The 97,778-nt window shown below is 41.7% G+C and carries 84 protein-coding genes and 1 pseudogene (1 of these 85 running past the window's edge); 38 read left to right on the forward strand and 47 right to left on the reverse strand.

Annotated features, from left to right (window positions below; all coding sequences use genetic code 11):
• On the forward strand, window positions 1-1,855 hold the 3' portion of the coding sequence (locus IV512_RS12270) for an ATP-dependent Clp protease ATP-binding subunit (RefSeq protein WP_209403751.1). The gene continues 701 nt to the left of window position 1, outside the view; the window shows 1,855 of its 2,556 coding nt (coding positions 702-2,556); its start codon lies beyond the left edge, outside the window; it ends in the stop codon at window positions 1,853-1,855.
• Between the two features lie 199 nt (window positions 1,856-2,054).
• On the forward strand, window positions 2,055-2,453 hold the full coding sequence (locus IV512_RS12275) for an STAS/SEC14 domain-containing protein (RefSeq protein ID WP_209403753.1): 399 nt from the start codon (window positions 2,055-2,057) through the stop codon (window positions 2,451-2,453).
• Between the two features lie 64 nt (window positions 2,454-2,517).
• On the opposite strand, the gene IV512_RS12280 is transcribed toward IV512_RS12275, so the two are convergent.
• On the reverse strand, window positions 2,518-4,059 hold the full coding sequence (locus tag IV512_RS12280; protein WP_209403755.1) for an NAD(P)H-hydrate dehydratase: 1,542 nt from the start codon (window positions 4,057-4,059) through the stop codon (window positions 2,518-2,520).
• Window positions 4,060-4,326: 267 nt separating this feature from the next.
• Here IV512_RS12280 and thrA point away from each other — a divergent pair, with 267 nt between their 5' ends.
• Genes thrA through thrC form a run of 3 tightly spaced genes read left to right on the forward strand, consistent with a single transcriptional unit; the run spans window position 4,327 to window position 8,999 of the window.
• A complete protein-coding gene (gene thrA / locus IV512_RS12285; protein ID WP_209403757.1) occupies window positions 4,327-6,771 on the forward strand; it encodes a bifunctional aspartate kinase/homoserine dehydrogenase I in 2,445 nt (814 codons plus the stop codon).
• Window positions 6,772-6,774: 3 nt separating this feature from the next.
• Window positions 6,775-7,707: a homoserine kinase gene (locus IV512_RS12290; protein ID WP_209403759.1), complete on the forward strand. Its 933-nt coding sequence runs from the start codon at window positions 6,775-6,777 to the stop codon at window positions 7,705-7,707.
• Entirely contained in the window at window positions 7,704-8,999 is a 1,296-nt protein-coding gene (thrC, locus tag IV512_RS12295; RefSeq protein WP_209403761.1) for a threonine synthase, read from the forward strand. The genes IV512_RS12290 and thrC overlap by 4 nt, the downstream gene beginning before the upstream one ends.
• 115 nt (window positions 9,000-9,114) lie before the next feature.
• Here thrC and IV512_RS12300 read toward each other — a convergent pair whose 3' ends face one another.
• The 12 genes from IV512_RS12300 to IV512_RS12360 all read right to left on the reverse strand — a co-directional run bounded on the left by IV512_RS12300 (window position 9,115) and on the right by IV512_RS12360 (window position 20,511).
• Window positions 9,115-9,558, reverse strand: a complete 444-nt coding sequence (locus tag IV512_RS12300; protein WP_209403762.1) for a DUF423 domain-containing protein — start codon at window positions 9,556-9,558, stop codon at window positions 9,115-9,117.
• A gap of 555 nt (window positions 9,559-10,113) precedes the next feature.
• On the reverse strand, window positions 10,114-10,941 hold the full coding sequence (gene ygiD, locus IV512_RS12305) for a 4,5-DOPA dioxygenase extradiol (protein WP_209403933.1): 828 nt from the start codon (window positions 10,939-10,941) through the stop codon (window positions 10,114-10,116).
• 77 nt (window positions 10,942-11,018) lie between these two features.
• Entirely contained in the window at window positions 11,019-11,855 is an 837-nt protein-coding gene (locus IV512_RS12310; RefSeq protein WP_209403764.1) for an SDR family oxidoreductase, read from the reverse strand.
• 8 nt (window positions 11,856-11,863) lie between these two features.
• On the reverse strand, window positions 11,864-12,493 hold the full coding sequence (locus IV512_RS12315; protein ID WP_209403766.1) for an NAD(P)H-dependent oxidoreductase: 630 nt from the start codon (window positions 12,491-12,493) through the stop codon (window positions 11,864-11,866).
• Between the two features lie 25 nt (window positions 12,494-12,518).
• Window positions 12,519-12,923: a DoxX family protein gene (locus IV512_RS12320; RefSeq protein WP_209403768.1), complete on the reverse strand. Its 405-nt coding sequence runs from the start codon at window positions 12,921-12,923 to the stop codon at window positions 12,519-12,521.
• 76 nt (window positions 12,924-12,999) lie between these two features.
• A complete protein-coding gene (locus IV512_RS12325; RefSeq protein WP_209403770.1) occupies window positions 13,000-13,518 on the reverse strand; it encodes a Crp/Fnr family transcriptional regulator in 519 nt (172 codons plus the stop codon).
• A 393-nt stretch (window positions 13,519-13,911) separates the two neighbouring features.
• Window positions 13,912-14,559 carry a helix-turn-helix domain-containing protein gene (locus tag IV512_RS12330; protein WP_245224783.1) on the reverse strand — a complete coding sequence of 216 codons (648 nt, stop codon included), beginning with the start codon at window positions 14,557-14,559 and terminating at the stop codon, window positions 13,912-13,914.
• A 229-nt stretch (window positions 14,560-14,788) separates the two neighbouring features.
• Window positions 14,789-15,880 (reverse strand): serine hydrolase, encoded by a 1,092-nt coding sequence (locus IV512_RS12340; protein ID WP_209403772.1) that lies wholly within the window; start codon window positions 15,878-15,880, stop codon window positions 14,789-14,791.
• Between the two features lie 72 nt (window positions 15,881-15,952).
• Window positions 15,953-16,402 (reverse strand): GNAT family N-acetyltransferase, encoded by a 450-nt coding sequence (locus IV512_RS12345; RefSeq protein WP_209403774.1) that lies wholly within the window; start codon window positions 16,400-16,402, stop codon window positions 15,953-15,955.
• 521 nt (window positions 16,403-16,923) lie between these two features.
• Window positions 16,924-17,676: a hypothetical protein gene (locus tag IV512_RS12350; RefSeq protein WP_209403776.1), complete on the reverse strand. Its 753-nt coding sequence runs from the start codon at window positions 17,674-17,676 to the stop codon at window positions 16,924-16,926.
• The gene (locus IV512_RS12355; RefSeq protein WP_209403777.1) at window positions 17,676-18,656 is read right to left on the reverse strand and encodes a DNA cytosine methyltransferase; all 981 of its coding nucleotides are present in this window, start codon (window positions 18,654-18,656) and stop codon (window positions 17,676-17,678) included. The genes IV512_RS12350 and IV512_RS12355 overlap by 1 nt, the downstream gene beginning before the upstream one ends.
• Window positions 18,657-18,885: 229 nt before the next feature.
• Window positions 18,886-20,511, reverse strand: coding sequence for an aminopeptidase P N-terminal domain-containing protein (locus IV512_RS12360; protein ID WP_371743291.1), 1,626 nt, complete (start codon window positions 20,509-20,511; stop codon window positions 18,886-18,888).
• A gap of 125 nt (window positions 20,512-20,636) precedes the next feature.
• On the opposite strand from IV512_RS12360, the gene gcvT reads away from it, so the two are divergent.
• From gcvT to IV512_RS12410, 10 genes are all read left to right on the forward strand, one after another.
• On the forward strand, window positions 20,637-21,725 hold the full coding sequence (gene gcvT / locus IV512_RS12365; RefSeq protein WP_209403780.1) for a glycine cleavage system aminomethyltransferase GcvT: 1,089 nt from the start codon (window positions 20,637-20,639) through the stop codon (window positions 21,723-21,725).
• On the forward strand, window positions 21,722-22,636 hold the full coding sequence (locus IV512_RS12370; protein WP_209403782.1) for a glutaminase: 915 nt from the start codon (window positions 21,722-21,724) through the stop codon (window positions 22,634-22,636). The genes gcvT and IV512_RS12370 overlap by 4 nt, the downstream gene beginning before the upstream one ends.
• Window position 22,637: 1 nt before the next feature.
• Window positions 22,638-23,459 (forward strand): sugar nucleotide-binding protein, encoded by an 822-nt coding sequence (locus IV512_RS12375; protein WP_209403784.1) that lies wholly within the window; start codon window positions 22,638-22,640, stop codon window positions 23,457-23,459.
• A 76-nt stretch (window positions 23,460-23,535) separates the two neighbouring features.
• Window positions 23,536-24,249: a flavodoxin family protein gene (locus IV512_RS12380; protein ID WP_209403786.1), complete on the forward strand. Its 714-nt coding sequence runs from the start codon at window positions 23,536-23,538 to the stop codon at window positions 24,247-24,249.
• A 24-nt stretch (window positions 24,250-24,273) separates the two neighbouring features.
• Window positions 24,274-24,561 carry a 4a-hydroxytetrahydrobiopterin dehydratase gene (locus tag IV512_RS12385; RefSeq protein WP_209403788.1) on the forward strand — a complete coding sequence of 96 codons (288 nt, stop codon included), beginning with the start codon at window positions 24,274-24,276 and terminating at the stop codon, window positions 24,559-24,561.
• A 131-nt stretch (window positions 24,562-24,692) separates the two neighbouring features.
• The gene (locus tag IV512_RS12390) at window positions 24,693-25,403 is read left to right on the forward strand and encodes a YebC/PmpR family DNA-binding transcriptional regulator (protein ID WP_209403790.1); all 711 of its coding nucleotides are present in this window, start codon (window positions 24,693-24,695) and stop codon (window positions 25,401-25,403) included.
• 121 nt (window positions 25,404-25,524) lie between these two features.
• Entirely contained in the window at window positions 25,525-26,715 is a 1,191-nt protein-coding gene (locus tag IV512_RS12395; protein ID WP_209403792.1) for a site-specific integrase, read from the forward strand.
• A 418-nt stretch (window positions 26,716-27,133) separates the two neighbouring features.
• Entirely contained in the window at window positions 27,134-27,448 is a 315-nt protein-coding gene (locus tag IV512_RS12400; protein ID WP_209403794.1) for a phospholipase D family protein, read from the forward strand.
• 210 nt (window positions 27,449-27,658) lie between these two features.
• Window positions 27,659-30,460, forward strand: coding sequence for a TrlF family AAA-like ATPase (locus tag IV512_RS12405; RefSeq protein WP_209403796.1), 2,802 nt, complete (start codon window positions 27,659-27,661; stop codon window positions 30,458-30,460).
• 51 nt (window positions 30,461-30,511) lie between these two features.
• The gene (locus tag IV512_RS12410) at window positions 30,512-30,874 is read left to right on the forward strand and encodes a hypothetical protein (protein WP_209403798.1); all 363 of its coding nucleotides are present in this window, start codon (window positions 30,512-30,514) and stop codon (window positions 30,872-30,874) included.
• A 7-nt stretch (window positions 30,875-30,881) separates the two neighbouring features.
• Here the strand turns inward: IV512_RS12410 and IV512_RS12415 are convergent, their stop codons facing one another.
• Entirely contained in the window at window positions 30,882-31,082 is a 201-nt protein-coding gene (locus tag IV512_RS12415) for a hypothetical protein (protein WP_209403800.1), read from the reverse strand.
• Between the two features lie 18 nt (window positions 31,083-31,100).
• Complete coding sequence (locus IV512_RS12420) at window positions 31,101-31,925, reverse strand: hypothetical protein (RefSeq protein ID WP_209403802.1); 825 nt, start codon at window positions 31,923-31,925, stop codon at window positions 31,101-31,103.
• Window positions 31,926-32,015: 90 nt separating this feature from the next.
• On the opposite strand from IV512_RS12420, the gene IV512_RS12425 reads away from it, so the two are divergent.
• Complete coding sequence (locus tag IV512_RS12425; protein ID WP_209403804.1) at window positions 32,016-33,863, forward strand: DUF4209 domain-containing protein; 1,848 nt, start codon at window positions 32,016-32,018, stop codon at window positions 33,861-33,863.
• Window positions 33,864-33,875: 12 nt separating this feature from the next.
• Here IV512_RS12425 and IV512_RS12430 read toward each other — a convergent pair whose 3' ends face one another.
• The 20 genes from IV512_RS12430 to IV512_RS12525 form a co-directional block, all read right to left on the reverse strand.
• Entirely contained in the window at window positions 33,876-38,240 is a 4,365-nt protein-coding gene (locus IV512_RS12430) for a hypothetical protein (RefSeq protein ID WP_209403806.1), read from the reverse strand.
• A gap of 348 nt (window positions 38,241-38,588) precedes the next feature.
• Window positions 38,589-38,834: a hypothetical protein gene (locus IV512_RS12435; RefSeq protein ID WP_209403808.1), complete on the reverse strand. Its 246-nt coding sequence runs from the start codon at window positions 38,832-38,834 to the stop codon at window positions 38,589-38,591.
• A 22-nt stretch (window positions 38,835-38,856) separates the two neighbouring features.
• Entirely contained in the window at window positions 38,857-39,888 is a 1,032-nt protein-coding gene (locus tag IV512_RS12440) for a relaxase/mobilization nuclease domain-containing protein (protein ID WP_209403810.1), read from the reverse strand.
• Window positions 39,885-40,226: a plasmid mobilization relaxosome protein MobC gene (gene mobC / locus IV512_RS12445; protein WP_209403812.1), complete on the reverse strand. Its 342-nt coding sequence runs from the start codon at window positions 40,224-40,226 to the stop codon at window positions 39,885-39,887. Before mobC ends, IV512_RS12440 begins: the two co-directional genes overlap by 4 nt.
• A 172-nt stretch (window positions 40,227-40,398) precedes the next feature.
• Window positions 40,399-40,884: a hypothetical protein gene (locus IV512_RS12450; RefSeq protein WP_209403814.1), complete on the reverse strand. Its 486-nt coding sequence runs from the start codon at window positions 40,882-40,884 to the stop codon at window positions 40,399-40,401.
• A complete protein-coding gene (locus tag IV512_RS12455; RefSeq protein WP_209403816.1) occupies window positions 40,881-41,669 on the reverse strand; it encodes a hypothetical protein in 789 nt (262 codons plus the stop codon). Before IV512_RS12455 ends, IV512_RS12450 begins: the two co-directional genes overlap by 4 nt.
• Before the next feature lie 320 nt (window positions 41,670-41,989).
• Window positions 41,990-42,214: a hypothetical protein gene (locus IV512_RS12460; protein WP_209403817.1), complete on the reverse strand. Its 225-nt coding sequence runs from the start codon at window positions 42,212-42,214 to the stop codon at window positions 41,990-41,992.
• Window positions 42,215-42,352: 138 nt separating this feature from the next.
• Window positions 42,353-43,390 carry a nucleotidyl transferase AbiEii/AbiGii toxin family protein gene (locus IV512_RS12465; protein WP_245224785.1) on the reverse strand — a complete coding sequence of 346 codons (1,038 nt, stop codon included), beginning with the start codon at window positions 43,388-43,390 and terminating at the stop codon, window positions 42,353-42,355.
• A complete protein-coding gene (locus IV512_RS12470) occupies window positions 43,383-43,985 on the reverse strand; it encodes a DUF6088 family protein (RefSeq protein WP_209403819.1) in 603 nt (200 codons plus the stop codon). The genes IV512_RS12465 and IV512_RS12470 overlap by 8 nt, the downstream gene beginning before the upstream one ends.
• A 406-nt stretch (window positions 43,986-44,391) precedes the next feature.
• Window positions 44,392-44,631, reverse strand: a complete 240-nt coding sequence (locus IV512_RS12475) for a hypothetical protein (RefSeq protein WP_209403821.1) — start codon at window positions 44,629-44,631, stop codon at window positions 44,392-44,394.
• A complete protein-coding gene (locus IV512_RS12480; protein WP_209403823.1) occupies window positions 44,618-45,418 on the reverse strand; it encodes a PRTRC system ThiF family protein in 801 nt (266 codons plus the stop codon). The genes IV512_RS12475 and IV512_RS12480 overlap by 14 nt, the downstream gene beginning before the upstream one ends.
• Window positions 45,408-46,118: a hypothetical protein gene (locus IV512_RS12485; RefSeq protein ID WP_209403825.1), complete on the reverse strand. Its 711-nt coding sequence runs from the start codon at window positions 46,116-46,118 to the stop codon at window positions 45,408-45,410. The genes IV512_RS12480 and IV512_RS12485 overlap by 11 nt, the downstream gene beginning before the upstream one ends.
• Window positions 46,118-46,924, reverse strand: a complete 807-nt coding sequence (locus tag IV512_RS12490) for a hypothetical protein (RefSeq protein ID WP_209403827.1) — start codon at window positions 46,922-46,924, stop codon at window positions 46,118-46,120. Before IV512_RS12490 ends, IV512_RS12485 begins: the two co-directional genes overlap by 1 nt.
• Before the next feature lie 239 nt (window positions 46,925-47,163).
• The gene (locus tag IV512_RS12495) at window positions 47,164-47,379 is read right to left on the reverse strand and encodes a PRTRC system protein C (protein WP_209403829.1); all 216 of its coding nucleotides are present in this window, start codon (window positions 47,377-47,379) and stop codon (window positions 47,164-47,166) included.
• A 12-nt stretch (window positions 47,380-47,391) separates the two neighbouring features.
• The gene (locus tag IV512_RS12500) at window positions 47,392-47,877 is read right to left on the reverse strand and encodes a hypothetical protein (RefSeq protein ID WP_209403831.1); all 486 of its coding nucleotides are present in this window, start codon (window positions 47,875-47,877) and stop codon (window positions 47,392-47,394) included.
• 707 nt (window positions 47,878-48,584) lie between these two features.
• A complete protein-coding gene (locus IV512_RS12505; protein ID WP_209403833.1) occupies window positions 48,585-53,594 on the reverse strand; it encodes a helicase-related protein in 5,010 nt (1,669 codons plus the stop codon).
• Window positions 53,595-53,600: 6 nt separating this feature from the next.
• Entirely contained in the window at window positions 53,601-53,966 is a 366-nt protein-coding gene (locus IV512_RS12510; RefSeq protein ID WP_209403835.1) for a hypothetical protein, read from the reverse strand.
• A gap of 48 nt (window positions 53,967-54,014) precedes the next feature.
• The gene (locus IV512_RS12515) at window positions 54,015-54,293 is read right to left on the reverse strand and encodes a hypothetical protein (protein WP_209403837.1); all 279 of its coding nucleotides are present in this window, start codon (window positions 54,291-54,293) and stop codon (window positions 54,015-54,017) included.
• Window positions 54,294-54,297: 4 nt separating this feature from the next.
• The gene (locus tag IV512_RS12520) at window positions 54,298-55,557 is read right to left on the reverse strand and encodes a hypothetical protein (RefSeq protein WP_209403839.1); all 1,260 of its coding nucleotides are present in this window, start codon (window positions 55,555-55,557) and stop codon (window positions 54,298-54,300) included.
• Window positions 55,558-55,567: 10 nt separating this feature from the next.
• Complete coding sequence (locus tag IV512_RS12525; RefSeq protein WP_209403841.1) at window positions 55,568-56,362, reverse strand: M23 family metallopeptidase; 795 nt, start codon at window positions 56,360-56,362, stop codon at window positions 55,568-55,570.
• Window positions 56,363-56,463: 101 nt separating this feature from the next.
• Between IV512_RS12525 and IV512_RS12530 the strand changes: the two genes are divergently transcribed.
• From IV512_RS12530 to IV512_RS12615, 18 genes are all read left to right on the forward strand, one after another.
• Window positions 56,464-57,675 carry a hypothetical protein gene (locus IV512_RS12530; RefSeq protein WP_209403843.1) on the forward strand — a complete coding sequence of 404 codons (1,212 nt, stop codon included), beginning with the start codon at window positions 56,464-56,466 and terminating at the stop codon, window positions 57,673-57,675.
• 119 nt (window positions 57,676-57,794) lie between these two features.
• A complete protein-coding gene (locus IV512_RS12535; RefSeq protein ID WP_209403845.1) occupies window positions 57,795-58,607 on the forward strand; it encodes a hypothetical protein in 813 nt (270 codons plus the stop codon).
• 239 nt (window positions 58,608-58,846) lie between these two features.
• Complete coding sequence (locus IV512_RS12540) at window positions 58,847-60,139, forward strand: toprim domain-containing protein (RefSeq protein ID WP_209403847.1); 1,293 nt, start codon at window positions 58,847-58,849, stop codon at window positions 60,137-60,139.
• A gap of 45 nt (window positions 60,140-60,184) precedes the next feature.
• Entirely contained in the window at window positions 60,185-62,650 is a 2,466-nt protein-coding gene (locus IV512_RS12545) for a type IV secretory system conjugative DNA transfer family protein (protein WP_209403849.1), read from the forward strand.
• 38 nt (window positions 62,651-62,688) lie between these two features.
• Window positions 62,689-63,048, forward strand: a complete 360-nt coding sequence (locus tag IV512_RS12550) for a hypothetical protein (protein ID WP_209403851.1) — start codon at window positions 62,689-62,691, stop codon at window positions 63,046-63,048.
• A gap of 241 nt (window positions 63,049-63,289) precedes the next feature.
• The gene (locus tag IV512_RS12555; RefSeq protein ID WP_209403852.1) at window positions 63,290-63,964 is read left to right on the forward strand and encodes a ParA family protein; all 675 of its coding nucleotides are present in this window, start codon (window positions 63,290-63,292) and stop codon (window positions 63,962-63,964) included.
• Window positions 63,965-63,966: 2 nt separating this feature from the next.
• Window positions 63,967-64,431, forward strand: a complete 465-nt coding sequence (locus tag IV512_RS12560; RefSeq protein ID WP_209403854.1) for a hypothetical protein — start codon at window positions 63,967-63,969, stop codon at window positions 64,429-64,431.
• Window positions 64,428-64,784 (forward strand): hypothetical protein, encoded by a 357-nt coding sequence (locus tag IV512_RS12565; protein WP_209403856.1) that lies wholly within the window; start codon window positions 64,428-64,430, stop codon window positions 64,782-64,784. The genes IV512_RS12560 and IV512_RS12565 overlap by 4 nt, the downstream gene beginning before the upstream one ends.
• Window positions 64,785-64,830: 46 nt before the next feature.
• Window positions 64,831-65,073, forward strand: coding sequence for a hypothetical protein (locus tag IV512_RS12570; RefSeq protein ID WP_209403858.1), 243 nt, complete (start codon window positions 64,831-64,833; stop codon window positions 65,071-65,073).
• 2 nt (window positions 65,074-65,075) lie between these two features.
• Window positions 65,076-65,399 carry a DUF4133 domain-containing protein gene (locus tag IV512_RS12575; protein ID WP_209403860.1) on the forward strand — a complete coding sequence of 108 codons (324 nt, stop codon included), beginning with the start codon at window positions 65,076-65,078 and terminating at the stop codon, window positions 65,397-65,399.
• Entirely contained in the window at window positions 65,384-67,984 is a 2,601-nt protein-coding gene (locus IV512_RS12580; protein WP_209403862.1) for a TraG family conjugative transposon ATPase, read from the forward strand. Before IV512_RS12575 ends, IV512_RS12580 begins: the two co-directional genes overlap by 16 nt.
• Window positions 67,984-68,616, forward strand: a complete 633-nt coding sequence (locus IV512_RS12585; protein ID WP_209403864.1) for a hypothetical protein — start codon at window positions 67,984-67,986, stop codon at window positions 68,614-68,616. The genes IV512_RS12580 and IV512_RS12585 overlap by 1 nt, the downstream gene beginning before the upstream one ends.
• Before the next feature lie 8 nt (window positions 68,617-68,624).
• Complete coding sequence (locus IV512_RS12590; RefSeq protein WP_209403866.1) at window positions 68,625-69,530, forward strand: type IV secretion system protein; 906 nt, start codon at window positions 68,625-68,627, stop codon at window positions 69,528-69,530.
• Window positions 69,531-69,720: 190 nt separating this feature from the next.
• Window positions 69,721-70,161 (forward strand): hypothetical protein, encoded by a 441-nt coding sequence (locus IV512_RS12595; RefSeq protein WP_209403868.1) that lies wholly within the window; start codon window positions 69,721-69,723, stop codon window positions 70,159-70,161.
• A 4-nt stretch (window positions 70,162-70,165) separates the two neighbouring features.
• Window positions 70,166-71,197, forward strand: a complete 1,032-nt coding sequence (gene traM / locus IV512_RS12600; protein ID WP_209403870.1) for a conjugative transposon protein TraM — start codon at window positions 70,166-70,168, stop codon at window positions 71,195-71,197.
• 50 nt (window positions 71,198-71,247) lie between these two features.
• Entirely contained in the window at window positions 71,248-72,177 is a 930-nt protein-coding gene (locus IV512_RS12605) for a DUF4138 domain-containing protein (RefSeq protein WP_209403872.1), read from the forward strand.
• Window positions 72,178-72,215: 38 nt separating this feature from the next.
• On the forward strand, window positions 72,216-72,725 hold the full coding sequence (locus tag IV512_RS12610) for a conjugal transfer protein TraO (RefSeq protein WP_209403874.1): 510 nt from the start codon (window positions 72,216-72,218) through the stop codon (window positions 72,723-72,725).
• A gap of 12 nt (window positions 72,726-72,737) precedes the next feature.
• The gene (locus IV512_RS12615) at window positions 72,738-76,094 is read left to right on the forward strand and encodes a TraQ conjugal transfer family protein (protein ID WP_209403875.1); all 3,357 of its coding nucleotides are present in this window, start codon (window positions 72,738-72,740) and stop codon (window positions 76,092-76,094) included.
• Window positions 76,095-76,237: 143 nt separating this feature from the next.
• On the opposite strand, the gene IV512_RS12620 is transcribed toward IV512_RS12615, so the two are convergent.
• Window positions 76,238-76,723 (reverse strand): hypothetical protein, encoded by a 486-nt coding sequence (locus tag IV512_RS12620; protein WP_209403877.1) that lies wholly within the window; start codon window positions 76,721-76,723, stop codon window positions 76,238-76,240.
• A 268-nt stretch (window positions 76,724-76,991) separates the two neighbouring features.
• Window positions 76,992-77,699 carry a methyltransferase domain-containing protein gene (locus IV512_RS12625; RefSeq protein WP_209403878.1) on the reverse strand — a complete coding sequence of 236 codons (708 nt, stop codon included), beginning with the start codon at window positions 77,697-77,699 and terminating at the stop codon, window positions 76,992-76,994.
• Window positions 77,700-77,992: 293 nt separating this feature from the next.
• On the opposite strand from IV512_RS12625, the gene IV512_RS20040 reads away from it, so the two are divergent.
• The gene (locus IV512_RS20040) at window positions 77,993-79,321 is read left to right on the forward strand and encodes a glycosyltransferase (RefSeq protein WP_209403883.1); all 1,329 of its coding nucleotides are present in this window, start codon (window positions 77,993-77,995) and stop codon (window positions 79,319-79,321) included.
• A 222-nt stretch (window positions 79,322-79,543) separates the two neighbouring features.
• On the opposite strand, the gene IV512_RS20045 is transcribed toward IV512_RS20040, so the two are convergent.
• From IV512_RS20045 to IV512_RS12655, 6 genes and pseudogenes are all read right to left on the reverse strand, one after another.
• The gene (locus tag IV512_RS20045; protein WP_371743292.1) at window positions 79,544-79,672 is read right to left on the reverse strand and encodes a hypothetical protein; all 129 of its coding nucleotides are present in this window, start codon (window positions 79,670-79,672) and stop codon (window positions 79,544-79,546) included.
• A gap of 669 nt (window positions 79,673-80,341) precedes the next feature.
• On the reverse strand, window positions 80,342-80,503 hold the full coding sequence (locus tag IV512_RS20050) for a hypothetical protein (RefSeq protein WP_371743293.1): 162 nt from the start codon (window positions 80,501-80,503) through the stop codon (window positions 80,342-80,344).
• A gap of 249 nt (window positions 80,504-80,752) precedes the next feature.
• The gene (cysC, locus tag IV512_RS12640) at window positions 80,753-81,343 is read right to left on the reverse strand and encodes an adenylyl-sulfate kinase (RefSeq protein WP_209403885.1); all 591 of its coding nucleotides are present in this window, start codon (window positions 81,341-81,343) and stop codon (window positions 80,753-80,755) included.
• 392 nt (window positions 81,344-81,735) lie between these two features.
• Window positions 81,736-82,536: a 3'(2'),5'-bisphosphate nucleotidase CysQ gene (cysQ, locus tag IV512_RS12645; protein ID WP_209403887.1), complete on the reverse strand. Its 801-nt coding sequence runs from the start codon at window positions 82,534-82,536 to the stop codon at window positions 81,736-81,738.
• 74 nt (window positions 82,537-82,610) lie between these two features.
• A protein-coding gene (locus IV512_RS12650; protein WP_371743294.1) for an IS630 family transposase occupies window positions 82,611-83,734 on the reverse strand; the annotation gives its coding sequence in 2 pieces (ribosomal slippage) (window positions 82,611-83,239 and window positions 83,239-83,734; 1,125 coding nt in all).
• Window positions 83,735-83,864: 130 nt separating this feature from the next.
• Window positions 83,865-84,971: pseudogene (locus IV512_RS12655) on the reverse strand (IS3 family transposase).
• A gap of 484 nt (window positions 84,972-85,455) precedes the next feature.
• On the opposite strand from IV512_RS12655, the gene IV512_RS12660 reads away from it, so the two are divergent.
• Entirely contained in the window at window positions 85,456-86,121 is a 666-nt protein-coding gene (locus IV512_RS12660; protein WP_209403889.1) for a 4'-phosphopantetheinyl transferase superfamily protein, read from the forward strand.
• Between the two features lie 651 nt (window positions 86,122-86,772).
• Here IV512_RS12660 and IV512_RS12665 read toward each other — a convergent pair.
• Window positions 86,773-87,573, reverse strand: a complete 801-nt coding sequence (locus IV512_RS12665; RefSeq protein ID WP_209403890.1) for a hypothetical protein — start codon at window positions 87,571-87,573, stop codon at window positions 86,773-86,775.
• Window positions 87,574-87,776: 203 nt separating this feature from the next.
• On the opposite strand from IV512_RS12665, the gene IV512_RS12670 reads away from it, so the two are divergent.
• Entirely contained in the window at window positions 87,777-88,574 is a 798-nt protein-coding gene (locus tag IV512_RS12670; protein ID WP_209403891.1) for a glycosyltransferase, read from the forward strand.
• Between the two features lie 764 nt (window positions 88,575-89,338).
• Here the strand turns inward: IV512_RS12670 and IV512_RS12675 are convergent.
• From IV512_RS12675 to IV512_RS12685, 3 genes are all read right to left on the reverse strand, one after another.
• A complete protein-coding gene (locus tag IV512_RS12675; protein ID WP_371743295.1) occupies window positions 89,339-89,563 on the reverse strand; it encodes an integrase core domain-containing protein in 225 nt (74 codons plus the stop codon).
• Window positions 89,560-89,718: a transposase gene (locus IV512_RS12680; protein WP_209403895.1), complete on the reverse strand. Its 159-nt coding sequence runs from the start codon at window positions 89,716-89,718 to the stop codon at window positions 89,560-89,562. The genes IV512_RS12675 and IV512_RS12680 overlap by 4 nt, the downstream gene beginning before the upstream one ends.
• Before the next feature lie 62 nt (window positions 89,719-89,780).
• Window positions 89,781-91,391: an MBL fold metallo-hydrolase gene (locus IV512_RS12685; protein ID WP_209403897.1), complete on the reverse strand. Its 1,611-nt coding sequence runs from the start codon at window positions 91,389-91,391 to the stop codon at window positions 89,781-89,783.
• Between the two features lie 418 nt (window positions 91,392-91,809).
• Here IV512_RS12685 and IV512_RS12690 point away from each other — a divergent pair.
• Window positions 91,810-97,778, forward strand: a 5,969-nt coding sequence (locus IV512_RS12690; protein ID WP_209403899.1) for a non-ribosomal peptide synthetase, incomplete at its 3' end; no start/stop codon positions are given.

The following is a 97,778-nucleotide window of genomic DNA, read 5'->3' on the forward strand; positions in this document are numbered from 1 at the left end:
CAATCCACTGTTAATAGGTGAACCAGGTGTTGGTAAAAGTGCTATTGCAGAAGGTTTGGCCCTTCGAATTATTAACAAAAAAGTATCACGGATACTTTACAATAAGCGAGTGGTTACACTAGATTTGGCATCTTTGGTTGCTGGTACAAAATATCGTGGCCAGTTCGAAGAACGCATGAAAGCGGTAATGAACGAACTCGAGAAGAATGATGATGTAATTCTTTTTATCGATGAGATACATACTATTGTAGGCGCTGGCGGTGCAACCGGAAGCTTAGATGCATCGAACATGTTCAAACCGGCGCTGGCCAGAGGTGAAATTCAATGTATCGGAGCCACTACCTTAGATGAATATAGACAATACATCGAGAAAGATGGTGCATTGGAAAGACGTTTTCAAAAGGTAATCGTAGAACCTACAACTGTAGAAGAGACCATTGAAATTCTACACAACATTAAAGGTAAATATGAAGACCACCATAACGTGTTGTATACAGATGAGGCAATTATTGCATGCGTAAAATTGACCAACCGCTACATGACCGACCGTTTCTTACCGGACAAGGCCATTGATGCGTTAGATGAAGCAGGTTCACGTGTTCATATTGTTAATATGGATGTACCTAAACAAATCTTAGAGCTCGAAAAACAGCTCGAAGATGTTAGAGAACTTAAGAACAGTGTGGTCAAAAAACAGAAGTATGAAGAAGCCGCTAAGCTACGTGATGACGAGAAGCGTATCGAAAAAGAATTAGCGACCGCACAAGAAAAATGGGAAGAAGACAGTAAACAACACAAAGAAACCGTATCTGAAGATAATGTGGCCGATGTAGTTTCGATGATGAGTGGCATTCCAGTGAATAGAATTGCCCAGACCGAGAGCAATAAATTGGCAGAACTACCTTCATTGATCAAATCGAATGTGATTGGGCAAGACGATGCAGTGGCCAAAGTAGCTAAGGCCATACAACGTAATAGAGCTGGATTGAAGGACCCGAACAAACCCATTGGCTCCTTTATATTCTTAGGGCAAACGGGTGTTGGTAAAACACAACTGGCCAAGGTTCTTGCGAAAGAGCTATTTGATTCAGAGGATGCACTGATTCGCATAGATATGAGCGAATACATGGAGAAATTCGCGATTTCGAGATTGGTGGGCGCACCTCCAGGGTACGTGGGTTATGAAGAAGGAGGTCAATTGACCGAAAAGGTAAGACGAAAGCCCTATTCGGTAGTGCTGTTAGACGAGGTTGAAAAAGCACATCCTGATGTGTTCAATATGATGCTACAGGTATTAGACGACGGTTACCTTACCGATAGTTTAGGAAGAAAGATTGATTTCAGAAATACGATTATCATAATGACCTCCAATATCGGGGCGCGTAAGCTCAAAGATTTTGGTCAGGGGGTAGGTTTTGGTACCGCTGCCATGAAGTCACAAGAAGACAGTCATCAAAAGAGTGTTATCGAAGGAGCTTTAAAGAAAGCCTTTGCTCCCGAATTTTTGAATCGAATTGATGATGTTATAGTCTTCAATCCGCTTGAACGAGAAGACATTCACAAAATTATTGATATTGAATTGCGTAAATTATACGCTCGAATTAAAGATATCGGTTACGACTTAACCTTGAGTGATAAAGCAAAGGATTATATCTCTGATAAAGGTTTTGATAAGCAGTATGGGGCTAGACCCCTTAAAAGGGCAATTCAGAAATATATTGAAGATACGTTGGCCGAAGAAATCGTCAACTCTAAATTGGAGGAAGGTGATTCTATAATTATGGACTTTGATGAGAAGAAAGAAGAGCTTACCATCAAAATCAAAAAGCCCGAGAAATCACCGAAAACTGAATAATTTCGTAAGAAATTTTGCAAAAGGGAGTCGCTATATACGACTCCCTTTTTTTATACCCGATAACCAAGTAGTAAGAATAAAAATACAAGTAAATGTCTACCTAGGTAGATTAAACGATATTTAAGCCTTTAATCTAATAATTTTCACTTTGCTCGACCTTACATCTACTTTCGTTTCGAACACTATAATATTTATTGGAATGAAAGTGAGGCGACCGAAAAAGACAGTTATTGTCAGGGAGTATCAATTGGATGTGGGAAAAGTGCAGGTATATGAGAACTATATGGTGGCTCTATTCGACGAAGGAGCAACCCTTACTTTAGAGAGGGTCTACCAAATTATCGGTATCTCAGAAATTCACTTTAGAAATAAAAATTTTGGTTACATAAGTTTACGCAAAAATTCATTTGCCGTAGACCCTACCATTTACACCTACCTAAGACAATTAGAGCACCTAAAAGCTTTTGCCATTGTATCGGTAAAAGAAATCGACATGCACAATTTTAAAATCGAAAAATTGTTCTACAAAAAACCGATGAAATTTTTCATTGAGTACGACAACGCCCTCAAATGGGTCAAGAGAAGAGTGAAATCTTAAGTAAAAAAGATTCTAAGATTTTGAAAGGTTGATCCAAAAGTGAATTTTGGTTCAACCTTTATTTTTACTGCTCATCACTTTCTTGCTGCCTACTCTCTTCAACAGCGAACAAATCAATAAATGCTTGGCCAACACCTTCGGCGACATCAGAAGCGAGCAATGATTGATATCCTATTTTATCGACCATAAGGTCGCCAGAACGGCCGTGCAAATAAACGCCAAATACGGCTGCATGAAGAGGATCATAGTTTTGGGCAACGAGTCCGGTAATTATTCCGGTCAATACATCACCTGTGCCCCCTGTGGCCATTCCCGGGTTTCCTGTGGTATTTACATAACCCATCTCGTGATATATGGTTATGGTGTGATGTCCCTTAATGACCAAGATACAGTCATATTCTTTAGAAAATCGCTTCGCTTTTTCAAGCTTATCAAAATCATCTTTCCATGACCCGATTAGTCTTTCCAATTCTTTAGGGTGCGGAGTCATTATAGTTTGAGCAGGCAGTTTCTTTAATAATGAGGCATCCTCAGAAATAATATTCAGTGCGTCAGCATCAATTACCAACGGGGTCTCATTAGTATTTAAGAAATCGGAAAAGGCCTTTTTCGTTTCCTTATCCTTACCCAAACCGATACCGACACCGATGACCGTAGGCGAGATAGAAAACTTGATATCGGTAATTTGTTCATCATCGACATCAGTCATTACCATAGCTTCTGGAAGGTTGGTCTGTAGCGGTATATATCCGCATTTTGGGGTGAATACAGAAACAAGTCCGCTACCCGTGCGCAGGCAAGCCTTTGCTGCCAAATGTACAGCTCCAATTTTGCCGTAACTACCCCCAATAATAAGACTGTGGCCATAAGTGCCCTTATGGGTATATTTTTCTCTCGGTTTATAAATCGGCAGTACTTCATTCTTTCCGATCAATTCATAATCGGTTTCGGTTTTCATCAAAAACTGAATATCAAGACCGATGTCCAAAACTTCCCAACGCTCAATAAAAACACCTGTTTCTGGCAAAAAGAAAATTAATTTCGGAACCTGAAAACTTAAGGTATAGTTTGACTTGACTATCGCTTTTTTATTCTCAGGAACGGCATCCGTAAACAACCCTGAAGGAATATCTACCGACAAAATAAATGCCCGTGTCTCGTGCAAATGATTGAATAATGACACCACCCAATCATCAGGTGGTCTATTAAGGCCGATACCAAAAATGGCATCTACTATAATATCTTCTTTAGCTATTTCAGGCCAGCTCGAACCATTTTCAAGAAAATGGGGCCAAACTTTTCGATTTTTCAATCGTTCAAGATTTACCAGAAAATCTTCTGAGCGTTTTTTGCTGTAGTTGACTACATACACCTCAATATTGTAACCGTGCTCTTGCAATTGGCGTGCAAGGGCAAGTCCGTCTCCACCATTATTTCCTATACCACAGAACAAGTGAATTTTAACTTGGGCACCTTGCATACGAAGATGAAGCCAATTAAATAACTGGGTAGCAGCCCGCTCCATCAACTCATTACCGGTAATATTCTGTTTTTCTATTGTGAATTTGTCAGCAGCATAAATCTGCTCGGCACTAAAAAGCTTCATTTAATAACAATATTTGATAAATGTTTGAAGAATCTATAAAAAATTGATCGTTCGTTTGATTAAGTTTTCAAAAGTACTACTTTTGGTTCTTTGTATTAAACCAACGAATGCACAAGGTCGACAGTAATAGAATTTTTACGCCATTCCAAAATGGATTCACCGCAACTACCGGTACCACTACCCCTTTGGGGTAAACAGCTATATACACGTCCGTTTTGCGCTTTTCAGCGCCCAATTCAAATATATTTTTCCTTTAAAATCATCTAGATGAAAGTCTTAAAATTCGGTGGCACTTCGGTAGCCAACGCATCAAACATAAACTTGGTTAAGAATATTGTCGCCAACACCGCTTCCGATAAGGTCGTGGTCGTGGTATCTGCACTCGGCGGCGTAACGGATTTTCTATTGAATGCAGCCTTTCTGGCCGCTCAGCAAAGTGAAGGCTATAAATCTGTTCTCAAAGAAATAGAAGACAGGCATCTTAACACGGTCAAAGAGCTTATAAGCATTAATGCCCAGAGCAAAGTTCTCAGCAAGGTCAAAAGTGAATTGAACACCCTTGAGACCCTTTTGGAAGGCGCATATCTTATCGGTGAGATTACCCCTAGGCTATCTGACAAAATTGTAAGTTACGGTGAACTTCTCTCCGCTTACATTATCAGCGAATATTTTGTGCAAGAAGGCATGAGTACGGCCCACGTAGATAGCAGAAAACTTATTATAACCGATGATGTAAACGAAAAGGCCACGGTTAATTTTGCCCTGACCAACAAAAACTGTAATGATTATTTCTTTTCAGTAGAGGGCGATATAGTGGTTATGGGAGGATTTATTGCCTCTTCGGAAAAAGGAAATTCAACCACCCTAGGTCGAGGCGGTTCCGATTATACGGCCGCAATCGTTGCTGCAGCTATGGATGCCGAAGTATTGGAAATATTCACGGACGTCAGCGGTATGTACACCGCCAACCCGAAATTAGTGAAGCAGGCAAAGGCTATTCCGCATATATCGTACGAGGAAGCCATGGAGCTTTCCCATTTTGGGGCCAAGGTACTTTACCCACCGACCATTCAACCGGTACTGAGCAAAGGTATTTCGATTCATATAAAAAATACGTTTCACCCGGAACAGGCCGGAACACTGATTACAAAAAATAAGAACGAAAAAGGAAAGACTGTTCGAGGCATCACCCATGTGGGCAATATGGCTTTACTATCGCTTGAAGGGCCTGGTATGGTCGGCATACCTGGTATTTCGAAACGTTTTTTCGAAGTACTGTCCCAACACGGCATCAGCGTAGTATTCATTACACAGGCCTCCTCCGAACACTCAATTTGTGTTGGCATTTCTGCCAATGACATTGAAAAAGCCATAGAAATTGTAAACGAGGCCTTTGAGGTTGAAATCGAGCGTGGTAAGATAAAACCGGCCCTTGCCGAAACCGAATTGGCCATAATTGCACTGGTGGGTGACAATATGAAAAAACATCAAGGGCTGAGCGGTAAAATGTTCAGCACCTTAGGCCGAAACAACGTTAACATTCGTGCCATTGCACAAGGGGCATCTGAACGTAATATTTCTGCGGTAATCAATGAAGCTGATGTAAAAAAGGCCCTCAACGCACTTCACGAAGAATTCTTTGAAGAAAACGTAAAACAGTTGAATCTATTTGTAATGGGTGTCGGTAATGTAGGCTCTAAATTTTTAGAGCAGATTCGCCAACAACGCGCCTATCTAAAAGAAAAACTGAAATTGAACATTCGCGTTATCGGTATTTCAAACTCTCGTACGATGGTCTTTGATGAAGGCGGAATCTCGCTAGATAAATGGAATGACCAATTGGCCAACGGAGAAAAGGCCGATAAATCTAAATTTTTCGAAACCATACAAAAGCTGAATTTTCGCAATAGTATTTTTGTAGATAATACCGCCAGTGGCGACGTAGCCTCTACCTATGCCTCCTATCTTGGAAACAGTATTTCTGTGGTTACCTGTAATAAAATTGCGTGCTCGTCTGAGTTTGAAAATTACCAGCAACTAAAAGATTTGGCCAGGGCCTACAATGCACCTTTCTTATTTGAGACCAATGTAGGTGCCGGTTTGCCCATTATTGACACCCTGAAACATTTGATAGCTTCCGGCGATAAAGTTTTAAAAATACAAGCAGTACTTTCCGGTAGTCTCAACTTCGTATTCAACAATTTCAACGACCAAACGACCTTTCACGATATTGTAAAGCAGGCTCAAGAAGAGGGTTATACCGAGCCGGATCCTAAAATTGATTTAAGCGGAATCGATGTGATGCGAAAAATCTTGATTCTGGCTCGAGAAAGTGGAAACCGACTGGAAATAGATGATATAGCCAATAACAGTTTCCTTCCTGAAGAGAGCTTGAACACGGCTAATAATGAAGATTTTTTCGCCTCTCTCATCAAACACGAAGACAGCTTTCAGCAGATGTACGCCCAGGCGGCCGCAAAAGATAGCAAGTTGAAGTATGTGGCCCAGTATGAAGATGGCCAGGCCAGTGTAGGCTTGCAAGAAATACCAAAAGGCCATGATTTCTACAATTTGGAAGGCAGCGACAATATTGTTTTGTTCTATACACAACGCTACCCGAACCAACCCATGATTATTAAAGGTGCGGGTGCAGGTGCCGAAGTGACCGCATCGGGTATTTTTGCCGATATCATTCGAATAGGAAACTTTTAAGGTATGAGCAAAGACGAAATAAGAATATTTTGCCCGGCTACCATTGCCAATGTTTCTTGTGGTTTTGACGTGCTCGGGGTCGCCTTAGATTCGGTGGGTGATGAAATGGTCATCAGAAAGGTCTCTGAAAAAGGAATTAAGATCACCAAACTTACCGGTCAAGACCTTCCTACGGAAACCAACCAGAATGTGGCCGGGGTAGCAGGTTTGGCACTTTTGGCCGAGAGTGGCTCCAATGTAGGTTTTGAAATTGAAATTCATAAAAAGATAAAAGCCGGTAGTGGTATCGGTAGTAGTGCCGCTAGTTCTACCGGTGCCGTTTGGGCCATTAACGAATTGTTGGGCAAGCCATTTTCCACCTTGCAATTAGTGAAATTCGCTATGGAAGGCGAACGTTTGGCAAGTGGCGTGGCCCATGCCGATAATGTGGCCCCTGCCCTATTCGGCGGCTTTACCTTGGTTAGAAGTTACGATCCTCTAGATGTTATTCCCATTCATTGTCCGGATCAGCTGTACGCCACGGTTATCCACCCTCAAATCGAGGTACGAACTTCCGATTCAAGAAAAATTTTAAAAACCCATATTACTTTGGCCGATGGTATCAAACAATGGGGAAATGTAGGCGGATTGATTTCCGGACTCTATACTGAAAATTACGACCTCATCGGTCGGTCATTGGTAGACCATATCGTAGAACCCATTCGTTCCATTTTAATACCCGGATTCGATAAGGTCAAGTCCGTTTCTAAAAAGGCCGGAGCCCTTGGTTCTGGAATTTCCGGCTCGGGACCATCGATTTTCGCTTTTAGTAAAGGGGAGGCTACTGCCCAAAAGGTAGCGGAAGCCATGACCGAAGTGTACCAAAGCATAGGAATAGATTATGATGTACACGTTTCAAAAATTAATGCCCAAGGAATTAAGATATTAGACCAATGAAGTTTTACAGCCTAAATAAACAAGCGCCGCCCGTTTCTTTCAAAGAAGCCGTTATTCGAGGTATAGCCCCAGATCGCGGACTCTACTTTCCTGAAAGTTTCACCCCGTTGCCCGATTCTTTTTTTGAAACTATTGAAGAACTTTCAAACCATGAAATCGCATTCAACGCCATTCATCAATTTGTAAGCGATGAAATACCGAACGAAGAATTAAAAAAGATTTTAGCCAATACTTTAGACTTTGATTTTCCCATCGTCGAAATCGAAGAAAATGTAGCGACCCTCGAGCTTTTTCATGGCCCAACAATGGCTTTTAAAGATGTGGGCGCCCGTTTTATGGCGCAGTGTCTTGGTTATTTTTCAAAAGGTGAGAAGACCGACGTTACTGTTTTGGTCGCCACATCTGGAGATACCGGAGGTGCTGTGGCCAATGGATTTTTAGGTGTAGAAGGGGTTAAAGTCGTTATTCTTTACCCGAATGGAAAAGTAAGCGATATTCAGGAGCGTCAGCTCACTACCTTGGGGCAAAATATTACCGCGTTAAAAGTGGACGGTACTTTTGACGACTGCCAAAAAATGGTCAAAACTGCTTTTCTAGATGAGAACATTCTCAAAGAAATGCAACTGACCTCGGCCAACTCTATCAATGTAGCCCGTTGGTTACCCCAGTTATTCTATTTCTTGTTCGCCTATAAGCAGGCCAAGGTTCAAGGTAAGGAAATTGTATTTTCTATCCCCTCTGGTAATTTTGGTAATATCTGTGCCGGTATGGTAGCCCAAAGGCTGGGCATGCCCGTCAAACATTTTATAGCCGCTACCAATGTAAACGACACGGTGCCCCAGTACATGCTTACCAAAGAATACACGCCCAAACCCTCGACGGCCACGATTTCTAATGCTATGGATGTGGGTGACCCGAGTAATTTTATACGCATACGCCACTTATACGATGACAACTTTGAAGAATTGGAAAAAAACCTGTCTTCCTATTCTTTTGACGATAAAGAAACCAAAGCGGCTATGCTCGAGATTTTTGAAAAGAACGGATATATTGCCGACCCACACGGGGCCGTAGGATATTTGGGACTCAAAAAACACCAAAAAAAACAACCCGGTAGCTACGGAATATTTCTAGAGACCGCTCACCCGGTAAAGTTTTTAGACGTGGTCGTAGAAACGGTCGATAAAGAAGTAGAAATTCCTCCTCAGATACAAAAAGTCATGAGTAAGGAGAAAAAATCGATTAGTATTAAAAGCTATGATGAGCTCAAAAGCTATCTTTTAAACGAATAAAAAGGCCCCGATCGGGGTCTTTTTTATTCGTTGGTTTACTCGAAATGAAACGGATTCATTATTTGCTGAACTAAGGGCCTTGCACAACGGTTACAATTGTTGGAAAACGTTATCCTTAAAGGCCTAATATTTCAGTTATCAAGGTCTTGTATTGTTTAATATCCTTTTTAAATTTTCTATTAACTGCAATCCAAAGAGCTATTCCTAAAGCGATTATTAGTCCACCGAAAATATAACTTTTCGTTGTTATGAATAGTCCAAAAATAAAACCTAATCCAATAATAATATGGATATATATTACTAATTGAATTAAAAAATGCTGATTAAATGAGATTTGCATATTCGTGTTATCTTCAACTTTATTACTTAATAGTTTTCCGTTGACAATAGTCCAATTTTGAAAAGCCATATAAAAAGGGTAAAGAACTCGCTTTCTAAAACTAAAAGTTGTCGGCTTATTTTCGTCAAACACGAAACCTCCTATAGAATTAAGTTCAGATTTTAATCTCTCAATGACTTCTTTTGGTCTTTTTTCTATTTTAAAATTCCAATCTTCCATTTTTCTTGATTTAAATGTTTGCCAACGGTTGCGATATAAACCGTACGGGAGCAAACTAGCGTTTGCTATCCGCCACACACATCGCGAAATCTTTTGGTCTTTTTTTTTATGTCCAATGCTAAATCTATAAGATTTTTCGGGTTTTATAAATATACGCAAACCTTGCGATTAATTCTCGTAGTAATTTACAGCTAAAGGCGTGACTAGGAGTTATCGCTGTACTTTCAGTACACTAAACCTATCGGAAAGATAATCTATATGACCAACGGCGTGGAAGAATTTTATCGCCAAGTTCGTAAGGTAACCAAGACCGAAGGAGCATTTACAATGACATGCCTTTGTTGAAACTGCTATACCCGGCCACAAAGATTATTGAAAAGAAGTGGATAGGTCATTGCATAATGGGAGCCTTTGTTCAACAGCTTTATATCAAATTTAGAGGATACCTCTGGTCTTAATCGTAAATTCCTTTGGGGCTGGCCCAAAAGGAATTCAAATAACGGATAGAGTTTAATTTACAGACCCTTTCAATACCGCTTAGTTTAAAATTTACTTTTATGAAATTTTTAAACTTGTCATGCTTAAACTTCCGGCCAACAATTTATCATTAAATAGCTTTATATCTTCTCCTTTTTCTTGCAATCCAAGACTGTAGATTAATGGCAAATAATGGTCTGGTGTCGGAATTGCCAATTGAACTGCTCTTGATTGCCTATGGTAATCTAAAAGTGGTCGGTAATTGCCATCAAGTATGTAACTATTGATAGTTTCCCTTGCTTCAATTGCCCAATCATAGCCATAATTGCCTTTATGCGCATTTGCAAAATCAATCATTCTTAGATTATGAATAATGTTACCACTACCTATTATTAATATTCCTTTATGACGAAGAATAGCTAACTGTTGCGCTAATTCAAAGTGTTGTTGTGGCGATTTGTCGTAGTCAATGCTTAACTGAATCACGGGTATGTTCGCTTCAGGGTAGAGATGTTTTATTACACTCCATGCACCATGGTCTAAACCCCATTTTTCATCCAATTCTACTAATGTGGGTGATAATAATGTTTTGGTTTTCTGAGCAAGTGCAGGATTTCCCTTTGCAGGATATTGCACATCAAATAAGGCTTGTGGAAAACCACCAAAATCGTGTATTGTTTTGGGTGTTTCCATAGCCGTTACTTTAGTACCTTTAGTAAACCAATGGGCAGACACACAGAGAATGGCATTTGGGATCGGAATTGTTTTCGCAATAGCTCTAAAGCCTTTTACAAACTCATTTTCTTCAATCGCATTCATTGGGCTACCATGCCCTAAAAATAGAACAGGCATTCTACCGGTTAATGGAAAACTCTCTGATATTTTACCTAAATCGTTTAATTTCATACCCAAAGCCGTAAATGGGAGTAGCCCAATTACTTTAAGAAAACCTGTTCTATTCATTTTAAATCAATGCAATCAACTTAATTAGATAGCCATTGCTGCAGGGTGGTTTTTGATTTACCGAGTAAACGGTCAGAAACATCTGGACTACCTGCTTCCTTTGTTTTCTCAAAATACTCAAACATAGGAATGAATTCTTTGAGTTGTTTGTTTCCTGACACAAACGCTAAAATTTTAAGTAACCAAAATGGTGCATTGGCAACCTTTTTGATGGTTGGATGCTTCACTTTAATATATTGCTCCAGTGCTTCGTTTATCGTAAGGCTTTCAGGGCCGTAAGTACTGAATTCTTGATTTATATTTTCTATATGTCGATAAGCATTAACTAATCGTTCACCGAAGTCTCTAGAAGCAATCCACCGTAGTTTAAGTGGTTGTTTGCCCATTACGTTGGCTTTGCCATCTCGTATCATTAAGGCCAAGGATTCCATAAACCATGTAGGCCTAAAAATCATATATGAAATACCACTCGCTTTTATCAATTGCTCAGATTGGTATTTGGCTTTTATAAATGGCATACCGGTATTTTCTTTACATACCGTAGCGCCGCTTACGTAGCTAATGAGTTTTATATCTAGTTGTTTTGCAGCCTTTACAATTTTCTGTACCGCACTAAACTCGTCTAATTGTCCCAAGGTGATGTGTATGGCGTCACAATCTTTAATAGCCAATGTCAGGTCGCTATCTTTAAACACATCTCCTTTTACCGTATCATGGTTCGGATAGTTTTCCGCTTTTATACTTCGAGAAAAGAGTTTTAGTTGAAAACCAGCACTATCAAAGGCTTTTATGGTCTCTTGAGCAACCATACCGCTTGCACCTAATATGGCTATTTTTTTTATAGATACTTCTGACATGATTTTATTTAAAGTTTTATAAAAAGCTCGTTTTTTGGCTTTCTAACTTTTTTCATGTTAGCCAACCAATCATTTTCTGCATCTCTGTAACCTAAAGCTAGTAGAGCAGAACTTTCAAGGCCTTTTTCTTTGAGATTCAATAATTCATCTAATGCATTAGGATCAAAACCTTCCATCGGTGTGGCGTCTACTTTTTGTTCTGCTGCAGCTGTCAATCCAATCCCCAAAGCTATATACGCTTGTTTAGCAGCGTGGTTTGCATGCCAATCTTCCGGTAATTGACCGTACATGCCCCAAAGATTATTTTTATAATCATCCATCGTGTTCAAAGGTAGCCCCCTTTCGGATAGGGTATAATTGAACACACTTTCAATTTTTTCCAGTGTATAGTTTTCCCAAGCGGCAAAAACCAATAAGTGCGAACAGTCGGTGATTTGACTCTGCCCCATCGCAACAGGTTGAATTTTGGCCAGTAATTCTCTGTCTGAAATAACAAGTACTTTAAAGGGTTGTAAACCAGAAGATGTCGGTGCTAATTGAATAGCATCTAAAATGATTTCTAACTTCTCCTCTGGAACGATTTTACCGCTCATTTTTTTAGTGGCATATCGCCAGTTTAAATTTTCTATTAAACTCATGATCGTTTATGCTTAAGATGAAGAATTATTTTGCTGTTATCGGTGCCTTTTTGGTACGACCCCAAGCCACAAAAGCGGCAAGCACAAGAAAGAAAATATTCATTCCGATAAGTGATTCTTCGCCTCTTGAAATATGAAATACACTTGCTGCAATCATTAGCGCAATGGTTCCGTAGGCGGCAAAAACGGTTAACTTTGGTTGTATTCTTAAAGCTGCCGGTAAAACAATACCAATTCCGCCAAGTAAATCTATAATTCCTGTAAATTTTAATAACCCAGGATTTTCAAGTGCCCAAGGCAACATTTGTGCGGTTTCTTCAATCGGTTGAAATAATTTGGCATAACCTGCCCAAATTAAGGTTAGTGCGATTAAGCCTTGTGCCACCCATAAAATAATGTTGAGCCCCTTAGGTTTTACTGTTGCTGTCATTTTATACTTTTTAATTGTTAATGATGAGCAAAGATGCAACCAATCAAAAAGCTAAAAAATAAGGTATCTTAAGAAATTACTTTTGAGCTAATTTTCGTCTTACATCACTTAAATATTCAGGCGTCATACCTAAGTAGGAAGCAATTAGCTTAAGCGGTAGTCTTTGTACCAATGTTGGGTAGGTTCTTATAAAATCGATATATCGTTCTTCGGCAGTTGCACTCAATAAGTCTGTTAAACGCTTATTCGTGGCGATCAAATTGTTTATTAATTTTTTATTTTGCTCTACTAAATCATCGTGACTTAATTGATTAATGTCATTATAATTGGAATTAGTAAGCACCAAGACCTCGCTATCTACTATTGCATCAATGAATATATTAGAAGGCTTTTTGCTGATGAAGCTATCCATATCTGTTATGATCCAATCTTCGGCTGCAAAATGCAAAATATGTTCTTTGCCTGAAGGGTCGATGACATAACTTTTTAAACAACCTTCATTTACCTTATATACAGTTTTACAAGTATCTCCTTTGTGTAAAAGAATTGTACCTTTAGGCACTTTTTTCGCCTGCAAATTGTCAAATAATTTCATTTAACGATGTTATTTTGATGACCGCTAACGGCCTCGGCCGTACACACCGACCAATCTGCCAAGCCCTAGCCTAAATTTTTGCATTTGGTGTTTGTCTTCTTTTTCTTGAACACCAAGTTGAAATATTGACGATAGAAAATAGATTCAAGCCAATAGGTATAGCACTTACCTCCCTATTTTCTATAGCCGGTCTGCTTGCTGCACAAGTTAATGAAAAATCAACATAGGATCAAGGTGATCTTAACGCTGGGTCGTTACCTTTAAATAGGTAAGGAAGTTTATGAACGGATTATGAACAAGGGGAAGAGCAAGAATTTGGCTTTGCTAGTAGTAGTTAACAAACTAATTAGGCAGTCGTTGGTATTTTTAGCGACTTATTAAGTTGATTCTATGTCATTTTTCGACGACATAAGTCTTGGTCAATTTATCATATAAGTTTTGATTTTTATCATCCCAAAGAATCCAGATAATGGGAATAATAAATAAACCCAATACGCCCTTTAGAAGTTCACGAATGGCACCTTCTGTTGCTTTATTATAATCATTACCGTTCTCTGACGATATAACTTTCAAACGAAATATGCGGTGTCCTAAATTCCCCGTAAACATAGGATAAAATATAGCCCCAACAATTAGCCCAAAAATCGCAGCAAATTCAAACCCAATAGGATTTTCGCCATTAATAAACTCTTTGAATGATGGGGTCTTATAAACTATATAAGGTATAAAAATAGTGAGCGCATAAATAAAGTTTTCCAATAGATTAGCTAAAAATCGTTTTCCTTTCGATGCCAATATAAAGCCGTAAACTAGATTACTATTAATATTATCTTCAATTTGTTTTTTGGTATTCAATAAATCCTCTATGTCAATATCTAAAACTTCGCATATTAATATCAATGTTTTTCCTCGTGGTTCACTTTCATCATTTTCAATCCGCTGTATTGTTCTTAAATTTACTTTTGATAATTCGGCTAATTCTTCTTGAGTTAACCCTTTTGACTTTCTAGTTTCACTAATTGTTTTCCCTATTATACTCATTCTAAATTTTTTGCAACTTTCTTCAAAATTAGTAACAAAACCATATTTATGATAACGGTTTGGCAGCGGTTTGTTTACGACATTTTTACGACATTGGCTCTGATAGGCCCTCCAAGAGTAGGACTGCAGTAAACTGAATAAAAACAAAAAGCCCCGTAAAGAGGCTTAAAACCGTTCAACTTTTTAAAGAATCAAGGGCTTGTGCAACGGTTATCCTTGTTATGCCACGTTAATCTTTATTGCGTTTGCCTGCAATCAATTCTTTAAAGAAATCAGCCACACCTGAAGCACCTGTCTTTCCATTGTCGTCAATATTGGATAAAATCACAATTGTATAGTTGTCTTTCATAAAATCCATAAGTTCCGATCGAACACCATACCAACCTCCGCTATGTCCTTGAATTGTTTGGTTATAACGTAAGTCGATGTCTATACCATACCCCAAATTTGTGCTATAGCCTTTAACTTTTGGCCCGAACATTAATTCGGCAGTTGATTTTTTCAACAATTTACCGTTTCTCAAGGCTTTAGAGAATTTAAATAAATCTTCAACAGTCGAATAATGGAATCCTGCTGGCGATGCTTTTGAAAGGTAATATTCGTTTCTTTTTGGAACGTCACTTTCTCCAAAAAAAGTAGTGTATCCACTAGCTTTGTTTTGTAAGACCGAGTCGATTTCCAACTCGGTCGTGTTTATCATTCCTGCGGGTCTAAAAATGTTTTTCTTTAAATAGTCATAGTAGTTCTGCCCGCTTACTTTTTCAATTATCAGACCTAGGATAACAAAACCGGAAGCACTATAATTATATTTAGTACCTGGTTTGGACAGTAACGTGTCATTCGCGAACATCGGAACGAAATCGGATATGGTCTTGTATTTCATTTTGTCTGATTGCAAATAATTGCCCACATAAAAATTGTTGTTTCCCGATGTGTGCGTCAGTAGTTGATGAATTGTTACCAAATCCCTCACCAGTTTGTTTGGATAATTGGGCAAATATTCTCCAACAGGAACGTTTAATTCAATTTTTCCATTTTCAAAAAGTTGCAAGGTTGCGACTGCTGTAATCATCTTGGTAATCGAGGCGATGTTGAACTTAGTATCCAATTTGTTTTCGATACCGTATTCAATGCTGGCAAGTCCAAAAGCCTTCTTCTCTATTATTTTATCGTTGTGTGCTACCAAAATTGCACCCGAAAAATTACTTGACTTTAAGCTGTCGAGAAAATTTTTTATATCAGCGTCTTTGGATTGTCCAAACGCAAGAATTCCAATCAATAGAAAAATAGAGCTAATTTGAAGTTTTCGTTTAATGTTCATCGGTTTATTTTAGTTCTACATACTCTAGTTCGTGTGTAATAGTCACGAATTTTAAATACTTACCCATTAGTTTTAATTATTCCGATATACATTTGGGTTATGTTTCTCCATATAAAATTCAGGATGTGGTAGTTCTTTAAAACCAAATTTTTTATAAAGCCATTCAGCTGTATTTGTTAATAGAAGCCATCTTCTTAATCCTTGAAGATTAGGATGCTCCATTATTTCATTGATTAGCCATTTACTTAATCCATTTCCTCTATATTCCTTTAAAATATAAACATCTCCTAAATATGCAATAGTTGAATAGTCAGAAATTATTCGAGCAAATCCGATTTGTTTGTTTTTGTAATAAAGTCCAAAATTCAAAGAGTTTTCAATAGATGTTTTCAGAGTATTCATTGGGATTCCATTACTCCAATCAGATTCATTTGCAAGAAAATTGTGAATACTATCGATATCTAATTTCTTCTTGTCAGTTGAAATGGTATAATCGTTTCTATGTGATTCTCTAATTTCCAATTCAGTTTATTGAAGTAATGCCAATGTTTGAGCTATGAACAGTACGTGGCCAAACTCGCGTTTACTTTCCGTCACGCACATAGCAAAATCTTTTGGTTTTCTTTTTTCTTTATCCTGCTAAAAACAAAATCCCACAAATTTTGTGGGCCACATAAAAATACGTAAACCTTGCGATTAATCCCCGAAGGTTGTATTGTTTATGTGATATATGCCCGTTGCACAATTTAGCGAAAAGCAATTTTAGACCACCTATTACCTTGCGAAGCACCAACGTAAAATAGAGCGGGTGAACGGTCCACAGGTCAGGTATATGAAGGGCAAACGGCAGAGCACGGTAGAGCCCGTTTTCGGCATTTATAGAAAAAACCTTTGAATGCCTGTTCAGAGCTTTTGCAACGCACCAAAAATTAACTTTCCACTTCTAACTATACATAAAAAAAGCCTCTTAAAGAGATTTAAAATTGTTCAAATTTGGAACTTTTTAAGGGGTTGTGCAACGGTTACTTTAGCTGTAGTTTGTTTTACTTGCGTTTTATTGTGACCCAAGATTTGTCAAATCCGATTGCGGAAAGTATTTTTTCTTTGTCTAAAACCTCGGGTTGTTTGATTTTCAAAATTAAAGTTTCTTCAGGAACCTTTTCGATAATCGTAAATTGAGAGCCATGAGGTTGCCAAACAAATTGTTTGTCTTTTGTTCCCTTTACAAATCCCTCAAGGTTTCCATTTTTGTTCCAACTGAAATTAAAAAGCTCCGCATCGTAGCGAATTGTATCAAACTCAAATACTGCAACTTGGGAAAGGTCGCTTGATTTTACAAGTACAACAGTTCGAAGATGTTTAAATTTTTCTCGGATTGCTGAAACTCGCTCGTTCCAGATTTCCAGAACTTGTTCTCCTACAAGGTTAGGTTCAATAGAAGTGTCTATTGTACTACCAAAGGAAAAGACTGGGGAATTACGGCCGGAAATCAGTCGCACTTTTTTTAGGTCAGTAAAATCTTTAACTCCAGATTTTACTGTCTTCGCTCCCCAAGCGGTATTTCCCATTACAACATCGTCAAGACCAACATTCGATGGTTTCCATTCAGCTCCTAAGCAAAGCGCAAAAATCTGTTCCCATTCGTTTCCTTGCAAATCCGCTCGACCTTTGCTCGCAAGTAGATAGACAATTTCTTGCCCGAGAATATATGGAAATTCAGAATTGAATTGGTTTAATGGATATGCAGAAACTGATTTGTTTACCGTCCTTAATCTTGGTGATATGCGTTTGGCCATTAACTAGGATTATATTGTAAGTCATATTCTCTTAAAACGGTAGCTTGGTCTAAACTAGTAGTGACATAAGGAAGAAACTTTTCAACGACTGCCTTAATCATATTGACTGGAACTGCATTTCCTGCTTGTTTTTTTGCTTGGGCATCACTTACAACAATCTTGTACCAATCAGGAAAGCCTTGAAGTCTAAACATTTCTCTTGGTGTCAATCGTCGTTCGCCATTTACTAAAAGATAATTATGTGATGCACCTGAACGAAGTGCGCAAGAATAAGGGTACGAACAAATATTACCCGATTTATTTTCGTGCCAAATTGAAGGATAAAAAGAAGATTTGTGTTTGTCCATCCTCTTTTGTTTTATATAATTAGATGCGAAATATTTCTCATCGACTTTATTTTCTAAAATTTCTGTAAGTGCCTTATATGGTTTTTCTGGACTTGGGAAAGTGAACATTATCGGGTCACGATGTCCAACAATCACAACTCGCTCACGTTTTTGTGGCAATCCATAATCTAAAGCGTTCAAAACGCTATATTGAACTTGATAACCTAAATCTTTCAAAGATTGAACGATTACTTTCAAGGTTTTTCCTTGGTCGTGTCCAACGAGCTGTTTTACATTTTCCAAAATAAATGCTTTTGGCCGTTTTTCTTTTAGTATTCTGGCAATGTCAAAAAACAATGTTCCTCTTGTGTCCTCCAATCCCTTCATTTGTCCAATAATACTAAAAGGTTGGCAGGGAAATCCAGCAAAAAGTATGTCATGGTCTGGTATTTTCTTTTCGTCAACTTTGGTAATGTCGCCAAAAGGTTTATCGCCGAAATTGGCTTCATAACTTTCTTGAGCATATTTGTCGATATCGGATGAAAACACACATTCAGGTTGAACACCATTTTCTTCACAAGCCGCTTCAAAAGCTACTCGGAAACCACCAATTCCACAAAAAAGGTCTATAAATTTTAGTTTTTCTTTGTACATATTGTAAAATTAAGTATCTATTCCAAAACTTGGTGAAATTCCAAACATTTAATTCTCATCTGAATGCTAATCACATCTCATATAACACATAAACGCATAGAGCTCCCCAATATCTATACGACTTATTTTCAATATTTTAAAATTTCAAACTCAGATAAATAGTATATCAAACACCATTATTAGCTACATCTATTAGATGGCTATCCCACTAAAAAAATACCCAAAACCGCTAATCTAAATGAGGCAGCTTAAAATGGTCTAAGGGGCTGGGTTGCTTCATCATCTTTTCAATGGCCTCAGTCGTTCTAGGCGCCATTGCCGAGAGATTGACAGGGCCTTCATCCGTTATTAAAATATCGTCTTCTATACGTACGGCAATGCCCCACCACTTTTGATCACAATCGCTGCCCTCGGGTATATAAATGCCCGGTTCTACCGTAATCACCGTATTGGGCTTAAAGGCTTGATACGTGCCCTTATCATGAACATCGAGCCCGAGGTAATGCGAAGTACCATGCGGAAAATAAGTTCGGGCATCTTCCTCTTTTGAAATGACCCCCAATTTCATCAGGCCTTCGGTCACTAATCTGCTGGCAACCCGACCCGGAGCCTGAAAAGGGGCCCCGACAACACTGGCCTTTATCCCTGCTTCCTGTGCCTCATAGACAATATCATAAATCTGCTTCTGCTCTTTCGAAAATTTACCGTTTGCCGGTATCGTTCTCGTCACATCGGCGGTATACCCATGGTATTCCGCACCTAGATCCATCAACACCAGTTCATCACCCACCTCGGGTTTGTTGTTCTCTATATAATGTAAAATACACCCGTTGTTGCCACCGCCAACAATGGAAGGGTAGCCCTCATACTCTGCACCATACTTTTTATAAACATACTCATGAACGCCCTGAATTTCGGTTTCCGACATATTCGGGTGCATCGCTTTCATCACCTCGACCTGACCGACTGCAGATATCTCGATGGCCTTTTTCAACAAAACCATCTCTTCTTCGGTTTTTGTTTCCCGAAGGGTGGCCATAATTTCCCCTAAAATGACCGAGTTTAGGTTATTCGCTGCCAATTTAAGGGAGACTTTTTCTTTGATATCACTTCGCAACTTATCGTCGGGGGCATCAACAAACCCTTTAAGAAGTTCATCTTCTTTAAGACTTTCATCCCTACTCATATATCGCCCTAAAATTTGGGCCACATTGGCACTGTTTTCCACTTCGGTAGATTTTATCATCGAATACAACTGTTGTTTCGTAGCATCGTAATCGGCAGGGTAATTGGCTTTTTTCTTAAAGCTTTTGATCAAGCTGAACAAATCGGCTTCATCTCTCGAGTCGCGAACGTCATTTTTAAAATCAAAGAATAATACATTCTCGAAACCTTGAAGATTTAAGTCGAGTTTTGAGAATTCGCTACCATTGTACACCGTCGTAAAGCCCAATCGTTCTTTTGCGCCTTCGATACCGAGGCGTTTGCCGTTCCACTGCTCGGCTCTAGGGTCTCTTTCTTGCACATACAATATTTCATCGTACTCCTCACCGGCATCTGAATATTGGGTTTCCGAAAAAATGAGCAACACCGAATTGGGTTCGTTGTACCCTGTCAAATAGTAAAAATCGGGGTCTTGGTGGTAGATGTAGTCGACATCATTCGCGCGGTTTCTAACCGGGTTGGCAAAAAAAACGGCCACGCTATTGCCGGGCATCATTTTACGAACGGCTTCCCTTCTTCCCTCATGAAATTCCGCCGATAAATAATCCTTAGGAATATCCTGGGCCTTGCTCGTTACACAGATAAAGAGCATCGTTAACACTCCAAAAACCGTTCTTATCCTTTTCCTCATAATTTAAATTTTCGTGAATGGAATACAAGATAACCATTTCAAATATTATGCTAAACATAACTATTCGCAATTGTACTATACTTAATAAATTCAATAGATTTGCACCATTCTAATATAAAATTACGATGAAAAATACCGCTCTCACACAAACTCACATTGCCCTAGGCGCAAAAATGGTTCCCTTCGCTGGCTATAACATGCCGGTGTCGTACGAAGGCGTGAATATAGAGCACGAAACCGTTCGCAAAGGGGTCGGTGTGTTCGATGTAAGCCATATGGGCGAATTTTTGATCGAGGGGCCAAATGCCCTGAAACTTATACAGAAAGTCAGTTCGAACGACGCTTCTAAATTAGCATTGGGCAAGGCCCAATACAGCTGTCTACCTAACGAGACCGGCGGTATCGTCGATGATTTAATCGTTTACCGCGTAAAAGACAAAACCTATCTGTTGGTCGTCAACGCATCGAATATCGATAAAGATTGGCAGCACATTGCGAACTACAACAAAGAAATAGGTGCAGAAATGCGCAACATCTCTGACGGATTTTCACTTTTGGCCATTCAAGGGCCTAAAGCTGTAGAGGCCATGCAATCTTTAACTTCCGTAGACCTTTCGGCCATTAAGTTCTACCATTTTGAGGTAGCCGATTTTGCGGGTATAGAACACGTGATTATTTCCGCCACCGGATATACGGGTTCGGGAGGAATTGAAATTTACTGCAAAAACAGTGAGGTGCAGCAAGTGTGGGACAAGGTATTTGAAGCCGGAAAAGAGTTTGGTATCAAACCTATCGGTCTGGCAGCCCGTGACACCCTTAGACTAGAGATGGGTTACTGTCTTTATGGTAATGATATCGATGACTCAACTTCACCTATCGAGGCAGGCTTGGGGTGGATCACAAAGTTCACTAAAGATTTTGTGAACAGTGATGCTTTGGCAAAAGAGAAGGAAGCGGGACCTCAGCGTAAACTCATTGCCTTTGAATTGGATGAGCGGGGCATACCCAGAAACGGATATGATATTGTTGATGATGCCGGAGAAAAAATAGGCATCGTTACCTCAGGCACCATGTCACCCTCACTGAACAAAGGTATTGGCTTGGGCTACGTACCCACCGACATTTCAACGGTCGGTAACAGTATCAACATACAAATAAGAAAAAAAGCAGTACCCGCAACTATTGTAAAACTACCCTTCTACACTACTAAATGATAGACTTTCAAACGGTTTTAGATACCATACACCAAGAAATAGGTAGTCGTAAAGAGTGGGGAAATGTTGCGGCCTATATACCTGAACTCGCCGATATCGACAACAATAAATTCGGTATTCATCTAATAGACTTCAATCGGAAAAATTATTCCATCGGCGATTCAAATGAATCATTTTCGATTCAGAGTATTTCTAAAGTATTGACCCTTGCCATGGCCCTGGGCCTTGTAGGGGAAGATTTATGGAGAAGGGTCGATGTAGAGCCTTCGGGCGATCCGTTTAACCATCTTTCGCTTTTAGAACAGGAAAACGGAATTCCCAGAAATCCGTTGATCAACGCTGGTGCCTTAGTGGTAGCCGATGTACTGGTCTCTCGTCTGAAAAATCCGAAAGAAGAATTCTTGGCGTTTATTCGAAAAATATCAAATGACCCTTCTATAAAGTACGATGAACAGGTTGCCTTGTCCGAAAAGAATACGGGCTTTCGAAATTATGCGGCTGCCAATCTTCTCAAATCGTACGGCAACCTTAGTAACGATGTCGATGTCGTTCTAGACTTTTATTTTCATCAATGTTCGATTGCCATGAACTGTGCCCAGTTGGCAAAGACCTTTTTTCTTTTTATCAACCGTGGCAATTGCATGCAAGAACAAACGTATTTAAACGTCAATCAAGCCAAAAGAATCAACGCCCTAATGCTGACCTGTGGTTTTTACGACGAGGCCGGAGAATTTGCTTTTGAGGTGGGGTTGCCCGGAAAAAGTGGTGTCGGTGGCGGAATCGTGGCTTTGTTACCGAATGAATTTTGCGTGGCCACTTGGTCACCTGGTCTGAATAAAAAAGGAAATTCAAAGTTGGGGATGGAAGCACTGGAGAAATTAACCTCCGATACCGATCTATCTATATTTTAATTTGGAGAACAAGAAAATTCTAATCCTAGGAGGAAGTGGTTTTTTGGGCAACGCTATCTATAAAGAGCTTTGCAATTATTTTGATACCTATGGAACCTATTTTAATGCTAGACGTTCCTTTGAAGGAAATCAACAGTTTTTCAAGTACGATTTAGAAGAAGATGATGTTTTCGAAATCTTAGAGCAGGTACGACCACAAATTATAATCTCGGCGCTACGCGGAAACTTCGCCGCTCAAATTCAGGCCCATCAGCATATCGTTGAATACCTGAACAACAACCAGTGTACACTCTATTTCTTATCCTCTGCCAACGTTTTTGATGCCTATAGAAAATATCCTTCCTATGAAAATGATAAAACCTTATCGGAAAGCGTTTATGGCCGGTTGAAAATAAAGATAGAAAACATGCTGCTGAGACTTCCGCAGAAAAAAATGGGAATTTTAAGGGTTCCCATGGTCTTCGGCAATGGGTCTCCGAGAATAAAAGACATCAAAAAGTACATTTGGGAGAATGAGCCCGTTGAAGTTTTTCCTAACCTGATTTTGAACGTGACCAATGACGATAAATTGACCCAACAGATACACTACCTTATAAATAGAAATAAAACCGGTATTTTTCATTTGGGAAGTAACGATTTGGTACATCATGAAGACTTTATCAAAGAAGTCGTAGACCGAATAGGCAATTTTAACCCTATCTATAAGCGTGTTTTCACTACCAATGAAGAGCGGTATTTAGCCGTATTGCCCAAGGATAATAAACTGCCCAAGAATTTACAGGTTACCTACCAAGACATTATTGACCACCATATCATGAGCTAGTAAAATAGCTAAAAGAAATTCGTATTGCACCCTTGAAGGATTTTGAATTCCGTAACTTATTTGCAAACAAAGTACAATGGAAAAGAAAGTCGATTTCAGTAACCTTAAAGCGGTATATGTCAATTGCACTCTGAAGAAATCACCTGATAAAAGTCACACCCAAGGTCTGATGAACGTATCTCAAGACATCATGAAAAAAGAAGGTGTTTCGGTCAAAAATATTAGGGCCGTAGACCATGATATAGCCTTTGGGGTGCAGCCCGATATGACGAAACATGGAGCAGATAGCGATACTTGGCCCGAGTTGTTCAAAACTATCTTCGATGCAGATATATTGGTATTAGGTACGCCAATTTGGTTGGGCGAGCGCTCTTCGGTATGCTCTCAGGTAATCGAAAGACTGTATGCCATGTCAGGTAAACAGAACGAAAAGGGGCAGTATCTTTACTATGGTAAGGTTGGAGGCACTATAATCACGGGTAATGAAGACGGCGTAAAACATTGTGCCATGGGTATACTTTACTCTCTACAACACTTGGGGTATTCCATACCTCCACAAGCGGACAGCGGCTGGCTGGGAGAAATCGGACCGGGACCCAGTTATTTAGACGAAGAGGCCGATGCACAGAACAACGATTTCACCAATAGAAATACTACCTTCATGACCTACAATATGATGCATCTTGCCCAAATGCTCAAGGCCAACGGAGGCTACCCTAGTTATGGAAACTCAAGGGAGCAGTGGGACAATGGCTCACGGTGGGGTTTTGAAAATCCGGAATATCGATAAGTATACTAATTTAATATAAAGAAGATGAAAAAGTTTACCGAAAAAGAAATAGAAAAAAACTTGGAACAATTTGAGGGTTGGGAATATGTTGATGGGGCTATCGAAACCTCTTTTGAATTCAAGAATTTTAAAGAGGCCTTCTCTGTGATGACCAGAATTGCTTTCGAGTGTGAAGCCCAAGAACACCACCCAGATTGGCAAAATGTTTACAATACCTTGAACATTAGGCTAAATACACACGATGCGGACGGAGTCACTGAAAAAGACTTCAAACTGGCTCAAAGTATTGAAGAGATTATAGAGAGTGATTAGTTCAACTAACGTACATTATTAGGTAAATTGTATATATCTCCACCAGCAATTGTGATACCTAAAGTTTATTTGAAGTGTAGTCGAACATTTTTTTAAATTTGCCTTTGTTGAAATAAAAGTATTTGAGAATTATGGGAAGAGCTTTTGAATTTAGAAAGGCAAGAAAAATGAAACGTTGGTCTGCAATGTCCAAAGCCTTTACACGTATCGGCAAAGACATCGTAATGGCCGTAAAAGAAGGTGGCCCTGATCCAGATTCGAACTCAAAATTACGTGCCGTAATTCAAAACGCCAAGTCGGTGAATATGCCCAAAGACAATATCGAACGGGCAATTAAGAGAGCTTCCGATAAGAGTCTAGGCGACTATAAAGAAGTACTTTTTGAAGGTTATGCACCGCATGGCATTGCTATTCTTATCGAAACCGCTACCGACAACAATACTCGAACCGTTGCCAATATTAGAAGCTATTTTAATAAGTGCGACGGCAACCTAGGTACCTCGGGATCTGTTGAGTTTATGTTCGACCACACCTGTAACTTTCGTATTCCGGCAGAAGGCATCGACCACGAAGAGCTAGAACTTGAGATGATCGATTTCGGTGCAGAAGAGGTTTTTGTAGATGACGACGGAATTTTAATCTACGCTCCCTTCGAGAGTTTTGGAGCCATTCAAAAAGAACTCGAAAACCGTAATATTGAAATTTTATCATCAGGTTTCGAACGAATACCTCAAGTGACCAAACAACTTTCTGAAGAAGAGGCCGCCGACGTCGAAAAGCTTTTAGAAAAAATTGAAGAGGACGATGATGTGCAGAACGTGTACCACACTATGCAGGAATAATCAGCCTTAAACCTTACACTTATTGCTATAACACTGTTTTTCAATAACTCATAAAAAGTTTATATTCCTTTATTTTTGTTTATATTTGATTAGGTTTCGAACTAATATCGAACTAATTAAAATGAACCTTAATTTCTATCTTTCTTCTTACGTCAAGAAAAATGGCACGCAATTGATAAGGCTCAAGATGGAGACCTCTAACAGGGATGTGCAATATTTGGATTCGGGAATCTCCGTTAAAAGTACTCAGTGGGACGATAAAAGAAAAAAAATTAAGCGTCATCCCATAGAGGAAAAATTAAACACCAGTTTAAACACCCTTTTGCTTTCACTTCAGAAACTGTATTATGAAAATGAGGGCATTTCAGCGAAAAGACTTCTTTTCCTTTACAAAAATGCCCAAAAGTACGGCTCCAGTTCCTTCTTGGATTTCTATCAACAGATAGTGGATGAGGCCAGGCTAAAAGGAAAAATACGTACGGCCAATACCCAGCAGAAGTATATAAAAAAGTTGAAGGAGTTTGTAAGTCACGTTTCATTTTCAGATTTATCAGTTCAGTTTGCTAAAGATTATGAACAATGGATGCTTGAGAAAGGGAACAAAGTAAATACCGTTGCCTCCAACTTTAAATCGCTATATGCGGTTCTGAACAAGGCAGTTGCCATTGGCATCATCAAAACAAACCCAATAAAAGGATACCAAATTGTTACCGAGAATACGGAAAAGGAATCCCTTACATTCGGTGAAATTAGCAAGCTATCTGATTTAGAAATTCCAGCGCATCACCAAGGGATGTCTAAGGCCAGGGATATGTTTTTATTTTCTTTTTTTACAGCCGGCATGCGCTTCTCCGACGTATGCCGACTCAAATGGGAAAATATCATCGGGAATGAGATTGTCTACACCATGGGAAAATCAAAAAGTCGTGCCGGTGCAAAAAGAACTTTACCAGTTACCCCTAAGGCAATCGATATAATAAAGAAATACAAAGGAAAGGATGAAACGTTCGTCTTCCCCCCACTCTATGGTATGGCAGACAAATCGGCAGAAGAAATTGAGCACCGACTGTATATTTCAAACAATGCTGCCAATCGGTCTTTAAGAATTGCATGCGAAAAGGCGGGCATCAAAAAACGGGTAAGTATGCATATGGCAAAACACTCGTTTGCCGACTTTGCGGTAAAATCCAACACAGGAATACTGATGATTTCCAAACTTCTCGGACATACCAAATTAGCTACTACGCAGCACTATTTAAAAGATTTCTACCATAAGGAAGAAGCGGATGAAATGAATCGATTGTTCGGATAGCCATTCAATTGTAGCCTTACCTTTTTTAGAAACTCTTTACAAAAGGTGCAATTTGTAAAGAGTATAATTTAAATTGAAGTATTTAAAAACAGTATTTTACTACAACTTCAATACTCTTATGCTTTGATGTAACTAATTACTTGTTGAAATTATTTACTTTTATATTTCAGCCTCTATTTAATGAAACATGCCATTCAAACCATTAATCGTACAGCATCGGCATTTGGATTAAAAGACCAACGATGTTAGGAACCGTTTGATTTCCACAAAGAAAATCTTAAAATATTCTAGCTTCGTCTTGGTGGCATTGTTACCTGTACAGTTTTACACTACTAAAAATTCAGTGCTTTTGATGGGACTTCCTATTCCAATGCTTTTGTATGGGCTGTCAAGACTATTAAAACGGAAGGTTCAAAAAATGAGAATCTACTCCTATACCTATTCTTCATTATTTCCATTTAAAGTTTATATCGCTCCCGATGCCCACCGTATCAATGATATGTTCATCCATGGGAAAATCTATATCATCGACGGGTATACCGCCTATCTGGGTTCCCTGAATTTTACCGAGAGTGGCACCAAGTACAACTACGAAACGCGGGTCAGGGTTACGGATGTGGAAGCAGTCCAGAAAATCAATGCCGAATTTGAGGAACTCTACCATCATGAATCCCTAGCCTTTATTGGAATAGAGGAATGGGGTAGCTATCAAGACCCTGAGCCTTTAAACTAAAAAAGTACATTCTTCTAATGTTGCTATACAACCCTTTCATGATGAATTCAGTAGGGCATAAAGCAATTTCGAAATCATTGTCAAAGCCAGATTACTTTATCATTTAGACGTTCGCTATGAGGCATTAAAAGATGTTTATTTGTGCTTTGTATTTCAGTTTAAATCGGGTAAATTCGGATTATTCTTACAAGGTAAAATAAGAGATATAATATGAATAAAGGAACAAGGTTTTTTAATTGTGATTTTCAAGTTCATTCACCAAGGGATATAAATTGGACAGGGAATAAACCCGTAACTGATACTGATAGAAATGCCTATGCTGAAATGTTTGTCCTTGCATGTCGGGAAAAAGGAATTAACGCTGTTGCAATTTCCGACCATCACGATTTATCTTTTTTCCCTTACATTAAGAATGCTGCTAATAATGAAGCCGATTCTGAAGGGGAGCCAATTCATGAGAGTGATAAGTTAGTCGTTTTTCCAGGAATCGAATTAACTCTTAGCAATCCGCCTTGCCAAGCACTTTTACTATTGGATGCAAATTTTCCTGAAGACCAGCTGATAAGGGTTCTCCATAAACTGGCCATCGAGCCAAATCCAATTGAAGAACCTTCGACCAAAGAAACCATTCCTATTCCATCAGATGTAATAAATGGTTTAAATGATTTGCAAATCAAACTGGACACCATTGATGTCTTAAAAGGAAAGTATATAGTTCTTCCCCACACTTCCAGGGGACATAAGGGATTGTTGCGTAGAGACTTTTACGAGCATTATATAAAGATGCCCTGTGTTGGGGGTTATGTGGATGGAGCGTTGCCGGATAATCAGGGCCTTAAAAATATCTTGGAAGGAAAAGATAGGAATTATGGTTTTAAGTCAATCGCTGTTTTTCAAACATCTGACAACCGAAAAGAAACTTTTGAGGATTTGGGGACGGCTACCACATGGGTAAAATGGGCAACCCCGACAGCCGAGGCACTGAGGCAAGCATGTCTGGCGAAAGAATCAAGAATGTCCCTTACCGAACCAGTTTTACCACAAGTCTTTATCAGCAGAATAAGCGTAACAAATTCCAAGTTTCTTGGACGCGTTGAACTTGAATTGAATCAACAATACAGCGCATTCATCGGAGGCCGAGGTACTGGGAAATCTACACTGCTGGAATATATAAGATGGGGATTGTGCGATCAAATATTGGGTGTGGACAAGTATGATTCAGAATCGGAAATACTAAAAAGAAGGCAGACCTTGATTGAGAAAACCCTGATTCCTTTTGCGGGAGAAATAAGAATTGTGGCATCGATCAATGGAATTGAACACATTGTCAAGAGAAATTCAGTTTCCAAGGAAATACTGCTAAGAATTGGGGATGGTGAATTTGAAAAAGCCTCGGAGGATGAAGTAAGACGTCTTATTCCCATTCAGGCTTATAGCCAAAAGCAGTTGAGTAGTGTGGGGGTTCGAACAGATGAATTAAAAAGATTTATTCAACAACCCATAGCCAATGAGTTGAACAATATAGGGTTTAATTTACGTGAGGTATCAAAAAACTTGAAAAACGCCTATGGCAACCTTGTCCGAAAAATCGAAATTCAGAATGAAATCGATGAACTACGGCTGCAATCAAAATCTGTCCATGAGCAAGTTCAAAATCTCAGAAATTCGTTAAAGGGGCTTACGGAAGAGGACAAAAAAGTTATTGAGAATAAAGAGTTGTTCGAAAACGAGCAGACATACATACAGGAATCTTCTAATGAAATAGCCCTTTTTGAAGAAAAGTTCAAGTCTATAGCAAAATCTTTAAAAGACTATCCTTCCCAATTGGACGATGAAACAAAAATTCTAAACGAAAAGCTTATTGGTGAACTCCAATCCAGCAAAACCAAGTTGTTCGGTGACATTGGTAAAAACTTGGAAAAGATAATCGATTTGTTCAATGAAGAGAACCTTGAGGATTACAATGATAGCGTTACCAAATGGCAAGCCCTAAAAAAGAGTTTTGATATCTCTTACGATCAAATAAAAGAGAAGGCATCTGCCAACGAGAGTATAATTAAAGAGATAAATAAACTGGAAGCACGATTAAGGGAATTGACGGATTCCATCAATGATAGGCTATCCAAAATCAAGGAACTGGGAAATCCTGAATCTGTGTTCGCTGCGGAAAAAATCAAATGGTATAGCCTTCACCAAGAAAAAATAGACCTACTTGATAAACAAGCAAAACTGTTCACGGAGTTATCGAAGGGACTTATCCAGGCCGAAGTGACCAAGAGCATAAATATTCGATCAATTCAAGAATTGCTGCTTACTTCATTTACAGGAACACGGATCAGCAAAGAGAAAATAGACGGTATTTGTAATCAAATTACGGAGAATGAATCTCCCTTGGATTCATGGAAGCAAGCCCTTGAAGAACTTAAAAGTTTAGCAGAATATAGAATACTTGAGGATAAACCCATTGAACTCCCTGAAACGCCCACGCTGACAGCTGCGGGCCTAAATGATATAAACAAGCAGCGAATTGCGGAACTTTTCAATCCGGAAAATTGGCTTTCCATGCTTACTCAGGAAATCGAATTTGAACCGAAATTCTTTTATGCAACAGGAAATCAGATGGACGATATAATTCCTTTTTCTGAGGCTTCCGCAGGTCAACAAGCAACCGCCTTGCTCTCAGTTCTTTTAAACCAGGAAGGAATTCCCTTGTTGATCGATCAACCTGAAGACGATATTGATAACAGGGCAATCACGGAGATAATTGAAAATATCTGGACGGCAAAAAGCAAAAGACAATTAATATTTACCAGTCATAATGCAAATTTGGTGGTTAACGGGGACGCTGAGCTTGTTGTTTGCTGCGACTATAAAGAGTCAAGTCAACAGACACAGGGAGAAATCAAGCACGAGGGAGCTATAGACAATTCTGAAATTAGGGATGAGATCACTCTAATAATGGAAGGTGGTGAAAAGGCCTTCAAACTGAGGAAGGAAAAATATGGCTTCTAAATATGATTATTAAATGATTTACGTAATTTATATTCTTAAAAACCATCACAAATGCAGGATTTAAAATTGGGATTAGAGGGGGATAACAACCAAATTTTGGATTATCTGGTTGACAACATCATTATAGAGGGTCTTTACATCACGGCCGATAATAGTAAGATTCGTGCAAATTGTACTGTATTCAACATCCGAATGACTGACCTCATTTCAGATAATCAAATAGCCAATAGGATTACAAAACTCAACAACGTATCCATTCTTACAATTAAATCTTCAGACGAAAATCTTGTTCAGTTTCTTATCGGCAATGATTTGGATATCGAGGAAATGAAAAGTTTGCCCAGAGAGATGCTTTCTAGGGAAGTCGAAGATTTAATTCAACAGGCCTATATGATGGCTTCTTTCAAATTATAGGGTACAATTAAAGGGAAAGAAGTATATCTTGGGATTCCAAAACTTCTTCTCCAAAATTAAATATAAACTTAATCTCAATACAGTTTCCAGGCAAACCGTCCAAAAACTCTTCAAGTTTGACATGAAATCTTGTGGGCTCTTTGGCCCTGAAAATTATTGGGTCTTCCAGTTCTTTCGTTGTCTTCTTTTTTGAGAAATCAACTTTCATTGCAAACATATCAAGAGACTATAATATCCGTTCCGGTCCCGGCCCTTTCATTACCGTCCAGAAATCCATTACGCAGACTGTAATGCTGTACAATAGGAACAAGCGATTCGAATTATTGATAAAATAAAAATCAAATATCGGATCCTCTATTTTATTTTCAGTGGGTATCCCTTGTTCATTACATAAAAAAACATGCTTTTCCGATTCGGAGGCACTCCAATTACATCTTTTAGTATCAAGAATCACCTTGGCCAACTGAAAGCCTGAAGAATCGTCTTTGGCGTGTTGGAACAATTCAGGGTAATAGGATTGCCCAATATGTGGATGTCTCATCATCAAATCAACAATTTTGGTATGCCCCCAATGCTCAATGGTAAAATAGTCCCGGATGGGAAAATCCCCATGCTTAATTTTGAAATCAACCATATCGTCTAGAGTAAAGTTGAATTCCAGCCCTTTCTTAAGCTCTTCAAACCAACTGATTTGGGATTTCAAGAAGTCTTCAGGAGTAATGAGTATCCATGAAATCAGATTTTCATTTTCCTCAAATGCTTTCCTAACGGATTCTTTTATGTTTTTTTTCTGGTGGGATGTTAGGTTTTGTGGATAAAACTTATATTGATAACCAGTTATTTGGGTCCCAATTTTTTTGGGGCTTTTTGATTTTGAAAAGGCATCCAATCCCTTGTAATCTCCATTAGCATCCGAAAATGAATTGAAACGATGGTTGATACACTCCATTTCTGAGGCCAACAAAAGATTCATTATACGTGCGAACTCATTTCCACCCTCGCTTCCGCGATTGATTCTTTGGTAAAGGGTAGAAACATTGGGTATTGGCATTGATTTCTTTTTATTAGGTTAATCCATACTTCGAACTATCATTTGAAAAGGGAATTTCACTAGCTTTAGAAAACAACCTTATCCAAAAATATGCTGGAAGATAAAGAATTACTTAAAACTGAATCACTATCCCAATTTTACCAGTACTTGGACAAGAATGCCATAAGGTTGAAGTTGAACTATGCACTTGTTTCTTCTATTGCACATTACAAGGAAAAAACTGAAATATCCCACGAAAAAGAACAATTGGTTTGGGAAATGGAGTTTTTTCTTTTTGAAATAAGAGGAAATATCCTTTTCCCTTTGTCCAATTCGTATGATGTCAATAAGGAAGAGACTTCCCAATTTCCGGATAAAATGGAAGTCAAAAGAAAAATGGGTTACCTGAAGAAAAGAGCGGAGACTTCCAAGTCAAATCTTTTGAAGGCAAAATACCATCACTTACTATGGATGGCTGCCGAGACCAAGAATAAAAAGCACGCTATGGTAGCAATTCACAATTATGATGAGCTGATTGCAGATTATTTCCGGTTCGGGAATAATACCAACAGCTATGTTGGAAGTGAAATCCAGGAGTGTTTTGAATTGATTACGGGACTAAGTGGTCAAATCAATCATTTTGAACAGGTGAAAAGACTTAAGAACGAACTGCTTTTCAATACCGGTGCATTTGATGCTCATGAAAAAATAGGCATTATTGAAACCATGTTGGCCTTTCCAAAGGTATTTAAGGCCAAGGATTTTGAAAATATCCCAGAGCTTCTTCATGAATTACTCGAAAGTAGTAATCATGCGATAGATGACTTTCATTTGGTTGAAAATCATATTCCAATTGCTTTGAAGGTTGTTGCAAAGAAGGGACTTAGTCCTAAGAAATGGCATCTTATGGCCGGTCATGCCTATGTCAGGTTGGCCGAACATGACACGAGGGAAGCTAAAAGCTTTATGAACCTGGACAACCTTGCACACGCAATTCATTCGTTTGGTCTAGCTGGTGCTTTAGAAGAAAAGAAAAGGGCGGAACAATCTTATTTTGAACTGAAACCCAAGGTGAAGTTGGACACATTTGTCCATCCTCTTTCTGAGGAAAGTATAAAGATTCTAAAGGAAACCAACGAAGAACTAAAAGTAAGGGCGCGAGAACTCTTGAAGCGGACACCGGACCAGATATACAAGTATCTTTCCTTGCCCTTTTTTTTTCCAAAATATAAGGACGCAAAAAAACAAGCTGAAAAAACTCCCTCTGAACCTTTTCTGCAGTTTGCCAAACAGGTTCGTTTTGATACAAATAAAAATATAATGTTTGATGAAAGGGGTACTGATGAATATGTGGCCGTTCTTAGGGAATTTGGCTATCGCATGGAAGAAACGATGCTTCCCTTTCTGCACCACACATTTTTCTTTGGCATCCGGTCTGGACGCCTGACCTATCTTAACTTTTTGGAATACTTCTTGGAACATACGTGGATAGGTAAACCACATCTGAAATTTGATCTCGGTGGAAATCCCATTGAAACCAACTGGGCCAATTTATTGGCACCCGCTGTGCTGGATTTTTTTAACCAAATATTGGCATGGGGAACATCCACTCATTATGTCCCAAACTTTGTTCTGTGCTTGGATAGCCTTACTTTAAAACTGGAGGGACTTTTTAGAAATTTCTGTGAAAGGCTTAATGTCCCTACAAGTGAAGGGAAGGAAAAAGGTATGCAAGAGGTTTTACTTCATAGGATTTTCGACAATAAGGTCATTAAGGAGTACTTTGACCAAGAAGACTTACTTCTGTTCGATTACGCTTTTTCAGACAGTCCAGGGTTGAATCTCCGAAATAACATAGCACATTCCTTTTACAATGAAAAAGACTATACCTCCAAAAAGATGCTGTTGCTCATTGCCGTGCTTTTACGGTTGGGAAAATATAACATCTCACAAAAGTGATGAAGGATTTGATCATTGGTCCTTTTGGTTACTGAATGTTTCATCCCAAAATTTATGGCTTCTAAACTCCTTGCTCTCCTTCCATATGAAATACTTCTTTACACGCTGGGCATGAAAGTCCTTGTCCAGATTTTTGTTGAACGGATTCTTCCTAGAAAAGAATTGGGCGAACCAGCATAGTTGAAGCCCTTCGTCCTCTAGTGCCTTTTGCAGCATGTCCCATTTGACCACAAGCAGCTCCTGTCGGTCTTCAAATGATCCTTCTGAAACCTCGGAAATCTCTCCTACAACGGTATCGTTCGGATTTAAAAACTTATTGTTTTTATAGTCGCTTATTCCTAAAAGAGTCCTAATTTTTTTGGATGGGATATAGACTTCCTTTTCTCCCTGGGTATCGTTTTTGGTAACACTTGTACGAGTAAATGAAAAGGATACATCTTCTGATATAAATATTTCATTTTCTCTTTCTTCAATCCAGTCCATCCATACAATATCCGTTGGGTTGGCATATACATCGGTGTCCGCAACAGCCTGATAGCTATCGCTGCTTCCCAGCCAATATCTGTTATCAGGTTGGTTGACAACAATATCTTTGAGTACCCCGAAATTCTCTTTTTTGATGATACAGGCTTGGGTCAGTAAAGAAGTGGTAACTGTTTCGGTCTTATTGTTTAAATAAGTGTACCCATATAGCCCAACAGCGGTTTCACCTTCATTCAAAAAGTCGAAATTTTTAAAAAATAGCCATTTGTTGAAATCCAGATTTGGATCCTTTAGAACGGCTTTTTCTATGTCCTGCTGAAGTTTATCGGAGGGTGTTATTTCCGTGGCAAGGGGTTCCTTGATCCGCCAAATGGTGTTACGTCTTTCCAGAAGATGGTCCATGGTTTCCTCATCCATTACATCTTCAACCGGATTGTGAATCAGTGTAAGCACGTTATAGTTGGTAATCCAGTCTCTTTCCAGACTATAGGAACGTTCCGCATAGGGCAGGTAATCCGATAGGTAGCCCTGCAGATAATGCACCGCCAACCAAGTATATTTTTCCTCATAGGTATATATCTTGCTTTTTGATCCATGCGAGGCATCAGTGAACCAACTGCCTTTAGTTCTGGTCAGCCCCAGCCCTTTAATATAATGAAGGGCAGCGGACATGCCCCAGGATCGCGGATATATCTCCTTATTACCATAATTCTTCCGGTATTGGTCAAGAAATTGGTGCTCGGGCCTGACACTTTCTTCCTCGACCTCGTTCTTGGCCTCGTGACCTGTCAAAAATCTTTGGTAGGCCTTTTCAATAACGTACCATGCCAGGTCATGTACAATTGGGTAATATTCTCGACGGGCCTTACGCAAATAGTCCGTATCCAATTTCAATAGCCTAAAATCCTCTATTGGGCGTGGTCTGGCCAGGGCCACTTTTTCCTCTGAAATCAGACCAAACTGGTGCGCCCGTTCCACTATGGCCCTAAAACCTTGGCGGACGATGACATTTCGATGTTTTCCGCGGTGTTCAAATATGGTGGCCAAGGCCCATTCAGATAGTTCTTTGAGACCGTTGAAGTCCTTCAGCCTACTGGCAATGCCCAAGGTTATGGAAGCCAAATCTTCTTGGATTTGGGGGTCATTACAGTTGAAAATCTTATCGAGAAGTAACTTGTGCTCCTTGGGGTTTAGGATACCCCAGCCCGTAAGGGCAGAAGAAATCCTCTCCCGTAGTTCTCTATCTATGGTGGAAAGTCCCCAGGCAAGGATTAATGGGAACCCGTCATGTTTGGCGTCATCGGATACCCTGGACCTATCAAGGATATTGTCGGTTAAAAGTTTCCTTAGAGTATAGTTGGCCTTATAGATAAAACGTTCAGATTCACTAAAATCGTTCATTTCCTCATTGTCCAGATCCGACCAGAGTTTATCCCTTTCAAAGACCGTGGGCTGCCCCATCAAGATTTCGTGCAACCAATTTGCATTAAAAAAATCGCCATTGCCTTTTGCAGAAGGGATGATAAGTTTTTTAATTACTTTAAAACGGATTTCGTAATTTTTGAAAAAAAGTTCCCTGACATAGGAATTGTATTTCACGGCCAGTGATTTGGGTGCTCTTCGCAACGCTTCAAATTGCAAATCCAAGACTTGATCCTGAGAAAGCCCATCTATAAGGAAATCTTCCTCGCCAACGAGTTTTTCCTGTTCATTAAAGATTCGCGAAACTAGATTTTGGATAATTTGCCTATTTGGTGCAATGGATTTTATCGCAAAATCCTTTTTGGGTAGCTGGTGCACAGGAATAGCTAGGGGCCTAAAAAGTATATCCGGAAGTTTATCTTCGCTTTCCGTTTTTATGTTCTCATAGATTTCCTCACTGATCAGGGTCTCGATGATGGATTGGTAGGTGATGCTGTATTTTCTTATTCGTTTTTCCAAAACTCCTGTTTTTTCCAAACTTTCATATTGGGTCAGGACACCATTGCTGGCAAGGAATTGTAGAAGGTTTGTAGCCGCTTCAGGGCTAAAAAAAGCCCCCCCGTCTTGACTAAGCAGTTGGACCAACTCTTTATGTGTTATACTTCCGCTTTCATAGAATGCTTTGGATAGTATGGACAAACCATCTATAACAGGGGCTTCTGTAATGATTATGCCCGTTCCGGTGTTCTGGATGAATTCAGCATTGAGACGTGCTACTTTCAGGTTCAGCAACTTTTGAACGGTTGTCTCGACCCTTCCAAGTTCATCTAGGTTTTGACCCTCATATTCCTCGCAAAACAGCCTTAGGGCAAAAAGGCTGGTAAGTCCCTGTATCGGGTATGATAGTTTTCCCGTAATCCGATAGTGTTCAAAATACGGACCGATGACCTCGTTTATCTGAACGTCACCATCACCCTCTAGGCGCACCTCTTCCGCCAATGAATCGATATCTTTGGAATTGTCGTAAAAATAGTGTCGTGCGGTAAACACAAATTTGATTCTCGGATATCGTAGAGTGATTTCCGTGGTTTCCGCTATTCGGTCATACCACTCCTCTTTCTTTTCAACGGCTTCCTCAAGTCCATCGATACTGATGAGCACAACAGTTTTGGGGTAGTCGGGTTCTTGGCCATGATCTAGGGCCATGGCTTTTTGTACGTCATTTTTGATCGCTAGGGTCTCCAAGGCGGAAAAAAGCTGGTTCTTGGTCCATCCCTGAACATCCAGGGCTTTTTCCAAAATACTGGTCCAACTGTTACTATTGGCTGTTTTGGCCCTGATCAAGATTGCGGGATAGTCGTTGTCGAGGGCCAGTTCCACAACATTGGCCAAACCTTGGGTCTTTCCAGTTCCGGGACCACCAAAGACAAACTTTCTTGAGACATTCAATAAATCCGCAATATCCATGAAAAAACCAATGGGGTATATTCGAAGGAGATCTCTGATCAACCCTTTTAGATCATAAACAGTATTTTTTTCAACGTTGGTGGGCCTGAGGTCGTCTAGATAGGTCTCCAAAATGGAAAGGCCCTCTGGTTCCGGACAATCCGAAATTACCCTGTAATCCATGTTGGAAGCCATGATTTCCCTTACCAAATTGGAAGCGATCCCATTTGCCTTAGACAAATACCCATCCACTTCCTCCATGGCTGACAATAGGTTTTTTTTGGAAACCATATCGCGAAAGCTCTCTAATAACTTAGCCGTCTTTTGGATTTTTGTCTGTACTTCCTGGACCTTGGAAATAAGTGCCACCCGGTACTTTTTGGAAAACATCAGTTGACCCACTTGTTCGTGGATGACACCTTGTGTATGCAAGGCGGGAACATAACGTTCCTTAAGCCAATTATTGGTTTTTTGAAACCGGAATTGCTCGATCAACAGCGAAAAGTCTATGGTTTCCTTGTCAAACCAGTAACGGTGAATGCCATCATTACTCGGGAGTTGTAATTCCCTGAGAATATTATCTGTTGTCCACCAGGTCAGTGTTAAGTCCTTGTGAAGGTCTTTTATATCGGATGCTAGTTTGTTTACCCTATCCTCTTCGGTATTTTTGGGGATTTTACCACCTTTCCCTCTTTTTTTTGAAGCAAGATTTCTTGGGATACAAAGAATATATTTGGAAATGTCCGGGCGTATTTCCAGAGCTGTGGTAATGGATTTTTTGATTTGATTGATTTGGGAAGTCTGCATGGCGGTAGGGAACCATTTGGACTGTACCGCCACAATGGTGCCAGTATGGAGTGTACCATAGGCTTCAATACCTCCGTCTCCCCCAGCTCCATTGATTACCCTAAACCTCGCTAGGTCGTTTTTATAATTTCTGTGCAAATACCTTTCAAAAAGTTGATTGCACAGTGTCTCGAAAGCATTCTCGGGACTATCGCCATAAGTTTTGAAGTTATTCCACATAGGTACAAGTTAATGTACCCTAAAGATAATTAATCTACATACTAAGGTTTTGAGAAATACTAACTTTGATATATCGAAATGGAATAGTAAATACCACTCTACTCTTTACATTATACCATTCGGATATTGTTTTAGGATTACCGTTAAACTCAGGTACATTCTATTTAAAAAATCAAAACTCTTTACAAAATCCGCTTTTTGTAAAGAGTTTAAATCTATCAGCAGTCATGAAATAAATGATTTTAACGGCAGAACCAATGGAGATTTAGATGATTGAAATCGGTATAAAATTCCAAAAAATCATTTTTACGAAATATTCTCTTAAAAATCTAGAAACCACCTTGCACTCTACTCGTTCAAAGTGATATAATAGCCATTGTCAACCCTAATCGAAATTTCCCCTTTCCTGAGTTTTTTATTGACCGAATCTATGTCCTCGTAAGCATACAGGTATTTCTTACCCACTTTGAAAAAACTGACTAATCCCAACTCCCGTAGAGCAAGCATAATTTGACCATTATAAGACACGCCTAGCCTTTCGCAAAATGCCTTTCCGGTCAAATTAAGTGGTTGTATGTTTACCTGATTACCCATTGAATCCAATGATTCCCTGCTTCTAGATATTTCTCGATTTCCTTTTCTTCTTCTTGCGCTTCCAACGGTCAAAATCCTCCAGTTCCATTTTAAACGGCGTAAAAGGTTCGTCGATCAGGCCATCTTTTTGAGTGCCTCCCAAATCGTATTTTGGTTTTTCACCAGTTTGGATTGCCCCTCCCTCAGCATCTTTTGTTTTTCCGACATCTTTTCTTGATGGGCCTGTATCTGAATTAACAGCTCCTTTATTTCCTTGTTCTGGATGATTATTTTCGAGAATAACTGCACGGTCTCTGATTTGTTCATAATCGATTTGTTTTATGATGTTGTTCCATGAATATTTTCGCCCCAAGCTGCTCCCTTTATAGATGACCTCTTCATATTTGAAGGAGATACCGGAGACCCTTCCCGTGGTCTTGCTGATATTGAATTTTGGCCGAATATTTCTTGACAGCAATTGATATAGGAACTCCTCCATAGTAGTTGAACTTTTTAATGCATCCCTCAATTGATGTTGAAGCAGACTTTTAATCGGTGGGTTGCCCGTTCGGAGTGATTTCTCTATCTCTTTTTGAGTTAGTGCCGCCTCTCTTTCCAAGCTTGCGTCTGGCAGTTGGGAAAGACCATATTTCTTTTCCAGCTCGCGTACCAAGCGTTCGCTGCGCTCATAGTCTCTGCTATCGCTGACCAACGCTCCGGATAGTTTTACCCTATTGGCAACGATATGGATGTGTTGGTGGCTTTGGTCATCATGGCGGTACATGATGTATTGGTTGTCATCGAATCCCATCCCGTTTAGATAATCTAGTCCCATCGCAACGAATTCACTATCACGCATCTTATCGCCAGGCGGCAGATTCAAGGACACATGATAGACTGCTTTGCCAAGCCTAGGGCGCAACTGCCTAATTAAATTGAACTCCTTGGTCATATCGACAGAACTGCCCAAATCTATATTCGCATCCAGCACAATGGCCTGGCCCAATTCGACTTTTTTTTGGTTGTAGGCCAACAGTCCATAGAAATCCTTGCCCTTTATCTGTTTCGCTATCATTTGTTGGTAATATTCGACTTTAGTTCCTGTAAAAGGTGTCGTAGTTCTTCCAATTGTCTATATAGGATTTTGGGCGAATGCATGCGCAAATGGGAATTTTTTGTGAGTTGATTAATGTTGTTGCCAATCCGACTCAACTCAACGAACAATCTTCTATCTTCCGGCGTAACCTTGGTTCTGGGAAGTGGTCTGCCCGAAACTTTTTTTCGGATATAATCCGGTATGTCGATGCCCAACGTGGCCGCATTTCCGGAAACGATAAGGTATTCATTGACGGTCATGCGTACATTGACCCGTATCGCCTTGAGTGCTTCAATATCTTTTTTTGGCCGTGCCATAATTCAGGGGTTTGGGGAGGATCCCCAACAAGCCTCGCGAACAAAGTGAGCGGTTTTTGCTTGCAAAAACATGGCTTGCTACGTGACCTCCGATTAACTTAGGCCAAACCTAAAACATATCGCAAGTCAGTAAGGGCTTTGCCGTACACGGAGTGTTGTACGGTAAATGGATTCAGCAGAGTTTTACGTCCTCAAAAAGGATTTTGAGGGAGGCCTCGGCTTCAGGAACCTGAAAGTACCTATGGGATTCCAAAACCAGATGTTGTAGTGCGGATCTATAGCGTGCTTTGCCATAGGCGTTGTCCTCATAAAAAGTACAGGGGTCTTTGGGATGCACCTCCATGGGCGTGGTAAAGGATTTTATGTCCCTGTTCATATACTCAAACCGTTGGGAAGCCCTTCTGTGGATACCATGAAGGGTAAGCTCTTTGGGATATTTAGGGACATTGTAATAAAGTTCTTCCAAGATTACGATAAAGGCCCGTCTACGCGAAAGTTTCGGTTTTTGCGAAGCGATACCGATTGCATTTTGCACCTCGCGCACCAAACGCTCGGCCAATAGGACCTGTGATCGGGAATATTCTTTTCCGTTGACCTTAGGATGTTCCTCCTTGGCCAAATCTTCCAGATAGCGAAGCAGTTTTTCCGACGGAATCATAGCTTAGGACCGCCCCTGCGTCTGTTTATAGTTGGAGCTCGCTCTAAAGCATTTACCAAAGCCTTGGAAAGTTTTTCGGATCGAAGGGAGAGGCCCAACAGGTGTTGTTGCGTTATCGAGCCCGCCAACAAATAGTCGGCCATGGTAGTCTTCTTGGGCCAGAGCTTGGCCTTTACGATGAGATGTAACAATAGTTGTTCGTGTGCATCGAGGCCATAGCGGGAATTTTCCAATTCTTTATCAAAACTTTTGAGATAACCTTCGGTAAGGAGCTTCTTTTCTTTCACGGTTTTCTCCACTTTTTTCCATTGGGCCTGCGTCGAAAAATGCGCTGTTAAATAAGCTACGGAGAATCGGCCATATTCCCATTTCCGGTATGAAGTGGTCTGGTCCAAGAGTTCCATTTCTACAAAATCCACTAGCGGTTCATTGGACAATGGCCGTTTCAGGTCATATTCGACATTCTGGAGTGCTTCCTGCTGCAATATCACGGAACTATCCAGATTGTTCATCAGATGTCTTGCAAAAGTTTGGGATAGGTCGAACAGCGGTTGTTTATCTTCCAAAATTGCCTTTAAAAGCAGTTCCCGTTGTCCTTCGGATACCTCGTCATAATGAAGCCCATACGTAAAGATGGCCGTGATGAGGGTTTTCAGTTGCTGGTCCGAAAGCGTGGTCTTTTTGTGGGAAGGGGAAAGACCATCCAGTTCACTGATGACCTCAACGAAAGACTGACGGTCTATCGGCCGACTGAAATCCAGTACTTTATATAGGGTTTCGGACATAATATAAATTTAATCAATGTAATGGAAAAGATTCGAAAAATATATCACTTTGTTCTGGGCCGTATCCACCCTTTTGAAGAGAATATAAATACCAGAAACTGATTATCGCAATTGCCCTCCAAAAGATAGTCTATAACTTCTTGCTTATAAATGGGAAGACCGTACAAATCCATCAAGGAATTTTCCTTGTTATTTTGACTTTACCTGTTTCGAAAATTCGGCTTCCGGCATTCCTAGAGGCATCAAGACATGATACCAGATGCAGTTCAAGTAATAGCTGAGAATTCTAATCATCGAGGTAATTTCTTCATATTAATCGTCTATTTGGACTTTTTTGGTTTTTCGAAAGAGAATAGAATTAACGGAACGATGATTATTAAAGTAATCATAACCAAAGTGAATGTTCTTATCATGTAAACCACTTTAATCTCATGAACCTCTAATTCAAAAACAAGCGGCATCATCCAAAAACACAGCGACACCGATATTAATAGGGCCAATACCCTTAAGAAGGTGTCTGAATTCAATTTTGTAATTTTTCCCATAGCGTATTAACGTTTTAATCGATAACAAAGATGAATAAATTTAGGTGTTCATATCAAACTTCATCCATAATGGACTCTGATTATATAACCTTTATTCATATCTGATTCGTTTATGTGGTTGTCCTGCCCAAATTGATTTCAATTTTTAGGCGAGGGAAATTCCACTTCCATCCTCCAATCCAAGGCGTTCATCTTTTCTAAAAACCCTTGGATTCCTTTGACCAAATCTTTATAGGCTGGGGAATCCCCATAAATCATTTGCTCTTGCATGGTTTTATAATCTGCCTTCCAATCGTCCTCAAACTCGGCGGATGGGATGGGCCGTATATCTTGTGGTTGATGAAGATTATAATCGACTCCGCCAAGTTTTGTGAATACATATCGATGGTTTACGATGGTTTCATATAATCCTTTGTCAAGAATGGCATTAGTCGCAAATTCCGTTTTCGATAATTGGAAAATATCGTACAAATGACGGCTTAACCTATCTACCCTTATCTTTTCCTTGGGACGTTGGAATTCCTCATGCAATAGGAAAAGTTTTTCCAAAAAAGTCCTTTCAGGGGTTACGGATGGGACATTTACTGGAGACTCGACAAATTCCGCATCGGGATATTCTTCGTCAACAAAGGAGTTTATCGGTTTTAATCGAAAAGGTTCCCTTAAGGAGCGACAGCCAATCTCGACCTGTACTCTTGGTTGGATGTATCCGGGGGATTTGGTAAGATAGGGATAGTAGATTTCTATGATACGGGGGTCTTGGTCACTTGATTCGGCAGGAACGATATTGAACTGTACATCCATAAAGCCGTTGTTCTTAAATCGCTCTTGCAATTCGGGATAAAATTTCCCTGAAATGTAGGAGCTGGTTTCTTTTCGGAGCTTGGTCAATTCTTTTTTTGATAGTTCCCCGGAATATCCAAAAAATCCACGGTCAGCGGCAAGGTCGATATCTTCGCTAAATCGATCTATCAGTTTCCAAGCCTTGCTTAGCGACGTCCCGCCTTTAAATACCAAATGTTCCGCTATCCCCATTTCAAATATTATTCCCAATGTACGGACGACCCACCAGTCCTTTTCAGCAGCAAAATCGGGGATACCCGTTTTGTTTTCTACATTTTTAAAGATGGCAAGCCGATCTTCTTTGGGTATATCGTAAAATGTCATTTTATCCATTGTCCAAGCTCTTTTCCATAATTTTCCGTATCCATGCCGGAGCCAATGCTATATCGTGAAGCAGGTCTTTTTGGTCTTCTTTTTTCAATAGGGCAATAATCTTTGCTTCTTCCTCGTCCGTTAATTGTTCCTTTCCGATCTCGCGAAGGGCCTGTATGACCAGTCTGCTTATCTCGCCCTTGGCCGATAAATTCTTGGGGGTGGTCTTCTTTAGTTTTATGCTTCGCTTCCCCATTTTTATTTCCCGGGGAGCTCCATCGGTAAGAAAGACAAGTTTCATGGGTACCTGTGTGCTAAGCCCCAATGCACTTAAGGCATAGACTCCGGTAGGCACCAACCTGATCTTGTCCCTTTTGGCTATTGCCCTAGCAATTTCCTCTGCCGTTGGCAATACCTCTCCCGCATATTTACTTGTCTTGGGGCGTACATAGATTCCTTGGGCCACTCTTTTTATATAACCTTCTTTTTCAATCCTGTGGAGAGCTAGCCGTATGGCTTCAGGTGAACCCAATCCCCGAAAATCATCGGGGAACACTAATTCTCCCCGCTCCTTTTTGGAAATGGATTTTTTTATTTTGGACTCAACACTCTGCATAACACATTCATCTTATCTGTAACAAATTTAGTAAATTTTTGTTACAGAATACCTTTGGCTATTAATCTATTCCTACAATAGTTGCCTTCAAATTTGTTTGGGTAAAAAACGGTAAAATATCTTAAATACGGGAATCAACGGTACACACACCGAACAAAGTTCTCGTACACTATGGAACTACAAAACACGTTCCGCAAAGGTATGGGACCCCGATAGGGGCTTCCATACGTTTGCGTCCCGTTTCGAGGGGGTTGAAAATCAGTAGCCGGAAAGACGACCGAATGCGAGCCAGCGCAGCGTGCTCGCTTGGTCAAGCTTGAAGGTGGAGGGTTTTCAACTCCCGCAGAAACCATGGGGAGGGAGAGAAAAAGACGGACAAATAAGATCGATCAGTCCAATGATACGGTCAGGAGTACGACCTCAGCCATCTTTTAGCGATATAATATCCCCAGACCGATAGTTCCATTGCCCCGAAAAGCCATATCAAGTCCTTGATAAATGGAATGCCGACCATGATGAAAAGAAATAGCAGTAACGGTATTCCCAAAAAACGTTTTAGCCTGAGCATTCCCTGTAGAATGATCCACATAAAAATGATGAATCCCAAAAAGGGAAGCTTTTCATATAGAATTTCAAGCGATAGCATGCACATTGGATTTTATGGGAAGCGGATTCGTCCTGCCTGTTTCAAGGTTTACGAATGCCCCGTGATATTTGATTTTTTTGTTCACTAAAAGTTCGTAGAGGCAATGGACGGCCATTGACGACAGGGCATCATTGATGAACAGCGATTGTTCCTGCAACTTGTCCGCATAGCTACACCCTTTACCCTGTTCCACCTCATCCTCCATTTTTGATAGGTCGGGGAACAAATCAACTATATGATCTAACTTTTGGTTTTGCACCTCCCCATTCGAAGGCCGATCATTGTGTTGCAGATTTCCGAGGACATACTGACCAAAGTATTTCCCGTTGCCCAAATCCAACCAATAATGTTGGTTCTCATAGGGATAGGAACTTGAGTGTGGGTGTTCCAACACCTTTGCCAGTTCCAACCGAAAATCGGCACCGTCCACACAGCTAATGATCAAATTGGCGTGCAATCTTTTATCGTCCGCGCCTATCCGTTCGGGGACGGCATCCCATTGCAGTCCGAAGGTATGGTTGACCTTGGTTACGGCACAAATGGCCTTGTTGCCCCCAACATCCTGTGGGACATACAACTGTCGGCCCACATTCGAGGCCTGTACCATATCCCCGTCGAAAACGGTCACATAGAAGCCTGGATGCCCCAACTGCACCAAGGCATGGTCTAGCCTTGCCAAACGTGCCAACACGATGGAACCGTTGCCCCCTGCCCCAACCAATGCAATGGTAATGGGATGTGTGGGAGCGAAAAAATAATTCGGGGCGTAGTGAAAATCAGTTTTCATAGACATGCTGTAAAAGTTGGTGGTTCGGGAGTAAAAGGGATTCCTCGAAATTTTGTATTCCCTGCATTTGGAGCATCAACTCCGTGTAATTCCCGTTGAGCAGATGGTCGTGGTTCGTATGGGTAAAAACCGACAGGAAAAATTGCTTTTCCGCAAAGGCCATGATGTCCTCATAAAAATCCAAATGGCGATAACGCAATGTCGCATCGCCCATGCACACCTTTCCAGAGGCATAGACGTTCATAAAAGGGGCATGGTAGAGTTCCGTGCCGTCATGGATCGGCTTTTTTCGTGTTATGGCAAAAACGGAAAGCGATTCCCCCGAAAGGGAAAATACCAATTTGGGTATGGGATATGTTCCCGTAGGTATGTCCAATTGCTCTTTAAAAAGTAGCCTTTCCGTGGGTCGGTCACAAGACCAGACCAATTGCAATCTCCCCTTGTCCCTGAAATAGAGCAATTGTTTGGGCAACCGACCCTTAAAGGAAAACTCACTTTGGTCCACATCGACCAATTTGAGCATGTCCCTTACCATATCCATGGTAAGCGGAGACCCTGCCCCCAATTTCCCGTTTCGAACGGTATGCCTTGAAAAGTAACATTCGTCCCGTCCGTAATACCCATTTGTGGCCTCATAGCCTATGATGGCCAATTTCGGTTCATAATGAAATTTGGGGTCGTGTAGGGTACTTTCTTCCATCAGAGTTTTTTTAAGAGTTCGTTCAAACGATCCATAAAATTGAAAACGGCATTTACCTGCCCTTCCTTCCGCATAACAAAGGACTTGGTCTCGTTCCCAACTGTGAGTGATATGTCGTAAATGGTATGGGAGTAGCCGTACTGTGCGATCTCGTTTACAAAGTTGATATAGCCATTTTCCAATTGGGAATCCTCCCTATCCAAAAAGACGATCAGGTTGTCCACTTTCAAATCCATGTCGTCTTCCAGAAAACATAGGTTGGCAAAGGCATTGAAATCAATGGCAGGGGCTTCCAACAGCAAATCCCGTATCATTTTGAACAAGGTGTTTTTTGGTCGGTAATCTCGCATACAGGCTAGCCAATCGAAATCCTCGTACTCCGCATAATCGGGAGCATGTGCCTCGATAAAGCACAGGACACATGGGCCTTCGGCACAACAGTCGGTTTCGGGGTCTGATTCGGATTCCAAAACCTCGAACGACCATTCGAGCAAACATTCCAATAAGTAGCCCATCCGCTTGAATACATTGTCAAAGGGCAACGAATGCACGAAGGACAGTAGGGCGGCGAACAGTTTAGGACTTCGGTCATGCAACGAAAATATGGGGGCCGTTGGAATCGCCCAAATATGGTGCGCCTCAAAAACGGGCTTCATGATAAGGATGCCATCATCTCCCTCTTGGGTACACACCTCCTTTACCAGTGCATCGGGAATTTCCCTATGCAATCGTTGCAATTGCCCGAAGAACCGCATTTCAGGACTATCTTCCGCCAAGGAGGATGCCTTGCCCGTAAGCGTATCCAATGCATTTCTCGCTAGGATGCTTAACGTGTCCCATCGATTTTCGTCCCCATCGTCGAATACCTCGATTCGGGGCAGGATCGGGATGGTCAGGTCAGAAAAAAACGATCCCCTTGTTGGATGTGTTTGGGTCGTCGGGTTCCCGATGACGGCCTCGTCCGCGAATCGAGAATACCGAACAAGGCCTTGTGGAAACGGGACAGTTCCCTTTTTGATGGTATGCGCTTCTTTTTCATTCATCGCTATCCTTTGGTTCCCGCTATGGTCTTGAACATGATTTCATGACGACCGTCGACAATACCATTGTCCACGATCTTGGCGTTGGTCAGTTCGGGATACACCGAGGCATAGTGGTCCTTGATCCGGTTCGGTGTCCAGTTCGGGTCGATGTCGTCCAAGACGGAATCCCCCGATACGTTCTTCAGCATGAACTTTCGTTCCAATCCTAATACTTCCATAGTGCGTTCCGTTTAAAAAAAGGTGGGTTGCCCGTAGGCCTTCATATCCTCGATGGTCTTTTTCGCCAAAACATCGTTCTCATCGAGTTCCAGTACTTTGTTGGCCAGTTCCACGGCCTTTTTGTGTTCGGCCAAGGGGTTGAACTTCTTGCCCTTGACCAGTTCCTGTAGGTCGGAAAGCGCCTTCTTCTTTTTCTCCTTGCGGTCGCCGGCCATTTTGGTCTTTTCCTCTGCCTTTTTCAGATTGGCGAGATAGCCGTTGGCATTGTCGAACAGTACCTTTGTTTCCTGCATGGGTTTCCCCAACCGCTCCAAAAAGACGGTATCGATTTCCTCGATATTGCCCTTGAGCGTAAAGGGCCGTATCGCTTTCAGGGCGTTGTCGCCCTCCGATGCCTTTGGGAGCAGGGAGACCGCACAGTCCGAACCGTGAAAGGAGACCGATATGGAGAATTGCCCAATGCCCGTCTTGCACAAAGATTTAAAGAATGCTTCCATAGGTAATGTTTTTAATATTTACCATAAGTTACCCCTAACATTCCCTAAAACACAGTATTTCAATACCTTAAACCAGATTTGACTTCTCTTTCCCTACCCACAAAATACGCCCCGAAGGGGCGTTGGAACGGGTGTTTGCATGTTAGAAATGTGCAGGATTTTGAATGGATCTTGGCTATCATTTAAGTTTACTATAAGAACAATTGGCTGTATCATCGGAGAAAAAAACTATAATATGAATACAGAAAGTTTAGAAGTGCATAGTACTCCGAAAACGGGTGTGGCCATTTATGTGAACTTCTTAAAATCGGGCGGGAAGGCGCGACGGGAAAAGCAAGTGTGCGGGGTTTCGAGGAACGAGAAAGCCCCGTACTCTTGTGTGCGGCCGGGAGGGGGCATGGAACGGAGGCGGAGCCTGTGGAGCGGACGGGCCATGTTCCCGCACCGGCATGGCAGTTATCAAGGGCATAAATTTGGAAAAGGTAGCTTTGGTCCCGGCCTTCTGTTCCAAGTAGAACAAAGGAAGGGCAAAGGACAGTCGGGAAGGCGCCGTTGCCAAGGATAGCGTAAGAGATAGGTTATAAAGTGGGTCGTATTAATTAATGACGGCGGCACCTCAAATAAGCATGACGTATCAATTAATCGACTGAAGCATGAATAAGACACAAATTACCTCTTGTAATATGGAGTTCACATTCCATTTAAGTTTATCCAGCCCTTTTCCGTTTGAGGGCCTTGATGTCCTGTTTCAGGACCGACATCTTGGCCGTTTTTTCCCGTGGGAAGCCAATGGCCGTTTTCTTTTTATGGGCCTCCAAGGACCGTAGGTTATGGTCCAGATCGAATTTTTTGGATCTGATTTCCCGTTGTACCTTTTGACATAGTTTAATGAGTTGCAGGGCCACTTTTTCGGGGTCGAACCGTTGCTGCTTTCTACTAGCGATGTGGATATTCCGAAACTGCAGCCCATAGGAATAGAGATAGTTGCCGTTCGAGGGAACATATTCCGCTTGAAAGACCAAATTGGCGTTCAAAGTTGGCAAGCGGGCGACCTGTTTGTGCTTTTGTATGTTCAGGTTCAAATTCGACCTTTCGGCTATGGCCAGACCCAATCGCTTTAGGAATGTTTTGGGTTCCTTTATGTTATGGACGCGCGATTCGAGTTCGGAACCTGAAACGAGGCCCAACAGACCTTGTTGGATTCGGTCCAATTCCTCGGATTCGGTTTCGTCCAATGGTAGGTTTAATTTTTCAATGGTACGGTGGGCATTTTCAAGTTCCGCCACTTGGGAAACGATATGTTTGTTTTCCTTTTCGATACGCTCGATGGCCTTGAAGGAATTGGCCTTGTTGAGCTCGTGCAACCGCTTTTGCGATTGTAGAAACTTTAGGTCATCGGAAAGCTTGACCAGCTGAAACTGGTCCATATCCCCTATCAACGCGGCCTGCATCTGTTCATAGGACAGGCTCTTGTCATCGGGAACCAGATCGTCATAGATGCGTTTGTTCGGATCGGCCTCCCTGATCTGTTCCCGGAACCTTTCTTTATGGGTATTCAAGGAATAGGAAAAGATGTCCGTGGAATCCTTGATGCCGTAGAATCGCTCCACCACCGTATTGCCATATACCTGGGCTACCTCGTTTCCCTTTCGCAGGCCCCGTCCGGCACGTTGGTCAAAGGCATCGGGGGAATAGGGAATGTCCATATGGAAGATGCCCACGACCCGTTTCTGGATGTTCGTGCCCGTACCCAATACCTGTGTACTGCCGAGTGCCACCCTAATCTCCCCGTTTCGTATCTTTTCCTGCATACGATCTGTTCTGTTCCTCGCCTTTTCCTCTTGGGCCAGGGCAATCTCATGGGCGGGAATGCCATAGTCTTCCCGAAGGATTTCACGGACCGTGTCGTACGAGTTGTACTGTCCCGGTTTCCAAACGTTAAGGTCCGAGAACACTAGGCATACCCCTTTGTGTTCCGATGTTTTTTTATAAAGCCCCACCACATCCCGGCACAGACGTTGGAGTTTGAACTGGTCGAGTTCCGAAAAATCGATGGCGAGATTGTCCTTTGCCAAAGGGTCGATCAAAAGGGAGCGGTTGATATTGAGTGCCGTAATGTGTGCGGACTTCATTTGGTCCGCGTTGTAAACGGGAACCTTGAACAGGGCATTTTGGTTCCGGTCCTTGGTAAACCTGAGCGAGGCCCGTTTGAGTTCTTCATAGGCCGGTGTCGACTCCAAAATTATAAATTCCCTGTCCACCTCAAGGTTATGGGTCCTGAAATGTTTGTCCCTACAGATATGGGTAAAGGAGTTGTACATCTTGCTCAGTTCGGGCAAGTTGGTGTAGTACCGAAACCGTGCGTGCATCCTCGGATCGCCAAAAATGTTCGGCTCTATGCTCACGCTCTGCTTTAGGAAAATCGAGGCCCACGCATCGAAATTGAAAATGCTCTTGCGCTTCAGCGCCGCAGGGGTAAGATAGCGCTGGTAGGCATACAGTTCGGTAACGGAGTTTTTCAAAGGGGTTCCGCTATAAAAAAAGATGTTTTTGTCGGGACCTCTGCGATGATGTATGGATTTTATGCTGATTTCGAGATCAAGGTTCCTTTGGCTGTCCGAATGGTTGTTGAGGCCCGATACGTTCTGGTGCCGGGTCGTGAAACCGATGTTCTTGAAATAATGGGCCTCGTCGATTATCAGGGCCTCGATGCCCAGTTCGGCCAGGGTCGTTTCAGTCTCTTCGGACCGTTCCTCCAATTTCTTTAAAGTTGTCTGCAGCTTGTCCTCCAAATGTTCCTTCCTTTTGATCAGGCCCTTGATGAGTTTTTTGGATTCCTTGATATTTCCGTATTCCCTGGCCGTTTCCAGGTCCTGTTCGATCATATCGATCTTTTCCCCGAGGATATCCAGGACGAACCGCCTTGATTTGGGAATCTGCTTTAAATGGCCATGCTCGGCGATGATCAGGTCAATGGCCCCGTGGTTTTTAATCGTTTTCAAGGTCTTGGCCCTTTTGCCCTTGGCCATGTTCCTGGAACTCAATCGGAGGATGTTCAACTGGGGGAAATTGGCCCTGATCTCCGTCTCGATCTGGGGGGCCACACTCTTTAAGGTCAACAAGAGGGTTCTCCTGCTCTTCCCGTGCTGTTTCAGTTTATGGGCCAGCATCGCCATGGATAGGGTCTTGCCCTTGCCGACCTGATGATCGTTCAGGGCACTGCCCGTGGTAAGCCCGAAGAGCGTGGAGTCGATCTGGTGTTGGTAGGGCGGGTAGACCAAGGTATCGGGAAAGGTGAGCCATCCCTTGGGCACCGTGATATTGACATCGGCCAAAAATGCCTGATAATAGTTGTTCTCAATGGTGGCCTTCAATTCTTGGCGTCCCTCGATAAAGGATTTGAAATGGAGCTGCAGCTCCTCATAAAGGTTTTGGGCCATGAGGGTGGCATCCTTGTCCAGTTTTCTGATGGTCTTTCCCGATCGGTCCTTGTACGAGGTAAAGATGACAGGATACCTGTTTTCCGCGAAATGTTGCAATATGCGTTTATAGTTCGCCTTGACCTCATGGTGGAGCACCACACTGAAGCGTTCGTGGGCCTCTTGGTTAAAGTCCCTGGGGAACATCAAGGTCAGGGTGGAGTTGAACTGCGCCATATTGATCTGTACCTTCTCGCCTATGAGGTCCTCCAAAAAGGACTCCTTGGCGGAAATGGGGATAAAATGGCTCTCGAAATTGAACTCGATATCGTCCAGATCCAATTTTGCCGGAAGCAGTACCGTTAGGGCCTGTTCCATCTTTTCCGTTCCGATTCCGAACGGCAGGGGATGCTTCCGTACATATTCGATCTTGTCCTGGATATAGCCACTGGAAAATAGAAAATAGGGCACCACGCTATAGCCTGTATCGGATTCCATATCAGGCTCCAGAAAAAAGGAACGTTTCTCCAACCCGTTTAGCAACAGTTCTTTTTCATTGGTCTTGAAGGCCTTTGCCACGGCAGCTATATCGATTTGCCCATAACGGTCAAACTGGTAGCGTACCATTTGTTCAGGGTTCCCGAATCGGGGTTCCTTCGAATCGGATAGATTTGGACCGGTTTCAGCAGGAACGGTTTCATCGGATTTTGCCTTGGCAAGGGAAACCTTCAGAAATCGCATCAAGGTGAACGACGGATTTTTACCATAGCCCTTTCCTTCAACCTTTTTCTCGAACTGCTGACGGACCTGCTCAAAATAATGGTCGTCTTTCAAGAAAATAAGATGGTCTTTTAGAAATCCCCATTTAAAATGGAAAGTGTCCAATTGGTAGTCCAAGTCTTGGAAGCATCGGGTAACTTCTTGCTCTGGAAGGCCCCTTTTTTCGATATTGAGGTTCAGCAGTACAAGTTCGTTCCTCATACGGGCATAGTCCGACACCAGTTCCTTGATTTTATGGGGCGCCTTTCTGGTACTCTGTGGGTCGGTGTAAAACAACACCTCGCCCTTCTTGTTAAAATTGTAGGTGCCGAAAAACAACCGGGAGTATTGTTCGGCGTCGCCATCGTGCAAGGTAATCGGGGGTAAAGCCGTATCGACGACAGGGGGCGTTTTTGGTATTACCGATTGTTCCTCCTTTGCGGCCATTTTTTGTACGGTTCTTGGTTTTTCCGGTAAATCGGAAGGTACCGGACCGACCTTAAATTCAAAACTGGTGGATTGTTGTTCCAGAAAATTGGATAGGGATATTTCGTTGGGTTCAACCACAATGCTTGGCCTGTTGTGGAAAAAGCCGAGTTTGGGCGTACCATGGACATTTCCGTGATGGTTCTTGAAAAATCGATTGGTCAAAAGGCTCTGATCTTCCAGTTCGATCGTTTCTGTATCCGAAAACGCCTTTTCGTCCATGGTCAATGCATCCTTGTTGGAGGTCCTCTGGTATACCAATAGGTCCGAGACCACTTTGGTCCCTTCCTTGGCGAACAAATCGGTATTGAAACGATTGGCCAGGAGCAGGTTGTTCTCCATTAATAGGTATTCCCTAAAATCGTTATAGGCACTTCGCTCCGCAAAAGCGGAGGAGGTGACCAATGCGGTAATCCCGCCCGGACGAACCAATTTAGGGGCATAAAAATTGAAATAATTGCCCACGTTCCTAAGCGGGCCTTCCGTCAGGTAATCGTGTCGGTACGCCTTGGTTATCGGAATGTCGCCAAAAGGGATATTGGTCATGACCAGATCGAAACGGGCCTTTTCGCCCCGCTCCAGATAAAAATCCTCAAAAGTGGTGTTCAGTACAGTTACACGATCTTCTTGTTGGTTGTTGGCCTTGAGGATTTCAAAGGACAGGATATCGGGTTCCAAGGCGGTAATCCGGGCCTTCGGGAAGGCCTTTTTCAGTTCCTGCACATAGGCACCATTGCCCGCCGAGGGTTCCAATATGGTACGGGGCTCGAACCCGTTTTGTTTCAGAAGACCGATCTTATATTCGATTAAAATCTTGGGCGTGTAGTAACTGGTCAAATGGTACCGCCGTAACGAATCCAGGATTTCCTTGGAAGTCTCCGGAAAAGCCCTTTCAATCGTCCGCAATAATTGTTTCCCTTGCTCTTCCTTTCCGGATGCAGGATAGAACAACAGTTCCCCCAACTTGGCAAGTCCGGAATTGTTGATGTAATAGTTCTTGGGGTTCGATGCCTTTAGCAGGGCAACGATCTGGGTCAAATGTTCCTGTTTCATACCGGTCTATTGAAGCGATTTCAGGATGGCCGCCCTGCCCTCGGGGTCTATTTCGTCCAAGGACCGATAAATGTCCGACAGGGCTTCATTGGCATGCTCCAGCGCAAGGGGCCCGACGTGGCCGTCCTCAAGAAACTGTCCCTGTAATTTGGCGTGCAGGATATGGGCGTTGATGGCAAAATCAAAACGGTATTCCACTGCATCCAAACGGGCGGTCAGGTTCGGATAGGACTCCAGTTTGTAAAAACAAAAATGAAGGTCGGGACCGCATTCCCCTTTGGCAAGCTGGCGCTCCCAGCCCTTAACCGTTTCCGGATGTTCATTTCGGAACCTTTGCGTTTCCGAGCTAAGTAATAGTTCTTCCCGTGTCATGGATCGTATTTTTTAAGGTTTGTTCGACAGTGTAAAATCATTGGTGCGTTAAATGTTCCAATAGGGGGTTTCGGTCAATTCGACAAGGTGTTCGTACAAGGCGTTCTTGAAAGACATCACTGCTTCAAGGGAATCGAGGCGATGAAAAACATGTCGATCCTTTTCGGAGCGGATAGAAAGTTCATAGGCCTTCCGCACGGAACTTTCGCTCCATGGCCTTAATACATCCGAAGTAAAATCGATCAATGTGGTAATACTCTCCATAAGGAAAGCGTCCCGTAGTAAGTGGCGGCCGGTCGTATCTAAAATGGTTATCTCAAAAATCATGGTGTCAGATGGAAATTTTAATTCCTCTTTTCTCTTTGGCCCCCGAGGGTTCCAGGGAATCGGTACGGTTCATATATTCCCTGTAACTATGGTAGTATTCGGGATATCTGTTTTTTAGACCGGCAATGGGCCTATATTCCTTAAGTTCCGGTTTCTTGTCGTTTTTCGACAACGCAAAAAAGGTTTTGCCCGAACCGTAGTGCTCTTTTAGCAGTAGCGTATCGTTGGTCTGCCGCAACGGAATCTCGTCTAGATGAATAAGAAAGTCCTTCTTCTCGATAAGATTTTTGACGACCTCGTACTTTAACCGTTTCGGGGCGTTTTTGGATTCCAAAAACTCGTCCAACAATGTCCATTCCTTTAAGGCATCGCTACCAACAGCACTGTTGGCGGCCTTTAGGTACAATCTGTTTCCATGAATGCCCAGGGAAACACCGTATTTGGTCTCGGCCAGATGGGTTATCGATTTTCGCTCAAGTAGGGAGCGGAACTCCCGTACCGAAAGATATCGGCGGTTTTTTTCATTGGCGACCTTTAGATAGGGCACCAGTGTGACCACATTTTTTCCTTGTGTTGCCGGAACGAAAAGTCCCTCCAAGCCTTGTTCGATTTGAATAGGCGACGTTTTGGATAATTTCGGTAGTTTACCGACCGGGGGCACCATAGGCCGGATGCCGTTTTGCAGATGCCGATTATACGAGTAAATATTTCTTAAAGTATCGTTGAATAGGTGGAGCAGCCTGTTTTTGGTCTGTATATCCAAATGGTCGACATCCCTTTGGAAATACCTGTGCTTAATAAACAAATGATCGGATCTGGAGGGGTAAAGGTGTTGAACCTTTTCCTTTAGCAGCGGAATGGCATAGTTGTGCCAGACCGGACAATTGTTCACATGGGTATAGGACATGTACGTCCTATTCTCTACCCTATTGAACCCCAATAACAGCGTCATCAACTTATTTTCGTTTTCATGAACGGATATGCGACCCACGGGAACGATATTCCGGTCTTTTTGGAACAGACGGTCCCTACTTTTCAAAAGGGCCAACTGCTCTTTCAGTGCCGTGTTTACAAACCCCGATTCGGCCAATTTGAGATCGCGGACATATCGCAACTTCCTGAGGTCGTTCAATTGATCGGTCGGAACGGCCTTAAATCCAAAATCTTTAAATGTATTGAAGTCGGGGTCCAGAAATTGGGACACCAAATTTTTGACCCTATGGAACAGTTTAATGGAACTGCGAATTGTAAGATACATTTTCATAGCCATCGGTTCATTTAATTTTTAATTTGGAATACACCTCATATTTTATATTGAACGACCGCACGGGATTTATCCTGTTGCCATCCTTGATGACCTCGTAATGCAGATGAGGGCCAGTAGAAATTCCCGTACTTCCAACGGTTCCGATAAAATCATGGGCATCGAGTGCTTCCCCGGGTTCGACCGCCACGGATTCCATATGCCCGTATAGACTACTGAAATCATAGGCATGTGAAATGATGATGTGAAGACCATGACCATTGGGATCATTTTCGATATAGGCCACCCTGCCGGCAGCGGTACAATAGATCGGTGTACCCTTCTTGGCCGCCAGATCGATGCCGAAGTGTTTTTTTGTAACCTGATGGATGGGATGGTGACGGTTACCATAGGAACTTGACAGCACATAGTGTTCCCGGAACAGGGGAACCGCCGAAGGTAGGCTGTCCAAGATTTCCGGGCGCAAGGGCAAAAATGGTTTCAATCGGTCCATTTGTTCGAAATTTTCCAAATCGCACAATAGGTCGCCCAGCCGTTGATAGATCAGGTCTTCCCTTGATGCCCCGGTCATGGGTCGGCCCATTTGCCTTGTTAGGGTTCCAAGGTCTTCCGGCTCTTGGGGGCTATCGTAAAAAAATCGATTGGCGGTGATGCAAAGAAAGAACACCCCGACAAAAATCCAGTAACTATTGTTCTGTGGGGTAAAATGACCGTTGTCCCTCGAATTGGTCAAGTCGCCCACCTTTCGGGCACATCCCCTTATCCAACCGACTACGGATTTTTTAATGTTCCTCCCAACGCTCATGGATCATAGTTATTTTAAAGGTTGTTGCATAGAATTTTGTCAATTGCAAATTTTATTTATATTTGTAGTGATTATTACAAATATATGCAATTTTTACAAACATGAACAACACCTGGAGAAAATTTGATGCAAGGCTGGATTTAACGGCCCTAATGGATTATTTTGGATTTGTCCCCCGGCGTAAGACGAATACGTTTATAGGCTACAACATGGGAAAGGAGCATTATATCGTTATCAGGACCGACCTTGGATATCGCTATTACAGGCCAAACGAACCCCAAACAAAAGGTACCGCCTTTGACTTTATATTGGAACGGCTTTCCCGAACGGATGCCGAAGCAAGAACGGGTCTATGGACCAAAATCGAGGATTTCTATGTGGAACTTGAAAAAAAACCGGAATTCCTTCTAAATGACGCTTCCAAAAATTCCCTTGAAGTGGTCGACATCGGTTTCAACCATTTTGAAATGCTCGCCGATGAACTTTCTTTAAGCCCTAAAAGCACAGCGGGCACAGGTTCCGACATTTTCCAAGATCGTATCTACGAAAATCCGGAAGGTCGATTGTATTTCCCCTATCGAAACCTGGCCAATACCCTCACGGGGTATGCCATGGACAAGGATGGGAAGCTTTCCCTGATAGCGGAAAGCGATATTTCCAAATCCGTTTGGTTCAGTAAGGTGCCCGACACCATCAAGCATTTGGTGGTACTCCGCAACCCCATGGAAGCCATGGCCTTTCATCGAAGGTTTCAATTGGAGGATGTGGTCTATCTCACGCTCTCCGACATCAACTACGAGACCTCGAAATTACTGGTGCAGATCTTAAAACGTGCCAAACTGAAAAAAATGGTGCTCAGTTTTACAGGTTCCTCCAAAATCGAGGGCTATATCCATGACCTGATGCTTATTTCCTTTATCAACGATTCGCGTTTTCTGTTCCGGGTCGTCCAAGACCACTTGGCAATCCGGTTCGACCCCGAAGGGCAGAAGCCATTGGCAAAGCTGCACAATGAGGTATTGAAGTACAACGGTAGCCTGGCCAAGGAATATATCAAGTACAATAAGGTTCCGGACCAATCCCTTCTGAACCGGAAGAGTATCGTGCTCACCAGGGAAAAGCAATGGGTATCGTGCCGTATTCCCTTTGAGGTCAACGCACTTCGCTATTTTCTCTGGAGCTATTACCGAAACTATATGGACAGGACCATAGAAATCGTTAAGCCCGTACAGGCCAATTGGACGTTGGAGTTCGCAGCGAACGGGGTCTACAGTGGAACAGGAATGTTAAAGGCCTTTAAGATGGCCGTATAAATAAAGGGGGCGCTCCCGCCCCCTTCGATCCTTAATTCCGGACATGAAAAATGGAAATGTCATATCCAGAATTACAAAGTTAACAATTGTTTATTAATCCTTAATTTAAAACTTGAAAAATGGAAAAACAAGCAGAGCAGGTTTTCGTAAAAGTGAACCAACGATGGCAACGGGCGACCGTGGCCGGGGAAAAGGACGGAAAGGTATCCGTAATGACCAATGACGGACAGTCGTTCAAACTTCCGAAAAACGAGAAGTACTTTGAGCCCGTTAAATCCAAGGAGCAGAAATTCGCCTATGGGGATGTCAGGGAACAACTGGAGGGACAGTACATCAGTTATGAAAAACTTTCCCAAAGCGTACGCGACAATCTGACCGAGGGGAAGGAACACTTCCATGAGTCCACCTATATCTCGGAGGGAGAGCTCAAGGAAAGCGCCAAGATGGTGCAGATGGTCTATGACAGGAACCTAGGTTCCAGATTGGATGTCCAGTACCGAAGGAACGAAATGGTAACGCCGGACAAGGCATGGGCCTATAACCATAGTTTCAGTACCGATGAATACGAGCGGATGGTGCACAAAAAGGAATTCGTCCTCTTTCAGGGAAGCACCAACGATGGGGAAGTGTTCCAAAAGCTGGCCTATTACGAACCCAAGGTACGGGACATCCGTACCAAAGCGGCTCTTTCCCCGAACACCTATTTTTATGGGGCAAAGTTGACGGTAAAACAGGCCGGCGCACTCAACAGGGGCCAAGAACTCGAAATGGAGATCAAGAGCAAGGTCCACGGGACCAAACCCTATTTGGTGTCCTATTCCCCACGTAGGGAAACTTTTATCACCAAAAATATCGATTTGGAAAAAGCCAAAAGGCTTGAGGTAAATCCCGATGAAAAAAAAAAGTCGCGGAGCCGGGGTATAAAGGTCTGACCGGTTGACCCCTCTATGGGCCGTCCGTAATGGACGGCCCACTTTTCATCAAACCATACACAAAAACAAGGCCTCCCGCATTCGCATATCCATATGGAATGCGGCCAACAGATCCCATGTTCACAGGAAAGCCCATAACCCGCAGGTATGTGGCCAGGCGGGTGGACACTTGACCAAATTATGGCCATACCAATTGCCATAAATTAATACATATCCATTGCTTAGTGAATTCTATAGAGATGAAGAACTATTCCGAAAATCCCGGGTACTACAAACGGCTGATCGCCCAGATCGATAGCGAAGTAGATTTTTCCGGATATCTGATCGCAAAGGGCTACCGACTGCTCAAGAAAAGTTCGGGCTCACAGGAATTCCGAAAGGAGGCGGAACGCATCGTCCTACAGACAAAAAGGAAGCCCGTGACGTATTTCAACCGCAACGACTCTTTGGACAAGGGGCGATTTTTCAAATATCTCCATAATCGCTCCCCCAATTTTTACGAGGCCATAAAACAGGGACTGGACATTATCCAACGGGATTACCCGGAACCGCCCTCGGTCAAGCCGCAGCAAAAGAACAAAAGGTACGTTGGACTGGAAGAGCGTTATCGTATCGGCCCCCTGAACCGACCGAACTATTTAACGGAAGTTCGCGGGCTCTCAATAAACACGCTCAAATCCGAAGCCTTCAAGGGCAGGATCTTCAATGCCTTCCATATCAGTGACAGTAACGGCCGTATCGCCAATATCGCCCTTCCCAAGTATGGTGTGGACGGCAAGATCAAGAACTATACCCTTTACAATAGGCCCTATCGGGACAGCAAGGACGGAAAGGTGAAAAAGTTTCGCTTGTTCCTCAACGGGCGTTATCAATACCTTTTCGTTTCAAATCCAACTATTGCCGCAGATAAAATAGTCTGTGTGGAGAGCGGTTTCGATGCCATGGCCTACCATGAACTACACGGTCGCCCAAATACATTCTATATCTCCATGTCGGGCCATATCGACGAGCGGAAACTGGAACAGTTTCTCCAATGGAATCATAAGGTAGATCCATCCAATACGCTCCCCCTTCATTTGGCCTTCGACCATGATATCGAAGGGATGCGCTACGACCTTATTGTCTTGGGCCATTGGATCAATCGAAAGTCAAAGGGGGTGTTTATCGAAACGGATTGGAAACGCCCCGTGATGCGCTTGAAATTGAACTATCCCTCCAGATCCGTCGCTGCCATGGAACGGGATACCGACTACATCAATGCACGGATTTCCAGTGGCCCCCACGGAATGCCCTACGGTTTACAAAAGGCCATCTGCTATCGCGACAAGGTGCTCTGGGAACTGGATCTGGAAAAAATTGTTCTTCTTCCCCAACATTCCAGAACCTATTGGAGTCTGGCCGTCGAGACACTTTCCGAATGCTTCGCGCAGGGCATGCTAAAAATAGAGAAATCCCCCACCGTAAAGGATTGGAACGAGGAACTGATCTCAATAAAAAAAAAGTCCGGTTGTCCGCCAGTGAACCTATGCTGAATACCGTCGTGAAAAGATCAGGGAAACCGCCAAAAAGAAAAGGATATGCACGATAAGAACAAGGGCTATATGGGCATGTACCTTTCCGCCTTCCACTTTGCCATTATTCTGTTCGGGGAACAGTATGCCCTATATGTATACCACTACGGGCATCACGGATTCCTGGACAGTATCTACTCGTTTCTGATCCGTTCCGGACTGCCATCCCAAGGCTTGGTCGCCCGACTGCTCCTGTTGGGGCTTCTGATGGGCGGCATTATGATATACCGTCCGGTCAAAAAGGAGGCGTTGGATCGTCGAAAAAATGTTGCAGGCTTTCTCGTGTCCTTGGCCCTGTTGTTCGTTTCTTGGTGGTGCCATGGTATTTCCGTATTGGGGATGTGGGCCGCTATGGTACTTCTTTCCTTGGCCTACTTGGGATTGATAACCTACGGGATGCGGTTGTTCCAGTTCCTGGACTTTATGAACCCGGCCAAAAATGACCCTTTTAACGATACGAAGGAAACCTTCGAGCAGACGGGGAACCGAATCGATACGCCCTATTCCGCCAATATCCCATACATCTATTCCCACCATGGAAAACAGCGGAAAGGATGGATCAATTTCGTCAATCTTTTCAGGGCATTGCTGGTCATCGGCACTCCGGGGAGCGGCAAGTCCTTTTCCGTTATCGAGGAGATCATGGCCCAGTTCATCGACAAGAAATACGCCATGGTCATCTACGATTTTAAGTTCGATACGCTGACCCGTAAGGCTTATGGCTATTTGCAGGAAGCCTTAAAAAGGCAAGGTAACGATTCCAAAATGCCCTTTCCTAAACTGTACCGTATCTGTTTTGACGACCTCCGGATGACCCACCGGAACAACCCCATGGATCCCTATGGCCTGGTCAACCAATCGGATGCCATCGATACGGCCACGACCCTTATGAAAAACCTGAATCCCGAATGGATCAAGCGACAGGACTATTTTTCACGCAGTGCCATCAGTTATACCGGGGGCTGTATCTGGTATCTCAAGAAAAAATCGGAAGAAACGGGCAAGTACTTGTGCACCCCCGGCCATTTGACCATTCTGACCACCGTAAAGATCGACATACTGATGGAGATCATGACCAGGGACGTAGAGGTACGCCAAATACTGGTGCCCTTTCGGGACGCTTTGGAAAAGGAGGCCATGGAACAATTGTCTGGCCAGACCAGTACCGTCCAGATCAGCCTTTCCAGCATTGCGACCAAGGAAATCTTCTATGTGATGTCCGGCAATGACTTCAGTTTGGAGGTAAACGATCCGCGATATCCCAAGATCGTATCCCTACAGAACAATCCCGAACGGAAGGAAGTCTATTCCGCACCCTTGGGCCTGTACATGAATACCATTCTCAAACGGGTAAACAAACCGGGCAAACGGCATATGGCCTTGCTTATCGACGAGGTGCCCACGCTGTTCATCATGTTGTTGCGGACCATAATCGATACCGGCAGGGAAAACAAGATCGCCACGATTTTGGGATTGCAGAGTGTCGGACAGCTGATCCTGGATTACGGCAGGGAACTGGCCGATGTCATCTATGACAACTGTGCGAACATCATCTGTGGTGCGGCCAAAGGCGAAACGGCCAAACGATTGAGCGAACTTTTCGGAAAGATCCATCAGGAAAAGGTCTCAAAGAACACGAGCAGCTCCGATGTCAGTACCAACCTGAGTACACAGATGATGGAACTCTTGCCCAGGAGCAAGATCGCGTCCATGTCCACCGGGCATTTCGCAGGATTGGTGGCCGACACTTTCGAAAACCAGATCAAGGAAAAGAAATGCTATGGCCAGTTGCTTCCCGACATCGAGGGCAAGCGTAGGGCCATGAAGCATGAGCTGCCCGTTGTCAACGATTTCAAACCTGAGGATTTCGGGGAACTGTTCAACGCCCAGATGAAGCTTATAGAGGAACTGGACCTACCGAAGAACGCCTCGGAACTGTTCACCAGGGATATCGGGTACATCGAATTTTATGGTACACGTCTGGAAGAAACGGCCAAAAATGCATTTACCAATGGCACCAAGCGGCGAATTTTTAAGGATGTGGTCCGGGAGCTTCGCCTGTTCGACTTCAGGGGGGAAATTCTAGAACTGTTGAATAGAGGCGCAAGGGGTACCGATTGGCAAAGGTTATTGGCCCATATAGTGGAGGAATTTTTGGTACGGAAGGAAATGGACCGTGTGGCCCAGGCCGAATTCGACAAGATCATCGATGAAGTGGACAGCTTGGTCAAAGAAGAGTACAAGGCCGTGACGGGGAAAGCGCTAAAGAGCGCCATATTTGACGAAAAGAAAATAAATGGTGAAATTGCAAGATCAATCGACAACTCCAAGGAGGCCGTGGAAAAGTTCATGGACGATTTCGGTCAAGGCCTGGATGAGTCCCTGTCCGAAAGTTTGGCGGCCTTACAGGAAGGGACGGAGTATGATTTTGAAGAGGAATTTTCCTCGTATCCCATAGAAAATTTTGAATAATGGACATTGAATCAATCATCAAACTGGACTCCAAGGATTTGGGGTATATCGGGGAGCGCTTAAAGGAAATACGTCTTGAACTGGTGGAATTGGACGATGTCGAGGACAAGAGGTTCAGTCAGTTTTCGATGACCAATCTGAGCGATTACCTGAACATGGACAGAACTACTTTGGCCAATGTCGAGCGTGGCTCCTCTATGGTCAATTCCATAAAGATCATCCTCTATTTCTACAGCTTGGGCTACAACCCCATTTGGATTCTGTTGCCCGATAACGAGTTCGTGCAAAAACGTAACCTTGGGGAAAATATGGTCTACCAAGAAGGGCTGCGCGAAAAATACCTTGAGCTGGAGGAACGGGTTTCCGAGGCCATGAAGGAGTTCAAATCGTCCTTATAAATTTTGCATTCGGCGTAATTTCTTGCCGTTAAAGGATTTTAGGTTCAATATCCCCATTATTGTCCGAAAAGAGCTACCTATGCTTGGTCCATTGCTATATAGCAATGTCCATGGCATTATACGATCATTGCTATATAGCAACCTATAATGCACTATATATTCAATGCTATATAGGAATATAGCATCAAATATTCATATGGTCATATGACCATATGACGCTATGGTTTTAAAAAGTATGTTTATGGAGACAAAAATAATTTCATGTACGGGAGAAAAGGGCGGTTGTGGCAAGACGACCCTGAATATCATCTTGGCCACCAACCTGTTTCACCTGTACCGGAAGAAAACGGTATTGATCGATATGGACAATCCCCAATATTCCGTATACAAAAAAAGGATCCGGGATTTGGGGCAGATAGGATCGACCGAAATGCCGATTTTTCCCGTAGAACGGGCAACGGTCGAGACCTTGGAACCGTTAATCAAGAGGTACTATGGTACCGTGGATTTTATCATCGTCGATTTTCCCGGAAACCTGAACGAGGAAATGGTAAGGGGGCTGTTGTATGTCGAACATATCTTCATTCCCTTTTTCCTTGACGAACTGGAAATCGACAGTACCGCGGTGTTTTATAAAACCTTGCAACGGAACTATCTATGGAACGAAAATCGGGTACTTCGGTCCGTCAACCTGTTCTTCAACCGCTACGAGCTGGTCAAGGTCAATAAGTTCGATACAGTAAGGAAAACCTTGGCAAGGGCGGGGATGCCCATGATGGAACAGGTCGTCATGGAACGGACCATATACAGGGAGAGGTACCGCAATACCCTGATTCCCATTCCTCCGACAAAAGAGAACGGGGAACTGGGGCTAAAACGATTTATGGAAGAGGTCATGAAAATTTCAAAAAACTAAAAATGGGAAAAAAAGTAAATGTCAAGGACTTGCTGGAATCGGCCATCCTAGATAGTACGAATACCAAGGAAGAGGTCGAGGGACTCAGGGAACAACGGCAAAGCGCGGTCCGAAAAGTTGAAAAAAGTCCGGTCCGGAAAGACGAAAGAAATGATGGTACCGTTAAATATAGTGGCACACATGGGGCCACGGAACGTTTATTTCCATTGGCAAAATTAAACCGGATGGAACAAGGAAAGGTCGCGGACTTTGAGACATTGTTGGAGCAAAACAACTATATCGACAAAAAGGAACAGTTTATCTTTAGGTTGAGCAAGACCTGTTTCGAGGACTATGAACGGCTGGCCAGCGCATGCAGCTATAAATTGGGAAAAAAGGTCTCCCGCAACGACATCATGCGAAAGGCCCTGGAATTGTACCACCATGAAAGCGTTCGGGAACTGAAACGAATTATCGATAAGATTTGAACTGGAACTGGGAACATATCGTCTATGCCGTCATCGGTACCCTATGCTCGCTGTGGTACGTATGGGTCTTTGTCGTTCTTAAAAAATCCAAAACCAAAAAAAATGTTCAGGAAAATGATTCATATTTGCAAAAATCACATATATTTGTAAAAAACACATCTTTAATGGATAAAGATATGGACCAGTTACTCAACCGTGTCGATGAGAATGAAACCAGCTCCGAGCTGTTGGACATTTTCAATGCGTCCGATAAAGATGTTCAGAATGAATCCTTAATTCCAGAACATGAAAAATTCAAGATCATCAAAAATTCCGGGTCCCCTCCGGAACCGGGGGCGGGCGATCCCGATTAACGTCTTCCTGACCTTATTCCTTACTATTGCCTTCCATTCGGCCGGCTTGGCCCAGATTGACGAACTGGTCAATCAGGTCAACCAAGCGGAACAGGGTACCGCACAGATAGGGAACAGCATTTTTCGGATCATCAAGATTGCCGCGGGAGTACTTCTGGCCATTGCGGCATTGGCCTTTCTCATCGTCAGGGAGCAGAACCAGGACATGGCCCGTAAAGTAGGCAATGCCCTTGTAGGGCTGGTCATTTTCTACGGCCTTATCGAAATAGGGGAAAACTTGGCCAACTGATCATGGAGAACAAGTTGATCAAGATCCCAAAGGCCCTGCAAAAGGACGTTTCCTTCTTTGGGCTCCGTGCCAAATATGTGGACCAAGCCTTTAAGGGCTCGTTCCTGTCCCTGATGGTGGGGCTGTTCCTTAGCACGGTCATCCCGACATTTCTCAGCCTTTTACTTTCCTTCTGTACCGCGGCCCTCTACATCGCACTCATGCTTTTCTATTCAAAAATGTACGGAGAAAATGGCTTTATCAAGTCGAGGGCAGATCGAAGGGGGCCGGATACCATTAAAGGCCATGTCAACAAAAAAATGCTGGTGCTATGGAAAAAAGACTGAACCTTCTCGATGCCTTTCCCATTTACGGTTACGAGGCACCAATTTTAATATCCAAGGAAAAAGGTTGCCTGAGCATTCCGTTGCAACTGGAACTTCCCGAGATCTATACCTTGGACAGTAAGGATTATTTGGACCTGAACCGGATGGTTTCCGGCATCTTGGAAATCCTGGGCGAGAACTGTCTCTTGCACAAACAGGACCTGTTCTTCGGGGAGACCTATCCCATGGACCGGCAGCGGCTGGAGCGGGATTTTTTCGAGACGGAGGACGAACTTTATTTTAAGGACAGGCCCTTTTTGGAGCATCGCTGCTACTTGGCGATCCATAAAGTGCCCAAAAACTATATCGGCCGCACCCCTATCGGGGCCAATTCCTTCCTAAAAAAGGAGCGCCGGTTCTACGGACTAAACCACGTTCCCGAAGAATATCTCGACCAGGACGCTATGGAGGATTTCGAGGCCAGGGTCGGGGCCGTAAACGACCTTATCAACGATTCGGGCCTGATGACCTCAAAGATCCTTGATTCCGAGGGACTTTTCGGACGGGCGGGCTATTACGATCGTTATCTGGAAGCGGGCTGCGGTGAAGGTTCGGGCAAGGATATCGATTTTTCGGACCACGGCCTGCGGATCGGCGACAAACAGGGACAGTACTTCACTTTGGAGAACCTCGACCAGTTCTCCAAGGAGGGTATGGCCTTCCACGAGTATTTTGGAAAATACAGCACCGGGGACAACCTGTTCCCCATCGGGAACCTGTTTTCCCTGGGCTTCAGGATTTCCCAGGAACATATTGTCAACCAATATATCTATATCCCCGAAAAGGAGAAGGCCATGGCCAAGCTCCGGGCGAAGGCCAAACGGCTGGACAAATATGCCCGGAACCGTAAGGGGGACAAGAACAGTACCTACCGGGACCAGATCTATGAGTTCCAGCAGCATATCCTGAACGAGCACAAGGAACTGGTCTATTATCATTTGAACGTTTTGGGCCTCTCCGGTTCCGAAAAGTCCTTTAGGCCGATGTGCAATTCCGTTCGGTCGGCCTTTCGGAAGCTGGGCATCCACGTCAAGGAAAATACCGTGGATCGGAAAAACCTTTTTTTCGGGGGCATCCTCGGCAACGGCATCGGCCTGAGCATGGAACTCTTCAGTCCTTTTTCCTCGGAGATGGCGGCCAGTCTCTGGTATTTTGAAGGAGGCTATAAAAACAGGTTGCACGGTCCCCACGGCCTTCGCATGGTCGACAGGGCCATGGGAAAACCTTTATTGGTCAGTCTCTACCGCGATCCAGAGGCAAAGGATTGGATCTTTAACCGGGGCATGCTCATCGCCTCCGGTTCCGGTGGCGGAAAGACCTTTTTTGCCAATGCCTATCTGTTCTCGGAATATCGCGAGGGAGCGGAAATCCTTATTCTTGAGAACGGGAATTCCTATGACAAGCTGCTGGACCATCTAGATGGGGTCGTCATAGAGAACGACGACAAAAACCCCTTTACGTTCAACCCCTTTGTGGTCGATCTGGGGGATGTTGTCGAGAAGGATGGCGAAAAGGTGCTTACCGAGCACAAGCTGACCCAGCTCATCGCACTGGTCTATCTTTTATTGGGGCGAAAGGATACTACATCGGACGACGGTCATGACAGTGCCGTGATCCAGACCGTCATCGAATTGTTGGTGCAGGGGTATTATCGGGACCAGTTGATCAAAGATCGCCCCGATAACTCCTTCAATACTTTTTATGGGTATTCGGAGAAGCACTTGGAGCGGCTTATGGATTCCAAAGGTATACGAAAGGAAGTCTTCGACCCCAACTTGTTTTTACTACTCTTGGGCAAATATGCCCATGATGGCCCCAGGGCATACCTATTGAACAGTAGGGACAAAAGGATAGCCCAATTGGGTCGTGAGAGGCTGGTATATTTCAAGCTGGAAAACCTGATCGAAAACGAACAGCTCTTTCCGATCCTGGCGTTCCTGATGATCGATGTGTTCGATAAAAAACTGAAGGATCCCAAAAAACTTTCCCTGAACAAAATATTGGTCGTTGATGAGGCATGGAACCTCTTCGACAACCCTATAATGGCCAATTACTTTGACGCCAAGTCCAGAATGGCCCGGAAATACGGGGGCCAACCCATTTTTATCTCACAGAAGGTAAGCGATTTCGTCAAATCGAAGTACATCGGCAATACCATAGTGGTGAACAGCCACATCAAGGTATTGCTGGACCTCGGCGAATTCGGAAACTCTTTTGGCGAGATCCAACGGCTATTGGGCCTGAACGAGAAACAGAGGCAACTGATCCTGTCCATCAACAAAGACCTGCCCATGGGCCGAAAGTTACGGGAAATGGCCATTTGTTGGAAGGACCGCGTCAAGGTGTTCGGATTGGAGACCTCGTTGCCGACGAAATGCCTGTTCGAGACCAACCCCAACGAAAAAGCGAAGATCAACCGTCTCCACGAAAAACACGGACGTGTTTGGCAAAGAACGGCCACCGCCTACAAACGGCTACAAAACGAACTGGCGGAATCCGGTTCGGGGAATTTGAGCGACAGCGACCCTAATCCTAAAAATAAATAATGATGATGTATTTAAGACCGAAAACTGCATCCCTGAAAGTCCTGATCTGGCTACTCCCCTATTTCGGCATCGCCCAGATTCCAGTGACCGATGTAGCGGCCAACGCCCAATTGGTATTGCTCAACAAAAATGTGGCTACGCTCAATTCACAACTGGTCACCTTGAACTCGACCATGGGCAAACTATTGGCACAGATGGAACAGAACGTCACCGCAAACAACAATGCCTCACAGATACTCCGCCAAGATCTCTCGGCAAAAAGGACCCCCGCCAGCTATGTCATGGGAAGTCCCGAAATGAACGAACTGTACGACCTGAAGGACAAAATAGTGGAAGCATGCAAGGGCACGCAGAAAAACCTCCGCACATTTTCCCATCTGGAAAGGGTGGAAAAGGAAAGGGCATCACAAATATTGGCGGATGCCCTGGAACAGGTTTCTTCCTTGGTCTCCCAAGGATCGCATATTGCCTCGACGGGCGAGATCATCGAGTCGGCCGACCGACTTTCGACATTACGGTCGATCTTGGACAAAATGGACAGCGTCCTGGACACCATCATAAAGGTCAACACATCGCTCTCGCAGAAAAATGAGCACCGCAAAGCGGTCTATTCGTTGATCAGAACAAATTAATGTACGTCATGCAATCCGATACAGGCTTTAGGGTAACGGTGAATACCATATTCGATCAATATATCGACGATGCCTTCTCCCATCTAGGCCCTACGATGGGCATTGGCTTCCAACTGGCAAAGATCGGTCTGGGCATCTTCGCCATTATGCATTTTGTGGGCAGTGATCGGGCGGATGTGTTCAAGGCCCTAAAATGGTTCCCGTTGATGTTCATTCTCTTCAACTACTCGGAGTTCGCACGCGCCATATTTGAATTTTACGGTAACCTCGGGTCTTCATTTGTAAGTACCCAAAGGAACTGGGACACCATCGGACAAAAGGTGGCCTTGGCCCAGATCGATGTGGCGGCCAACAACTTGGTGGAATGGAACATGTTCAGCATGGATATCGATGCACTGCAATCCTTTGCCCTTACCGGTCTGGCCGGTTCCATAACGGCCTTTGCCCATATCATCTCCACGTTGATCTTCGTGGGCATCAAGGCCTTGGCCACCATTTACCTGTTCATCTTGATCATTTTCGGGCCTGTCAATATCGGTCTTTCGTTCATTCCTGCCATTTCCGGCCTTTGGAAAGCCTGGTTGCAGAAGTTCATGAGCCTCTGCCTATGGTTGCCCATGTTATATGTCGTGGACATGTTCATGGTCAACCTTGTCGATGCGCTCGTAGACCATCTACTGCGCAACAGTGCCTATGACCTCGGACTGATTCTGAGTTCATCCCTATTGATCTTGATGACCTCTTTCTTTTACATCAAGGCCCCTACACTTGCCAACTTTGTCGTCCAGGGCCTCAACATATCGGGTGGCGGTATCGTCTCCAAGCCCAAGCACTACGGCAAAAAAGCAATACAAACGGTCATCGATGCCAAGAGCGGCGGGGCCACAAAGGCGGTCCGGACACTAACGCAATAACGAGCTCATGAAGGGAAAATACGAGATATTCAATGATATCGCCAAAAGCAGAAGGCACAACAACAGGTTGGTATACTGTTGCTTGATACTGATGATAGCGGTCTTTGCGACCGCCATCTATTTCGTGGTATCGGCCCATGAGCGTGCGAACAATAATGCCTATCTGCTGTACGCCGGACAACGCCTCCCATTGGCCCCGCTACGGGACGCAGGGGAGAACCTGGAAATTCTTTGCGAGGGCCATGTCCGGAACTTTCATGAGCTGTTTTTCTCCCTGGAACCCGATCTGGACCTTATCAAAAGGAACATTGAGGGCAGGGCCCTGTTCATGATAGATTGGTCAGGCAACCGCTTATACGCCCGTTTGGTCGAAAAAAAGTACTTCCATGATGTTGCAATGCGCAACTATCGTTACTTTATGGAACCCGATTCGATTCAGATCGACTATGCAACCTATCCGTTTCCGTTTACTTTCTACGGCAAACAGGCCATAGAAAAAGGCAGATCCACAACGTATAGGAACTTGGTCACCAAAGGGTCTTTAAAAAAAACGGGGATTACCCCGAACAACCTGAACGGAATCAAGATTATCGACTTTGAGGTCGTGGACAATTCGGACCTCAAACGCTAACAACATGAAATTAAGCGACAACATAAAACGTTTGAAACGGTGGGTCGTCAGGCACCGGAACTTTGCCATTGCCCTACCCCTTATCCTAATGCTGACCAGTTTCTTTGTCATCGAAAACGTCAAGGATTTTCATTCGTGGCCCAGTGGCGGGACCGATGCACCTAACGGCTTTAACCCGGAGCTCCCCGGTAAGGTTCCGACCTTGGAGTCCCGGGCTAAGGACGGGTCCTGGAAAATTCAGGACTCCTTGGAAACGGAAAGGGTGGCGAAATCCAAAGAATTGCCGGAAATGACGAGCCTGGACGATTCCGAAAACGATTCGCTCCGGAGCATCCTGAAACGATTGGAAGGGCTATCCCTAGAATCGAATCCACAGACTGCCGTGCAGGTGGAAATCCCCGATAGAAAAAAAACGGTGGAGAGGGAGAAGAAGACCGGGATGACCGCGGAGGAACGGAAGCAAAAATTCGTGGAGAACCGTCTGGCCTATCGTGAAATGCTGCTGGAGGGGAAAAAGAAAATAATCGGGGAATCCTTGGCCGGGAACCGGTATCCCCAACGGGAAGCGGTAGCCGATAATGTAAGGCCGACCTCCTTTAGGACGACCGTATACGGCGACCAGTTCATCCTGCCCAACGAGAACGTGAGACTACTGCTCATGGAGGATATGGTCCTTGGCGAAAAACGGTTTCCAAAGAATACCTTCATCTACGCTTTGGCTTCGATACAGGGTAACAGGGTCTATTTGGAAATCGACAATATCGAGCACCATCCGGTCAATATCGCCGTCAGGGACTTTAACGATGGCCGGGAGGGAATCTATAACAAAAGGGCCGGGGAACTCTGGAGGGAGTACAAGGCCGAAATAGGGGGCGAATTACTTCGGGGAGGCTCGGACGAAATTACGAACGGGGCACCCGGGATCTTAAAAGGAGTTGTCCAGGGGCTGGGGACATTCCTTAGAAAAAAAAGGCTACGGGAGAAAGAGAGAATCTTATTGATCGATGATTATGAACTGTTATTGGTAACACAATGAAAACAAGATTTTTTGCAACAACGATCTGGCTATCGGCCTCCCTATCCGTAATGGCGCAAATGGACACCATTCCGGTTTCAAGGGACTATAAGTCCATAATGGTACTGCCTGCACCTTATGATTTTTCCATCAACGGGAAGGAACTTAATTTTTTGGAGTCCTTTCCGGCGAAAAGCGTTTCCCGAAAGGCCGAGCGTATGGTATTGCTGAGCTATAACGATGTGGCACCCGACACCACCGATTTTACCAACTATACCGTTTACACCCGTGACGGCCGCGCCTATGATTTTATTCTGGAACTGGTGGACATCCCCGTCAAGAAGAGATGGACCATCACCGCCGACATGGTCGATAACCTCGAAGAACTTAACGAAAGACAAGGGAATTCGGAATTGGTCGAATCCGACCTTGCATCACCTCCTGACGTAGGGGGTACCATGACACCCACGGGAACGGTCGGGGAAAAATTGGAGGTTACACCAGAAAAGGGGATAGACGGGGAACCCTTGCCGCTTACCCGGGAATTGTATGTCATGGATCGAATGGAATATATCCGCCGGCGATGTTATTACAATCAGTTCAACAAGGGCAAGATACTCCGCTATGTTGCAAAGTTCGGTGACGTATTCCTATGGCTGGAGAACGTGTATTATGAGAACAACGAGATATACCTGCAGTTCCGCTTGGAGAACAGGGAACATATAGACTACGATGTCAATTTTATAAAGTTCAGTATCGCCACCAACTACAAGAATAGTTCGAGCAACATTAAAACGGAGCATAAACCTTTGTTCAGGTACAAAGTTCCCCAAAAAGTCGAGGGAAATTCCGAGAACCATTTCATGGTGGTCTTCGATAAGTTCACCCTTGACCGGAGAAAGCTTCTCACTGTGGATTTGGACGAGGAAAAGGGCAACAGAAACCTGTCCTTGGATATAGACCACCTTGTAATAAATAACCCAATCGGATTTAAATCATGAGGAGAACAGGATTTTTCATTTCCACACTATTTTGCCTTATGGCTTCGTCGGCCCTTGGCCAAATGCGTGGCAATCTGGCCTCTTCGGTCGGCGTCAGTGCCGGATACGTCGAGGATGGCTATGGTATTATGGGAACGTTCAATTTTCACCCAAATCGGTTCCAATATTTTCAGATCAGCGTTTTGGCCGCGATCGCCGAGGACAAAGGTGCCCAAAATATCCCCTACAATATTTTTACCATTCAGCCCGGCCTGTACTATCGTGTATTCATGGCCCCGCGAAGAAAGAATTTTAGCGTATTCCTCGGTGGGGGCGGGCTGTTCGGGTACGAGGTCATCAATAACGGCAGCAATGAACTTCCCAACGGTGCCCTTATCACTGGCAAAAGCCGGTTTATTTACGGCGTAAATCTCGGTGCGGAAATGGAATTGGGCCTGAGCAACGATTTTTCACTATTGGTCAAGGCCAACGAATACTACCATGTCAATTCGGACGTGGGAAATTTTTATCCGTATGCCGGTGTCGGCCTTCGGTATTTTTTGTTTTAGAAAAGCGACGTTATGAAATTCAATGCCCCACAACGCATAGTCGCCATGGGTATACTATGCATAATTTTTGTAATTGCCTGCAGCAAGGACTTTGAAGGAATAGTCCAAGATTCCTTCGACTTTTCCTTTATTGGCTCCAATGAAGAAAACGGATTTGTATTCGAGGCTACCAAAACGGATTTCAGCTTTGAGCCCGAACGAACGGTCTCTACCGTTTTCTATTTCATGAAATATGATATTCTTGATGGAAAAGGCTATTATTTGAACTTCGAGAACGATACCATCCGTGAAAACGACACCATTTCGATCAAGGATTTTAACCTTTCCTATCGCTATATGCCCATCGATACGGGTATGCACAAGGTCAAAATTTTGGCCTGGGATTCGAACCGATTGCAAAAGGAACTGGAATTGGTCTACAATGTCAAATACGCCAGTTTCAGTTTTCTCTTGGGCAAGGGTACCGAGGATTTCATTGTCAATAGCCGGAACCCCGTCAATGCGACTTTGTTACGGGACAAGAATACAGTGGCCCCGGACGGGGAATCGACCGAGGAATTTGAGATTACCTACCAACTGGAAGATGGTTCGGGAAAACTCCATTTGGGCAATACTACCTACGATGCGGGAACCCCCTTCAAATTGCCCAAGGGCGTCACGGAATTCGACTACATACCCGAAACTTTGGGCGTGCATAAGTTGACCATGGTCGCCAAGGCCCCCGATGGTGCGATCCTGACCAACGAGCTTCTGCTGACGGTCGGAAATGTCAATTTCACGTTCAGGGCAACGGCGGCATCCTCCCAAGTGGAGCTGGACACCAACTTGGCCATCAATATCGATTTGCAGACCCAGGACGGTGAAAGCGAGGTCACCTATGATATCGGCCACTCCTTTTCTTCCGATAGCCAAGGCGCGGGAACCGTTCGGGACCAGAATGGCGGTGTCATGGATCCCGGGACTTTTCGCAGCATCGATCCCGGAAATTATAACTTCACTTTTCAGGACGATGAGCTGGGACAGCGCAAAATTTATTTTGACATACGCGACAGCAATGGCCAGACGAAACGGGACAGTGTCGAGATCGAAATTGCCAACATTCCTTTCACGTTCAGCGGAAATGCGGAAAGCAACGAGGTATTCGTAAACCAACGGACACAACTTAATTTCAATATCAAATCGAACGGCAACACCTCGAATATCGATTATTTCCTGACCTATGCCCTGGAAGAAGGAAACGGAAGGGTTACCGGGGTCAATGGCAATTCAATCAGGAACAATACGGACTATCCGGTCGACTTGGGCAATTTTCCATTGTTCTATACGCCCGAGACCTTGGGCACGCACCAGATCAGCTTTATCGTTACCGACAACTACGGGCAAGCGGTGGGACCCGTTGAAATCGATTTGGAGGCCAAGCCCCTTGAACTGGAATTCAATGCCTCGGCCAATAGCAACGAGGTCCTGGTCGGTCAGCGTGCTACGATCTCGTTGAGCCTTATCGAAAAAGGGGATTATGACGGGGTTTCCTATGAGCTGAATTACTATATCTTAGGTGGTGACGCACAGTTGTACAATGGGAACTCCCCAATAACCCCTAGTCATTATTTTTCGGCGACTCCCGGAAGCTTTGCCTATGATTTTATCGGGGAAGAGGCCGGAACATATGAAATAACCTTTTTGCTTCGCGACAACAATGGTCAGATACTTGAAGAAAAGGTTACCGTTGTGGTCGGCAACAACGATTTTACGGCCAATATGACCCCATCAAAGGCCACGGAGTTTTCCAATATTCCCGTGGGAATTATTGTCAACATAGATGAAGTACCCAACGGTGTCAATGACAGTTATACGGCTTTCTTTTCATCCAGCCAGAACGGTTCGATGTCCATAAACGGAGTGCTCTATGGCCCTGGGGAACAGTTCCCGTTGGGTGCGGGGAGCAACAATATTTCCTATACCGGATTGGAACCGGGACAGCATAATATCGTTCTCAGTGTCGAATCGGAATCTGATGTTACCCGAACGGCCAACACGACCATTACTTTTGAACAGGTCGATTTTACCTTTACCGGAGGCACCCAAAAATCGGATATAACCGTGGGGGAAACCACTGGCCTTAATTTCAATATTTCGGAAAGTGTGGGGTCCTCGGATTACACCCTACGTTTCAGTATGAACGGGAACGCACTCATTATGGACAATAATGGCACCGAGGTAAGCCCTGGGAACAGTTATGGTGTCAATTCGGGCAACTTTAACTGGACCCTTGAGGGAAGTAGCGAAAGTACCGTTCGAATGGCTTTTACGGTCCAAAACGATACGGGATTGGAGAAAACTGTGGATATCACGGTAAACGTTGCGGCCAAGGATTACACCTTTACGGCGTCCGGCATATTACAGCAGGCCTATACCGGGGAACAGGTGGACATGAATTTCAATATTTCCGAAATCGGAATCGGTGGCGATACCTACGAAATGTATTTTTCCGCCGGCGGCAACAACGGTACCTTCGAGCACTCGGGTAGCAGCTACTCCGCTGGGGAAAGCTTTAGCGTACCCGTTGGGGCATTCTCAGGTAAATATGCCGGAACTTCAGAAGGAAACCATAATATTACCTTTACGGTACGCTCATCGTCCGATGTGGAAAAGACGGCCAGTGTCAATGTAAATTTCAGTGTCTATGAAGAACCGTTTACCTTGAACATCAGTCAGTCCTCACAGGATAAGTATATCGATGTACCATTCGATATAACCGCTATTACGAATGCCACCTCGGGGCATGACCCGACCGTCACCTATACAATGACCTATACTTTTATGGGAGCGAGTTCGGGTACTATCCGATACAAAGGGATTACCTATGGGGAAGGCGAAAACATTCCTTTGGATTATGGCAGTGCCCCGATGCAGTTCACACCTGAAACGGACGAGAACTTTACCATCAACTTCTTGGTGGAGAACTCGACCGGACAGTCACAAACGGCAAGCGAGACCGTAGAAATGCTTAAACGTCCTAAGGCTGCCGCAAAGGGCGAGAAACACAATATCAACTGTGGCGGTCTGAACGGGTGTGATTACCAAGTACGGATTTATACCTGTTTTTCATCCAATTGTTCGGAAGCCTATAATGGGGCGGATATTCAACAAGTGGAAATCCGTATATATAACAGAATGGATAGACGTTGGGATACGGAACTTTTAAACTATAGCCAGGCCCAGGGCTCAGGCGTTGATAGGTATTTTGAAATGGAAACAGAACCTAGCGAGGGCAAACTGAAATATCAAGACCAGAATTTCGAGGTTCGGGTAAGGGACTCGAACGGGCAATGGAGCGATTGGGTATCCGGTAGAGTAATAAGAGTATAAAGCAATGGGGGCTGTACGCCTCCTTTCTATTATACTAAAATATTTCTTAAAACCAAAGCCTATTGGTCCAAGAGACGGCAAGTAATGTTAACATAAATTGCACTCAGCGCACTTGCCCACGGTCGATTTGATTTCACGTTTAGCTAGCTTCTTTTGTAGGTATAGGTAATTACAACTTCTTGGTCGTCCAGAAAATCATCCTGTTCAAGAACAAGCCTGTTTTTGGTCAACTCAATAATACGCATATCGCCTCTGTTGTCGAAACGCAAAACCTCGTTATTAATTAAATCGTACTTATCATCTTCCACATTGTTAAAGGCTGGTACATTTCCACAGGACAGGCCATTTTCATTAATAGAAAAATCATTTTTCTCACCTACACTCCCTTGTGAGAAAAAGGTCAAATTATCTTTTAGACATTGGCTGATTTCATTGCTGTTGTACAAATCAATGTTGACAATTCCGTCTCCATTGATGTCCACGGCCGTATCCGACATAATCGCTTCATATTCCCACTGGCCATATAATGCTGCATTTCTATCTTCAATGGAAACGGCATCATCATCCGAATTGCACGAAAAAAACAAAAATAAGGAAAGGACAAGCAAAATAAGTAGGTTTACTTTCATCGGGACTGCATTATATCACTATGGATAGCGGATTAAATTCTATATCTGTAATGTTCACCTCAAATCCTTTAGATGTCGTCAGATAAATGGCCAATATAAGATACAGAAAAATACAAAACAAACTGCGCTGGGGGAAGGTAAATGCGCGGTTCCGTATTCCATGGTTAAAACAAATTAATTTTCTTTTTTTATGCCGCATACCTCATTGGGGAATGCACAACCGGAGGAGTTTTGGGTGAATCAACAATAATATGTTCTGCAATGGACTTTAAACTTTATTATTGGGCTTAGAAGCCTGAACAAACAGACTCCCAACTTCTCTATGCATAGAATCAAGATTTGGGTTATAATTGCGTCTCTCAACATTGACAAATCCAAATTCAACCAACTTTTTTTTCATAGTTTCAAAATCCCAAGCAAATCTATGATTTTCAAAATGACTATAGCTGCGTCCTGCCCAACGCTGCCGAAAGTGATAATTTATATGTTCCATAAATGTTGAACATTCCTTATGGTGCCAATTATGTTGTTTGCAAGCAACTAAAAATGAATTCTTTCCCTGAACATAATCAATAAGTGGCCATTGAGTATCAGGAACCGAAATTGATATTTTCCCATTAGGTTCAAGAATCCGATAGCACTCAGAAAAATGTGTTTCAACGCCTTCTGGGTATGAAAGGTGTTCAACAAAATGTTCTGAATAAACCAAGCTACATGAAGAATCCAGCAATGGTAAAGGTTTTCTTAAATCAAGTCTTAAGTCTGCAGAACTAGAAAAATCAAGATTTAAAAACCCTGATTTAGTAGCCCTCCCACTTCCAAAATTAATTTTCAGTCCTTTTTTTTTCTTATTCCCCATTTGATATTTTAATACATTTATTTTATGCACAAAAGCCACATAAAGCTCAATAAGGAAATTCATAAAGTGATCAGCAATAGGCGATGACTGCATTAAATTTTTTATGTATTTCTCCATGTTATTTCATGTTTTATCGTGAAGTAAACTTACAAAAAACTTAGTTTAGAAAATATTACTATATAAAATTCATATACCCTAATACTAATAAAATACTTATGTGGATATAGCGTTGTATTTAAAATTTCGATACAACTTTAAAAATTATCATCACACATTGTCGCATAGAGAGACAAGCTAAGTATATACCTTCCGATTTTGCTAAATTAGGTCTAGATTAGGATGATTTAGTCGGATTGTTAGATTCTTTGAATTTATAGTTATATTGTGACAGAATTAAATTTCACAATAAGGTGGCACACATTGCAGTAATCACCTCCGGTTTGTTTGGAATGCTTCATTCCAGTTTAGAGGTAGTTTCAAGATTGAAATCTGAAGGGCATCAAGTTACATATTTGAGTTCATTAGACTTGCGTTCTAAATTGGAGGGCAAGGACATTAGCTTTGTCCAGTTACCCTCAATTAATTTTCGTTATTGGCCAACACATAATACATTACTTCGATCATGGCCAATGCGGCTAAAGCATCATATAAAGAACTTGAAAAGCAATAATACATTAGGCAAAAAAAACCTTAAATTTAATAAATTTGAGGAAGTGTTGTCTTCGGTTAATCCGGACAAATTGATTATCGATGTGGAATTGCATGAAGTGATTTACAGCGCAATTAGCCTAAAAATTCCTTTTGTATTATTGAACCAATGGTTTCCTAATTTAAGGGCTCCAAGTGTTCCCCCGATGCAAACCGATATAGTGCCTGGTATGGGTTTTAGAGGTTCAAAGGCGGGTATTTCTCTAGCGTGGACATTCATAAAATTCAAAGCTCATATACGAATACTAATTCTGCATTTAGTAATAGAAAGATATCGTGCAAGTGTACTCAAGCGCTATGCTAGAGAATTGGGTATTTCACGAAACTCATTAAAATACTCATCATTTCCTCCGTTTTTTCATTACAAGGAAATAACAACCCTGCATATGACACTCAAAGATATGGACTTTCCGCAGATAGATGTTCCGAAAGTAGTTTATGTGGGTCCTATGGTTATGGATAATAGAGATAAACAACAACAAACTATTGATTCTGAGTTTTTGGATATTTTTGAAAGTAGACAAAACAAGGGAAATAAAATCATCTACTGTTCAGTGAGTACGCTAAATAACGGGGATTTAGGTTTTATAAAAAAAGTAATTGAAGCGGTAAAAGGGCAATCTAATTGGTTTTTAATTGTTTCTTTAGGAGGAAAATTAAAAAAATCTGATTTTATGAAGGTTCCTGGTAATGTTTTCATAAAGGAATGGGTGCCACAGTTGGAGGTGCTTAAAAATACCGATTGTAGTATTAATCATGCAGGTATAAATACGATAAATGAGTGTATTCATTTTGAAGTGCCAATGCTCGTTTATTCAGGAAAACGTCATGACCAAAATGGCTGTGCTGCCAGAGTGGTTTATCATCGAATGGGCTTAATTGGGAATAAGGATTTAGATACAAATGATGATATCAGAACTAAGATTTCTACGATACTTAAAAATCCAGAATATAGAAATAGAATGAAAGAGATAGGCAAAAAATATAAAAAAGTTAAAAGAAGTTGTTTATCTGAACAGTTATATCTTTAAAAGAAAAGATTCATGGCGGAAACTTTAAACAAGCAAAATATAGAAATAGAGGGGCACTATCACATAAACTGTATAAGTTAAAAATTGCAGGAGTTCAGCTTTTTTTGAGCCTGACCCTTTTTTCATAGATTGTAAGGAAATGGTTCAGGATGATTCCCCAGTTCCTTATGGGCATCGACCACTTTTTAGTGGCCTCCCTGACGGGCAAATATGTGGATTTCATCACCGCATCTTTGGTTGGAAAGAACAGTTTGTTCTTGATGTACTTTCTGATTTTCCGTTCGGGATTTCAATAAGGTTAGTGGTGTGGATGATTTTTCGGATTTCCAAGGGGAACTCAAAGAACACCATAAGCTCGTCCCAGTTGTCACTCCAGCTTTTAATCTCATAGATTTATAACCTTCCCAATGTCTGGCAAAATCCTCAAGGGCGGCCTTTTGGTTCGGAGCTTCGTAGATATGTTTCATGTCCGATGTGAAGACCTTCTTGTTCTTCCATACCACATAACGGAACGCATTTCATATCTGGTAAACCACACATATCTGGGTCTTGGACTCAGGAAAAAGTTTTTAATGGTATCGGTGAACCCTTTCTGGTTGTCGGTGTCAGTGATCAGGATGTTTTTTGGTGGCCACGGGCCATGATATCGGTAAGTACTGACATCCAAAAGTTTAAGGATTCATTCTTGCCGAACCATAGACCGAGCACCTACTTTTTCACGTCCCTGAGCAGCCCGACGGTCAAGTAAAACGTCTCGTTGATCGCTGTGGAGCTTTCGCAGACCTCGAAGACAATACCTTCCATCCATACCATAAGATAGACCGGTTCAACAGGAGGTCTTGCGAGGCTACGATATCGTTGGATACCTTGTGGATAATCCTTGATATGGCGGATGAGGACCCCTCGAAGTTGTAGGCCTCCCGTACCTGTTTGTCGATATCGCTGTTGCTTATGCCCTTGGTGTAGGGCCATACGATCACGTTCTCGATGCCGTTGACCATAATTCCGTGTTTGGCATTATCATCGAATTGAAGGATGTTTCCCTGTCCCTTTGAACCTGTATATACGACTCGCCGAAGGGAGGTGCGTACCTTCTTTTGGCATGCCCATTACGGGAGCTGCCGCCTTTGGACCTTTGGTGTTTTCATAATCTATGTGTCCGTCCTGTTCGTCTTCGAGCATCTTCTCGATACCACGTTTCTGAAATTCCTTCTAAAAACCGATGAGCTAGTCACCGTTCTTGAACTGCTTTAAGAATTTATCATTGAACAATTACTCTTTCTTCGCAAGCAGTAAATATTTACTGACTTTATGAGCTAGTCCTTATAGAGGTGATATTTCCGCAAATCCCTACTTAGCAATGCCCTTTATTTCTTATACTTTCGAACTTTTGAAAAAGGTTGTTTAAGACCAAATTGTCTTGCTATCCCACTATAAAAAGAGTTTATGTTTGATGTTCTCAAAAATCAAGCCTGTAGATTCTTCAATAGTAAGAGTAGGGCTAATGATGATGTCAGGATTTTCGGGAATTTCATATGGAGCAGATATTCCTGTCATATTGGGTATCTCCCCAGCTCTAGCTTTTTTATACAAACCCTTGGTATCTCTTCGTTCGCATTCCTCCAAACTGGTATTGATGAAGACCTCAAAAAAATTGTCTGCTCCTACCGTTTGTTTTATATGGATTCTGTCCTTTGAATAAGGAGCAACGAATGCTGCCAGGACAATACATCCCGCATCAATAAATAATTTAGATATTTCACCGATACGCCGGTTATTTTCAGAACGATCTTCAGGTGAAAATCCTAGGTCTCGATTTATTCCTCTTCTAATATTGTCCCCATCAAGAACATAAGTACTAATTTTCTCTTCGAACAAACGCATTTCTAAAGAGTTCGCAATTGTAGATTTTCCAGAACCCGAGAGCCCTGTAAAAAAGACTAAAAAGGAACCGTGACCATTTAATTTTCTTCGTTGTAACCTTGAAATCTTAAACGGATATTTCACCAAATTATCTTTCATTTATAGCTATATTCTTACAATACACTGGAAAGTGTATAGATTTTATTTGAAAAATTAGGAAAAATAATTTCATCGTTTGTTCTAAAAATGAAAAGAACTTTTTTGGAATTGAATAAGACATTCCATACCTATTTTCAGTAAATTTGCAAAGTTTTGTAGCCTTGCCCTAAAAACAGATAACGTTAATGATAAATTTATGAATTTAGCGATGTCCTAAAAGGGGTAAGGCTACAGTTTAAGAAAGTGCCGTATTAAATCTGAATTTTAAACTGTCCGGTTTAACGGGAGGAGGTCAAAAGGTTTGGTAGTTTGATATTATTAATTATAAGTCTAATGATTTCAACTTTAATTTTATAAAAAACCTCCAATGTATTTAAAGTAAAGTTCGTGAATTAAAGGTTTTTTATCAAAAAGTTAGGGTTGGATAAACTTATCTTATTATAGCTAATCTCTTGACTAGTTTCTTCGGAAACAATTTTTAGACCTACAGCAGAGCAAATAGCATGGCCTGCTGCGGTATCCCATTCCATGGTTGGAGCAAACCTCGGATATATATGAGCACCACCTTCAGCAACAATGCAAAATTTTAAGGAACTCCCTTTCGAAACAATTTCTATATTAGAAAATTTTTCATGAAGTTTTAATATAAAATCCGAGGTTTTTTTATTCATATGAGAACGACTACAAACAACACGGATTATATTTTCTAATGGTTTTTTAGGAAAAATCAAATCCTCATCATCAAATAGGTTTCTTTTTGAATTATGCGAATTATCCAAAATTGTCTTGTATGCTTTTTTTTTTGAGGTTATGGCATAATAGAGTTCTCTGGTAACGGGTGCGTATATGACTCCAAAAATTGGACTTCCAAAAGAACATAGAGCTACATTCACTGTAAATTCACCATTCTTTTTTATAAATTCTTTAGTGCCGTCTAAGGGGTCGATAATCCAGACAGTATCCCAGCCTTTTCGCTTACCATAATCTAATTGTTCATTTTCCTCACTGATTATTGGGAATTCAGTTTCTTTTAAAAAATTGTTTATTATTTTGTTTGAACTCTTATCTGCTAGGGTCAAAAGAGACTTATCTTCCTTATTTTCCACTTCTACATTCGGGAGTTCATATATTCTCATTATTTCTTTTCCAGCTTCAATTGCAGATTTGATTGCTAAAGTGTAATTTTTTTTCATAGGCTTTTGAAGCTATAAGTTAAAATTTCTAAAATTTTACTAGTGTCAAATTCTTCAATGTTACTAGTGTCATGTCAAGCGTTAAGTTTCGAGTCAAGTGTCTTTAGCTTTATCCTTGCGTCCTCCGTGGTGAACTGCCAATCAATTTTTGCGTCCATGTTGTTCCTGGCCTTGCACCATGCCCCGACCTCTTCCCTGACCTTGTCCATATTGTCGATCCTCCTTGCAAGGCACTGCCCGTTCAAAACATTGAGCTCTATTTCCGCCATATTGAGCCAGCTGCCGTGTTTGGGGGTGTAAATGAACTCGCACCGGTCCAATATGCGTTTGGCCTCTTGTGGCTCGAAGACCTCATATAGGGCCGATGCCGAATGTGTGTTCAGGTTGTCCATGACCAACTTTATCCCAAGGGCATCCTTATAATGGACATCGGCAAGTTCCCGTACAAAATGCGCCCAGTCACTTTTGGTCTTTGTGGCCCTGACCTGAACGTACCTTTTTCCGGCAAGGGGCTCGTTGGCCATGAAAACATTGTATACGCCACATCGCTCATACTCGAAATCCACCCTTTTCTCCCGTCCGGGCGCCATATCGATCGACAACCTTGTTTCCCGTATGAGCTGTTTGGGCGATTCGTCCATGCAGACTACCGGATACCCGGGGTCGTAGGGCATCTTGTACACATCAAGCACCTGCTCCACTAAGCACTGTTGTTGCGCGGGGATATCAGCCAGCCTTTCTCGCGCCAGGGCTTCAATTCGTTTTTTTTTAGAACGCTGCGCACCGTCTCGTGCGATATCCCGTCGACATAGTCCAGTTCCACCATCTTGTCCGACAATAGCCTCAACGACCATCTTGCGTAGCCATTGGGCGGTTCGCTGCAACTGAGCGCGACAAGATGGGCCTCGACATCGCCGTCCACCTTGATCTTGTATTTCCAGGGGTTTGCCCTTCCGTACAGGGCCGTCTCGAATCCCTCGATGACGAACTTCTCCCTTATCTTCTCCACCGTTCGAACGGTAATGCCCAGAAAACCGGCAATATCCACGTCCATAAGGCCCCTTCCACCCTGGGCCTGATCACTATTCAGCAAAACATAGGCATTGCGAAGGACCATCGCATTGCGCCTGCCTTTCCTGGTGGTCTCCTCGAGAAGCTCCCGCTCCGCGACCGTTAAAGTTACCTTGTATTTTTTCATGGGATATTTTTGCAAGATAACATATTTACCCGAATTATTATATTTGACTTGACACTAGTTCATATTAGTGAAATGTAGTATCACTAAATTTATAGGTTATGCTCATTTGATCAGTGACCTCCTCCCATATTTAGGTACCGGTCATATCTTGGGCATCGGGCCTGTTTTCATTCATTTCAATGTACTCGTTGTGAGACAAGTCCCCCAACGAGCTATGTGGTCCAAATCCATAATAATCATCTCTCCAAATATCGAACTTCTCTTGGACATCTTCCAAGGAAAAGAACCAATTGGAGTTCAGGCATTCGTCCTTGAACGAACCGTTTAAGCTCTCTATAAACGGATTATCGGTAGGTTTTCTAGGCCTTAATAAGTCAAGTTCACATTATTTTCATAGGCCCATTTGTCCAATACCTTGCTGATGAACTCACCTCCATTATCCACTTTGACACGCTTTGGAAGCACTTCGTTCCCAAAAGTAATCATTTCCATCACTTGTACAACATCACTTCCCTTGAGCGACTTTCCTGCATGTATGGCCAAGCACTTGCGACTAAAATTATCTAATATGGTTAACGACCTGAACCGATTGCCGTTGTACAACTGGTCCGAGACAAAATCCATGCTTCAACATTCGTTAAAACTAGAGGTGTTACCCTCTGCTGGCTGGCTGTGTGCGGCGGAACGGTTCCGTTTGGCCACTTGCCTGTCAGGTTCAGTCTTTCCTTACAATAGACCCTGTACATGCGTTTGTGGTTGTCCATAAAAAAACCCTCCCCTTTCAAAAGGATACGGATGCGCCAAAACCCGTAGCCTACCCTGACTGCGGCAATCTCGTTTATCCACATTCGCAACAGTTTATCGCTACGGCCCTTGACCCTGTTATAGAAAACGCTCTTGTGCATCAATAAAAGCTTGCAGCAACGCTGGACGGAGATATTGTACTCCTTCCTTATGCTATCGACCATCACGCGCTTTCGGGATGCCTCAGAACTTTTTTTCAGCACGCCCTACAGGGGTCTGTTTATTCAAGCTCAGGTCGGCGACCAGTTTTAAGCTGTGCGTTCTTCTCCTCTAGGTTTCTCAGCCTCTGGAGTTCGGAAACACCCAGCCCACCATATTTCTTCTTTCAATTGTAAAATGTGGCCTCGCCGATGCCCATCTTACGGCACACCTCTTGGATACGGGTGCCGGTCTCCACCTGTTTGATAGCAAATACTTGTTTAAAGTTAAGCATTTATTCGCCCTAAAAACTCCAATTTCAAACTGTCCGGTTTAACGGGAGGAGGTCAACTTGATACTGGAGCAAGAAAAGTAAAGAATTTCATTCTTTGTTACTAAAACTATGGATTTTGAATCCCTAGTGATTTATTCTTGTAATTAAAGCATAAAAATTGTAATATATAATTCTCTATATTTATTTGAAAGAAAAGTTCAAAACTAATACATCTATGTCCGCCGAGAACTGTTTTAATTGTGCAAAAAATTGTTAAGTCCTTTAAAGTTAAAATTTACTATCCTTATCTAGAGGATAATATTCTTTCATATTCAGGTTCACTCCAGTATATTGTAGAAATAGGAAATGGAACTCTCCCGGTTCGTTTGGAAGAAAGTAACCTTGTCAGTAAATTTCCTTTTCTCTTCTTTAATCGTTTTAGCGCTATTTATGAAGAACAAGTATTAGTTGGCCAAAGAATGTGCAGAAAGTAAAATTTAAAATAATGACAAAAATATTCTACACCTATATATCGGAAGAAAACCATAATCAATTACTAAATAATTTTTTACCCTGTTTTTCAAAAGAGCTACAAAGGGATATATTAAAATATCGCAAATGGCAAGACGTGCAACTTTCCCTACTTGGTAAGCTACTTTTGCAGCTTGGATTAAAGCGAATTCATGTATCTTTTCGCCTAGAAAATCTAATTTACAATTCCTACGGAAAGCCTTTTTTAAATAATGGGTCTATTCAATTTAATATCTCACATTCAGCAGAAATAGTTGCTTGTGTCCTTGTTGATTCTTGTGAAGTAGGAATTGATATTGAGAAGGTAACTGAAATTGATATCAGTGACTTTAAATCTCAAATGTTATTATCAGAGTGGGAGCGAATCATGAATTCTTCAAATAGAAAAGTTGCTTTTTTTGAGTATTGGACACAGAAAGAAGCGGTTATTAAGGCAAATGGTATGGGACTTGCGATTCCAATTAAGTCATTTGAAGTGGTTGAAGGTAAAAGTTACTGCAATGGAATAGATTTTTCGTTAAGGGAAGTTCTGTTAGATGAAAATTATAAATGTTATTTAGCTTTTAATAATGGAAATTATTGCACTAATATACAATCCTTCAAGATAAATTTTTCTTCTTTTCTGGAAAAAGCACTATGATATCATCATCCAAGTTTTACTTAACAGAGCCTCAGTATATTTTATGCGTCAAATGACGAATTTTCAGTTGGTAATTTTGAAAGTAATCTGATTTATTATCCATACCCAAAATCTATCGAGGAAGCAAAAACATATAGGAAGGTTGTGCCAATGCTCTTAATTATATGCTCGACATGCTAACTGTAAATGATGCACAGGCTCCGGGCTATGTCAGATTGCTAGGACCCTAGGATAAGAAACCATCGATCTTATCACTCTTAGGCGCTATCGAGTACAACTGTGCATATCAACCTCTATATGCAATCTGGTGTTCTCCTTTGTATTATTCTTTTTTACGTAACTTTGAGTACTAACTAACAAAAATCCAAACGCACTACTACCTATAGCCCTGCGAAAACGATTGGAAAAAATATTGAATCGCCCTTATCGGGGAAAAAATTTAAAGCTATACTGAAAATCGTGGATTCCCCTTATCTTGGACATAGAGATTCAAACTTAAACCTCTTTTTTGTTCCAAGGAATCATTTTCGGGGTTTCGTCCCTATTAAATACAAGTATTAACCACCTAACAGTCAATTATTTAATCATTTCAGAACCAGTTTTTACAGGCTTCCCTCTTTTTGAAATCTTCAATTTAAGAGTAAGTTTTTTTTATTCTCTTTTGTAATCAAATCCTAGATGAGATAATACTTCGAGAAGTATCCATTCGTTTTCATTTACATAACATACTACCTCATGAAATAATAAACCATTATCTCCATCTGTTTTAGTTACGTTAACTTTTTCGTGTTCACGCACATAATTTATTTCTTCTTCCGAAAAATCATATTTCAATAAAAATAATGCTAACTCTTCATTTAAATTCTCATTTTTTATAAAATTAACAGCACACAAATCACCCTTATAATCGCCATTAATGAAATAATCAGCATTTAAATTAGCTAATATTTCTTTATGGTTTTTAAAAAAGAACCTAATGAATTGGATTGATTGATTTCCGATTTTAATATTATTATCAATACCATATTTATTCTTCAATTCTTCATTTTCCAAGGCATCTAACTCTAAATATTGGTGAAATGTAAGGTCAGGGAAATTTGGAAAATGAGTATCAATCTCATTTTTAGCTATTGGAGGGTATTTTGCCCACCATTTAAATTTATAAAGTGATTCTAGTCTTTCATATGGGTCTCTTACTCCAGATAAAATTATTTTGTTTTTATCAATATCAGGAATCTGATCGTAACATCCATGTGGATCTTTATAGTTAGTAACAGTTGGATGTTCTGTCATTAATTCTTTAAAGTCCAACTTGAGTCCAAGCTTATATAACGCATTTATCCAAATATTCTTTTTTCTTCTTTTATAGAATATGCCTTTAACTACTTTACGAATAAACGTACTTCCTGTTTTAGGGAAGTTTAAAATCACAAAATTCTTAGTAATTATCATGTTTTTTCAAATTGCTCCAACGGTTGGATATGTTGCTCTTACCTTGCAAGGTAACAATAAACTTTCAAAAGGGACCGATCCAAATTTTAACGTTTTTGTTTATCTTGTACTTATCGCTGTGCGTTAGTAGTAATCACTAATGCTCTGTTTGAAAAAATCCCCCAATTAATAGTATTTTACGATATTTAGACATACAGTAAAGCATGGTCACATTTATAATTCCGGTTAAAAGCGCAAAAGTCTCAGAGTCTTGGTCGGACTTTTCAAAACTTGTCGAAAGAACCTTGAAATCAGTTACTAATCAAACTTCACAAAACTTTAAAGTCGTGGTTGTTTGCCACGAAAAACCGGAAACGGACTTTACCCACCCGAATTTAGTATACATTCATGTGGGTTTTGACGTACCACGATTGAACGATACGCCTAAAGAAAAACATAATGGATTAATGGAAGTCGACAAAAGCAATAAAATATTTGCTGGGGTTGCGCATGCCAAAAAATACTACTCGGATTATTTAATGGTTGTCGATTCCGATGATTGTATTTCAAACAAATTAGTGGAATTTATCGAGGCCAATAAGGATACAAACGACGTGGGTTGGTATATCAATAAAGGGTATTTTTATCGCGAGGGTGACAAACTCATCTTGTTGAATCGGAAAATTTTCAACATACTCTGCGGAACCTGTATAATAGTGCGGCCAAGCCATATGGCAGCTATTTTTCAACACGACCCACATTTGCTCTATGTACATCAAACCATGGAGTTTGAGGACAATACAAAACTGGAGAAACTACCCTTCCCCGGTGCTGTTTACAGTATGGCCAATAGGGAAAACATTTACATGTCAGGCGGTAAGATGAAATCTCTTGCTGGTACACTACTGTTCCGATGGTCCAATCTTAAGGAAACTTTTAGAATATTGAGAACATACCGTATGAAACGGTTGAACAGTAAAATTATAAGTGAGTTTGGAATTTATTCTATCGGTAGTCAGTAAGTTCCTAATTATTTTATGAGATGCAATATTCAATCACTTATTAGGACTATGAGATAATTATTGATTATTTAATTACGAATTACTCCAAGACAAAGCCCCTGGGCATGTAAATAATTTGAGTTGCAACCATTACTCTTTTTGTACTGTTTTTTCCTTCTGACCTATAAACTTGCGGATTACTTCTATATTGTAGCATCGAGCGCTCGTATTAATATAGCAAGCCCTTGTCCACAGCCCACTAAACCAGTTCCCTGACCTCGGGATGGATTGAAAAAATATTTTTTACTTTAGCACTTTTGATTGTCCGGAAAAGTCTGCTCACAGAAATGTCCGGAATACTATGGCCCCAAAAGTGAGCGTTGTCAGGCTCATGCCAGATTTCTATAGAGCTTGGATATACTCTTACAGACCGATAGCACTGTATTCCCCATTTCATCACCGAACACGCAACTGGCTATATTTCGTTTTAAAAACCAAATGCTATAAATTGCACAAAATTCATTATTTATTTATTTTAGGTTATTGATTTTCTTGAGGTATCACTATCGATTCAGCAAGAAATTTTTCAAGTAAATATTCCTTATTATTAGTTCTAACCTTTGCCTTGTAAATTTCATGAAAGACACTCCTTCTCATTTAGAACTATAAGTAACTGTTCCACGGAATATTTAGGTATACTAATTTTTAATGCCCAAATCTTTATTTAATTCCAATCATTACCTTTAATATCCCCCTTACTCGATTCCTTTGTAGCCTTACCCCTTTTAGGACATCGCTAAATTCATAAAATTATCATTAATGTTGTTCGTTTCGGGGAAGAATTCTTCCCCGAAACGGTTCCTGTATTCCCTGGGCGGCATATCCCCGATGGATGAATGGGGGTGCCTTGTATTGTAATCCTCCATCCATTTTTGGGTCAGCTTCCAGGCCTCGGAGTACATCTGCTTGAGCTTGCGGTTCTCCTCCCCGAGCTCCTTCAAGCGCTTCATATGGACAAATCCATCCCCCCGTACTTCTTCCTCCAACAATAAAAAGTGCTGGTGTCGATGCCCATCTCACGGGATATATCACCCACCTTGCGGCCCTGTTCGTTCACTTTCAGTGCCTTGATGATCTGGCTCTCGGTAAACTTGCTTTTTTTCATGTGACAGTTAAAATTTAAAGTTAGAAAATCTGAATTTTAAACTGTCCTATTTTTTGGGAAGGCTACACCTTCTCATATTCGATTATTTTTTCTCCAAATAGGCGTTCTGAAGAAATTCCTTTTTTACTACAATACGCTAGCAACTTGTTTGACTCAACTATAGGTTTTGATTCCTCTGTATATTTAATTGAACTGATGTATTTCAACCAAGGTTCAAGTCCCATAGCATAGACAAAAACATCTCTAGGTTTAAAGGTGTCAATCAATTCTTTGGCTTGCATGAAATCACAACCAGCCAATCGCCTAGATTGATCCTTATTCCTTGGAAGAGGCTCAGGCATTAACGGTCCATACAACCAGGACAGTGGAGCTCCATGACATTCCATTCCCAAGAAAATCACATCAATATTTCCAATTATCTCATGAATGCGGTTGTATAACATTGGGGATACATTGCACGAATCGGCTGCAAACAACATGCGAGTGCCATTGTCAAATTTAATATGATGGCAAAGCTTACATCGCACATCAAGGTCACTATGTTCGCCTAAGAAAGGAAGTCCTGTAATAGAACAGTCATCGAACTCAATAGTTTCCATTTCACCTAATTCAATAACTTTTTTAAAGCCAAGCTTCTGAAACATGAGCTTAAGGCTCGGATCTTGAATTGTTCCTCCGCTGCTTTTGGGAATAACGATATATTCAATTTTATGACGAATCCGCAATAGGGTTTCCAAAAGCACATGATCTTGGTGGTTATGAGTAATTACCACATAGTCGATTTTCTCAGGTAAGTCTTCATAAGTATATCTCGAAATATCCGAATCGTATCCATAACTAATTACAGGGTCGGCAAGAATAGTCGTGTTTTTGGTCTCTGCTAATATACATGCATGCCCAAAGTATCGGGTAAGGACACCGTCTCCATTGTAAGGTTTGTAGTTTCTAGGTACTTCCGTGGAGAAAAAACTCCTAAAAAGTAAATTATCTTCTGGCCTAATTGAAAAAATATCTCTAATCTCCCTATACTTTTTAGGTTTTCGACTCATTTCGAATAACTCATCTATTTCTTTGCTTTTAAGGGGTAGTTCAATTCTTAAAAAATCTGGTTCTGGAAGCTTCGGAGTACTTAAAACAAAAGATCTAGCATCATCATCTTTTACTAAAAAAAGATTGAAACTCTGTAGAGATTCATTATAAAATTCAGTCTCGAACAATAGATGTTCAAAGAATCGAAAAGATGCGTTATTATTAATATCGTAGAAAAGTTCTACCAAGCCATTTAAACGCTCTGGTATTTTCGGGTAAATCTCTTGAAGCGAATATCCATCTTGTTCTTTCAACAAAGAGAATAATGTCAGTATGTCTTTTCGTAGTTCCAGCAGATTTGCGCATTTAGATTTTGTATTCTGTATCATACCTTTAATTTCGTCAACTCTTTCCCCATTATGATCGACAAACGGACCTCCCAACATTTTTGGGTTTTTAACAGCATCAGCGTGCAATTGAGGTAATTCTACGTAGGACTCCATTATCTTTAAATGCCTATCTTGTATATTCATAGCTGCAGTTGCAGGTGATATTAGGTGTGCCCATGCATACCAATTGTCGATCAAAGGTTCAATGGCCAAATTTGACTTAACGTAAACCAAGTCATCGTCTTTAAATTCCATAATAGTAGTTTTTAGTTATTAACAGTAATGAGCGAAAGATAAACCTCATATCCCTATAAGAAGGTAATAATGATACTACCGTTAACGCCTATCTCCCTGAATATCCTCCCGACGCTTCTCCCTTGCTCACTTTCTTTATAAGTCTTGATTATCTGCCTCTTGGTAAACTTGCTTTTTTTCATGGGACAGTTAAAATTTATGATTATCATATTCTAATTTCACCTTTTCTTATTAAAGAGAAAGCTACAATAATTAAGGATAATTCCTCCATTTATTTTGTAAAATCAACTATTCTTTTGTAGTTAAAACTTTTTTTAAAAGGCAAAGATTATAATTTTCTAAAGGAATCTATTACATTTTAAAAAAAATTTTAACTACTTTCAAAAACTATAAAATAATTTCAGCAATATTCTTCATAATGAAAAAAGAGCAAATTTCTTCTCTTCAAAAATATCTCTGGTTAGGTCAAAAAATTACTCCACAGTCTCCTAAATATAACATTGGAGGATACGCGGTTATTAACGGTTTTATTGATTATAATTTATTTAAAGAAGCAATATCAATTTTTTCTACAAAACATACTATACTAAAAAGTGTGTTTCGAGAAGAAAAAGGCAATCCATTTTCATGTATTTATGTGCGAGATATTGATGAAGACATCCATTATTTCGAAGAGAACATCAAAGAAAAAGCACTTAATCTAATTCAAAAAGATTTCAGTATTCCCTTTGATATTTATCATGGGAAAAGATTATTTAAAATTTGGCTCATCAAGATTAGTCCTAACTCTTTCGTCTGGTATACGAAACTACATCACTTAATAGGAGATGGTTATTCATTTAAATTATTATTTAATGAAGTTAGCACTATTTATTCCTCGTTGACAGGGATTACAATTGCTGTCGATAAAGCTAATTTTAAGCAGTTCAATCAACATGTCACTGAAGAGAAATCATATTATAATTCTGAGGTCTTTGAAAAAGACAAAGAATTTTGGAAGCAAAAATTTACCGCATTTCCAAAACTCATTTATGCTAAGTCAACTCAAGCAAATACCATTTATAATAAAGAATTGTATTTGTCTGAAAACTCATTGAAAAAATTACAATTGATATCGCAGAAAGATAACATTAGTGTTTTCCACATATTACTAGCGAGTTTTTCTATAGTACTCTCTAAGTTCTATTTTACCCAGGAGCTAAACTTTGGAACTCCGATACTTAATAGAATCAGCAGAGCTGATAGAAAAATATTCGGCCCTTTAATTAATCTACTCCCTTTACAGATAAAACTGCCTACTGATATTTCCTTTTTACAACTTATCAAGCAAATAAAAAAGAATCTTTTCAGTATGTTAAGGCATCAAAAATTTCAACAAGCTGATTTAATTAAGGAACTATCCTTTAATGGAAATAGACTGTATGATGTGAGGATATCTTATGAAAATTTTGAATATAAGCATCAATTTTCAAATTGTCATACGGAACTTGTAGCCTTATCAAATCACAGTGAGGAAGATCCTATATCAGTTCATGTGATGGACTACAATGAGGAAGGTTTAAAATTTCGTTTTGATATTGCTGGAAGTTACGTTCCCGAATACATAGCCGATGAGATCATTGTATCCTTAGCTCATATTCTTCAGAATGCTTCAGGATTACTTAATAATAGTATTAATACCATATCCATAGCTACAGAAACTCAGAAACAGGAAACAAAAGCTATTTCTGCTGGAGTAATTAGAAGTGCTGAAATGGACAATTTTGTAGAATTATGGAAGAAAAACGTACAGGATTTTTCCTCAAATCAAGCTATTGTTTATAAAAAAGAAAAATTAAGTTATACAGAGGTAGATAAGAAGGTCAAAAGGGTATCCGCATATATAAATGAAAAAGGAGTTAAAAAAGGTGATCGAATTGGAGTATTGTTAGATCGATCCATTGATGTAATTCCTGTAATATTAGGTATCCTTCAATCTGGAGCTACATACGTGCCAATTGATAAGTCATTACCTAATGAACGAAAAGAACTTATAATTCAGGATAGTGCAATTAAACTTTTGTTAATAGATGACACATCTCAATTTCATTGTGAGTGCATTCAGTTAACAACCATATTAAATAATAAATTGCCAGTCGTTTCTGATACTATTTCAATTCTACCTGAAGATGAAGCTTATATTATTTACACTTCTGGGTCAACAGGAAAGCCCAAAGGAGTAGCAATTATGCACAAGTCGCTAATTGATTACACTATTACTTTTTCAAATTACTTTAAGCTTGACGATTCAGACTGTGTTATCCAACAATCTTCATTAGTATTTGATACCTCAATCGAGGAAATATTTCCTATCTTAAGTGTTGGCGGAACCTTAGTCATAGCCGAAAATCCAAAAGATTTTCATAATGTATTTCAGGAATGTAGCCGAAATGGTGTAACCCTTCTAAGTACCAATCCTTATACTGTTCAACATCTAAATAAAAATTACGAAAACTACGTTCTTTCTTTAAAAACTATCATTAGTGGAGGCGATGTTCTAAGAAGTGAACAAATAAGTAATTTATTAGATAAAGCTGAGGTGTACAACACTTATGGACCTACGGAAAGCACTGTTTGCGCCACTTATCATAAAATCACTCCAAAAGATTTAATACTTCCTATTGGAAAACCCATTGCTAACAGAAAAGTATTCATACTCGACAAAAACAATAACCTTTTACCAAAAGGAGCACTTGGAGAAATAGCACTAGCCGGTAAAGGATTAGCAAATTGCTATATAAACAATAATAAATTAACCACATCACTATTTACTAAAGTTGAGGGTGAACGAGTATATAAAACAGGTGACTTAGGACAATGGGATAGTCAAGATAATTTGCTTTTTTTGGGCAGAAAAGATGACCAATTAAGTTTTAGAGGATATCGTATTGAACCTCAAGAAATAATCTTAACAATAAAATCAATAGACCCTTCTATAGAGAATTGCCTTGTTACCTTAAAGGAGATTCGAAATACTTCAGAATTAATAGTTTACCTATCAGGCAATAATAAAATATATACTGATACCTATCTGCTAAAAGAATTAAAAAAGAAGTTACCGGCTTATATGATACCCAATCATATAATATTTCTTGATAAACTGCCACTTAATTTAAACGGAAAAGTTGATACAGAACATCTTCCAGCCCCTAATAATTTCATTCCTAAAAAAGAAATATGTCTACCGATTTCTGATACAGAAAAAGATATAGCAAAAATTTGGAAGGATATTTTAAGTTTAAAAGAAATAGATATTCATACTAACTTTTTTGAACTTGGTGGACATTCATTACTTGCCAATCAATGTATTGGAATTATAAGGGAAAATCAAAAACAAGACATTTCTTTAAAGGAATTCTATGAAGCTCCTACAATTCATGAGTTAGCCAAAATTTTAGAATCTAAAGAAGTATCTTTATCATTCCAACTACATAAAGCTCCGAAACAGGCATTATATCCATTGTCATATTCTCAAGAACGACTCTGGTTCTTAAATCAGTTAAATAAAGAAAACAAGGCCTACTATGTGCCTAGGGCCATTAAAATGTCTGGAGACCTAGATGTTTCCGTCCTTGAAAAAACTTTTACTTTACTAATTGAGAAGCATGAAATATTAAGAACCCTATTTCCTGTCATTCAAGGAATTCCATATCAAAAAATAATTGAGCCCTATTATCTTGATATTCCAGTCGTGTCCCTTATCGGACTTTCTTTGGAGGAGCAAAACAGTTACGTCAGAGATTTTATTTTAAAAGAAGGAAATCTAAAATTTGACTTGGAAAAAGGTCCCTTATTAAGGGTGACTATTTTGCAAAGAGCAGAACAAGATAACGTGTTAGTATTTTGCGAACATCATCTTATACATGATGGTTGGACACAGGGGATATTATTAAGAGAATTTATCGAAACATATTCAAAACTAACTCAAGATGCAAATTATTCATTGACAAAATCAGAACTTCAGTTCAAAGATTTTTCCTTTTGGCAAAAAAAATTTTTTACAGATGAAACACTCAAGAATCATATATCTTTTTGGAAAACGAAGCTTGAAGGGCATATTTCTGTATTATCATTACCTCAAAAGAACAAGCGCCCAAAAAAGATTACTGGGAATGGACAATTATTGACTAAAACAATTAATGAAAAACTATCCGATAAATTAAGAGAATTCAGTTTGGATAATGACTCTACATTATTCATTACTATGTTATCAGCTTTTAAAATCGTCTTAAGCCGATTTAGTAATGAAACAGATATCTGTGTAGGAACAGCTAATGCGAATAGACGATTAGCTTCTATAGAAGATATGCTAGGAATGGTCATAAATACTCTTACTTTACGAACACAGTTTGATAATTCAGATTCGTTAAAATTGGTGCTTAATAAGGTAAAGAAAACATGTTTTGAAGCTTATACCTATGAAGACACACCATTTGGAAAAGTAGTTGAACATGTCGCTCCAAATAGAAGTTTAGGGTTGATGCCTTTATTTCAATATATGTTCAGTTTCATGAACACTCCGTCAAGAAATCTATTTCTTCCCAATCTTGAATTGGAAGTTTTAGATTCACACAACCAATCAGCCAAGTTTGACATCAATGTGGTAGTAGTTACACCTTTTGAACAAGGGATGGAAGAAGCAAACAGAGCCATCATAGTCGAATGGGAGTACAATTCAGATATCTATTCTAAAGATGTAATGATGCAAGTGCTTGATGCATATATTAAAATTCTTGAAGTGATGGTTTCTTCCCCGGATTTACCTTACAAAAAGGTGTCAATTATAAGCCAAGAACAGCGCCACGAGCTGCTCCACACCTTCAACGACACCAAGGCCGAATACCCAAAGGACAAAACCATCATACAACTGTTCCAGGAACAGGCCGAGGAGACCCCGGACAACACCGCTCTGGTATTCGGGGAACAACAACTGACCTATAAAGAACTCAACGAACTCTCAAACCAGCTCGCCGACTACCTGGCAAAGAACTATGCCCCGGAACCGGACCAGCTCATCGCGATACGGCTCGAAAGGAGCCAATGGATGATCGTCGCAATCCTGGCCGTGCTCAAAACAGGGGCAGCGTACCTGCCGATAGACCCTCAGTACCCCGAAGAGCGCATACGGTACATGGTACAGGACAGCGGGGCAAAGGCCGTCATCGACCAGGGACTGTTGGACACCTTCCTCGACCAGAAGGAACGCTTCGGAAAGGAAAACACCCGAAACAAGGCAAATCGGGACAGCCTCGCATACGTGATATACACATCAGGCTCCACCGGGAAACCAAAAGGAGTCATGATAGAGAATAAAGGGATTGTTAACAGAATCAATTGGATGTGGGAGACTTTAGGTTTTGAAAAAAATGAGACTGTTCTCTTTAAAACAACATTCACTTTCGATGTTTCAGTTTGGGAATTATTTTTACCGCTTTGTTGGGGCAATAAAATGGTTATATGCACTAGAGGGGATATATATTCTCCATCTCAACTAATAAACCTAATTGGCAAACATAAAGTAAATACACTTCACTTTGTTCCCAGTATGTTCAAGTTATTTATCAATGCTCTTAAAGATAATGACATTAGTTTAATCAACAGTTTAAATCGTATTATAACTAGCGGAGAAACTTTGCCTCTAGAAACGGTAAATGAATGGTATGACCTCTCAAATATTCCTATTGAAAATCTTTATGGCCCTACCGAAGCATCAATAGATGTAACATATTTCAAGACAGATTCCAAGAATACCACAATTCCTATCGGATCTCCAATCTGGAACACCCAGGTATATATTCTCGATTCCGACCACAACCTGCTCCCCAAAGGGGTCGCCGGGGAGATCTGCATCTCCGGGGACGGACTGGCCCGAGGGTATCTCAACAGGCCCGAACTCACCCGGGAGAAGTTCGTGCCCCACCCTTTCACCAAGGGCCAAAGACTGTACAAAACAGGGGACCTGGGAAGATGGCTCCCCGACGGCAACATAGAGTTTTTGGGACGCAAGGACGACCAGGTCAAGATAAGGGGCCATCGTATCGAACTAGGGGAGATAGAAAGCGCGATACTGCAACTGGACGGAACCGAACAATGCGTCGTGGTGGCAAGGGAGGACAAGGACCGGAACAGGGACTTGGTCGCCTACTATACCTGTGGGGAGAACTTCGACAGGGACAACATAAGGGAGGACATCGCCAAGAGCCTTCCCCCCTACATGGTACCGAACCATTTCGTCGGCCTGGAGGAACTGCCGCTGACACCTAACGGGAAGATAGACAAAAAAGCGCTCCCCGACCCACGGACCATGGAACTAGGCGACGGGACACAGTACGTCGCCCCGAGAAACGA

Origin of the sequence: Pseudozobellia sp. WGM2 (genome assembly GCF_017810075.1) — a bacterium.
Classification (GTDB): Bacteria; Bacteroidota; Bacteroidia; order Flavobacteriales; family Flavobacteriaceae; genus JADNYK01.

Bases quoted from the DNA above. Each gene is read 5' to 3' on its own strand.
- IV512_RS12275 (WP_209403753.1), top strand. From the start codon at position 2,055: ATGAAAGTGAGGCGACCGAAAAAGACAGTTATTGTCAGGGAGTATCAA.
- IV512_RS12280 (WP_209403755.1), bottom strand. From the start codon at position 4,059: ATGAAGCTTTTTAGTGCCGAGCAGATTTATGCTGCTGACAAATTCACA.
- thrA (WP_209403757.1), top strand. From the start codon at position 4,327: ATGAAAGTCTTAAAATTCGGTGGCACTTCGGTAGCCAACGCATCAAAC.
- IV512_RS12290 (WP_209403759.1), top strand. From the start codon at position 6,775: ATGAGCAAAGACGAAATAAGAATATTTTGCCCGGCTACCATTGCCAAT.
- thrC (WP_209403761.1), top strand. From the start codon at position 7,704: ATGAAGTTTTACAGCCTAAATAAACAAGCGCCGCCCGTTTCTTTCAAA.
- IV512_RS12300 (WP_209403762.1), bottom strand. From the start codon at position 9,558: ATGGAAGATTGGAATTTTAAAATAGAAAAAAGACCAAAAGAAGTCATT.
- ygiD (WP_209403933.1), bottom strand. From the start codon at position 10,941: ATGAAATTAAACGATTTAGGTAAAATATCAGAGAGTTTTCCATTAACC.
- IV512_RS12310 (WP_209403764.1), bottom strand. From the start codon at position 11,855: ATGTCAGAAGTATCTATAAAAAAAATAGCCATATTAGGTGCAAGCGGT.
- IV512_RS12315 (WP_209403766.1), bottom strand. From the start codon at position 12,493: ATGAGTTTAATAGAAAATTTAAACTGGCGATATGCCACTAAAAAAATG.
- IV512_RS12320 (WP_209403768.1), bottom strand. From the start codon at position 12,923: ATGACAGCAACAGTAAAACCTAAGGGGCTCAACATTATTTTATGGGTG.
- IV512_RS12325 (WP_209403770.1), bottom strand. From the start codon at position 13,518: ATGAAATTATTTGACAATTTGCAGGCGAAAAAAGTGCCTAAAGGTACA.
- IV512_RS12330 (WP_245224783.1), bottom strand. From the start codon at position 14,559: ATGAGTATAATAGGGAAAACAATTAGTGAAACTAGAAAGTCAAAAGGG.
- IV512_RS12340 (WP_209403772.1), bottom strand. From the start codon at position 15,880: ATGAACATTAAACGAAAACTTCAAATTAGCTCTATTTTTCTATTGATT.
- IV512_RS12350 (WP_209403776.1), bottom strand. From the start codon at position 17,676: ATGGCCAAACGCATATCACCAAGATTAAGGACGGTAAACAAATCAGTT.
- IV512_RS12355 (WP_209403777.1), bottom strand. From the start codon at position 18,656: ATGTACAAAGAAAAACTAAAATTTATAGACCTTTTTTGTGGAATTGGT.
- IV512_RS12360 (WP_371743291.1), bottom strand. From the start codon at position 20,511: ATGAGGAAAAGGATAAGAACGGTTTTTGGAGTGTTAACGATGCTCTTT.
- gcvT (WP_209403780.1), top strand. From the start codon at position 20,637: ATGAAAAATACCGCTCTCACACAAACTCACATTGCCCTAGGCGCAAAA.
- IV512_RS12370 (WP_209403782.1), top strand. From the start codon at position 21,722: ATGATAGACTTTCAAACGGTTTTAGATACCATACACCAAGAAATAGGT.
- IV512_RS12380 (WP_209403786.1), top strand. From the start codon at position 23,536: ATGGAAAAGAAAGTCGATTTCAGTAACCTTAAAGCGGTATATGTCAAT.
- IV512_RS12385 (WP_209403788.1), top strand. From the start codon at position 24,274: ATGAAAAAGTTTACCGAAAAAGAAATAGAAAAAAACTTGGAACAATTT.
- IV512_RS12390 (WP_209403790.1), top strand. From the start codon at position 24,693: ATGGGAAGAGCTTTTGAATTTAGAAAGGCAAGAAAAATGAAACGTTGG.
- IV512_RS12395 (WP_209403792.1), top strand. From the start codon at position 25,525: ATGAACCTTAATTTCTATCTTTCTTCTTACGTCAAGAAAAATGGCACG.
- IV512_RS12400 (WP_209403794.1), top strand. From the start codon at position 27,134: ATGAGAATCTACTCCTATACCTATTCTTCATTATTTCCATTTAAAGTT.
- IV512_RS12405 (WP_209403796.1), top strand. From the start codon at position 27,659: ATGAATAAAGGAACAAGGTTTTTTAATTGTGATTTTCAAGTTCATTCA.
- IV512_RS12410 (WP_209403798.1), top strand. From the start codon at position 30,512: ATGCAGGATTTAAAATTGGGATTAGAGGGGGATAACAACCAAATTTTG.
- IV512_RS12415 (WP_209403800.1), bottom strand. From the start codon at position 31,082: ATGAAAGTTGATTTCTCAAAAAAGAAGACAACGAAAGAACTGGAAGAC.
- IV512_RS12420 (WP_209403802.1), bottom strand. From the start codon at position 31,925: ATGCCAATACCCAATGTTTCTACCCTTTACCAAAGAATCAATCGCGGA.
- IV512_RS12425 (WP_209403804.1), top strand. From the start codon at position 32,016: ATGCTGGAAGATAAAGAATTACTTAAAACTGAATCACTATCCCAATTT.
- IV512_RS12430 (WP_209403806.1), bottom strand. From the start codon at position 38,240: ATGTGGAATAACTTCAAAACTTATGGCGATAGTCCCGAGAATGCTTTC.
- IV512_RS12435 (WP_209403808.1), bottom strand. From the start codon at position 38,834: ATGGGTAATCAGGTAAACATACAACCACTTAATTTGACCGGAAAGGCA.
- IV512_RS12440 (WP_209403810.1), bottom strand. From the start codon at position 39,888: ATGATAGCGAAACAGATAAAGGGCAAGGATTTCTATGGACTGTTGGCC.
- mobC (WP_209403812.1), bottom strand. From the start codon at position 40,226: ATGGCACGGCCAAAAAAAGATATTGAAGCACTCAAGGCGATACGGGTC.
- IV512_RS12450 (WP_209403814.1), bottom strand. From the start codon at position 40,884: ATGATTCCGTCGGAAAAACTGCTTCGCTATCTGGAAGATTTGGCCAAG.
- IV512_RS12455 (WP_209403816.1), bottom strand. From the start codon at position 41,669: ATGTCCGAAACCCTATATAAAGTACTGGATTTCAGTCGGCCGATAGAC.
- IV512_RS12460 (WP_209403817.1), bottom strand. From the start codon at position 42,214: ATGGGAAAAATTACAAAATTGAATTCAGACACCTTCTTAAGGGTATTG.
- IV512_RS12465 (WP_245224785.1), bottom strand. From the start codon at position 43,390: ATGGATAAAATGACATTTTACGATATACCCAAAGAAGATCGGCTTGCC.
- IV512_RS12470 (WP_209403819.1), bottom strand. From the start codon at position 43,985: ATGCAGAGTGTTGAGTCCAAAATAAAAAAATCCATTTCCAAAAAGGAG.
- IV512_RS12475 (WP_209403821.1), bottom strand. From the start codon at position 44,631: ATGCTATCGCTTGAAATTCTATATGAAAAGCTTCCCTTTTTGGGATTC.
- IV512_RS12480 (WP_209403823.1), bottom strand. From the start codon at position 45,418: ATGAAAACTGATTTTCACTACGCCCCGAATTATTTTTTCGCTCCCACA.
- IV512_RS12485 (WP_209403825.1), bottom strand. From the start codon at position 46,118: ATGGAAGAAAGTACCCTACACGACCCCAAATTTCATTATGAACCGAAA.
- IV512_RS12495 (WP_209403829.1), bottom strand. From the start codon at position 47,379: ATGGAAGTATTAGGATTGGAACGAAAGTTCATGCTGAAGAACGTATCG.
- IV512_RS12500 (WP_209403831.1), bottom strand. From the start codon at position 47,877: ATGGAAGCATTCTTTAAATCTTTGTGCAAGACGGGCATTGGGCAATTC.
- IV512_RS12505 (WP_209403833.1), bottom strand. From the start codon at position 53,594: ATGAAACAGGAACATTTGACCCAGATCGTTGCCCTGCTAAAGGCATCG.
- IV512_RS12510 (WP_209403835.1), bottom strand. From the start codon at position 53,966: ATGACACGGGAAGAACTATTACTTAGCTCGGAAACGCAAAGGTTCCGA.
- IV512_RS12515 (WP_209403837.1), bottom strand. From the start codon at position 54,293: ATGATTTTTGAGATAACCATTTTAGATACGACCGGCCGCCACTTACTA.
- IV512_RS12520 (WP_209403839.1), bottom strand. From the start codon at position 55,557: ATGAAAATGTATCTTACAATTCGCAGTTCCATTAAACTGTTCCATAGG.
- IV512_RS12525 (WP_209403841.1), bottom strand. From the start codon at position 56,362: ATGAGCGTTGGGAGGAACATTAAAAAATCCGTAGTCGGTTGGATAAGG.
- IV512_RS12530 (WP_209403843.1), top strand. From the start codon at position 56,464: ATGAACAACACCTGGAGAAAATTTGATGCAAGGCTGGATTTAACGGCC.
- IV512_RS12535 (WP_209403845.1), top strand. From the start codon at position 57,795: ATGGAAAAACAAGCAGAGCAGGTTTTCGTAAAAGTGAACCAACGATGG.
- IV512_RS12540 (WP_209403847.1), top strand. From the start codon at position 58,847: ATGAAGAACTATTCCGAAAATCCCGGGTACTACAAACGGCTGATCGCC.
- IV512_RS12545 (WP_209403849.1), top strand. From the start codon at position 60,185: ATGCACGATAAGAACAAGGGCTATATGGGCATGTACCTTTCCGCCTTC.
- IV512_RS12555 (WP_209403852.1), top strand. From the start codon at position 63,290: ATGGAGACAAAAATAATTTCATGTACGGGAGAAAAGGGCGGTTGTGGC.
- IV512_RS12560 (WP_209403854.1), top strand. From the start codon at position 63,967: ATGGGAAAAAAAGTAAATGTCAAGGACTTGCTGGAATCGGCCATCCTA.
- IV512_RS12575 (WP_209403860.1), top strand. From the start codon at position 65,076: ATGGAGAACAAGTTGATCAAGATCCCAAAGGCCCTGCAAAAGGACGTT.
- IV512_RS12580 (WP_209403862.1), top strand. From the start codon at position 65,384: ATGGAAAAAAGACTGAACCTTCTCGATGCCTTTCCCATTTACGGTTAC.
- IV512_RS12585 (WP_209403864.1), top strand. From the start codon at position 67,984: ATGATGATGTATTTAAGACCGAAAACTGCATCCCTGAAAGTCCTGATC.
- IV512_RS12590 (WP_209403866.1), top strand. From the start codon at position 68,625: ATGCAATCCGATACAGGCTTTAGGGTAACGGTGAATACCATATTCGAT.
- traM (WP_209403870.1), top strand. From the start codon at position 70,166: ATGAAATTAAGCGACAACATAAAACGTTTGAAACGGTGGGTCGTCAGG.
- IV512_RS12605 (WP_209403872.1), top strand. From the start codon at position 71,248: ATGGCGCAAATGGACACCATTCCGGTTTCAAGGGACTATAAGTCCATA.
- IV512_RS12610 (WP_209403874.1), top strand. From the start codon at position 72,216: ATGGCTTCGTCGGCCCTTGGCCAAATGCGTGGCAATCTGGCCTCTTCG.
- IV512_RS12615 (WP_209403875.1), top strand. From the start codon at position 72,738: ATGAAATTCAATGCCCCACAACGCATAGTCGCCATGGGTATACTATGC.
- IV512_RS12620 (WP_209403877.1), bottom strand. From the start codon at position 76,723: ATGAAAGTAAACCTACTTATTTTGCTTGTCCTTTCCTTATTTTTGTTT.
- IV512_RS12625 (WP_209403878.1), bottom strand. From the start codon at position 77,699: ATGGAGAAATACATAAAAAATTTAATGCAGTCATCGCCTATTGCTGAT.
- IV512_RS20045 (WP_371743292.1), bottom strand. From the start codon at position 79,672: ATGGTGTTCTTTGAGTTCCCCTTGGAAATCCGAAAAATCATCCACACC.
- IV512_RS20050 (WP_371743293.1), bottom strand. From the start codon at position 80,503: ATGCTCGAAGACGAACAGGACGGACACATAGATTATGAAAACACCAAA.
- cysC (WP_209403885.1), bottom strand. From the start codon at position 81,343: ATGAAAGATAATTTGGTGAAATATCCGTTTAAGATTTCAAGGTTACAA.
- cysQ (WP_209403887.1), bottom strand. From the start codon at position 82,536: ATGAAAAAAAATTACACTTTAGCAATCAAATCTGCAATTGAAGCTGGA.
- IV512_RS12660 (WP_209403889.1), top strand. From the start codon at position 85,456: ATGACAAAAATATTCTACACCTATATATCGGAAGAAAACCATAATCAA.
- IV512_RS12665 (WP_209403890.1), bottom strand. From the start codon at position 87,573: ATGATAATTACTAAGAATTTTGTGATTTTAAACTTCCCTAAAACAGGA.
- IV512_RS12670 (WP_209403891.1), top strand. From the start codon at position 87,777: ATGGTCACATTTATAATTCCGGTTAAAAGCGCAAAAGTCTCAGAGTCT.
- IV512_RS12675 (WP_371743295.1), bottom strand. From the start codon at position 89,563: ATGAAGCGCTTGAAGGAGCTCGGGGAGGAGAACCGCAAGCTCAAGCAG.
- IV512_RS12680 (WP_209403895.1), bottom strand. From the start codon at position 89,718: ATGAAAAAAAGCAAGTTTACCGAGAGCCAGATCATCAAGGCACTGAAA.
- IV512_RS12685 (WP_209403897.1), bottom strand. From the start codon at position 91,391: ATGGAATTTAAAGACGATGACTTGGTTTACGTTAAGTCAAATTTGGCC.